The 115,343-nt window shown below is 47.8% G+C and carries 93 protein-coding genes (2 of these 93 only partly in view); 46 read left to right on the top strand and 47 right to left on the bottom strand.

Annotated elements, in window-relative coordinates; all coding sequences use genetic code 11:
* The 3 genes in view from rpoB to ACT6NU_RS01590 are tightly spaced (at most 48 nt apart) and all read left to right on the top strand, a layout consistent with a single transcriptional unit that may run on beyond the window.
* On the top strand, positions 1-2,897 hold the 3' portion of the coding sequence (gene rpoB, locus ACT6NU_RS01600; protein ID WP_445382715.1) for a DNA-directed RNA polymerase subunit beta. The gene continues 913 nt to the left of window position 1, outside the view; only the last 2,897 of its 3,810 coding nucleotides appear in the window; its start codon lies beyond the left edge, outside the window; it ends in the stop codon at positions 2,895-2,897.
* A 42-nt stretch (positions 2,898-2,939) separates the two neighbouring features.
* Positions 2,940-7,238, top strand: a complete 4,299-nt coding sequence (gene rpoC, locus ACT6NU_RS01595; protein WP_445382714.1) for a DNA-directed RNA polymerase subunit beta' — start codon at positions 2,940-2,942, stop codon at positions 7,236-7,238.
* Positions 7,239-7,286: 48 nt separating this feature from the next.
* Positions 7,287-7,601: a DUF3467 domain-containing protein gene (locus tag ACT6NU_RS01590; RefSeq protein ID WP_445382713.1), complete on the top strand. Its 315-nt coding sequence runs from the start codon at positions 7,287-7,289 to the stop codon at positions 7,599-7,601.
* A gap of 283 nt (positions 7,602-7,884) precedes the next feature.
* Here the strand turns inward: ACT6NU_RS01590 and ACT6NU_RS01585 are convergent, their stop codons facing one another.
* A complete protein-coding gene (locus ACT6NU_RS01585; RefSeq protein ID WP_445382712.1) occupies positions 7,885-9,519 on the bottom strand; it encodes a peptide chain release factor 3 in 1,635 nt (544 codons plus the stop codon).
* Between the two features lie 341 nt (positions 9,520-9,860).
* Between ACT6NU_RS01585 and ACT6NU_RS01580 the strand changes: the two genes are divergently transcribed.
* The 12 genes from ACT6NU_RS01580 (at position 9,861) to ACT6NU_RS01525 (ending at position 35,845) form a co-directional block, all read left to right on the top strand.
* Positions 9,861-14,837 (top strand): T9SS type B sorting domain-containing protein, encoded by a 4,977-nt coding sequence (locus tag ACT6NU_RS01580; protein ID WP_445382711.1) that lies wholly within the window; start codon positions 9,861-9,863, stop codon positions 14,835-14,837.
* A 13-nt stretch (positions 14,838-14,850) separates the two neighbouring features.
* Positions 14,851-15,801: a PorP/SprF family type IX secretion system membrane protein gene (locus ACT6NU_RS01575; protein WP_445382710.1), complete on the top strand. Its 951-nt coding sequence runs from the start codon at positions 14,851-14,853 to the stop codon at positions 15,799-15,801.
* A gap of 12 nt (positions 15,802-15,813) precedes the next feature.
* Positions 15,814-17,748, top strand: coding sequence for an OmpA family protein (locus ACT6NU_RS01570; protein ID WP_445382709.1), 1,935 nt, complete (start codon positions 15,814-15,816; stop codon positions 17,746-17,748).
* 315 nt (positions 17,749-18,063) lie between these two features.
* Complete coding sequence (locus ACT6NU_RS01565; protein WP_445382708.1) at positions 18,064-19,791, top strand: Ig-like domain-containing protein; 1,728 nt, start codon at positions 18,064-18,066, stop codon at positions 19,789-19,791.
* A 436-nt stretch (positions 19,792-20,227) separates the two neighbouring features.
* Entirely contained in the window at positions 20,228-30,073 is a 9,846-nt protein-coding gene (locus ACT6NU_RS01560) for a hypothetical protein (RefSeq protein WP_445382707.1), read from the top strand.
* A gap of 23 nt (positions 30,074-30,096) precedes the next feature.
* On the top strand, positions 30,097-32,106 hold the full coding sequence (locus tag ACT6NU_RS01555) for an Ig-like domain-containing protein (protein WP_445382706.1): 2,010 nt from the start codon (positions 30,097-30,099) through the stop codon (positions 32,104-32,106).
* A gap of 4 nt (positions 32,107-32,110) precedes the next feature.
* Positions 32,111-33,073 carry a PorP/SprF family type IX secretion system membrane protein gene (locus tag ACT6NU_RS01550; RefSeq protein WP_445382705.1) on the top strand — a complete coding sequence of 321 codons (963 nt, stop codon included), beginning with the start codon at positions 32,111-32,113 and terminating at the stop codon, positions 33,071-33,073.
* Between the two features lie 83 nt (positions 33,074-33,156).
* Positions 33,157-33,681, top strand: coding sequence for an isopentenyl-diphosphate Delta-isomerase (gene idi / locus ACT6NU_RS01545; RefSeq protein ID WP_445382704.1), 525 nt, complete (start codon positions 33,157-33,159; stop codon positions 33,679-33,681).
* A 3-nt stretch (positions 33,682-33,684) separates the two neighbouring features.
* Positions 33,685-34,092, top strand: a complete 408-nt coding sequence (locus ACT6NU_RS01540; RefSeq protein ID WP_445382703.1) for a 6-pyruvoyl trahydropterin synthase family protein — start codon at positions 33,685-33,687, stop codon at positions 34,090-34,092.
* Between the two features lie 2 nt (positions 34,093-34,094).
* Positions 34,095-34,556 (top strand): peroxiredoxin, encoded by a 462-nt coding sequence (locus ACT6NU_RS01535; RefSeq protein ID WP_445382702.1) that lies wholly within the window; start codon positions 34,095-34,097, stop codon positions 34,554-34,556.
* Positions 34,557-34,558: 2 nt separating this feature from the next.
* The gene (locus ACT6NU_RS01530) at positions 34,559-35,521 is read left to right on the top strand and encodes a type I phosphomannose isomerase catalytic subunit (protein ID WP_445383817.1); all 963 of its coding nucleotides are present in this window, start codon (positions 34,559-34,561) and stop codon (positions 35,519-35,521) included.
* 54 nt (positions 35,522-35,575) lie between these two features.
* Positions 35,576-35,845, top strand: coding sequence for a hypothetical protein (locus tag ACT6NU_RS01525; protein ID WP_445382701.1), 270 nt, complete (start codon positions 35,576-35,578; stop codon positions 35,843-35,845).
* Between the two features lie 7 nt (positions 35,846-35,852).
* Here ACT6NU_RS01525 and ACT6NU_RS01520 read toward each other — a convergent pair whose 3' ends face one another.
* The 4 genes from ACT6NU_RS01520 to ACT6NU_RS01505 form a co-directional block, all read right to left on the bottom strand.
* Complete coding sequence (locus ACT6NU_RS01520; RefSeq protein WP_445382700.1) at positions 35,853-36,551, bottom strand: DUF4369 domain-containing protein; 699 nt, start codon at positions 36,549-36,551, stop codon at positions 35,853-35,855.
* A 43-nt stretch (positions 36,552-36,594) separates the two neighbouring features.
* A complete protein-coding gene (locus ACT6NU_RS01515) occupies positions 36,595-37,857 on the bottom strand; it encodes a DUF819 family protein (protein ID WP_445382699.1) in 1,263 nt (420 codons plus the stop codon).
* A 62-nt stretch (positions 37,858-37,919) separates the two neighbouring features.
* On the bottom strand, positions 37,920-40,115 hold the full coding sequence (locus ACT6NU_RS01510; RefSeq protein ID WP_445382698.1) for a DUF5916 domain-containing protein: 2,196 nt from the start codon (positions 40,113-40,115) through the stop codon (positions 37,920-37,922).
* Between the two features lie 161 nt (positions 40,116-40,276).
* Positions 40,277-42,541, bottom strand: coding sequence for a transglycosylase domain-containing protein (locus ACT6NU_RS01505; RefSeq protein ID WP_445382697.1), 2,265 nt, complete (start codon positions 42,539-42,541; stop codon positions 40,277-40,279).
* A gap of 92 nt (positions 42,542-42,633) precedes the next feature.
* Between ACT6NU_RS01505 and ACT6NU_RS01500 the strand changes: the two genes are divergently transcribed.
* A complete protein-coding gene (locus ACT6NU_RS01500; protein WP_445382696.1) occupies positions 42,634-43,407 on the top strand; it encodes a S1/P1 nuclease in 774 nt (257 codons plus the stop codon).
* A 10-nt stretch (positions 43,408-43,417) separates the two neighbouring features.
* On the opposite strand, the gene ACT6NU_RS01495 is transcribed toward ACT6NU_RS01500, so the two are convergent.
* From ACT6NU_RS01495 to ACT6NU_RS01485, 3 genes are read right to left on the bottom strand one after another with little or no spacing between them, the layout of a single operon-like run.
* Entirely contained in the window at positions 43,418-43,702 is a 285-nt protein-coding gene (locus ACT6NU_RS01495; RefSeq protein WP_445382695.1) for a TIGR03643 family protein, read from the bottom strand.
* Positions 43,703-43,762: 60 nt separating this feature from the next.
* Positions 43,763-44,359 carry an alpha-ketoglutarate-dependent dioxygenase AlkB family protein gene (locus tag ACT6NU_RS01490; protein ID WP_445382694.1) on the bottom strand — a complete coding sequence of 199 codons (597 nt, stop codon included), beginning with the start codon at positions 44,357-44,359 and terminating at the stop codon, positions 43,763-43,765.
* The gene (locus ACT6NU_RS01485) at positions 44,359-45,231 is read right to left on the bottom strand and encodes an AraC family transcriptional regulator (protein WP_445382693.1); all 873 of its coding nucleotides are present in this window, start codon (positions 45,229-45,231) and stop codon (positions 44,359-44,361) included. Before ACT6NU_RS01485 ends, ACT6NU_RS01490 begins: the two co-directional genes overlap by 1 nt.
* Before the next feature lie 205 nt (positions 45,232-45,436).
* On the opposite strand from ACT6NU_RS01485, the gene ACT6NU_RS01480 reads away from it, so the two are divergent.
* A complete protein-coding gene (locus ACT6NU_RS01480; protein WP_445382692.1) occupies positions 45,437-45,796 on the top strand; it encodes a hypothetical protein in 360 nt (119 codons plus the stop codon).
* 30 nt (positions 45,797-45,826) lie between these two features.
* Here the strand turns inward: ACT6NU_RS01480 and ACT6NU_RS01475 are convergent, their stop codons facing one another.
* Positions 45,827-46,477 (bottom strand): MOSC domain-containing protein, encoded by a 651-nt coding sequence (locus tag ACT6NU_RS01475; RefSeq protein ID WP_445382691.1) that lies wholly within the window; start codon positions 46,475-46,477, stop codon positions 45,827-45,829.
* 62 nt (positions 46,478-46,539) lie between these two features.
* On the bottom strand, positions 46,540-46,893 hold the full coding sequence (locus tag ACT6NU_RS01470; protein ID WP_445382690.1) for a DUF6249 domain-containing protein: 354 nt from the start codon (positions 46,891-46,893) through the stop codon (positions 46,540-46,542).
* Between the two features lie 122 nt (positions 46,894-47,015).
* Here ACT6NU_RS01470 and ACT6NU_RS01465 point away from each other — a divergent pair, with 122 nt between their 5' ends.
* Together ACT6NU_RS01465 and ACT6NU_RS01460 are read left to right on the top strand one after the other, a co-directional pair.
* Positions 47,016-47,603 (top strand): RNA polymerase sigma factor, encoded by a 588-nt coding sequence (locus ACT6NU_RS01465; RefSeq protein WP_445382689.1) that lies wholly within the window; start codon positions 47,016-47,018, stop codon positions 47,601-47,603.
* A complete protein-coding gene (locus tag ACT6NU_RS01460) occupies positions 47,593-48,000 on the top strand; it encodes a hypothetical protein (protein ID WP_445382688.1) in 408 nt (135 codons plus the stop codon). Before ACT6NU_RS01465 ends, ACT6NU_RS01460 begins: the two co-directional genes overlap by 11 nt.
* Positions 48,001-48,010: 10 nt before the next feature.
* Here ACT6NU_RS01460 and ACT6NU_RS01455 read toward each other — a convergent pair whose 3' ends face one another.
* The gene (locus ACT6NU_RS01455) at positions 48,011-48,364 is read right to left on the bottom strand and encodes a DoxX family protein (RefSeq protein ID WP_445382687.1); all 354 of its coding nucleotides are present in this window, start codon (positions 48,362-48,364) and stop codon (positions 48,011-48,013) included.
* Positions 48,365-48,457: 93 nt separating this feature from the next.
* Positions 48,458-50,350, bottom strand: coding sequence for a molecular chaperone HtpG (gene htpG, locus ACT6NU_RS01450; protein ID WP_445382686.1), 1,893 nt, complete (start codon positions 50,348-50,350; stop codon positions 48,458-48,460).
* A 350-nt stretch (positions 50,351-50,700) separates the two neighbouring features.
* Here htpG and ACT6NU_RS01445 point away from each other — a divergent pair, with 350 nt between their 5' ends.
* Positions 50,701-51,366, top strand: coding sequence for a TetR family transcriptional regulator C-terminal domain-containing protein (locus ACT6NU_RS01445; RefSeq protein ID WP_445382685.1), 666 nt, complete (start codon positions 50,701-50,703; stop codon positions 51,364-51,366).
* Between the two features lie 18 nt (positions 51,367-51,384).
* Complete coding sequence (locus ACT6NU_RS01440) at positions 51,385-52,695, top strand: ABC1 kinase family protein (RefSeq protein WP_445382684.1); 1,311 nt, start codon at positions 51,385-51,387, stop codon at positions 52,693-52,695.
* Between the two features lie 2 nt (positions 52,696-52,697).
* Here the strand turns inward: ACT6NU_RS01440 and ACT6NU_RS01435 are convergent, their stop codons facing one another.
* Positions 52,698-55,136 (bottom strand): alpha/beta hydrolase family protein, encoded by a 2,439-nt coding sequence (locus ACT6NU_RS01435; protein WP_445382683.1) that lies wholly within the window; start codon positions 55,134-55,136, stop codon positions 52,698-52,700.
* A gap of 214 nt (positions 55,137-55,350) precedes the next feature.
* Between ACT6NU_RS01435 and ACT6NU_RS01430 the strand changes: the two genes are divergently transcribed.
* The gene (locus tag ACT6NU_RS01430) at positions 55,351-56,358 is read left to right on the top strand and encodes a 3-oxoacyl-ACP synthase III family protein (protein WP_445382682.1); all 1,008 of its coding nucleotides are present in this window, start codon (positions 55,351-55,353) and stop codon (positions 56,356-56,358) included.
* Positions 56,359-56,382: 24 nt separating this feature from the next.
* Positions 56,383-56,931: a pyridoxamine 5'-phosphate oxidase family protein gene (locus tag ACT6NU_RS01425; protein WP_445382681.1), complete on the top strand. Its 549-nt coding sequence runs from the start codon at positions 56,383-56,385 to the stop codon at positions 56,929-56,931.
* A gap of 90 nt (positions 56,932-57,021) precedes the next feature.
* Here ACT6NU_RS01425 and ACT6NU_RS01420 read toward each other — a convergent pair whose 3' ends face one another.
* Complete coding sequence (locus ACT6NU_RS01420; protein ID WP_445382680.1) at positions 57,022-59,481, bottom strand: TonB-dependent receptor domain-containing protein; 2,460 nt, start codon at positions 59,479-59,481, stop codon at positions 57,022-57,024.
* 334 nt (positions 59,482-59,815) lie between these two features.
* Here ACT6NU_RS01420 and ACT6NU_RS01415 point away from each other — a divergent pair, with 334 nt between their 5' ends.
* A complete protein-coding gene (locus tag ACT6NU_RS01415) occupies positions 59,816-60,175 on the top strand; it encodes a CoA-binding protein (RefSeq protein WP_445382679.1) in 360 nt (119 codons plus the stop codon).
* Here ACT6NU_RS01415 and ACT6NU_RS01410 read toward each other — a convergent pair.
* Positions 60,172-61,647: a sodium:solute symporter gene (locus tag ACT6NU_RS01410; protein WP_445382678.1), complete on the bottom strand. Its 1,476-nt coding sequence runs from the start codon at positions 61,645-61,647 to the stop codon at positions 60,172-60,174. The two genes, ACT6NU_RS01415 and ACT6NU_RS01410, sit on opposite strands and share 4 nt — an antisense overlap.
* A 135-nt stretch (positions 61,648-61,782) precedes the next feature.
* Here ACT6NU_RS01410 and recR point away from each other — a divergent pair, with 135 nt between their 5' ends.
* The 12 genes from recR to ACT6NU_RS01350 all read left to right on the top strand — a co-directional run bounded on the left by recR (position 61,783) and on the right by ACT6NU_RS01350 (position 71,242).
* On the top strand, positions 61,783-62,400 hold the full coding sequence (gene recR, locus ACT6NU_RS01405; protein ID WP_445382677.1) for a recombination mediator RecR: 618 nt from the start codon (positions 61,783-61,785) through the stop codon (positions 62,398-62,400).
* An 86-nt stretch (positions 62,401-62,486) separates the two neighbouring features.
* Positions 62,487-63,839 (top strand): dihydrolipoamide acetyltransferase family protein, encoded by a 1,353-nt coding sequence (locus tag ACT6NU_RS01400; protein ID WP_445382676.1) that lies wholly within the window; start codon positions 62,487-62,489, stop codon positions 63,837-63,839.
* Between the two features lie 73 nt (positions 63,840-63,912).
* Positions 63,913-64,689 (top strand): exonuclease domain-containing protein, encoded by a 777-nt coding sequence (locus ACT6NU_RS01395; protein ID WP_445382675.1) that lies wholly within the window; start codon positions 63,913-63,915, stop codon positions 64,687-64,689.
* Between the two features lie 53 nt (positions 64,690-64,742).
* Complete coding sequence (locus ACT6NU_RS01390; protein ID WP_445382674.1) at positions 64,743-65,354, top strand: fumarylacetoacetate hydrolase family protein; 612 nt, start codon at positions 64,743-64,745, stop codon at positions 65,352-65,354.
* Positions 65,355-65,693, top strand: coding sequence for an Hpt domain-containing protein (locus ACT6NU_RS01385; protein WP_445382673.1), 339 nt, complete (start codon positions 65,355-65,357; stop codon positions 65,691-65,693).
* Positions 65,693-66,940: a competence/damage-inducible protein A gene (locus tag ACT6NU_RS01380; RefSeq protein ID WP_445382672.1), complete on the top strand. Its 1,248-nt coding sequence runs from the start codon at positions 65,693-65,695 to the stop codon at positions 66,938-66,940. The genes ACT6NU_RS01385 and ACT6NU_RS01380 overlap by 1 nt, the downstream gene beginning before the upstream one ends.
* Before the next feature lie 73 nt (positions 66,941-67,013).
* Positions 67,014-67,253 (top strand): 50S ribosomal protein L28, encoded by a 240-nt coding sequence (gene rpmB, locus ACT6NU_RS01375; RefSeq protein ID WP_445382671.1) that lies wholly within the window; start codon positions 67,014-67,016, stop codon positions 67,251-67,253.
* 20 nt (positions 67,254-67,273) lie between these two features.
* The gene (gene rpmG / locus ACT6NU_RS01370) at positions 67,274-67,456 is read left to right on the top strand and encodes a 50S ribosomal protein L33 (protein ID WP_088342152.1); all 183 of its coding nucleotides are present in this window, start codon (positions 67,274-67,276) and stop codon (positions 67,454-67,456) included.
* Between the two features lie 6 nt (positions 67,457-67,462).
* Complete coding sequence (locus ACT6NU_RS01365; protein ID WP_445382670.1) at positions 67,463-67,615, top strand: DUF4295 domain-containing protein; 153 nt, start codon at positions 67,463-67,465, stop codon at positions 67,613-67,615.
* 137 nt (positions 67,616-67,752) lie between these two features.
* The gene (ftsY, locus tag ACT6NU_RS01360; RefSeq protein WP_445382669.1) at positions 67,753-68,715 is read left to right on the top strand and encodes a signal recognition particle-docking protein FtsY; all 963 of its coding nucleotides are present in this window, start codon (positions 67,753-67,755) and stop codon (positions 68,713-68,715) included.
* Positions 68,712-69,569, top strand: a complete 858-nt coding sequence (locus ACT6NU_RS01355; protein ID WP_445382668.1) for a DUF2911 domain-containing protein — start codon at positions 68,712-68,714, stop codon at positions 69,567-69,569. The genes ftsY and ACT6NU_RS01355 overlap by 4 nt, the downstream gene beginning before the upstream one ends.
* Positions 69,545-71,242, top strand: coding sequence for an amidase family protein (locus ACT6NU_RS01350; RefSeq protein ID WP_445382667.1), 1,698 nt, complete (start codon positions 69,545-69,547; stop codon positions 71,240-71,242). The genes ACT6NU_RS01355 and ACT6NU_RS01350 overlap by 25 nt, the downstream gene beginning before the upstream one ends.
* A gap of 4 nt (positions 71,243-71,246) precedes the next feature.
* Here the strand turns inward: ACT6NU_RS01350 and ACT6NU_RS01345 are convergent, their stop codons facing one another.
* Positions 71,247-72,359 (bottom strand): serine hydrolase domain-containing protein, encoded by a 1,113-nt coding sequence (locus ACT6NU_RS01345; protein ID WP_445382666.1) that lies wholly within the window; start codon positions 72,357-72,359, stop codon positions 71,247-71,249.
* Between the two features lie 86 nt (positions 72,360-72,445).
* Between ACT6NU_RS01345 and rimO the strand changes: the two genes are divergently transcribed.
* The gene (gene rimO / locus ACT6NU_RS01340; RefSeq protein WP_445382665.1) at positions 72,446-73,756 is read left to right on the top strand and encodes a 30S ribosomal protein S12 methylthiotransferase RimO; all 1,311 of its coding nucleotides are present in this window, start codon (positions 72,446-72,448) and stop codon (positions 73,754-73,756) included.
* Positions 73,757-73,776: 20 nt separating this feature from the next.
* On the opposite strand, the gene ACT6NU_RS01335 is transcribed toward rimO, so the two are convergent.
* From ACT6NU_RS01335 to ACT6NU_RS01255, 17 genes are all read right to left on the bottom strand, one after another.
* Positions 73,777-75,798, bottom strand: a complete 2,022-nt coding sequence (locus ACT6NU_RS01335; protein WP_445382664.1) for a DUF349 domain-containing protein — start codon at positions 75,796-75,798, stop codon at positions 73,777-73,779.
* Between the two features lie 124 nt (positions 75,799-75,922).
* Positions 75,923-76,654, bottom strand: coding sequence for a shikimate dehydrogenase family protein (locus tag ACT6NU_RS01330; RefSeq protein WP_445382663.1), 732 nt, complete (start codon positions 76,652-76,654; stop codon positions 75,923-75,925).
* A complete protein-coding gene (locus ACT6NU_RS01325; protein ID WP_445382662.1) occupies positions 76,647-77,666 on the bottom strand; it encodes a DUF368 domain-containing protein in 1,020 nt (339 codons plus the stop codon). The genes ACT6NU_RS01330 and ACT6NU_RS01325 overlap by 8 nt, the downstream gene beginning before the upstream one ends.
* 5 nt (positions 77,667-77,671) lie before the next feature.
* Complete coding sequence (locus ACT6NU_RS01320) at positions 77,672-78,595, bottom strand: DUF368 domain-containing protein (protein ID WP_445382661.1); 924 nt, start codon at positions 78,593-78,595, stop codon at positions 77,672-77,674.
* Between the two features lie 28 nt (positions 78,596-78,623).
* On the bottom strand, positions 78,624-80,024 hold the full coding sequence (locus tag ACT6NU_RS01315; RefSeq protein WP_445382660.1) for a tetratricopeptide repeat protein: 1,401 nt from the start codon (positions 80,022-80,024) through the stop codon (positions 78,624-78,626).
* A gap of 86 nt (positions 80,025-80,110) precedes the next feature.
* Positions 80,111-81,304 carry an aspartate aminotransferase family protein gene (locus ACT6NU_RS01310; protein WP_445382659.1) on the bottom strand — a complete coding sequence of 398 codons (1,194 nt, stop codon included), beginning with the start codon at positions 81,302-81,304 and terminating at the stop codon, positions 80,111-80,113.
* Positions 81,305-81,307: 3 nt separating this feature from the next.
* Positions 81,308-82,957 (bottom strand): OstA-like protein, encoded by a 1,650-nt coding sequence (locus ACT6NU_RS01305; RefSeq protein ID WP_445382658.1) that lies wholly within the window; start codon positions 82,955-82,957, stop codon positions 81,308-81,310.
* Positions 82,958-83,066: 109 nt separating this feature from the next.
* Complete coding sequence (locus ACT6NU_RS01300; RefSeq protein WP_445382657.1) at positions 83,067-84,347, bottom strand: adenylosuccinate synthase; 1,281 nt, start codon at positions 84,345-84,347, stop codon at positions 83,067-83,069.
* Positions 84,348-84,360: 13 nt separating this feature from the next.
* Positions 84,361-84,813 carry a Fur family transcriptional regulator gene (locus ACT6NU_RS01295; protein ID WP_445382656.1) on the bottom strand — a complete coding sequence of 151 codons (453 nt, stop codon included), beginning with the start codon at positions 84,811-84,813 and terminating at the stop codon, positions 84,361-84,363.
* Positions 84,814-84,902: 89 nt separating this feature from the next.
* Positions 84,903-87,110, bottom strand: coding sequence for a RelA/SpoT family protein (locus tag ACT6NU_RS01290; RefSeq protein WP_445382655.1), 2,208 nt, complete (start codon positions 87,108-87,110; stop codon positions 84,903-84,905).
* Between the two features lie 136 nt (positions 87,111-87,246).
* Positions 87,247-87,414 carry a hypothetical protein gene (locus tag ACT6NU_RS01285; protein ID WP_445382654.1) on the bottom strand — a complete coding sequence of 56 codons (168 nt, stop codon included), beginning with the start codon at positions 87,412-87,414 and terminating at the stop codon, positions 87,247-87,249.
* Between the two features lie 106 nt (positions 87,415-87,520).
* Positions 87,521-87,772 carry a CBU_0592 family membrane protein gene (locus ACT6NU_RS01280; RefSeq protein WP_445382653.1) on the bottom strand — a complete coding sequence of 84 codons (252 nt, stop codon included), beginning with the start codon at positions 87,770-87,772 and terminating at the stop codon, positions 87,521-87,523.
* A 32-nt stretch (positions 87,773-87,804) separates the two neighbouring features.
* Entirely contained in the window at positions 87,805-89,037 is a 1,233-nt protein-coding gene (locus ACT6NU_RS01275; protein ID WP_445382652.1) for a M48 family metallopeptidase, read from the bottom strand.
* Between the two features lie 85 nt (positions 89,038-89,122).
* Entirely contained in the window at positions 89,123-89,944 is an 822-nt protein-coding gene (locus tag ACT6NU_RS01270; RefSeq protein ID WP_445382651.1) for a TrmH family RNA methyltransferase, read from the bottom strand.
* A 72-nt stretch (positions 89,945-90,016) separates the two neighbouring features.
* The gene (locus ACT6NU_RS01265) at positions 90,017-91,303 is read right to left on the bottom strand and encodes an amidohydrolase family protein (protein WP_445382650.1); all 1,287 of its coding nucleotides are present in this window, start codon (positions 91,301-91,303) and stop codon (positions 90,017-90,019) included.
* Between the two features lie 25 nt (positions 91,304-91,328).
* On the bottom strand, positions 91,329-94,277 hold the full coding sequence (locus tag ACT6NU_RS01260) for an amidohydrolase family protein (protein ID WP_445382649.1): 2,949 nt from the start codon (positions 94,275-94,277) through the stop codon (positions 91,329-91,331).
* A 98-nt stretch (positions 94,278-94,375) separates the two neighbouring features.
* A complete protein-coding gene (locus ACT6NU_RS01255; protein WP_445382648.1) occupies positions 94,376-95,479 on the bottom strand; it encodes a DUF3810 domain-containing protein in 1,104 nt (367 codons plus the stop codon).
* Positions 95,480-95,539: 60 nt separating this feature from the next.
* Between ACT6NU_RS01255 and ACT6NU_RS01250 the strand changes: the two genes are divergently transcribed.
* Positions 95,540-97,003, top strand: a complete 1,464-nt coding sequence (locus ACT6NU_RS01250) for an aminoacyl-histidine dipeptidase (RefSeq protein WP_445382647.1) — start codon at positions 95,540-95,542, stop codon at positions 97,001-97,003.
* A 31-nt stretch (positions 97,004-97,034) separates the two neighbouring features.
* Here ACT6NU_RS01250 and ACT6NU_RS01245 read toward each other — a convergent pair whose 3' ends face one another.
* The 3 genes from ACT6NU_RS01245 to ACT6NU_RS01235 are packed head-to-tail and all read right to left on the bottom strand — an operon-like array spanning position 97,035 to position 99,718.
* On the bottom strand, positions 97,035-98,144 hold the full coding sequence (locus ACT6NU_RS01245) for a peptidylprolyl isomerase (protein ID WP_445382646.1): 1,110 nt from the start codon (positions 98,142-98,144) through the stop codon (positions 97,035-97,037).
* 12 nt (positions 98,145-98,156) lie between these two features.
* Entirely contained in the window at positions 98,157-98,705 is a 549-nt protein-coding gene (gldI, locus tag ACT6NU_RS01240; protein ID WP_445382645.1) for a gliding motility-associated peptidyl-prolyl isomerase GldI, read from the bottom strand.
* On the bottom strand, positions 98,702-99,718 hold the full coding sequence (locus ACT6NU_RS01235; RefSeq protein ID WP_445382644.1) for a DHH family phosphoesterase: 1,017 nt from the start codon (positions 99,716-99,718) through the stop codon (positions 98,702-98,704). The genes gldI and ACT6NU_RS01235 overlap by 4 nt, the downstream gene beginning before the upstream one ends.
* Positions 99,719-99,788: 70 nt before the next feature.
* Between ACT6NU_RS01235 and ACT6NU_RS01230 the strand changes: the two genes are divergently transcribed.
* Positions 99,789-100,823: an alkaline phosphatase D family protein gene (locus ACT6NU_RS01230; RefSeq protein WP_445382643.1), complete on the top strand. Its 1,035-nt coding sequence runs from the start codon at positions 99,789-99,791 to the stop codon at positions 100,821-100,823.
* A gap of 49 nt (positions 100,824-100,872) precedes the next feature.
* Complete coding sequence (locus ACT6NU_RS01225; RefSeq protein ID WP_445382642.1) at positions 100,873-101,295, top strand: nucleoside-diphosphate kinase; 423 nt, start codon at positions 100,873-100,875, stop codon at positions 101,293-101,295.
* Positions 101,296-101,342: 47 nt separating this feature from the next.
* Here the strand turns inward: ACT6NU_RS01225 and ACT6NU_RS01220 are convergent, their stop codons facing one another.
* From ACT6NU_RS01220 to recF, 3 genes are read right to left on the bottom strand one after another with little or no spacing between them, the layout of a single operon-like run.
* Complete coding sequence (locus ACT6NU_RS01220; protein WP_445382641.1) at positions 101,343-101,636, bottom strand: DUF721 domain-containing protein; 294 nt, start codon at positions 101,634-101,636, stop codon at positions 101,343-101,345.
* Positions 101,629-102,039, bottom strand: a complete 411-nt coding sequence (locus tag ACT6NU_RS01215) for a hypothetical protein (protein ID WP_445382640.1) — start codon at positions 102,037-102,039, stop codon at positions 101,629-101,631. Before ACT6NU_RS01215 ends, ACT6NU_RS01220 begins: the two co-directional genes overlap by 8 nt.
* A 13-nt stretch (positions 102,040-102,052) precedes the next feature.
* The gene (recF, locus tag ACT6NU_RS01210) at positions 102,053-103,132 is read right to left on the bottom strand and encodes a DNA replication/repair protein RecF (protein WP_445382639.1); all 1,080 of its coding nucleotides are present in this window, start codon (positions 103,130-103,132) and stop codon (positions 102,053-102,055) included.
* Positions 103,133-103,249: 117 nt separating this feature from the next.
* Between recF and ACT6NU_RS01205 the strand changes: the two genes are divergently transcribed.
* From ACT6NU_RS01205 to ACT6NU_RS01180, 6 genes are all read left to right on the top strand, one after another.
* A complete protein-coding gene (locus ACT6NU_RS01205; protein WP_445382638.1) occupies positions 103,250-104,017 on the top strand; it encodes a tetratricopeptide repeat protein in 768 nt (255 codons plus the stop codon).
* Positions 104,017-104,493, top strand: a complete 477-nt coding sequence (ribH, locus tag ACT6NU_RS01200; protein ID WP_445382637.1) for a 6,7-dimethyl-8-ribityllumazine synthase — start codon at positions 104,017-104,019, stop codon at positions 104,491-104,493. The genes ACT6NU_RS01205 and ribH overlap by 1 nt, the downstream gene beginning before the upstream one ends.
* Positions 104,494-104,601: 108 nt before the next feature.
* On the top strand, positions 104,602-104,892 hold the full coding sequence (locus ACT6NU_RS01195; protein ID WP_445382636.1) for a riboflavin synthase subunit beta: 291 nt from the start codon (positions 104,602-104,604) through the stop codon (positions 104,890-104,892).
* Positions 104,889-106,739, top strand: coding sequence for a DNA mismatch repair endonuclease MutL (mutL, locus tag ACT6NU_RS01190; RefSeq protein WP_445382635.1), 1,851 nt, complete (start codon positions 104,889-104,891; stop codon positions 106,737-106,739). The genes ACT6NU_RS01195 and mutL overlap by 4 nt, the downstream gene beginning before the upstream one ends.
* Positions 106,740-107,486 (top strand): rhomboid family intramembrane serine protease, encoded by a 747-nt coding sequence (locus ACT6NU_RS01185; RefSeq protein WP_445382634.1) that lies wholly within the window; start codon positions 106,740-106,742, stop codon positions 107,484-107,486.
* A complete protein-coding gene (locus tag ACT6NU_RS01180; protein WP_445382633.1) occupies positions 107,487-108,362 on the top strand; it encodes a rhomboid family intramembrane serine protease in 876 nt (291 codons plus the stop codon).
* Positions 108,363-108,375: 13 nt separating this feature from the next.
* Here ACT6NU_RS01180 and ACT6NU_RS01175 read toward each other — a convergent pair whose 3' ends face one another.
* The 8 genes from ACT6NU_RS01175 to scpA all read right to left on the bottom strand — a co-directional run.
* Positions 108,376-108,681: a DUF6122 family protein gene (locus ACT6NU_RS01175; protein WP_445382632.1), complete on the bottom strand. Its 306-nt coding sequence runs from the start codon at positions 108,679-108,681 to the stop codon at positions 108,376-108,378.
* On the bottom strand, positions 108,678-109,307 hold the full coding sequence (locus ACT6NU_RS01170) for a WbqC family protein (RefSeq protein ID WP_445382631.1): 630 nt from the start codon (positions 109,305-109,307) through the stop codon (positions 108,678-108,680). Before ACT6NU_RS01170 ends, ACT6NU_RS01175 begins: the two co-directional genes overlap by 4 nt.
* A 7-nt stretch (positions 109,308-109,314) precedes the next feature.
* Positions 109,315-111,027, bottom strand: a complete 1,713-nt coding sequence (gene lepB, locus ACT6NU_RS01165; RefSeq protein WP_445382630.1) for a signal peptidase I — start codon at positions 111,025-111,027, stop codon at positions 109,315-109,317.
* Between the two features lie 37 nt (positions 111,028-111,064).
* Entirely contained in the window at positions 111,065-111,772 is a 708-nt protein-coding gene (gene dapB, locus ACT6NU_RS01160; protein ID WP_445382629.1) for a 4-hydroxy-tetrahydrodipicolinate reductase, read from the bottom strand.
* Between the two features lie 8 nt (positions 111,773-111,780).
* Positions 111,781-112,419 carry a DUF5683 domain-containing protein gene (locus ACT6NU_RS01155; RefSeq protein ID WP_445382628.1) on the bottom strand — a complete coding sequence of 213 codons (639 nt, stop codon included), beginning with the start codon at positions 112,417-112,419 and terminating at the stop codon, positions 111,781-111,783.
* Entirely contained in the window at positions 112,412-113,323 is a 912-nt protein-coding gene (locus ACT6NU_RS01150) for a ParB/RepB/Spo0J family partition protein (RefSeq protein WP_445382627.1), read from the bottom strand. Before ACT6NU_RS01150 ends, ACT6NU_RS01155 begins: the two co-directional genes overlap by 8 nt.
* Complete coding sequence (locus ACT6NU_RS01145) at positions 113,323-114,096, bottom strand: ParA family protein (protein ID WP_445382626.1); 774 nt, start codon at positions 114,094-114,096, stop codon at positions 113,323-113,325. Before ACT6NU_RS01145 ends, ACT6NU_RS01150 begins: the two co-directional genes overlap by 1 nt.
* Positions 114,097-114,245: 149 nt before the next feature.
* On the bottom strand, positions 114,246-115,343 hold the 3' portion of the coding sequence (scpA, locus tag ACT6NU_RS01140; protein ID WP_445382625.1) for a methylmalonyl-CoA mutase. 1,062 nt of this gene lie beyond the right edge of the window; the window shows 1,098 of its 2,160 coding nt (coding positions 1,063-2,160); its start codon lies off the right edge, out of view; it ends in the stop codon at positions 114,246-114,248.

The raw sequence follows: 115,343 nt of genomic DNA, 5'->3' as shown, positions 1-115,343 counted from the left end.
CTATCATCCACAATACCCTGCAAAAAGACCCTACCAACTCCGAAAAAGAGGCAGTAGAGCATATCTATCGCCAGCTGCGTAACGCAGAACCGCCGGATGAGGAAACAGCCCGGGGTATTATAGACAAATTATTCTTTTCGGACCAGCGCTACAATCTGGGCGAGGTGGGCCGTTACAGAATGAACAAAAAACTGGGGCTGGATATCGGCATGGATAAGCAGGTGCTTACCAAAGAAGATATCATCACCATTATAAAATACCTGATTGAGCTGATCAACTCCAAGGCGGAAATCGATGATATCGACCACCTTTCCAACCGTCGCGTACGTACGGTAGGGGAGCAGTTATCTGCGCAGTTTGGGGTAGGTCTGGCCCGTATGGCCCGGACCATCAGGGAGCGGATGAATGTTAGGGATAATGAGGTGTTTACACCTATTGACCTGATCAATGCGAAGACATTGTCATCCGTGATCAATTCCTTCTTTGGGACCAACCAGCTCTCTCAGTTCATGGACCAGACCAACCCACTGGCCGAAATCACCCACAAACGAAGGCTTTCCGCCCTCGGACCGGGAGGTTTGTCCAGGGAAAGGGCCGGTTTTGAGGTTCGTGACGTACACTATACCCATTACGGAAGGCTTTGTCCTATAGAAACGCCTGAAGGACCTAATATTGGTCTGATCTCATCCCTTTCTGTATTTGCCAAGGTGAATCAGATGGGATTCCTGGAAACCCCTTACCGCAAGGTGGCAGATGGCAAGGTAGATACTGCCAATTACACCTTCCTGAGTGCCGAAGAAGAGGAAGGCATGAAGATCGCACAGGCGAACATTCCGCTGAAAAAAGACGGCACCATAGAGTCAGAAAAAGTAATTGCACGTGAGGAAGGTGACTTCCCTGTAGTAGATCCGAAAGAGGTCAACTATACAGATGTTGCCCCCAATCAGATTGCTTCTATTTCTGCTTCTCTCATTCCGTTCCTGGAGCACGATGATGCAAACCGTGCCCTGATGGGCTCCAACATGATGCGGCAGGCAGTACCACTGTTAAAACCCGAATCCCCAATTGTGGGGACCGGTCTGGAACGGCAGGTAGCTACCGATTCAAGGGTCCTGATCAACGCAGAAGGCGACGGGGTGATCGAATATGTGGATTCACAAAAAATCACCATCCGCTACAGCCGTACAGACGAAGAGCGCCTGGTTAGTTTCGAGGAGGATTCCAAGACCTATAATCTTGTGAAATTCCGTAAGACCAACCAGGGAACATCCATCAACCTGAAGCCTATTGTCAGCAAAGGGGATAAGGTGAAAAAAGGTCAGGTTCTCTGCGAAGGCTATGCGACCCAGGGAGGGGAACTCGCCCTTGGACGAAACCTGAAAGTGGCCTTTATGCCATGGAAAGGATATAATTTTGAGGATGCGATCGTAATCTCTGAGAAAGTAGTCAGGGAAGATATCTTCACCTCTATACATATAGATGAATACGCCCTGGAAGTCCGGGATACCAAGCTGGGAGCTGAAGAGCTCACCAATGATATCCCCAACGTTTCAGAGGAGGCTACCAAAGACCTGGATGAGTACGGAATGATCCGTATCGGAGCCGAGGTAAAGCCCGGCGATATCCTGATTGGTAAGATCACTCCTAAAGGAGAGTCTGATCCAACCCCTGAAGAGAAACTGCTTCGAGCCATTTTCGGAGACAAGGCCGGGGATGTTAAAGACGCTTCTATGAAAGCACCACCATCGCTTAACGGGGTGGTAATTGATAAAAAGCTGTTCTCACGGTCTATAAAAGACAAGCGCAAGCGTTCTGAGGACAAGGAAGCTATTTCCAAGCTGGAACTGGAATACGAAGTGAAGTTCCAGGAGCTCAAAGATGTGCTGGTAGAAAAACTCTTCCAGTTGGTCAATGGCAAGACTTCTCAGGGAGTGATGAATGACCTTGGGGAAGAAGTGCTTCCAAAAGGCAAGAAATACACCCTGAAGATGCTTAACGCCGTGGATGACTTTGCTCACCTGGTGGGAGGCAGCTGGACCACAGATAAAAGCACCAATGCAATGGTGGCAGATCTGTTGCACAATTACAAGATCAAGCTCAATGATCTGCAGGGGAACCTGAGAAGGGACAAGTTCACCATCTCCGTGGGAGACGAACTGCCTGCAGGAATTATGAAGCTGGCCAAAGTATATATCGCGAAAAAACGCAAGCTGAAGGTAGGGGATAAAATGGCAGGACGCCACGGGAACAAAGGTATTGTTGCCCGAATCGTACGCCAGGAGGATATGCCCTTCCTGGAAGACGGAACGCCTGTGGATATTGTCCTCAACCCGCTTGGGGTACCTTCCCGGATGAACATTGGTCAGATCTATGAAACCGTACTGGGCTGGGCAGGCCAGGATACCGGCAAGAAATTTGCCACCCCGATTTTCGATGGGGCTACCCTGGACGAAATCAACCAGTATACCGATGATGCCGGCATCCCGCGATTCGGACACACCTATCTTTACGATGGAGGTACCGGAGAGCGATTCCACCAACCTGCAACGGTTGGGGTGATCTACATGCTCAAATTGGGGCATATGGTAGACGACAAGATGCACGCCCGTTCTATTGGACCGTACTCGCTTATTACGCAGCAACCCTTGGGAGGAAAAGCCCAGTTTGGAGGCCAGCGATTCGGGGAAATGGAGGTATGGGCCCTGGAGGCTTACGGTGCATCCGCCACACTGCGTGAAATCCTGACCGTTAAATCTGATGATGTAATTGGAAGGGCCAAGACCTATGAGTCTATCGTTAAGGGCGAAACCATGCCGGAACCTGGTTTACCAGAATCTTTCAACGTACTGATGCACGAACTTAAGGGATTAGGTTTGGATATCAGACTGGAAGAATAAGCTTGTTTTATAACACATTTTAATTTTTAGTACCATCTTATAATGGCTCGACTAAAGGATAATACACCAATAAAAAGGTTCAATAAAATTTCCATAGGCCTGGCTTCCCCGGAAGCCATCCTGGCTGAATCAAGAGGGGAAGTTTTAAAACCGGAAACCATTAATTACCGTACCCATAAGCCCGAAAGGGATGGGCTCTTCTGTGAGCGCATTTTCGGTCCGGTAAAGGATTACGAATGCGCCTGCGGAAAGTATAAGCGCATCCGTTACCGCGGGATCGTTTGTGACCGTTGTGGCGTGGAGGTAACTGAGAAAAAGGTTCGTCGCGACCGCGTGGGCCACATCAACCTGGTAGTGCCGGTTGCACATATCTGGTATTTCAGGTCTCTTCCAAACAAAATAGGCTATCTGTTAGGGCTTCCTTCCAAGAAGCTGGACATGATCATCTATTACGAGCGCTATGTGGTGATTCAACCCGGAATTGCAACTGGCCCTGATGGGGAAGAAATTCAGAAAATGGACTTCCTAACTGAGGAAGAATACCTGAACATCCTGGAGACCATCCCGCCGGAAAACCAATACCTGGAAGACAGCGATCCGAACAAGTTTATCGCCAAAATGGGTGCAGAATGTCTGATTGACCTGCTCTCCCGCATCGATTTAAAGCAACTCTCCTACGAGTTGCGCCACAAGGCGAATACCGAAACTTCCAAACAGCGTAAAACTGAGGCCCTTAAAAGGCTGCAGGTAGTAGAAGCGCTGAGGGAATCCCAGGACAACCGTGAAAATCTGCCAGAGTGGATGATCATGAAGGTTATCCCGGTTATACCACCGGAATTGAGGCCTTTGGTACCGCTTGACGGGGGACGTTTTGCCACATCGGATCTCAACGACCTGTACCGCAGGGTAATTATCCGTAACAACCGACTGAAGCGTTTGATGGAAATCAAGGCCCCAGAGGTGATCCTGAGGAACGAGAAAAGGATGTTGCAGGAAGCGGTTGATTCGCTTTTTGATAACACACGAAAGGCTTCGGCTGTAAAGACAGAGTCTAACAGACCTTTAAAATCTCTCTCAGATTCCCTTAAAGGAAAACAGGGTCGGTTCCGTCAGAACCTGCTTGGAAAACGTGTGGATTATTCTGCCCGTTCTGTTATTGTTGTAGGTCCTGAAATGAAATTGTACGAGTGCGGGTTGCCAAAGGATATGGCGGCAGAGCTGTACAAACCCTTTATCATCCGTAAGCTCATTGAGCGGGGTATTGTAAAGACGGTCAAATCGGCCAAGAAGATTATCGATAAGAAAGAACCGGTGGTTTGGGACATCCTCGAAAATGTCCTCAAGGGCCACCCGGTGTTGCTGAACAGGGCTCCCACCCTGCACAGGCTGGGGATTCAGGCGTTTCAGCCAAGGCTGATCGAAGGAAAAGCGATACGGCTTCACCCCTTGGTTTGTACTGCTTTTAATGCGGATTTTGACGGGGACCAGATGGCAGTACACCTGCCGCTCGGGCCGGAGGCTATCCTGGAAGCACAGCTATTGATGCTGGCGTCCCACAATATCCTCAACCCTGCAAACGGTTCGCCTATTACCGTACCTTCTCAGGATATGGTTCTGGGGCTGTACTACATGACCAAAGAGCGAAAATCCACCAAGGAGGCACCTGTAAAAGGGGAAGGCCTGACCTTCTATAGCCCTGAAGAGGTGGAGATTGCCTACAATGAAGAAAGAGTTGCCCTGAACGCTTCCATTAAGGTTCGCGTAAAGGATTTCAATGAGGAAGGGGAATTAGTGCCTAAAATTCTTGATACCACTGTAGGAAGGGTCTTGTTTAATTCCGTTGTACCGGAAGAGGCAGGCTATATAAATGAAGTACTGAATAAAAAGTCGCTCAGGGATATCATCGGAAGGATCCTGGCAGTAACCAATGTTCCTGCCACCGCGGACTTCCTGGATAAGATCAAGACCATGGGCTATGACTTCGCCTTCCGCGGAGGACTTTCATTCAGCCTCGGGGATATTATCATTCCAAAGGAGAAACACGAAATGATTGCGGATGCCAACGAACAGGTAGACGGGATCATGATGAACTATAACATGGGTCTGATTACCAACAACGAACGCTACAACCAGGTGATCGATGTATGGACCTCTACCAACGCCATGCTCACCGAGCTGGCGATGAAACGAATCCGGGAAGACCAGCAGGGCTTTAACTCTGTATATATGATGCTGGATTCAGGTGCGAGGGGTTCCAAGGAACAGATCCGTCAGTTAACCGGTATGCGCGGATTGATGGCCAAGCCGAAAAAATCCACAGCTGGTGGGGGTGAAATTATTGAAAACCCTATTCTGTCCAACTTTAAGGAAGGACTGTCCATCCTGGAGTACTTTATTTCTACTCACGGGGCGCGTAAGGGTCTTGCGGATACAGCACTTAAAACGGCTGATGCCGGGTATCTGACCCGAAGGCTGGTTGATGTATCCCAGGATGTGATCATCAATACTGAAGACTGTGAAACCCTCAGGGGAATTGAAGTTGAAGCGCTTCGTAAAAATGAAGAAATTGTTGAGACGCTTGGAGAGCGGATCTTAGGGCGGGTTTCCCTGCACGATGTGTACGACCCGATTACTGAAGAACTGCTGGTTAGCGCCGGAGAGCAAATCCTGGAAGCACATATCCAGAAAATCGAATCTTCCCCTATTGATAGGGTAGAAGTACGTTCACCGCTTACCTGTGAGGCTGCCAAGGGAATTTGTGCCAAGTGTTACGGCCGAAACCTGGCAACCAACAAGATGGTACAGAGGGGAGAGGCTGTAGGTGTTGTTGCGGCGCAATCCATCGGAGAGCCCGGAACACAGCTTACCCTGCGTACTTTCCACGTAGGAGGTATTGCAGGAAACATCTCTGAGGAAAGCCGTCTGGAGGCGAAATACGATGGGGTCGCTGAAATTGAAGACCTCAGGACCGTAAAAAGCAAAGACGGTGAAGGAAAAGCCACGGATGTGGTTATTTCCCGAACATCAGAAATCAAAATAGTAGATGCCAAAACCGGTATCACCCTGAGCACGAACAATATCCCTTATGGCTCGCAACTGTTTATTAAAAACGGTGCCAAGGTTAAAAAAGGAGATATCATCTGTCAGTGGGATCCGTATAACGGGGTTATTGTTTCCGAATTCCCGGGGCAGATCGATTACGAGAACATAGACCAAGGAGTTACCTATCAGGTCGAGATAGATGAACAAACCGGATTCCAGGAGAAAGTTATTTCTGAATCCCGTAACAAAAAACTGATCCCAACCCTGTTAATCAAGGATTCCAAGGGAGAAGTATTGCGTTCCTATAACCTGCCTGTTGGCTCCCACCTTATGGTGGATAACGGGGATAAGATCAAAGAAGGTAAAATCCTGGTTAAGATCCCGAGAAAATCTGCTAAGGCAGGGGATATTACCGGAGGTCTGCCAAGGGTAACCGAGTTGTTTGAAGCCCGTAACCCTTCCAACCCGGCAGTTGTTTCCGAGATCGACGGGGTGGTGTCTTTTGGTAAAATCAAAAGGGGTAACCGCGAGATTATTATCGAATCCAAGTTGGGTGAGGTGAAAAAGTACCTGGTAAAACTTTCTAACCAGATCCTGGTTCAGGAGAACGACTACGTCAGGGCCGGAATGCCTTTATCCGACGGGTCTATTACCCCTGAGGATATCCTTGCTATTAAAGGGCCCTCAGCGGTACAGCAGTACCTCGTTAACGAAGTGCAGGAAGTTTACCGTCTGCAGGGTGTAAAGATCAACGACAAGCACTTTGAAGTGGTTGTACGCCAGATGATGCGCAAGGTTCAGATTCAGGATCCGGGCGATACCATTTTCCTTGAAAACCAATTGGTGCATAAAGATGATTTCATCGCGGAAAACGACGAAATTTTCGGAAAGAAAGTGGTTGAGGATGCCGGAGAATCAGAAAACCTGAAGCCCGGTCAGATCCTAACTTCCCGGGAACTCAGGGATGAAAATTCCCTGCTCAGACGTGCAGATAAGGCGCTGGTGACTGCCAGGGATGCGGTCGCTGCCACGGCAACACCTGTACTTCAGGGAATCACAAGAGCTTCGCTGCAAACCAAGTCATTCATTTCTGCGGCTTCCTTCCAGGAAACGACCAAAGTATTGAATGAGGCAGCCGTAAGCGGCAAGGTTGACGACCTGGAAGGCCTGAAAGAGAATGTGATCGTAGGCCACAAGATTCCGGCAGGTACCGGAATGCGGGACTATGAAAACATCATTGTCGGTTCCAAGGAGGAATACGACGAGATCATGGCTCGCAAGGAAGAATTAAAATTCTAACACTAACTCAATTTAAACCCCGGCCTGGCCGGGGTTTTTTATTCAGTCATGGCAGAAAAAGAAAACAAACAGCAAAAGCAGATCAATATTGAGCTGGATGAACAAACGGCTGAAGGCATCTATTCCAACCTCGCCATTATCAATCATTCGGTTTCAGAATTCGTGGTGGATTTTATCAGCATCATGCCCGGAAGGCCAAAGGCTAAAGTGAAAAGTCGTATTGTGCTCACCCCGCAGCACGCCAAAAAATTCCTGAAGGCCCTCAATGAAAACGTACAGCGTTTTGAACAGGCCCACGGTACAATTAAGGATTACGACCAGCCTCAGATTCCGCTTAATTTTGGTCCTACAGGGGAAGCTTAAAAGATTACAAAGCGGTTTAAGGCCAGGGGTGTAGGAAGCTCGTCTGGCTAGCCTCAGAGGTAGCGGAATAAGGAATAAATTAATTCATTAGGGGAACCCACCCCCACCCTGTGGTAATATATCTGCCCACCCTGCAGCTTACAATCAATTTCCCAAGCGTATCGAGAATACAAGAAATGATAGGCTTCTAACCTATCAGTAAAGTACTTTCTTTATTGTGATTAGTAAGCAATAAAAGTCCCTCTTGTTTAAACTTGCAACTGGGCGACACTAAAAGCCATAACTACTCGAATTCAGAGGTAAAATGCAGTCTGACGCTGGGATATTTCTGCTGTGCCATCTGCAGGGAGAAAGCGGAATCTGCCAGGAATACCAACTGTCCTCTTTTGTCAGTTGCCAGGTATTTTTGCTTTACCCGGATAAATTCCTTGTATTCTTCCCCTTCTGGGTCTTCCGGGTCAATCCAGCAGGCCTTGTGTACCGGAAAGGGTTCATAGGTACACTTTGCCCCGTATTCGTGTTCCAGGCGGTATTGTATTACTTCATATTGCAGGGCCCCCACCGTCCCGATCACTTTCCTGCCATTTAGTTCCAGGGTAAAGAGCTGGGCCACCCCTTCATCCATTAACTGATCTATCCCCTTGGCCAGTTGCTTGGATTTCATGGGGTCGGCGTTGTTGATATAGCGGAAATGTTCAGGGGAAAAGGAAGGGATGCCTTTATAATGCAGGTCTTCCCCTTCCGTTAGGGTATCCCCGATTTTAAAGTTTCCGGTATCGTGAAGGCCTACAATATCCCCAGGAAAGGATTCGTCCACAATTTCTTTCTTTTCTGCAAAGAAGGCATTCGGGCTGGAAAATTTCAGGGATTTTCCCAGGCGGACGTGCAAATAGGGTTTATTTCGTTCAAAGGTTCCGGATACGACTTTTACAAATGCCAGGCGATCCCGGTGTTTGGGGTCCATGTTGGCGTGAATCTTAAAAACAAAGCCTGTCATTTTTGGCTCCGAGGCTTCCACAACCCGTTCTTCAGCCTTTTTGGCACGGGGGGCCGGGGCTATTTCCACAAAGCAATCCAGCAATTCCCGCACCCCGAAATTATTAAGGGCAGAACCGAAAAAGACAGGCTGTTGCTGTCCTTTCAGATAGCTTTCGCGCTCAAAGGCCGGATAAACCCCTTCCACGAGTTCCAGGTTTTCCCGGAGCTGCATAGCGGCTTTTTCACCTATAAGCCTTTCCAGTTCAGGATTTTCCAGGTTGTCAAAGGCGATGGTCTCTTCAATATTCTTTTTGCTGTCACCGCTAAAGAGGTTGATATTGCGTTCGTAGATATTATAGATCCCTTTAAAGTCGTATCCCATTCCGATAGGAAAACTCAGAGGGTTTACCTGCAGGCCGAGCTTTTGTTCCACCTCATCCAGCAGGTCAAAGGCATCCTTTCCTTCCCGGTCCAGCTTGTTGATAAAGACGATCATGGGAATATTGCGCATCCGGCAAACTTCCACCAATTTTTCGGTCTGTTCCTCAACCCCTTTTGCCACATCGATCACCACAATCACAGAATCTACTGCTGTAAGCGTTCGGAAGGTATCTTCAGCAAAATCCTTGTGCCCCGGGGTATCCAGGATGTTTATCTTCTTATCCTTATATAAAAAAGCCAGGACAGAGGTAGCAACCGAAATCCCACGCTGGCGTTCAATCTCCATAAAATCGCTGGTAGCCGCCTTTTTGATTTTGTTGTTTTTCACTGCCCCTGCCTCCTGTATGGCTCCCCCGAAAAGCAACAACTTTTCAGTTAGGGTGGTCTTCCCGGCATCCGGGTGAGATATGATCCCAAATGTCCTGCGCCTTGCGATTTCCTTCTTAAAACTCACAGTTGAAATTTTGCGCAAAAATACCAAAAAGGATCGGGCTGGCATTCCGCAGCGGGAAAACTATTTACTCCAAATGTTTCTTTGGGATATTGGAATTTTAAGGAGGGGATATGTTATCGATAAACCGCAAATAAGCTCGATTTATGTTAAAGGTATTTTTTTTCAACCCCTTAAAAGGGCTTTTGACCCGGACTGAATTCAGGGCCATTAAAGCGCTTTATCGATAATCCCCGCAATTGACGGAATTATAACAATTTTAGGCCATACTACAATTTGCGGCTATTATTTTTAAACATATCTTGCACTGTTATAGACGCAGCCCCAAATTGCGCCTTAACCTAACCAGCCAGTGCCATGGTGACCCGTTTATACCAAAACGACCGCTTATGGAACACAGCTACTTTTCCTCTATAATCAAAGTGTTAAGAGCAGGAATTTTACTCCTGACCCTCTTCATTTTTGATGTGCCTCAAATCAGTGCAGCAACTGCTGACACGGGCATATTGGTTTTGCCCTATACCGATACTGATGGGGATGGCGTACCGGATTCTTCGGACATAGACGATGACAACGACGGAATTGTCGATTCCCGGGAAGATGCCAATAAAGACAAAGACAACAAACCACATACAAATCCGACGGATACCGATGGGGATGGAATCCCCGATTACCTGGATATAGATTCGGACAATGATGGTATCCTGGACAATGTGGAAGCACAGACAACATCTGGGTATATCTGTCCATCGGGGATAGATACTGACGGGAACGGCCTGGACGATGCCTATGAGGAAACCCCCGGTAGCTGTGTTGGTTTAATCCCGGTAGATACGGATAAGGACAAGGTAAAAGATTTTTTGGATATCGACTCGGATAACGATGGCATCCTGGATAATGTGGAGGCCCAATCTTCACTGGCCTATGTACCTCCTTCCGGGCAGGATTCAAATAACAACGGCCTGGATGATGCCTATGAAAGGTCCGGCGATGGGGTCTGTAATTTCAACAGCCCGGAAACCAAATACAAGGGCGCAGACAAAGTTTTACTTTGCCATAAGGAAGAAAAATCCGGAAACAACCCCAAAAACGGTTACCATACTATAAGTGTGGCACCGGCTGCTGTACAGGCGCACCTGAACCATGGGGATACCCTGGGGGCCTGTGATAAAAAATGTGGTATCCGAAACGGTCTGGATCCTGTGGATACAGACGGGGACGGAAAAAAAGATTATCGGGATATTGACTCTGACAATGACGGGATTTTGGACAATGTGGAGGCCCAACCCACGGATTCCTATCAGGAACCTTGCGGAATAGACCGGGACAAAAATGGCCTGGACGACCATTACGAAGACACCCCTGGAAGCGGGGAAGGCCTGGATCCTGTTAATTCTGATTCGGACCAAGTTCCTGATTTTCGGGACATCGACTCAGATAATGACGGTATCCCGGATAACGTAGAAGGGCAGACCACAGCCGGGTATATCCCGCCCAGTGGCAATGACTCGGACAATGACGGATTGGACGATGCCTATGAAGGCAGCGGCAATGAAGGCATCACCCCGGTCAACACCGATGGCACAGACGCCCCGGATTACCTGGATGATGACTCAGACAATGACCTGGTACCGGACAACAACGAAGGGAACGACTTTAACTTTGACGGGCAGCCCGATCAGGCCTTTACCGGCACAGACACAGACGGAGACGGTCTGGATGACGGCTACGAAGGCTCGGATGTAAATGACGGCTTTGATGTCAATGACGAAATAGACGACCCGGCCAACGACCTGCCGGATACAGACGGGACCGAAGATGTGAACTACCGCGATGTGGACGATGACGGAGACGGCATCCCCACCGAAGAGGAGGACGCCAACAACAATGACGACCCAACCGATGACGATACAGACGGAGACGGCACGCCCGATTACCTGGATCCGGATAATGACCAGGGCCCGGACACCGATGGAGACGGGGTACCGGATCCGATCGACCTGGATGATGACAACGACGGGATACTGGATACTACCGAAGACCCAAACACGGATGGTGACAACGATCCGCTAACCAACCCACAGGACAGTGACGGGGACGGCTACCCCGACCACCTGGACATCGACTCAGACAATGACGGTATCCCGGATAACGTAGAAGGGCAGACCACAGCCGGGTATATCCCGCCCAGTGGCAATGACTCGGACAATGACGGATTGGACGATGCCTATGAAGGCAGCGGCAATGAAGGCATCACCCCGGTCAACACCGATGGCACAGACGCCCCGGATTACCTGGATGATGACTCAGACAATGACCTGGTACCGGACAACAACGAAGGGAACGACTTTAACTTTGACGGGCAGCCCGATCAGGCCTTTACCGGCACAGACACAGACGGAGACGGTCTGGATGACGGCTACGAAGGCTCGGATGTAAATGACGGCTTTGATGTCAATGACGAAATAGACGACCCGGCCAACGACCTGCCGGATACAGACGGGACCGAAGATGTGAACTACCGCGATGTGGACGATGACGGAGACGGCATCCCCACCGAAGAGGAGGACGCCAACAACAATGACGACCCAACCGATGACGATACAGACGGAGACGGCACGCCCGATTACCTGGATCCGGATAATGACCAGGGCCCGGACACCGATGGAGACGGGGTACCGGATCCGATCGACCTGGATGATGACAACGACGGGATACTGGATACTACCGAAGACCCAAACACAGACGGAGACGATGATCCGCTAACCAACCCACAGGACAGTGACGGGGACGGCTACCCCGACCACCTGGACATCGACTCAGACAATGACGGTATCCCGGATAACGTAGAAGGGCAGACCACAGCCGGGTATATCCCGCCCAGTGGCAATGACTCGGACAATGACGGATTGGACGATGCCTATGAAGGCAGCGGCAATGAAGGCATCACCCCGGTCAACACCGATGGCACAGACGCCCCGGATTACCTGGATGATGACTCAGACAATGACCTGGTACCGGACAACAACGAAGGGAACGACTTTAACTTTGACGGGCAGCCCGATCAGGCCTTTACCGGCACGGACACAGACGGGGACGGCCTGGATGACGGCTACGAAGGCTCGGATGTAAACGACGGCTTTGACGTCAATGACGAAATAGATGACCCGGCCAATGACCTGCCGGATACAGACGGGACCGAAGATGTGAACTACCGCGATGTGGACGATGACGGAGACGGCATCCCCACCGAAGAGGAGGACGCCAACAACAATGACGACCCAACCGATGACGATACAGACGGAGACGGCACGCCCGATTACCTGGATCCAGATAATGACCAGGGCCCGGACACCGATGGAGACGGGGTACCGGATCCGATCGACCTGGATGATGACAACGACGGGATACTGGATACTACCGAAGACCCAAACACAGACGGAGACGATGATCCGCTGACTAACCCACAGGACAGTGACGGGGACGGCTATCCCGACCACCTGGACATCGACTCAGACAATGACGGTATCCCGGATAACGTAGAAGGGCAGACCACAGCCGGGTATATCCCGCCCAGTGGCAATGACTCGGACAATGACGGATTGGACGATGCCTATGAAGGCAGCGGCAATGAAGGCATCACCCCGGTCAACACCGATGGCACAGACGCCCCGGATTACCTGGATGATGACTCAGACAATGACCTGGTACCGGACAACAACGAAGGGAACGACTTTAACTTTGACGGGCAGCCCGATCAGGCCTTTACCGGCACGGACACAGACGGGGACGGCCTGGATGACGGCTACGAAGGCTCGGATGTAAACGACGGCTTTGACGTCAATGACGAAATAGATGACCCGGCCAATGACCTGCCGGATACAGACGGGACCGAAGATGTGAACTACCGCGATGTGGACGATGACGGAGACGGCATCCCCACCGAAGAGGAGGACGCCAACAACAATGACGACCCAACCGATGACGATACAGACGGAGACGGCACGCCCGATTACCTGGATCCGGATGGAGATCCTGAGCCCGGTACGGCCAATCTGGTTGTCCTGAAAGTAGATACCTTTAATGACGAGAACGGCGATGGGTTTGCCCAGGCTGGAGAGACAATCAGCTACAGCTTTACCGTGATCAATAACGGGGAGGTCCCGCTTGGGAATATAACCCTTACCGATCCGTTGGTAACCGTTACAGGAGGCCCGATAACCATACTGGAACCGGGTAGTTCTGATTCCGAAACCTTTACCGCTGTATACACCATTACAGAAGCCGATGTAGCCGCGGGGAGTTTCCAGAATACAGCAACGGTGACAGGAATTAACCCGGATAATGGCCCGGTAAGCAGTCTGTCAGACGATCCTGACAACCCGGCAGATGTAGACAGCGACGGGGATGGCAACCCGGACGACCCTACCGTTACTACATTACCGGGTACGCCAGTGATTGATGCGGTGGACGATGATTTCACCTCCACCCCGGTTGCAGGAGATACGGGAGGGGTAGTTCCGGACAGCAATGTGCTGGACAACGATACACTGAACGGGCAGCCTGTAGATCCTGAGGAGGTAGTGATCACCTCTACCCCCACAGGACCGCTTACAGTCAATGAGGACGGTACAGTTAGTGTGGATCCAGGAACAGCCCCGGGAACTTACACCATCGACTATACAATTTGTGAGGTGGCCAACCCTGAAAATTGCGATACCGCTACCGTTACCGTAGAAGTAATGCTGGGGATGCCTGTAATTGATGCGGTGGATGATGATTATACAGGTACACCTATAGATGGGGCAACGGGAGGTACAATACCCGACAGTAATGTCCTGGACAACGACACCCTCGATGGGCTGCCTGTAGATCCGGAAGAGGTCACCATCAGCTCATCTCCAACAGGGCCCCTGACGGTAAACGCAGACGGGACGGTAAGTGTTGCCCCAGGTACGCAGCCCGGCCTTTATACCATCGAATATACTATTTGTGAAGTGGCCAACCCGGAAAATTGTGATACGGCTACAGTTACGGTTCTTGTTGTGGAAATAGCAACGGAATTCACGGTAGAGGTAAACCAGTTGGTGACTCCTAACAACGACGGACGAAACGACTTCCTCTTTATCCGAAATGTAGACAAGGTGCCGGACAATACCATCAAGATTTTTAATCGCTGGGGTGTTGCAGTGTTTGAGGCAGCCAACTACAACAATCAGAACAATGTGTTCGACGGCCGCTCCAAAGGCAGGTCAACGATAAGTGGGGAAGACTACCTGCCGGCGGGAATATATTTCTATATCTTTGAATATGTCCTGGAGCAGGAAAGGATAACAGATAGCGGCTATCTGTATATCAGTAATTAATCATTGAATTGAGATGCACAAAACCATTCGTTTATTCATTACTGTGGGGTTAGGATTATGGGCTACAGGTATCTTGGCGCAACAGGATGCCCAGTATACCCAGTATATGTTCAACACCATGAGTGTGAACCCGGCCTATGCCGGCTCCAGGGGGCAACTGAGTATTGCAGCCCTCTACCGTTCCCAGTGGATTGGCCTGGAAGGTGCTCCTGAGACCTTTACCCTTAACTTACACTCACCCATCCGGGACAGTAGGGTAGGTTACGGGGTATCCGTGGTCCACGACAATATTGGCGATGGAGTAGTGCAGGAAACCTACCTGGATGCAGTTGTTTCCTATACCATTGATGTGTCCCGCGACGCCAAACTTTCTTTCGGGCTGAAAGCAGGCGGGAACCTGCTGAACCTCGATTTCAATGGCCTTAGAAACTTTGATGCGGAACCTACCGCTGCCGATAATATTGAGAATCGGTTTTCACCTAATTTTGGGCTGGGGGTATACTATCACACGGATCAATTCTATGCGGGTGTTTCGGCTCCCAACCTCTTGCAGACCGAGCATTTCGACAATTCACAGCAGGATGCGAACCAGGTGCAGTTTCTTTCCACAGATCGTGTGAATTTTTACGGGATAGCCGGCTATGTCTTTGACCTGAACTGGAACATGAAATTCAAGCCCGCCGTGCTTACCAAAGTAGTGAGCGGGGCTCCGCTGCAATTGGATCTTTCGGCCAGTTTCCTGTATAACGAGAAATTTTCCTTTGGGGCGGCCTATCGCTGGGATGCAGCCATCAGTGGCCTGGTTGGTTTTCAACTAAATGAACAACTCATGGTTGGGCTGGCCTATGACCGGGAAACCACTGAACTGGGGGGTACCCAGTTTAATGATGGCTCCTTTGAATTGTTCCTGCGTTGGGAACTCTTTAAATCTTACCAGCGTTTTGTATCACCGCGATTCTTTTAAAAAGTAACTCCAATGAAAAACCTGATCCGGATCATTTGTTTTATTTTCCTGGGAACCCTGCTGGGTTTCGGACAGGAACGGCTATTGAACCAGGCAGATGAACAGTACGGAGCTTTCGCCTTTAAACCGGCACAGGACATATATCTCAGGGTATTGGAAAAGGGCTATGTTTCAGCGGATTTATTGCAAAAACTGGGGGACACCTATTACTACAATGCTGATTACCAGAAAGCTGGAGAAATATACAAGCGGCTGATTGCGGAATACCCGGATAATTTTGACCCGGTCTATTATTTCCGCTATGCCCAAACGCTGCGCTCTGCAAATGCATATGCTGAGGCGGATGAGATGATGCAGCAATTTTTCTCCCTTACCCGGGAGCAGGGCGGGGATTTGCAACAGACCATGAAGGACAGGGATTTTCAGAAAGAAATAGCTGAGAATTCAGGAAGGTTTAAGTTAGAGGATTTTGAATACAATTCCAGGTATTCGGATTTTGCCCCGGCTTTTTACAAAAAGGGACTGATCTTTTCGTCGGACCGGGACACGGGTAACCTGGCCCGCTACCGCCACAGCTGGAATGCCATGGACTTCCTGGACCTCTACAAGGTTAACGCAGACAGCCTTTCTGAGGACAAAGTAAGCAAACTTGAAAATATCAATTCACGTTACCACGAGTCAAGCTCTGTACTGAGCCCGGACGGGAGTACCCTTTACTTTACCCGCAATAACTATGCAGAAGGAGAAGCTAAAAAGGACGAACAGGGTGTCGTACGCCTGAAAATTTACACGGCCAGGTTAGTGGATGGGCTATGGTCCGATGTTCAGCCATTGCCTTTTAACAGTGATGCTTACTCGGTAGCGCACCCGGCCATTAGCCCGGACGGCAAGACGCTGTTTTTCGCTTCGGATATGCCCGGTACCCTGGGCCAATCCGATTTGTTTAAGGTGCCTATCCGTAGCGATGGCAGTTATGGAAAACCTGAAAATCTCGGATCCAAAATAAATACTAGTGGCAGGGAAACCTTCCCGTTTGTAAGTGCGGACAATATCCTTTATTTCGCATCAGACGGTCATGTGGGGCTGGGAGGCCTGGATGTTTTTGCAATCAAACTGGCCCAATTGCCCTTTGCCGGAAAAGTTTTGAATGTAGGTGCCCCGGTGAACTCTACCCAGGATGATTTTACATTTATCATGGATGCGGAAAGCCTGGAGGGCTATTTTGCTTCCAGCAGGGAAGAAGGGAAAGGAGGCGACGATATTTACGCCTTTGTGGAAACCAGACCGCTTCAGTTTGACTGTATACAACCCATTTCCGGGACCGTTCGGGACAAGATTACCAATCAGGTTCTAGCCGGTGCCACAGTAAAGGTAATTGACGAGTCCAATACCGAACTGGGCAGTGCCATTACGGATGCCAGTGGGAATTACGAAATCACCCTGGATTGTAGCCAGGGGAATTTTGTAAGGGCCTCAAGGCAGGGATATGTGCCTGCTGAGGAATACCTAACGCCTTCTGACGGCAAACCCAGGGTCATCGATTTTTACCTGGAACCCGAGACAGTTGTGGCTGGTTTTGGGGACGACCTGGCCAAACTCCTGCAACTGAGCACTATTTATTTTGATTTTGACAAATACAATATCCGGCCCGATGCCGAGGTGGAGATACAGAAGATTATCGCTGCCATGGAAAAATACCCAAGCCTTAAGATCAAGGCCAATTCTCATACAGACAGCCGGGGCCCAGCTGCCTATAACCTCTGGCTGTCCCAGAAAAGGGCAGAGGCCACGGTTAATTACATGATTTCCAAAGGCATTTCAGCCGACCGTCTGCAAGGCGAGGGCTTTGGGGAATCAAAGCTTATCAACGAGTGTTCAGACGGGGTACGCTGTACTGCAGAAAAACATGAGAAAAACCGGCGTTCGGAATTTATAATTTTCGAGTAAAACTGAAAGTTTTTCCTACAAGATATTGCCGATAAATTAATTATTTACAGGGCTTCATCGATAACCGGTTAAGCCCAAAAAGGCTTTATTTTCTAATGCCTCACTTCAATTAGGGTTGCCTTTACACTTTATAATTACCCTTTCACAACAAAATCTTCTTTGTGAATAGGGTACGGGATATATTTGATATATCTGAAAAACTGCTTTCTTGCTAATAAACAAGTATTTATGGCTACAAATGCAGTTTTATAACCGAAACCAATGGTAATTCCAGGAGCTAAATTTTGTGTAAGTGGTGTTAATAAATACTGCTGCTTGGTATTTTTCTTTATTGGGGGCGTTTTCTTTTCCTTGCTGACGGCCCAAACTGGTGTTGGTGCCAACTTCGGTATTGAAGCAGATGCGTATTCCGGAGATGTTTTGTCCGGATTAACAACAGATGATTGGTATTATAATGGTGTATCCGGGGCTGGTGTAATCGATGAAGCCACCGCAACTGCCATGGGGTACGCGGCCCAACTGGCTGCAGGTAATAATATTGCCTTCGACCTAAGGCAAAGTATTCCAAATTACGGGAGTAATAACGGATATATCTGGTATAGTGCCCGTTACGGGCGGGACTATGTGAGCCTGTCCGGGAACGATCTTACAACATTTACTGCTGGTAAAAATGGTGATAACCCGATGACTGCGTGGAGCAATGGTCCTTCTTCCGTTCCGTCCAAAACAGATATTGTGGATTCCGGTGTACATATGCGCCGGGATGGAGACCAGGTCACGGATGATTTATGGGTACAAATGATGATTTCCACATTGTCTTCTTCAGGTGCCCACTTTATTGACTTTGAACTTTTTGTATCTGAATTAAGCACTTCGGGCAGTGCATTTGTAAACTCAGGCCCTCAGGAAGGGCATACGGCCTGGGAATTTGATGCCAGTGGTAATGTGGTTCAGATAGGAGACATGGTAATAGGTTTTGCTTATAGTGGGGGAGGGGTCACCGGAGTAGAGGTGCGATTGTGGATAGACAGGTCTATCTTTAACCCCGGTTCTTCCCCTGGCGGGACTTCCACCTTTGTATGGGGCAGTAATATTGATGGCGGAAGCACCTATGGGTATGCACAAATTGTGGTTCCGGCCGGAACACTTTTCAGCAATGTAAATACTCTTTCCACAACAGCACCTCCCTGGGGTACAACCGATACAGGGGGCTATAATACCAATTATAATGGTGGGTACCTGGCTGAAGTAGGCCTAAATTTTACCCAGCTTGGTTTTGACCCGCAGGCCCTGTTCGGGTCCGGGGCTGCCTGTGATTCACCCTTTAGTGCCGTAATCACGAAATCAAGGACATCTTCCTCCTTTACCTCTTCCTTAAAAGATTTTGCCGGACCCTATGATTTTTTGGGAAGTGCAGCAGGGACTGAGGTAAATACGACTATTACTGATCCTGGAAATTTTGATTCATGCAATTCGGGACAGATCCTGAACCTTCAGGCGGAGTTTGTATCTGCCAGCGCCGAGTATGTCTGGTATTCCTTGACACCTGGAGTGGTTTTTCCCGATAATGGCCTCTCGGAAATTTCCGGGGTTGGTATGGACAATGTAGATATAGACACTCCGGGGGATTATCAACTGGGGATTGCCCCCCTTGAAGGCTGTACGCCGGTTACAGAGCCTGCCGATATTCTGACTATTAATGCTATTCCTTGTGCCGTTACTGACAATTACAATACCCCGCCAGGGGTTACACTCAATACGGGCGCTCCGGGCGTTCTTGGCAATGATACCGATTTGGATCCCGGCGATACACTTACGGTAAATACAGTTCCGGTCGTGAACGTCTCCAATGGAGTACTTAGCCTGTTTGCGGATGGAAGTTTTACTTATACCCCAAATGTTGGATTCACCGGAACTGATTCCTTTACTTATGAAGTCTGTGACTCATTTGGATTATGCGATACGGCAGCGGTAAATATTACTACAAGGCTGGGTTCGATGATCACAAACCGGAGGATTACTTACAGGGTGAATGGGAACTAACATCTGGCTGTAATTTTTTTGATTTTCGGCTTTTCTATTCCACCCTTAGAAGTTTTTTCCTACAAACACACACCTTCCAAACCAACCATTTTACCGGGTCTAATCGACCAAATACGCATGAAATTTTCAGGGATAACCTCAAAAAAGCCCTCCTATACAATACATTTTTGACCCTTCACAACAATTATTTTCCCCCCCTAAGTATCAGGTTAATTTTGTAAGGTGTTAAAATACTGTAAATGAAGCAGTAATAGCAAATGGACCAAAATGTTAGGCGATATGAAGCTGTATAGTATTAAAAGATCTGACCGGTTCACCGGGGAATCTGGGTTTCGGATCTCAGCTGTTCAGTCTGGAATCATCCTCAGCTTAAAACATTGGTATGATTTGATGGGGACACAAGGAAATAACAGAACAGGAGTATAAGTATTTCAATATGAATTTTACTAGGGCTTATATCAAGGGAGTTAGCAGGAGGATCAGTTTTCTGATTCTCTTTATGCTGTTTTCCGTTGCCGGGTTTTCACAAACCACTGTGAACCTTGCAGATCAATGTAATTGCGAGGTGCTCAGCGGTACCGCGGTTACGGTTGCCGGCGCGACCGCCCCATCCGGGGCAGACACCGGTGATATCTATGTCAATACCAATACGGGTACCATTTACTTCTGGGACGGGGACTCCTGGGAACTGACTGCCATAGATACCAATACAACCAATACTTCCTTTGCCGTGGTCGGAACCGACCTGGTAATGACTGACAGTGATGGAAATACGGTAAGTGTTCCTATTGCTGATATAGCTGCAGTGGCTGAAACCACCTCTACGCTGGTAGACAACGCCGACGGTACCTTTACTTATACGGATGAAGATGGGGTAGCCACCACCTTTGATGCGAAGATCGCCACAGTTGTGGACAATGCAGACGGGACCTATACCATTACCGATGACTTCGGTACTTCAGTAACTATCGACACCAACAATACAGTAACCACCCTGGTAGACAACGGGGATGGCAGCTTTACCTATACCTCAGAGGACGGAACGGTAACCACTTTTACAGAAACCACCTCTACACTGGTAGACAATGCCGACGGTACCTTTACTTATACGGATGAAGATGGGGTAGCCACCACCTTTGATGCGAAGATCGCCACAGTTGTGGACAATGCGGATGGTACCTATACCATTACCGATGACTTCGGTACTTCAGTAACTATCGACACCAACAATACAGTAACCACCCTGGTAGACAACGGGGATGGCAGCTTTACCTATACCTCAGAGGACGGTACGGTAACCACCTTTACAGAGACTACCTCTACACTGGTAGATAATGCCGATGGTACCTTTACTTATACGGATGAAGATGGGGTAGCCACCACCTTTGATGCGAAGATCGCCACAGTTGTGGACAATGCGGATGGTACCTATACCATTACCGATGACTTCGGTACTTCAGTAACTATCGACACCAACAATACAGTAACCACCCTGGTAGACAACGGGGATGGCAGCTTTACCTATACCTCAGAGGACGGTACGGTAACCACCTTTACAGAGACTACCTCTACACTGGTAGATAATGCCGATGGTACCTTTACTTATACGGATGAAGATGGGGTAGCCACCACCTTTGATGCGAAGATAGCCACAGTTGTGGACAATGCAGACGGGACCTATACCATTACCGATGACTTCGGTACCTCGGTCACCATCGATACGAACAATACAGTAACCACCCTGGTAGACAACGGGGATGGCAGCTTTACCTATACCTCAGAGGACGGAACGGTAACCACTTTTACAGAAACCACCTCTACGCTGGTAGACAACGCCGACGGTACCTTTACTTATACGGATGAAGATGGGGTAGCCACCACCTTTGATGCGAAGATCGCCACAGTTGTGGACAATGCAGACGGGACCTATACCATTACCGATGACTTCGGTACTTCAGTAACTATCGACACCAACAATACAGTAACCACCCTGGTAGACAACGGGGATGGCAGCTTTACCTATACCTCAGAGGACGGAACGGTAACCACTTTTACAGAAACCACCTCTACACTGGTAGACAATGCCGACGGTACCTTTACTTATACGGATGAAGATGGGGTAGCCACCACCTTTGATGCGAAGATCGCCACAGTTGTGGACAATGCGGATGGTACCTATACCATTACCGATGACTTCGGTACTTCAGTAACTATCGACACCAACAATACAGTAACCACCCTGGTAGACAACGGGGATGGCAGCTTTACCTATACCTCAGAGGACGGTACGGTAACCACCTTTACAGAGACTACCTCTACACTGGTAGATAATGCCGATGGTACCTTTACTTATACGGATGAAGATGGGGTAGCCACCACCTTTGATGCGAAGATCGCCACAGTTGTGGACAATGCGGATGGTACCTATACCATTACCGATGACTTCGGTACTTCGGTAACCATCGACACCAACAATACAGTAACCACCCTGGTAGACAACGGGGATGGCAGTTTTACCTATACCTCAGAGGACGGTACGGTAACCACTTTTACGGAAACCACCTCTACACTGGTAGACAACGCCGACGGTACCTTTACCTATACCGATGAAGACGGGGTAGCCACCACCTTTGATGCGAAGATCGCCACAGTTGTGGACAATGCGGATGGTACCTATACCATTACCGATGACTTCGGTACCTCGGTCACCATCGATACGAACAATACTGTAACCACCCTGGTAGACAACGGGGATGGCAGCTTTACCTATACCTCAGAGGACGGTACGGTAACCACCTTTACAGAGACTACCTCTACACTGGTAGATAATGCCGATGGTACCTTTACTTATACGGATGAAGATGGGGTAGCCATCACCTTTGATGCGAAGATCGCCACAGTTGTGGACAATGCAGACGGGACCTATACCATTACCGATGACTTCGGTACTTCAGTAACTATCGACACCAACAATACAGTAACTACCCTGGTAGACAACGGGGATGGTACCTATACATATACAAACGAAGGAGGGGCAACAGAGGTTATTGATACTAATGCAAACTCCAACCCTTATGATAATACAACCTCAGGTTTAACTGCCACCGATGTGCAGGCGGCTATAGATGAGGTTGTTGCCGGTAGTTCAGATGATCAAAATATTTCCGGATCCAATCTGGCCGGGACCAACCTGACCATTGGAATCGAAAATGGGGGGTCTGAAATAGTCGATCTTTCCTCATTGGTAGACGATTCCGATGCGGATCCGACAAATGAATACAACACAGGAGTTGCCGTAACGGGTGGGGCTGTTGAAGTAACAGATGCAGGGGGAACCCAGTCTGCTGGCCTTATAAGCGGGGATGCCAACAACGATATCGCTGTGGGGTCTGACGGAGCTCTTTATTTAAATGTTGCATCAGTAACGGTCTCCGAGACCATTACCAACATTTCAGATAATGCGGATGGCACCTTTACTTATGTAAATGAAAATGGGATTTCCCAAACGATCGCCAAATCCGATATCACGGATAATGGCAATGGCACTTATACGTTTACAAATAACGATGGCTCAGATGTAATCCTCGATACCCGGGCTGCTTCAAATCCATACGACAATACCACCTCTGGCCTTATCGCTACAGATGTACAGGCTGCTCTGGATGAAGTGGCTGCAGGCAGCACGGATGACCAGAACATTTCCGGATCAAATTTAGCAGGCACAACCCTTACCATTGGGATCGAAAACGGAACCAACGAAACCATAGACCTTTCCGCTCTGGTAGACGATGCAGATGCAGACCCGACCAACGAATACAACACCGGGATTGGCTTTGACGGCACTAACCTGACGGTAACGGATGCCGGGGGAACCCAGTCTGTAGATATTTCTGGGGTTAGCACCGATGATCAGAACATCTCTGGATCCGGATTGGCCGGAACCACTCTTACTATTGGAATTGAGAACGGAACCAACGAAACCGTTGACCTCTCGGCTCTGGTAGATGATGCAGATGCAGACCCGACCAACGAATACAACACCGGGATCGGTTTTGACGGCACCAACCTGACGGTAACCGATGCCGGGGGAACCCAGTCCGTGGATATCTCTGGGGTTAGCACCGATGATCAGAATATCTCTGGATCCAACCTGGCCGGAACCACCCTTACCATCGGTATTGAAAACGGAACCAACGAAACCGTAGACCTTTCTGCCCTGGTAGACGATGCAGATGCAGACCCGACCAACGAATACAATACCGGAATCGGCTTTGACGGTACCAACCTGACGGTAACAGATGCCGGAGGAACCCAGTCTGTGGATATTTCTGGGGTAAGTACCGATGACCAGAACATTTCTGGCTCCAACCTTGCCGGAACCACCCTTACTATCGGAATTGAGAACGGAACCAACGAAACCGTTGACCTTTCCACCTTGGTAGATGATGCGGATGCAGACCCGACTAACGAATACAACACAGGGATCGGCTTTGACGGCACTAACCTGACGGTAACCGATGCCGGAGGAACCCAGTCTGTGGACATCTCAGGGGTAAGCACGGATGACCAGAATATCTCTGGTTCTAATTTAGCAGGCACAACCCTTACCATCGGAATTGAAAACGGAACCAATGAAACAGTTGACCTTTCTGCTCTTGTAGACGATGCGGATGCAGACCCCACCAACGAATACAATACCGGGATAGGCTTTGACGGGACCAACCTGACGGTAACGGATGCCGGAGGCACCCAGTCTGTAGATATTTCAGGGGTAAGCACAGATGACCAGAACATTTCCGGCTCCAACCTGGCTGGCACAACCCTTACCATCGGAATTGAGAATGGAACCAACGAAACTGTGGACCTTTCAGCGCTGGTAGATGATGCAGATGCAGACCCGACCAATGAATACAATACAGGAGTTGCTGTTACCGGTGGCGCCATAGAGGTTTCAGACGGCGGCGGAACGCAATCTGCAGGCCTTATCAGTGGGGATGCCAATAATGATATCGCTGTGGGGTCTGACGGAGCCCTTTATTTAAATGTTGCCTCGGTTACTATTTCTGAAACGATTACCAATATATCAGATAATGCAGACGGTACATTTACTTATGTCAATGAAAATGGCACCTCTCAAACTATTGCCAAATCCGATATCACGGATAATGGCAATGGCACTTATACGTTTACAAATAACGATGGCTCAGATATAATCCTCGATACCCGGGCTGCTTCAAATCCATATGACAATACCACCTCTGGCCTTACCGCTACAGATGTACAGGCAGCTCTGGATGAAGTGGCTGCAGGCAGCACGGATGACCAGAACATTTCCGGATCAAATTTAGCAGGCACAACCCTTACCATTGGGATCGAAAACGGAACCAACGAAACCGTAGACCTTTCCGCTCTGGTAGAAGATGCAGATGCAGACCCGACCAACGAATACAACACCGGGATTGGCTTTGACGGCACTAACCTGACGGTAACAGATGCCGGGGGAACCCAGTCTGTGGATATCTCTGGTGTAAGTACAGATGATCAGAACATTTCTGGCTCCAACCTTGCCGGAACCACCCTTACTATTGGAATTGAAAATGGAACCAACGAAACAGTTGACCTCTCGGCTCTGGTAGATGATGCAGATGCAGACCCGACTAACGAATACAATACCGGAATCGGCTTTGACGGTACCAACCTGACGGTAACAGATGCCGGGGGAACCCAGTCTGTGGACATCTCTGGTGTAAGCACGGATGATCAGAACCTGACAGGAGCCACTTTAAGTGGAGCGAACATCCTTCAAATTGATATTGAAAACGGAACCTCTACTACAGTAGACCTGTCATCCTTAGATAACAGTGGTACAGATGATCAGACAGCTGCAGAAGTGACTTATGACAATACCACCTCTGGCCTTATCGCTACAGATGTACAGGCTGCTCTGGATGAAGTGGCTGCAGGCAGCACGGATGACCAGAACATTTCCGGATCAAATTTAGCAGGCACAACCCTTACCATTGGGATCGAAAACGGAACCAACGAAACCGTTGACCTCTCGGCCCTGGTAGATGATGCAGATGCAGACCCGACCAACGAATACAACACCGGGATCGGCTTTGACGGCACTAACCTGACCGTAACCGATGCGGGGGGAACCCAGTCTGTGGATATCTCAGGGGTAAGTACCGATGACCAGACCGCTGCTGAAGTAACCTATGACAATACCACCTCTGGCCTTATCGCTACAGATGTACAGGCTGCTCTGGATGAAGTGGCTGCAGGCAGCACGGATGACCAGAATATCTCTGGCTCCAACCTGGCCGGGACAACCCTGACTATCGGAATTGAAAACGGAACCAACGAAACCGTTGACCTTTCCGCCCTGGTAGACGATGCAGATGCAGACCCGACCAACGAATACAACACCGGGATCGGCTTTGACGGCACTAACCTGACGGTAACAGATGCGGGGGGAACCCAGTCTGTGGATATTTCTGGGGTTAGCACGGATGACCAGAATATTTCTGGTTCTAATTTAGCTGGTACAACCCTTACCATAGGGATTGAAAACGGAACCAATGAAACCGTTGACCTCTCGGCTCTGGTAGACGATGCAGATGCAGACCCGACTAACGAATACAACACAGGGATCGGCTTTGACGGCACTAACCTGACGGTAACAGATGCCGGGGGAACCCAGTCTGTGGATATATCAGGGGTAAGTACCGATGATCAGACCGCTGCAGAAGTGACTTATGACAATACCACCTCTGGCCTGACTGCTTCAGATGTGCAGGCGGCAATAGACGAAGTAGCTGCGGGCAGCACCGATGACCAGAACATTTCTGGCTCCAACCTGGCCGGGACAACCCTGACTATCGGAATTGAAAACGGAACCAACGAAACCGTTGACCTTTCCGCCCTGGTAGACGATGCAGATGCAGACCCGACCAACGAATACAACACGGGGATCGGCTTTGATGGTACCAACCTGACGGTAACAGATGCGGGGGGAACCCAGTCGGTAGACATCTCAGGGGTAAGTACCGATGATCAGACCGCTGCGGAAGTAACTTATGACAATACCACCTCTGGCCTGACTGCCACAGATACACAAGCTGCTATCGACGAAGTAGCGGCAGGAAGCACTGATGATCAGAACATCTCCGGATCCGGATTGGCCGGGACCACCCTTACCATAGGGATTGAAAACGGAACCAACGAAACCGTTGACCTCTCGGCTCTGGTAGATGATGCAGATGCAGACCCGACCAACGAATACAACACCGGAATCGGCTTTGATGGTACCAACCTGACGGTAACAGATGCGGGGGGAACCCAGTCTGTGGATATCTCAGGGGTTAGCACTGATGACCAGAACATTTCTGGCTCCAATTTAGCTGGTACAACCCTTACTATCGGAATTGAAAACGGAACCAACGAAACCGTTGACCTTTCCGCCCTGGTAGACGATGCAGATGCAGACCCGACCAACGAATACAACACCGGGATCGGCTTTGACGGTACCAACCTGACGGTAACCGATGCCGGGGGAACCCAGTCTGTAGATATCTCAGGTGTTAGCACCGATGACCAGAACATTTCTGGCTCCAATTTAGCTGGTACAACCCTTACTATCGGAATTGAGAACGGAACCAATGAAACCGTTGACCTTTCCGCCCTGGTAGACGATGCAGATGCAGACCCGACCAACGAATACAACACCGGGATCGGCTTTGACGGCACTAACCTGACGGTAACCGATGCGGGGGGAACCCAGTCTGTGGATATCTCAGGGGTAAGTACCGATGATCAGACCGCTGCGGAAGTAACTTATGACAATACCACTTCCGGCCTGACGGCTTCAGATGTACAGGCAGCCCTGGATGAAGTAGCTGCAGGCAGTACAGATGACCAGAACATTTCCGGATCTAACTTAGCAGGCACCACCCTAACCATTGGAATTGAGAACGGAACCAACGAAACCGTTGACCTCTCGGCTCTGGTAGATGATGCAGATGCAGACCCGACCAACGAATACAACACCGGGATCGGCTTTGACGGTACCAACCTGACCGTAACAGATGCGGGGGGAACCCAGTCTGTTGATATCTCAGGGGTTAGCACCGATGATCAGAACATCTCTGGATCCGGATTGGCCGGAACCACTCTTACTATTGGAATTGAGAACGGAACCAACGAAACCGTTGACCTCTCGGCTCTGGTAGATGATGCAGATGCAGACCCGACTAACGAATACAATACCGGAATCGGCTTTGACGGTACCAACCTGACGGTAACCGATGCCGGGGGAACCCAGTCTGTAGATATCTCAGGTGTAAGCACGGACGATCAGACCGCTGCGGAAGTAACTTATGACAATACCACCTCTGGCCTGACTGCTTCAGATGTGCAGGCAGCAATAGACGAAGTGGCTGCAGGCAGCACGGATGACCAGAACATTTCTGGCTCCAACCTGGCCGGGACAACCCTTACCATAGGGATTGAAAACGGAACCAACGAAACCGTTGACCTCTCCGCCTTGGTAGACGATGCCGATGCAGACCCGACCAACGAATACAACACCGGAATCGGCTTTGACGGCACTAACCTGACGGTAACCGATGCGGGGGGAACCCAGTCTGTGGATATCTCAGGGGTAAGTACCGATGATCAGACCGCTGCGGAAGTAACTTATGACAATACCACCTCTGGCCTGACTGCCACAGATACACAAGCTGCTATCGACGAAGTAGCGGCAGGAAGCACCGATGATCAGAACATCTCTGGATCAGGATTGGCCGGAACGACCCTTACCATTGGGATCGAAAACGGAACCAACGAAACCGTAGACCTGGCTGCTCTGGTAGACGATGCAGATGCAGACCCGACCAACGAATACAACACGGGGATCGGCTTTGACGGCACCAACCTGACGGTAACAGATGCCGGGGGAACCCAGTCTGTGGATATCTCAGGGGTTAGTACCGATGATCAGACCGCTGCGGAAGTAACTTATGACAATACCACCTCTGGCCTGACTGCTTCAGATGTGCAGGCGGCAATAGACGAAGTGGCTACAGGCAGTACTGATGATCAGAACATTTCTGGCTCCAACCTGGCCGGCACAACCCTTACCATCGGAATTGAGAACGGAACCAACGAAACCGTTGACCTCTCGGCTCTGGTAGACGATGCAGATGCAGACCCGACCAACGAATACAACACGGGGATCGGCTTTGACGGCACTAACCTGACGGTAACAGATGCGGGAGGAACCCAGTCTGTGGATATCTCAGGGGTAAGTACCGATGATCAGACCGCTGCGGAAGTGACTTATGACAATACTACTTCTGGCCTGACTGCTTCAGATGTACAGGCAGCCCTGGATGAAGTAGCTGCAAGCAGTACAGATGACCAGAACATTTCCGGATCTAACTTAGCAGGCACCACCCTAACCATTGGAATTGAGAACGGAACCAACGAAACGGTGGACCTTTCTGCCCTGGTAGATGATGCAGATGCAGACCCGACCAACGAATACAATACCGGAATCGGCTTTGACGGTACCAACCTGACGGTAACAGATGCCGGAGGCACCCAGTCTGTGGATATCTCAGGGGTAAGTACAGATGACCAAAACCTTACAGGAGCCACTCTTAGTGGAGCGAACATCCTTCAAATCGATATTGAAAATGGAAGCTCTACGACAGTTGACCTGTCATCTTTAGATAACAGTGGTACAGATGACCAGACCGCTGCGGAAGTGACCTATGACAATACTACTTCCGGCCTGACTGCTTCAGATGTGCAGGCAGCAATAGACGAAGTGGCTGCAGGAAGTACAGATGATCAGTTTGACGATGAGGTGTCATTACGGACTCCAATTGATGTAGACGAAGGCGGCGAAGCATCTCCGACAAATGAAACTACTGTGCAGGAAGTAATCAATGCCATTGCTCCCATAACATCTAAATCGGCTCGGATTTTTTATCCGCCCTCCATTGCAATTGATGCTTCAACAAATGGTACTGGATTTACTGTAGACTTGTACGCTCAGTATATTGCTCAGTACGGGTCACCTACGGTGGCAAGCTCAGGAGCACCTGCGGCCCTGCCAACGTATACAGCTGCAGAACTCTATTACTATGTAACCTATGCTGACCCGGCTGTATTTGCCAATATGAGTATTGATGCCAACGGAGTGCTGACCTATGATATTATCGGGCAACCTGCGGATTACAACTCGCTTATCAACGTGGTATTTGTAGTTAAATAAGCCAAATCCATAACACTCCCTAATTGAAGCCAAAACTGATACATAAAGCTTATCTGACAGGATTATTGTTCCTGTGCCTCGGTTGTATCCAAATGAACGCTCAGTTTTTACTACAGGCTCCAAATTCAGGAGATGAAACTAACTATCAATGGTATGAGGCCTCGGATCTCAGTACGGTTTTAAGTACCGATTTTTTCTATGAGGCTACCAGCCCTGGAGTCTATTTTGCCACTTATGACGGTACCCTCTGTGGTACCAATGCCACGGGTTATTTTATCCTTACAGATTGTAATAGTCCGGATAACCAGGTTACCATGGATATTTCTTCTAATGTCAGCGGGGCGGCAACCGTTAGCTGGAGTCCTGCTGTTGGTGGGGATCCTTTACGCCCTACGGTAATTGCAACCCAAACAGTAGTCAGGTATACGGCAACACTCACAAAGGCGGGAAATAGCATTGATCTTCCTGCCTTTACTGTTGTTTGTATGCAACAGGCAGCAGTCCTGGTTGATGACCTTATAGCTACTGATGAAGACACCTCTGTGGTAGTACCAATTTACAGTAACGACAGCAGTTTGCCACAAAGCGGTTCTTTAACGGCAACCAACCCGGCAAATGGTACTGTAAGTATCAACGACAGTGGAACCCCCAACGACCCAACGGATGATATCCTAACCTATACCCCGGACCCCGATTACAACGGGCCAGACAGTTTTGATTACACCGTCTGCAACACCTCTGGGGATTGCAGTACGGCAACGGTTACAGTTGATGTTATCCCGATTGTGGACGCCTTAGACGATGCTGTTGCTACCAATGAAGACACCCCGGTTGTGGTACCCTGGTCTGCAAACGATAATGATATTCCAAACAACGGCAGTTTGACCACCACCCTGCCAGCGAATGGTTCATTGACTGTAAATGATAATGGCACCCCGTCAGATCCTTCGGATGATGTGGTTACCTATACACCAAATCCTGGTTTTACAGGAACAGATAGTTTTACCTACACCCTTTGTGACAGCCTGGGGAACTGTAGTGTCGCAACTGTATCTGTATTGGTGAACAGTGTTGGTATCGATATAGATCAGGACAATGACGGTATTGTAGACGCCTTTGAAGACCTCAATCCGGATGGGGATAACGATCCGGCTACGAATCCGACCGACACGGATGGAGATGGATTCCCTGATTACCTGGATATTGACAGCGATAATGATGGAATTCCCGATAACATAGAGGCCCAGACAACAGCTGGTTATATCCCGCCAAGTGGTTTGGACACCAATAATAACGGCCTGGACGATGCCTATGAAAATGGGGGTGTTGGTTTGATTCCGGAAGATACGGATGGAGACGGGCTGCCGGATTATGTAGATCCCGATAGCGATAATGACGGTGTTCCGGATGCCGTAGAAGGGCATGACTGGAATCAGGATGGGATACCCGACGTAGTGTTTATTGGATCTGACAAGGACAATGACGGTCTGGATGATGGCTATGAAGGAGGCAGCACTATTGATATTGACGTGAATGACGAAGTGAATGATCCAAATGTAAACCTGCCACAGACCGATAATGACGGGGAGGCAGATTATCGGGATGTAGACGATGATGCCGATAGTATAATGACTGCCGATGAAGATGCGGATGGCGATGGCAATTTTAGTAATGACGACATGGATGGAGACGGTATCCCGGATTATCTGGAACCGAACAACAATGAGGATGAATTGGTCGTTTATAATGTGGTTACCCCTAATAACGATGGCTCCCACGACGTCCTTAAGATTGAAAATATTGAAAATTTCCCAAACAACTCTATTAAAATCTATAACCGATGGGGAGTACTGGTGTACACTACCCGTGCTTATAACAGCAACGGAAATGTATTCGATGGCACCTCACAGGGCAGGGCTACAATTGATCAGGACAATAAGCTTCCGGTGGGTACCTATTTTTATATCCTGGATTATGAAAACGATAACGGGCTAATGAAAACCCGTTCCGGATACATTTACTTAAACCGATAAAACCATGCCAATACATAAACCAATTCCCATAAGGAAGGGCCTTAAGGCTAATAAATACCTCCTTTACTTTTTACTGTTTTTGGCAATGGGCCTGTACGGTCAACAAGACGCCCAGTACACACAGTACATGTATAATACGGTAAGCGTAAATCCCGGTTACGCTGGCTCCCGGGGTCACTTGAGTATCGCAGCGCTTTACAGGGCGCAATGGGTTGGCCTGGAAGGTGCACCTAAAACACAAACCCTGAATATCCATTCTCCTATAGGGTATCGGGGCCTTGGGATGGGTATTTCCGTTGTGAACGATCAGATTGGCCCAACCTCTGAAACCTACTTTGACCTGGATCTTTCCTATACCATTCAGCTCGCCCAGGAGGCACGCCTGAGTTTTGGTCTAAAAGGAAGCCTTAATTTACTCGATATTCGTTTTTCTGAACTCAACCAGGATCCCAACAATCCCGATGCTACGCTGCAACAGGATATACAAAACCGGCTCACCCCTAATGTTGGGGCAGGGATCTATTACCACACCCAAAGATTCTATGCTGGCCTTTCAGTACCTCGTTTTTTGGAAACCTCTCATTTTGAGGAATCTTCCCTCTCAACCGCCCGGGAGCAAATGAATTATTACCTGATAACGGGTTATGTATGGGACTTGAATCCACTCTGGAAATTCAAGCCGGCACTGCTTTCCAAGTTTACGGCGGGAGCACCCCTGCAGCTGGACCTGTCTGCAAACTTCATGTACAATGATAAATTGATCATGGGTGCAGCCTATCGCTGGGACGCGGCAATAAGCGGGATGGTGGGCTTTCAAATGTCACCGGCCTTCCTGATAGGGATCGCTTATGATAAAGAGACCACTGCCCTTGGAAGTGCCCGTTTTAACGATGGCTCTTTTGAGGTTATTCTTCGATACGATTTCATCAAGGCCGTGGGGAACATTAAATCTCCAAGGTTCTTCTAAAAGCATTTATTTAAATAGGATTCCGGCTCGAATTTTAAGAATGCCTTAACCGAAAAATAAGGGAAAGGACGTATTTTTGGGCTGTGAGAGAAGAGGAAGTTATTCTGGTGACCCCTGAAGATACCGTTGTTGGGACCATGCCTAAAATGGAAGCCCATGAAAAGGCGGTGTTACACAGGGCATTTTCTGTATTTGTTTTAAATGAGAAAGGCGAAACGCTGCTACAGCAACGCGCATCTCACAAGTATCATTCCCCGCTCTTATGGACTAATACCTGCTGCAGCCACCAGCGGCTCGGAGAAACAAATCTCCAGGCGGGAAAGCGACGCTTGCAGGAAGAGATGGGGTTCCAAACCGAGCTGCAGGAACTATTTTCCTTTATCTATAAGGCCCCTTTCGACAACGGACTTACCGAACATGAACTGGACCATGTGATGTTGGGATATTATGAGGGGGAGCCCGCCATCAACCCGGAGGAAGTCAATGCCTGGAAATGGATGGCCCTGCAGGACATTCAAGCAGACCTGCAACAGAATCCGGATAAGTATACAGCCTGGTTCAAAATTATATTTGATCGTTTTTATAAACACATCTCGAAAAACACCTGATTCATGAAAGTAAAAGTTAGCCGCAAGGCTCATTTCAATGCCGCACACCGCTTATATCGGCCAGACTGGGACGATAAAACCAATCAGGCTGTTTTCGGAAAATGCAACAATCCAAGGTACCACGGGCACAATTATGAGTTAATTGTCAGTGTAACCGGCCCAATTGACCCTGAAACAGGTTTTGTGATGGATATGAAAGTGCTGAAGGATCTTATCCGTGAAGAAATAGAAGATGCCTTTGACCATAAAAACCTCAATGAAGAAGTGGCTGATTTTCAAGAACTGAACCCAACTGCCGAAAACATTGCTGTTGTCATTTGGAATAAACTGCGACCACATTTGAATGAATCAATGGAGTTGGAGGTACAGTTATTTGAAACACCACGGAATTTCGTAACCTATACAGGCTAATAATGGGATTATCTAAAGGAAGCAGGGTTCCCGAATTTTCTTTAAAGGATCAGGATGGAAATTGGTTTCACTCTAAAGACTATCTTGGAAAAAGGCCTATGGTCCTTTTTTTCTACCCAAAGGACAACACCCCCGGTTGTACTGCCGAAGCCTGCGCCTTTCGCGATGCTTATGAAACCTTTACCGAACAGGGTATTTTGGTGGCCGGGATCAGCTCAGACTCGGTAGGCTCACATCAGAAATTTGCCAAAAGATTCAGGCTCCCTTTTTTATTGCTGGAAGATAAAGCCAATCAGGTCAGAAAGATGTTTGGCATCCGCAACAGTGTTTTCAATCTGTTGCCGGGCAGGGAAACCTTTGTTGTGGACAAATCCGGTAAAATTGTAATGGCATTTAACAGCGTAAATGCCCTCAGGCACGTTCCGAAGGCTTTGCAGGCAGTACGTCAAATGAAAGAAGCATGAAAATCTATCCGCTTAAATTTCATCCAATCTATAAGGAAAGACTTTGGGGCGGTGCTAAGTTGCGCACCGTACTCAAGAAAGATGTAAAAGGCGATCGTATCGGGGAAAGCTGGGAAATATCCGGAGTTCCCGGCGATGTATCGGTGGTCTGCAATGGTCCCTTAAAAGGCAAAAACCTCAATGAGCTGATAGAAGCAGATCCTGAAGCTTTGCTCGGTAAAAGTGTTTTGGATCGGTTTGGAAAGGAATTTCCAATCCTGATAAAATTTATTGACGCTGCCCAGGATCTTTCCATACAGGTACATCCTGATGATACCCTTGCTCGACAGCGACACAATTCATTTGGCAAAACCGAGATGTGGTATATCATGGATGCAGATCCCGGCTCACAGCTGATTATCGGATTTGAGGAAGATACCACCTCCGAAAAATACAGGGAGGCCCTGGATGCAGGAGCATTAACAGAGCTGTTACATTACCAGCCCGTAAGGGCCGGAGAGGGATACTTTATCAACAGTGGTAAAATTCATGCTATTGGAGGGGGTATATTGCTGGCAGAAATCCAGCAAACCTCAGATATAACCTACAGGGTGTTCGACTTTAACCGAAAGGATGCCGATGGAAAGCTGCGCGAACTCCATACCGAACAGGCTTTAGACGCCATAGATTACAGCAGGAAGGATGATTTCGTACTCTCTTACGAGCGAAATGCAGGGCAGGTCAACCCAATGGCGGTAAGCCAGTATTTTACAACAGCTTATCTGGAGGTGGCCGGAAACCTGGAGCGGCCGCTGGAAGACAGGGAGGCATTCACCATCATGATTGCTGTTGAAGGTGAGGCTGCTATACAAACCGGCAGTGAAAAGGTAAATATCAAAAGGGGTGAATCTGTCTTGATTCCTGCAGCTGCAGACAGGGTTGATATACAGGCTTATTCCTGCAAACTTTTAGAAGTGACCATCTGATCTACAGTGCCCATTCACTTGGAAGTTGTATTTTTGCACTAAATAAAATTGGTTATGGCAAGTATTCGAAACCTCAAGAAGGATATCAATAACGTACTCGGTGATGTTATCGAGGCAGTATATATAGTTGAGAGCTCTAATAATATGGAAGGTTCCAAGGAAGGCTCAGCTATTATAGATAAGGCGATAGAAACCTTCGATTCTCTGATTGCTGAGGTTAACAGCAAGGAGGTTGAAAATAAAAAGAAGCACTTCAATACCGTTCGGGCAACCCTGGAAAAAGAAGCGAGATCCCTGGTAGATCAGATCAATAAGATGGCCTGAACCAGGTCTATTCCTTCCCGATTAATTCTTTGAGTTTACGGCCGTACTTTGAGGCGGCAATTTCCTGGTTCAGATTGCTGTAAATGGAATCCAGAAACTTCGGATTGGCATCTGCCACATCATTTACGGCAATGATGGGAGCCAGATAGGAGTCTTTATTTCGGATAGCAAAATTGATAGAGTAGAGGTAAGACCGCCTGAGGTTCAGAACAGCAAGGCCCTCCAGGGAATCCAGCTTAACGGAATCTGATGGGAGGTTTAATTCAGATTTCGCCTGGAACAGCTCCAGTTCCCTGATATTAAACCGTGTTTTGTTGCGTAAATACTCTTCGTATAATTCGTGGCCCGGGCCACCTTTTATTTCAGATTTTGCTTCAAAGGCATCGTATGAACTATTGATCTGAACTGCCCCGCTTTCGCCATAGAAACTGATCCTGTCGTTCATTACGTTACCGTCTGCCTTGTCCAGGTACAGATAAAAAATATCCGGTTGCTCTATTTCAACTTCTATCTCAAAGGCTCCGTTGCCGTTCACTTTCACGGAATCCAGATTGACCAGGGTAGAGTCGGGAACGAACTGAAGATATAACATCCCTTTTTTCAGCCCTTTTATTTCGCCTTTAACCACCATATGCTCCTTATCGGAACCACATGAAATAAGCATGGCAAATGCCAGAAAGAATACTGCCCTTACGCTTGTTCTCATCATCATAATTTAAGCGGCAAATATCATATTTTTTTGTGAAATCTTAGAGGGAAGAAGCCACTTCCATCAAATAGGCACAGAACAATGCCCCACCGGTTCCGACCACATATCCGAAAACGGCCAACAAAACACCAACTGAACTAAGGGAAGGATGAAATTCAGCTGCCACAATGGGTGCAGAGGCCGCCCCGCCCACATTGGCCTGGCTGCCAACCGCCAGGAAGAAAAAGGGCGCTTTGATCAGTTTGGCCACCAAAATCAGCAAGCCGGCATGAAAGCCTATCCAGATGAGTCCCAGAAGAATCAGGCCCGGATTTTCAAGAACTCTTCCCAGATCCATTTTCATTCCGATGGTAGCTACCAGTATATATATAAATACCCCGCCAATTTTACTGGCACCTGCCCCCTCGTAATTCCTGGCTTTGGTAAAAGACATAGCTACCCCGAGCACGGTGGCAATCACGACCATCCAAAAGAATTCTCCCCCTAAAAAAGACAAGAAGCTCCGGGGGTTTGAAATGAAGTCGGAAGCCTCCTTGAGGCCTCTACTGAAAATACCTCCAAGATAATGGGCAAGGCCCACTGCCGTAAATGCGAAAAACAGCATCATCATATAATCCCGTAAAGTCGGAACCCGTGCAATACGTTCGGCAAAGGCAGTCACTTTAACTTTCAATTCATCAATGGCCGAAGCATCGGCTTTGAGCCACCGATCGATTCGATTGGTCTTGCCCACGCCCAATAGCAGTATGGCCATCCAGATATTTGCACAGACCACGTCTACCAGAATCATTTCCCCGTAGCGGTCCGGGTTAAACTTGAAAATTTCAAACATGGCCGCCTGGTTGGCGCCTCCTCCGATCCAGCTTCCGGCAATAGTAGAGAGTCCCCTCCAGATTGCATCAAAATCATTGCCGCCCACGGTTTCAGGAGAAATGGCGGATACCAGTAAGATGGCCAGTGGTCCCCCTATAATGATGCCTGCGGTACCGGTCAGGAACATGATAAGTGCTTTGGAACCCAGGTTGGAAATAGCCTTTAGATCAATGCTCAGGGTCATCAGAACCAGGGCTGCCGGCAGGAGGTAGCGGCTGGCCATAAAATAGAGCCTGGAGTGTTCATCCGAAACCAGTCCGAAGCTTGCCAGCAGGGCGGGCAGCATGTAACATAATAAAATGGCAGGTACCCAGTTGTAAAAACGTTTCCAGAAACCCTTCCGGATTCCAGAGGTGTAAAAGATAAGCCCCAGGCAAAGGGCTAATAATCCGAAAACTACTGTATCATCGGTAATAAGCGGTTCGTCCATTTTAAAGGTTTGCTCAGTTCGCCGAAAAGATACAGGAATTATATAAAATATCCTCTGGCCTGTCAGATATTCAGCCAGTAGGTTAGTTTCAGGTTGATCGAACGGAATTTAGGGCTGAAGCGGTCCACGAAATAGTTATCGGTATAAACAAGGAACAAATCAGACAAGGGGGCAAATCGCCATTGCAGGCGGGAATTAATCCCGAGGTTGTCCCGCTGGTTGCTGTATTGCACCAATGTGGCCCAGAAAAGGGATTTTGAAAAAGTCAGGTCAAAGCGCGGACTGATCAACCAGATATCAGCGCTGGAGTAGGGGTCGGGCAGGCTTATTTTATCGTAATTGAACTGTACTGAAACCAGTGCCTTGGGCTGGATCCGCAGATTGAGGCTTCCCTCCAGGGAAAAACGATTCCCGTTATAGAAATCCCCAAAAGTAGCTTCCAGACCGTAGGCAAATATCCGTCGTCGGTCTGAGTTGTATTCCAGTTGATAACTCGAATAGTAGTAATCCGAATCGGCCGGTAATTCCACTGCGCCTTCCGTTCGGGTGGGATCAAAAGAATTGAAGAGATAGGTATAGCGGTTAACCCACTGGGCCTGCACGCGAGACTGATCCTGAAAACGGCCTTCCCAGCTGGCACGGATACTGTAATCGGTATTCTGCATGTCCTGGCTGGGCCTCCATATAAAAGTTGGAAAAATGCGAAAGCTGTGGTTGTTGAAGATGGAGTTTTCCGGCCAGAATGTTCTTCGGATACCTGTGCCTCCCTTAACTATATCAGTACGTCTTATAAAGCCCAGGTCAGACCGGTAGTTTTCGCCAATATAGACCCAGTCCGTAAAGATATTCCAGTTTCGCGAATTGTACTGGGTATTGACTCCTGTTGACAGGTCTTTCCCGCTGGATTCGGGCTGAAAGGATTTATGCAGGTAATATTTTCCGCTCCAGGTATTATCTGCCGAAATCAGGTTATAGTCTATTCCCAAAACACGGTTGTATCGCTCTTCATCGACTATAAAAGCATCATCTCCCAAGGTCTGTTTATTGATAAAAAACAGTCCAATATTGGAACGGGAGAAAACCAGGTGCTGTAAAGCCAGCATGGAATTATTAACCGAAGGAATTTCATTAAGGGCATCTTTTTCGGTCTGTATGTTGAAAAAACCGAGCCGCAGGTCGTTATTGACTTTTCCACTTAAACGCACTCCGGCGACTATGGGGTTCTCGATGGTATTTCCATCGGGGTCTTCTGCAATCCCAATGCGACGTGAGAAAAAAGGATTTGCGTCCCGTGAACCACCGAAACTGGCAAAGAGGTCGTTGTTGTCAATAAAAAATTGCCGCTTTTCCGGGAGGGATACCTCAAAGCGCGACAAATTGGTTACCTGATCGTCTACCTCAACCTGTGAAAAGTCCGGGTTTAAGGTTACATCCAGGTTCATGCTGTTCCCAATGGATATCTTGGCATCTCCGCCTACCTTAACGGAAGATTCCTGCAGACTTGCTTCCCGGTCATTGAACCAGCCAGTAGTGATATAGGGGATAACAGCGAATGGCGTACGTGATTTTCCCAGGGGTTTTTCGAAAATCATATCACCCATAAAGGTGAGCCCATAAATATTCTGGTTTTGCGGAATTTGCATCCAGGTGCTGCTCTCATTGGACTGCGTATCAAATCGATAACTGTTAAATCGCCATTTCCGCTCGCCCTCCCTGAATTTAAAGGATGTCAAAGGGATAATAAGCTCAGAGGTATAGTAATTCTCATACATTTTGGACTCCCCCCTCCATTTTACATCCCAGGAGATGGTAAAGCCTCTCAGGTCAAGGCCACCCCCTGAAACCAGGCCTTCCCTCCTTACCCCATACGGGTTAGTGCCAAAAAGAAAGGCGTTATTGCCGTCGTTGAAAGTATCAAAGAGCAGTGTGATATTATCGGAATTCCCTGCCCTGAAATCCCTCCTCAGTGACTCAATAGCATAATTACTGCCAGCCGTGTAAACCGTGATCCCAATATAGAGGTTGGTTTCGTCATAGAGCATCTTAATCTCCGATTGCTCCCGGGCCTGAATGCTGTCTATTGGAAAGTACTCCCAGAAATCGCCGGCCGCTTCAGCCTCGGACCAAATGGGTTCATCCAGGATACCGTCGAGTTTGATTTCCTGGTTTATATATTTGACCGTAAAAGATTTATCCTCTTGTTGAGCGTATGTGGTCGCAAAAAAGAAAAGGAAGATTGCCAGATACTGGAATCTCATCAGCCTTGGGATTAGTCGCAGGCAAATGTAGGGATTGACCCTATATTTTTAACATATTTTAAAAAACCTTTAACCATTGCGGAGGTGCTTTTTGCCTTGTGCAGGCAGTTAAGGTGTTTTCCTGACTGCGGGCCTGAAGGTCAGGTGCAGGGAGAAGCTGATCAGGATTTAGAGCGGAACTTTCTTTTTTTGGTCTTATCCGGGTTGCTGAAGAGCCTTTTAAAGAAACCGTCGCGTTTTATCCCCGGACAATCCAGCATTTTTGAGATCTCCTCAGGAACGGGTCCAAAACTACCCCCTGTCCAGGAAGCGAGCTCCTTATGGCTGCCAAGGGCTTTATACCAGTTGGCAAACAGTGGCAGGGCTGCGTTGGCTCCCTGCCCGATGGCCGTGTTGGGAAATCCTATTTCGTGCTGGTCAAAGCCTACCCAGCTTATATGAACCAGTTTGGGGCTAAGGGCTACAAACCAGGCGTCTTTATTGTTTTGGGTAGTACCTGTTTTGCCTGCCAGTTCACCTCTGATCCCATAGCGGCTTCGCAGCCTGGAGGCCGTTCCGGAATCCACCACAGATTTCAGGAGTTCCAGCAGTATTTTCCGCGATTGTTCTGAATAAGCAGACTCAACTGAAGCTTCTGGCTTATGCTGATAAATTACCTGGTCGTCCACATCGTGTATTTCCCGGATCATAAAGGGTTTTGAGGGCTTGCCGGAATTCAACAGGCTGGAGTAGGCGGCTGCCAGTTCCGGGATGCCTATTGCCCCGGTCCCCAGGGCCAGGGAGGGTAATTCCGGAAGATCAGCAGTAATCCCCAGTTTGCGAGTCAATTCAATGACCGGAGGGATACCTGTTTTCTCCAAAATCTTGACAGCCACAGTATTCACGGAGTTTTTCAGGGCGTATTGCATGCTGTAATTCAGATAGGTTTCGTCAGAATCCCCGGAATTAGAAGGGGTCCAGTCTTCCAGGTTTTCATAACGTACTTCCCTGGCGGAAAAATAAGAACAGGGGTCTACCCCCTGCTGAAGGGCTGTAAGGTATACCAGAGGTTTGAAGGTAGAACCCGTCTGCCGCCTGCTCTGAGAGATATGATCGAATTTATAGTTCTCGAAATCAATTCCGCCCACCCAGACCTTCACGGCCCCGCTTTTAGCTTCCATTGCCAGGACACCGGTATTGAGGAATTTCGCATAATGCAAAAGGCTGTCCAGGGTGCTGCCTTTTTTCTCAATATAACCCTCCCAGCTCTTGAGCCTTAGGGGCTTCTCTTGTAAAAGGCTGTCACGTATCTGCCCTTCAGATAAGCCGGCAGCCTTGAGTTTTCCCCAGGCGGTGGAGTTACGCAAAAGCCTGTTAATAAATTTTTTATCGGCCAGCCAGGGAGCCTTCCTGCCATAAGCGCGTTCAACTTCTGCCTGCAGGGATTTCAGATGCTGCCTCATCTGTACCTCGGCAAGATCCTGCATCCGGGAGTCGAGAGTAGTGTAAATCTTTAATCCGGAAGTATAGAGGTTGTTCCCCTTGTCTGTCTCCTTTTGTGCTTCCAGGATTTTTTGGGACTGCTTTCTTACTGCCTCTCTGAAATAGGCAGCCGGCCCCGTGTCATGGGTCAGGGAATTGTATTGTATTTCCAGGGGAAGCTGCTTAAGGCTATCTGCTTCCCGTTCCGCCAGGAAGCCGTTTCGCTTCATGGATTGCAGTACCAAATTGCGGCGCTCTAGGCTACGCTCCGGAAATACCCGCGGGTTGTAAGAATAAGTAGCTTTTAGCATGCCGATAAGGGTGGCAGCCTCTTCAATTTGTAAATCGGAAGCGGATTTGCTGTAAAATTTCCTGCTGGCACTTTCTATCCCGAAGCTGTTATCCCCAAACGATACCGTATTCAGGTACTTTACCAAAAGGGTGTCTTTATCGTAAAGGCGTTCCAGGCGCCTGGCCGTAAACATCTCTTTAAGCTTGTCCACTACAATTCCCATACGCCCTTTGCCCGATCTGGGATAGAGGTTTTTGGCGAGTTGCTGACTCAGCGTGCTTCCACCCCCGGACCCGGCGTCCTGCAGTAAGATGGTCTTAAAAAAAACACGGAAAAGGCTGGGGTAATCTATTCCTGAATGCTTGTAATATCGCTCGTCCTCTATGGCCACCAAAGCCTGTAAAACAAAAGCGGGTATTTCCTCCCCGCTTACCACCTGCCGGTCGTACAAATAATATTTTCCTATTAAAACGCTGTCTGAGGTATATACCTCTGAAGCCCTGGGTTGTTCTGTATTGCGCAGTTCTGCATAGGAAGGCAATTTCCCCCACATGCCGAGGTAGATACTTAAAACAAATAGCCCGGATAGCAGGCCAATACAGCTGAGGCCTGCTATTGCCCAGCGTAACCAGACCGGACGAATCCGGCGGAATAATGTGATAATTCTTTGCACGGTTGCAAGTTTGTCTTTTAATCGGATTTGGGCGTCAAAATTAACAATATATTAAAGCCTCTTTTATACTTTTGGGTGCCAATACGGAACCAATGAAAAAAATAGCACTGTTTTTACTGATATTGCCTTTTTGTATTCATGCAAATACCCCTTTCTGGTCCAAAACGGGTCATCGGGTGGTTGGCGAAGTGGCCCAGCAACAGCTCTCCCGTAAGGCCCGGAAAGCCATCACTGAGTTGTTGGGAGGAGAAGGCCTGGCAGAGGTGGCTAATTATGCGGATGCCATAAAGTCTGATTCCCAATACAGGCCTTACGGGCCCTGGCATTATGTAAATTTTGGTCCAGATGAACGGTATGGAGATTCCGCTCCCAACCCGGAAGGCGATATCATACAAGGCATTGAAAATTGCCGCAAGGTTTTGATGGATACAAACAGCAGCAAGGAAGAGAAGGTATTCCATTTAAAAATGCTGGTCCATTTAGTCGGAGACCTGCATCAGCCCATGCATATTGGAAGGGCTGAAGACCGTGGGGGCAATGATATACAGCTCCAATGGTTTGATAACGGCACCAACCTACACAGGGTATGGGACGCAAACCTTATCGATTCTTATGGGATGAGCTATACCGAACTGGCAGCAAGCCTGCCGAGATGGTCGCGGAAAAAGATCCGGCAGGTACAGCAGGGTACTGTCCTGGAATGGGTAGATGAAATCCATCAGATCACCAACAAGGTTTACGCTTCAGTTGAGGTTGGAGAGCGGCTCTCCTATAGATACAGTTATGACTGGTGGGATACCGTTGAGCAGCAATTGCTGACGGGCGGTCTGCGCCTGGCGGCTGTCTTGAACGAAATATTTTCCTGATTCCCGGCCTTTAACGCCTTTTGGAAATACTGTTTTGGCTGATGGCGCGCTGCCTGCTGCACTTAAAGCGGTTTATTTTTGAATTTCTGAGCAGCCGGTGCTTGGTAGCCCTTCCCTGAACCCTTTTTCGCCATCTTTTAAAACTACCTGGCTTGAGTTCCCTGCGCATCAGCTCAATCACATCGGATTCTTGCAGGCCAAACTGGTAGGCGATGGCCTCAAATGGAGTCCGGTCTTCCCAGGCCATTTCAATTACACGATCCGTTTCTCGGGGACTAAGGGCAATTTTTTTCATGTTGCAAAGATACTGAAGAGCATTTATACAATAAAATAAAGCCCCTTCTGGTCTTAAAGCTTAATAGATGCGACGGAAGGTCAGGTTAATGCGTTCCCCCACGGGTTTTTTTGTTTTCGGTACCTGGTGGAGCCAGTGGTGCTGGGTGCTTCCCTTCATGATGAGCAGGCTCCCGGAAACCAGTTCCAGATCGTGTTTTAAATTTTTATCTCTGCGGTGTTTCATTTTAAACTTACGGGTTTCGCCCAGGGATACAGAGGCGATCACAGGGTTCTGCCCCAGTTCTTTTTCATTATCTGCATGCCAGCCATTGCTGTCACTCCCATCCCGGTACAGGTTTAATAAGCAGCTGGTAAAAGCAACGCCTGCCAGGTTTTCAACAGCAGTTTTAAGCTCGCTCAGGCGTTCGGGAAAGGGATGGGGATGCATGGTGATTCCGGAATAGGTGTAGGGTTTGCCCTCCAGGCCAAAGAGGGCAGTGAGTCTGGGCTGGGCATAGGTCTTCCCGAATACCCGAATGTCATCCTGTTGCCAGGGAACCTCATTCCGCAAATGTGAAAATAAGGATTGGGCCTCCTGCAGGTCCAGAAAATCGGGCTGGTAGAGCAGTTCGGCATCGGGCAAATCTATAAGTACAGGCTTGCGGGCGTCTTTCATCAGCGCAGCACTGTTTGCTGTTCATTTCGGTAATCCGAAGGGCTCATCCCCGTAAACGCCTTAAAGGATTTATTAAAATGCGAGAAATTGTTGAAACCGCTCTCAAAGCAAATATCCGTGATGCTTTTGGTGGTTTCAGAAAGAAGGGTGGAGGCATGGATCATACGGTATTCATTCACAAACTGAACAAAGGTCTTATTGGTAACCTTTTTGAAATACCTGCAAAAGGAGGGGACTGTCATATGGCTCAGCTCGGCCATTTCATCCAGGGAGATGGCTTCCTGATAGTGCTCTTTCACATGGTTGAAAATGGTATTGATTCTATCGTTCTCCTTGGTCTGTGTTTCCATGGAAAGGCTGTCTGCATTCAAAATCTGATACTCCTTAGAAGCTGCCAGTTCGTTGAGGATATTTAAGATGGCGAGCAACCTCTGAAAATCCGATTTGTATTCAAGGATTTCAATTTTTTCCCCAATCTTCTTCTTTGTATTTCCGTTAAAAGCGATACCCCCCTTGGCTTTTTCAAATAAGCGCTGAATATTCTTCATCTCCGGGATCTCGAAAAAATCGGATCCCAAAAAGTCTGTTTTCATCTGTACAACAGATTCACTCGTGTTCCCGGTACAGGCATCTGTAAAACCGCAATGCGGCAGGTTAGAACCGATTAAAATCAGGTCCCCCTGCTGGTAGTAAGATAAATGACTCCCAATCTGCCTTTTACCATTTCCACCATTTACATATACCAGTTCAATCTCAGGATGATAATGCCATCCCTGATTTTTATTGGTGTTCCGTGCATCAAACTTCTGATAGGTAAAGGAACGTCCAAAATCCGGTTTAATCGCTTCAAATGCAGCTTTGTTTTTTGACATTACAGCCATTTTTTTAATAAAGATACGGTGCAGAAGACCTTATGGATGTTTACAAAATTAACCATAATATATGCAATATTAACATTTAAGATAAAATTAACCCTTTTGGCTGGTAAAATAGCATACATAATTGATAATCCTGGGGTAGTGTAGCCGCATCTGTGGTCCTACATTTGGGATATGTTTAATTAAAAAAACAAAGCACATGAAAAACGTATTAACAATTACAGCAGCATTAGTACTTCTTGCCGGGTCTGCTCAGGCAATGGCCATTCCCGCTAAAACAGAAGCCCTTTCAATTGCGGTTGAACGTACAGAACCAAATAGTCCTTTTATCCGCAAAGAAGGCAACAAACTTTTTTTGAATTACCTGAATCTGGAGGCTAAGAAAGTAATGGTAAAGGTATATGACAGTTCCAACAGATTGCTTTATATAGAGAAGATGGGTGAAGATCTGGTCGTGGAAAAGGCATTTAATTTTGAAAAGGCATACGAGGGAACCTACAGCCTGGTAGTGTCCTACGGAAACAAGACAATTAAAGAATCCCTGAGGGTCCTCAGGTAGTTTGGTTTGTTTAATTCAGGAAAAGGGGGCTCAGGCCTCCTTTTTTGTTTGCACCCATCCCAGCAATTTCTTTCTTTTTGATGCAGAGAGCCATTCCAGTTTCAGGGTTCTTAACAGCAAATCCTGGTCTTTTTCCTTTCCATACCAGAGACTAAAAAAATCAGCAATGCTAACCCTGTGTTCCGGTTGGGACTCCAGCCTGAGGGTGTCTTCGGCCTGTACCGTGCCGCCCTCTAGCACTTCGGCATAGCTTCCGGGCCTGCCATAGGCTACGAAGCGGTCTATTATTTCCTGGTCCCCGAAGCGGATCCCCAGCTTAAAGCAGGGTTCCCTGGGCGTGGTAATGCGAATACGCGCCTTCCCTATACTGTATTCTGAACCCATCATCAGTTCCTTTTCATCCAGGCCTTCGACGCTTAAATTTTCACCAAACATCCCATAGGACCAATCCAGCTGCGGGTATTGTTTTTTCCAGTGCCCGTAAGTGTCTGTGGAAAAAAGGTAAACCGCTTTCTGGCGATCACCATGTACTTTGGGGTTACCAATGGTATCTCCAGCCACACCTTCGGGCCGCAGAAAAATGCCTTCGGCTTTGGCCTTTTTGTAGATCCCGCTAAGGTGCTGCCTGCCTTTCCAGCTGAGTTGCACAGGGCTCGCTATATTGGTGCTTGCTATTTTCATGAATTAAAGATAAAAAAAAACCGCCCTCAGCAGGCGGCTTGTTTTTCGGATCAGCTGGTCTGTCAGTCTTCCCTGTCCATTTTCCGGGTCAGGAAAAAGCCGACAAGCAAGCCCGTTCCTGCAAATAGGAAGATGGATCCGGGCATAACGAAATCTTCGTCCAGATCGAGTACTTCACTGAGCATGCCTCCCAGCATTACACCTGCGCCTATCCCCATTAACAGCAGGGCCAGGTTGAGTATAAGCACTTTCCAGAAAGGCTGGGTATGTCCTTTTTTACCCCGCACAAAAATACTGGCTTCGGCCCCTTTTTCTATTAGTGCCAGTCGTTCCTTATTACGGGTAGACAGGTACAGATACGCAATCCCGAAGATGACTCCGAAAAACCCTATAAAAACAATTATTTCTCCTCCCATATGATTTATTTTTAAGTTTTTAATTGATTCACACCCTATCGGACGCCAATTCCTGGCAGGAGGTTACAATTAACCGGAAAAATTTGTAACCTTTATAAGATTACCATCGTCTTATAGAACAGATGAACCAACGCAGACCAACTGATCAGGAACTGATTGAGCAGGTGCTTCAGGGAAACCAGAAGGCCTATGCTTTTCTGGTAGATCGCTATAAGCATATGGTTTATACCCTTGCTTTGAAAATGTTACGAGACAGAGAACTGGCGGAAGAAACAGCCCAGGATGCTTTTGTAAAGGCTTTTCAGGGACTTTCTGGTTTCAGGGGAACCGCTAAATTTTCAACATGGCTCTATAAAATAGCCTATTACCGCATTCTGGATGTTGTATCGGCTCAAAAAAAGAAAGTCCGTTTTGATGAATTGCATCAAACAGAATCCCTTCAATTGGCAAGTGAGGATAGTCCGTGGAGGAATCTGCTGGAAGCAGAGCGGAAAAACCTGTTAGATCAGGCACTCGCTCTTTTGCAGCTGGAAGATAATTCGCTGATCAGCCTGTATTATCTACAGGAGCAAAGCATACGGGAAATCAGTGAGATTACCGGCCTGAAAGAGGCAACCGTCAAAGTACGCCTGCATCGGGCCAGAAAGCGGCTTAAAGCCGCCCTGGCTAACAAAATCAATGGAAAAATGCTACAGGAATATGAAAGATAATCTGGAAAAAGGGGCAGACGCATTTATTGAAGAACTATTAAAGCATGCATCTGTGGAAGAGACACCGCCGGGCTTTACCCAATCCGTGATGAAGCAGGTATTGACAGAACAACAAACCGCGGTGCAGTACAGGCCACTTGTAGCTGCCTGGGTTTGGTATCTGCTGGGCGTACTGCTTTGTTTAGCTATAATGCTTTCTGTGACGGATTTGATAATATTGCCTGAAAATGCTTTCGGCAGCCAACTCGATTTGGGCTGGACCCTGCCGGAGCTGACTGGCTTATCCCTTCCTGAGGTGTCCGCAAACCTGGCATACGGACTTATGGCATTCAGTGTTTTTGCCCTTTTACACCTGTACTGGATAAATGGATACATACAAAAGCGATACAGTCACTGAGGCTGGCATTCTAAAGATAGCAATAGGCCCAATAAATCAGCAGGCCCTGTAGCGGGATCCTCAGGACCAAAACCCACTGGGGCAGGCCGCTTGCAGCCTTTTTGTCTTGCAGCATATGGGCATGTACCGGAAGAAATAACAACAGCAAAGCCATAATTCCGTAAAGGGCTATCGTTTTAAAGCCGGGTATCAGCAATGCAGCACCCAAAACGATTTCCAATATCCCGCTGAGGTATACAGCCGCCCTCGGGAAAGGAATATAGGGGGGCATGATGCGGAGGTATACCCTGGGCATCAGGAAATGTGCTACCCCGGCAACTATATACAAACCGGACATCAGGTAAAGACTCCAAGAAGTATCCATGCGGAAAAGATACTGCTATTTCATACATATTTTGGGAGAAGGCATAAAAAAAGCCGCCTCTGCGGCGGCTTTTGGTTATCTGTACAATAAGCACTATTTAACCATCTCATAACTGCGCTTTATAAAGGCGGTAAGTTCCTCTCCCTTTAACAGGCCTTTTGAAAGCCTGGCCAGGTCCAGGGACTGATTGATAAGACGTTTGCGCTTTTTCTCCGTTTTGGTACCCAGGATTTCCCCAACCAGTGGGTGGTTTGTATTGACTACCAGATTGTACATTTCCGGCATATTACCCATTCCGAACATACCTCCCCCTCCGGTTTGTTGCATTTCCTTCATACGACGCATGAATTCCGGTTCGGTGATCATAAAGGGGGCAGCATCACTGTCCATGGCCTCTAGCTGTACGGTATAGGAACTGCCCTCTCCCAGTACTGTATTGAGCTGCTCTTTCAGGCTGTCTTTTTCGGCATCCGAAAGTTTGGATATCTGGGTTTCCTCTTTTTGAATGAGTTTGTCCAAATGGTCAGCATCTACCCTGGCAAAAGATATCTTCTCTTTGGATGTCTCCAGCTTTTGCATCAGGTGGGCTACAATGGGGCTGTCCATAAGGAGTACTTCATAACCTTTGGCTTTTGCCGCCTCGATGTAGGAGTGCTGTGCTTCCTTGTCAGATGCGTACAGGAGTACGAGCTTATCGTCCTTATCGGTTTGCTGTGCCTTAAGCTTTTCCGTTACTTCCTCGAAGGTGTAATAATCGCCATCTACGGTTGGGTAAAGAGCAAAATTCTCGGCTTTTTCGAAGAATTTATCTTCGGACAGCATTCCGTATTCGATAACAATTTTAATATCGTTCCATTTTTTCTCAAAACCTTCCCTGTCTTCCTTAAAGAGGCTGTTGAGCTTGTCTGCTACCTTTCGGGTGATATAGGATGATATCTTTTTAACGGCCCCGTCTGCCTGCAGGTAGGAACGGGAAACGTTTAGCGGGATATCCGGAGAGTCGATAACGCCTCTTAGCATAGTGAGGAACTCGGGTACAATCCCTTCTACATTATCTGTAACAAACACCTGATTTTGATACAGTTGAATGCGGTCTTTCTGCAGGTTCAGATCGTTTGTGAGCTTGGGGAAATACAGTATCCCGGTGAGGTTAAAGGGATAATCTACATTGAGGTGGATATGAAAGAGAGGCTCTTCAAACTGCATGGGGTACAGCTCCCTGTAAAAGTTTTTATAATCTGCATCCTCCAGGTCGGCGGGTTTTTTGGTCCATGCCGGATTGGGGTTGTTAATAATATTTGCTACTTCTTTGGTTGGTGCAGGGTCTTCCTCCTTGGCATCCTCCGGTTTGGGCAGCGTTTCGGTGCGGGTACCGAATTTAATAGGCACCGGCATGAATTTGTTATACTTGCGCAGCAATTCTTCAATACGGCCTTCTTCCAGGAATTCTGTGGAGTCCTCGGCCAAATGCAGGATGATTTCGGTTCCCCGCTCTTTCTTTTTGGCTTTTTTAATGGTGAATTCCGGGCTGCCGTCACAACTCCAGTGAACTGCAGGGCTGTCTTCCAGGTAACTCTTGGTAATGATTTCCACTTTATCTGCCACCATAAATGAGGAATAGAAACCCAGACCAAAATGACCAATGATCCCGGCATCTTTTCCGGCATCCTTATATTTATCCAGAAATTCTTCCGCCCCGGAAAAGGCTACTTCATTGATGTATTTTTTAACTTCGGCTTCGCTCATGCCAATTCCCTGGTCAATAATGCGAAGGGTCTTGGCTTTTTTGTCAATTTTTACTTCGATTTGCGGATTGCCGTATTCCACTTTTGCTTCCCCTATAGCAGTGAGGTGTTTCAACTTCAGGGTAGCATCTGTGGCATTTGAAATAAGCTCTCTCAAAAAGATTTCGTGATCGCTGTAAAGGAATTTTTTTATCAGCGGGAATATGTTGTCTACAGAGACATTGATTTTACCTGTTGCCATATCTATTCGTTGTTTTTGCTTGCTCTGCTTCAAAAAAAATACCAAGACTGCCGAGAGTGACAAACTGACATAGCAGGAACGGCCAATAGCGTGCGCCGAAAAATTTAACAATATTTTTTGTTTAATATATTTGCCTATTAATTAAACGTTATTATATTTGTATATCGATTCGAGTTCAATATTGCTAAAAGCATTTTGAAGTTTGTAATCAGTTTGTTTATTAATTGGTTAGGTTGTTTGAAAGCGCGTTTTCCCCCGAAAACGCGCTTTTTATTTTCAATTAATTCATACTTCTTTAACACTATAAACGTTTAATAATAAATATCTTTGTTTAAACAAAACTAAATATTATGAGTGCTAAAAAATCAACCCCAAAAACAGACAGAAAAGCACTTTTTACTGCCTATATGACTTATACCCTGGAGCACGAACAGTATCCCAGGAGTATCTACAAATTTTGTAAAGAACAAAAAATCAAGGAAGCAGATTTTTACAACCTTTTCGGGTCACTGGAAGGCGTAAAAAAAGGTATATGGAAATCTTTTTTTGACCAGAGCCTGAATGCCCTGCAGGCCGATAAGCAATATGAAACCTATGGCAACCGCGAAAAAATGCTGGGTTTCTTCTTCACTTTCTTTGAATTATTGAATTTAAACAGGTCCTATGTACTTTTTGCCCTGGAAGGATCTGAGGGCAACATGAAACAATTGCGACAACTTTCAGACCTGAGGGCTGGAATAAAATCATACGCAACGGAACTGCTCGAAGATGCCAACAGTGAAAAGTCTACAAAACTTACGCAATATAACACGCAGATATTTTCAGAAGGCGCCTGGCTGCAGCTCCTGTTTTTAATCCGTTTCTGGATGAAGGATGACTCCGCCGGTTTTGAAAAAACGGATGTGGCCATCGAAAAATCAGTCAACACTATTTTCGACGTTTTTGACAACACGCCGCTGGAGCGGGTGGTGGATTTTGGTAAATTCCTATTCCAGGAGCGCTTCAGCTTTAATTAATATATCCATTCGCCCCATATGAAATCATTAGACCGCATACCTACCTCCAAAATTGAACGCGCCGGAAAACTGGTGCAGACAGGTGTAAAACTTGGTGGTAATTATGTTAAGTACTACGGCAAGAAGTTAATTCAGCCCGATCTTGACAAAGAAGACCTGAATGAACAAAATGCCCGAGATGTCTATGACGGTCTAAAAAGCCTCAAGGGCAGTGCACTGAAAGTTGCGCAGATGCTCAGTATGGAGAAAAATCTACTGCCCAGGGCCTATGTGGAGCGATTTAGCCTGGCACAATTCTCAGTCCCGCCGCTTTCCGGCCCGCTGGTTCGGAAGACCTTTCGTAAATACTTTGGTAAATTTCCCGAAGATCTTTTTGACTCTTTTGAGGCGGAGTCCGTTAATGCTGCCAGTATCGGACAAGTACACCGGGCAACAAAAAACGGAAAGAAACTGGCTGTAAAAATTCAATACCCGGGAGTATCGGAAAGCATCAGCAGTGACCTTGCACTGGTTAAACCGGTGGCCAGTAAAATGTTTAACCTCAAAGGCAAGGATACGGAAAAGTATTTCAGGGAGGTTGAAGAAAAACTGATTGAAGAAACCGATTACATTCTTGAATTAGAACAAAGCGAGACCATTACCAGGGCCTGCGGGCACCTGCCCGGAATGCGTTTTCCCAATTATTACCGCAAATGGTCTTCTGAGCGTATCCTTACCATGGATTGGATGCAGGGATTGCATCTGGGGGAATTCACAAAAACCGATTTTGACCCTGCCACCGGAGACCGCCTGGGGCAGGCACTCTGGGACTTTTATATGTTCCAGATCCACGGTCTTAGAAAGGTACATGCAGACCCGCATCCCGGAAATTTCCTGGTAGGGGAGGATGGGGCGCTCATTGCCATAGATTTTGGTTGTATCAAGGAAATCCCGGAGTCTTTCTATACTCCGTATTTTGAACTGGCCAACAGTTCCAATTTCAATAACGATGCCTTTTTTACCAGGAAGCTAGAGGAACTGGAAATCCTGACACCAACCGACAGCCCTGAGGAAATAGTCTTTTTTAAGGCGCTGTTCCACGAAATGCTGGAGCTGTTTACACGTCCCTTCAACTCCGATACCTTTGATTTCTCAAATGCGGAATTCTGGGGTCAGATCGCCTCGCTCAGCGAGCGCTTCTCCAAGGACGACCAAATCCGCAAGATGAACGCCAATCGTGGCTCGCGTCACTTCCTGTATATCAACAGGACTTTTTTCGGCCTCTACAATTTGCTGTATGACCTGAAGGCAACCGTAAACGTAAATCAGTTCCGGAAATACCTGGATTAAACCTATTTTTTGCCACTTGGAGCCTCTGGTTCCGGACTTTTCAGATAGGTTTCCAGCCAGCGGTCCTGCTCCCATAGCATATGTAAAATACTTTCCTTTGCCCGGTAGCCATGGCTCTCTTTGGGCAGCATAACCAGGCGTACTGTAGCCCCGAGACCTTTAAGGGCGTTAAAGTAGCGCTCACTCTGCATCGGATAGGTGCCCGAATTATTATCGGCTTCCCCATGGATCAAAAGCAGTGGAGTCTGCATCTTATCGGCATGCATAAAGGGAGACATTGTGTAATAAACCTCGGGAGCTTCCCAGTAATTGCGTTCCTCACTTTGGAAGCCAAATGGGGTTAAGGTACGGTTATAGGCACCACTCCTGGCGATACCGGCGGCAAACAAATCGGAATGGGACAAAAGGTTGGCGACCATAAAGGCCCCATAGCTGTGCCCGCCTACCGCAACCTTCTCCCGGTCTATATATCCCAGGGCGTCCACGGCATCTATTGCTGCTTTTGCATTGGCTACCAATTGCTTTCGGAAACTGTCATTGGGCTGTTCGTCCCCTTCCCCGATAATTGGAAAAGCAGCGTCATCCAGCACCACATAGCCGCGGCTGACCCAATAAACAGGTGAGCCCCAGTACGGATAGGTAAACTCATTTGGGTTCTGGGTGTTCTGGGAGGCACTGTTTTTATCCTTGTACTCCCGGGGATACGCCCAGAGGATCATGGGCTTCTTTTCCCTGGCTTCCATGTCGTAGCCTACGGGCAGGTACAGGGTAGCGCTCAGTTCCAGGCCGTCTTCCCGCATATAGGTAATTACCTCCTTGTGAACTTCCTGTATACTCTTAAAGGGGTTTTCAAAGAAAGTAAGTTGTTGCGGGCCTTTTCGCCTGACAAGGCTTTTGTAATAGTAATTGGGGTACTCAGAGGCTGATTCTATCTGAACCAGCAGCTGGTCTTTTTCAGGTTTGTAATCGATCAGATTTTCCATCTTGTTTTCTAGCCGGGAAACGTATAAGCGGGTTTTTTCGAGCTTGCTCAGGTCCATGCGGTCTACAAAGGGAAATTGACCAGATTCGGTATAACCATCCCCCAGAAGAAAGGCGTTCCCTTTTTTATCCAGGGCCAGAACGGGCATATTATACTCATTCCTTTCGGTCACAAAATACCCCGGGTCGCTGTAACGGTCCTGATAGTTCCTGTCCGATATAATTACAGGCTCTTTACCGGAGTCCGAGGGGTTAAACAAATACGTTTTCGTATTGCGGTTATTCCACCAGCGGTCCATGGCGATGGCCTTTTGATCATCACCCCAAATAATGCGCATAAATCGGTTTTGAGTTTTGATCAGTGGGGTTCCAGGCCCGTCAAATGGAGCCTCCAGCTCGTATACCTGGTCCCGAAAAGCCACTTCATTAGCCGGGTCGCCCCCGTCCAGGGCTTCAACGTAGGTAAGGGTGGCAGCCTTGTCATTGCGCCAGCTCAGATCCCGCATCCCGGTTCGCTCTGCCATAAATCCTTTTGGAAGATCTTCAATAAGCGGTACCTCAAGGATTGTTTTTACCAATTGCCCGCGGGAATCATAAATCGTTGTTTTGGACGGAAACCGGTAATAGGGAACCAGATATGAAAAAGGTTTTTCTACGGTAACTACCATCAGGTACTTTCCATCCGGTGAAAAACTAATATTCCTGTACATATCGGCTTCTTTCCAGGCTTTGCTTTCCCCATTGGTAAAGACCTGCACCAGTTCTGAGCGGGCCAGTTGCTCGAAATTATAGCTGTCATCGGGGTTTTTTAGCAGGTCCTGATAGGTGCGGTTCTGGGCCTTTTTACCGTCATTGGTGGAGATAGTCGGTCCGGCAGGTATCTGGTCGTCCCTATTAATAAGCGGTTTGCGGTCTGAAGGCAGCATCTTTACCAGTACTGATTTCCCGTCTTTGAACCAGTTGATCACATCCCTGAGGTTGGCGTTCAGGCCAGGGCCGGATAATTTCCTGGCAGCAGCACTGGGCAGATCTACCACCCAAAGCTCTACGCCTTCAGGGCTGGTATGGGTGAGCGCCAGTTTGCTCTGGTCCGGAGACATACTGAAATTGGCCAGCCTGGGTTGTTGTGGCAAACCGCTAATTGGGCGTGAATCTTTTTCCCCTGGGCGTTTGATCCTGATATCATTATAATAGGTGGTCCGGCTGCCGATATTGGTTTCCGGATTGATACGCAAGCCGGCCAGGCGCAATTCCGGCTCCGAGAGCTCTGCTATCGTTTTATACGCAGATCGGTATAATAAAAGCATGTGTTCCCCTGAATCGGTCATCCATACAGATGGGGCAAGTGGTGCATTGACCAGCTTGAGTATTTCTTCCGGTGGGCTCTGATATTCCGTTGCAGGTTGGGCATGGGAATAAATACTGATAAAAAAGGCAATAAACAGGCAGCGTAGGCTCATTTTAATAGACATATTTAATAAGAATTTCAATTCGAAATGATCAGCCTGAAGATACTGTTTTTTCATGAATTAAGCTTCAGGGTGCCGGCCGGGCAAGAGGTAATTTTGAACCTTGTTTTTTAGGTATGTTTGTCAATTATGGGTATTTTTATTCTTGGCCCCAGAAAACAGCAGTTTGCTTTTTAGCGGGCTTTCAAACCAAACGCTACTCAATATGTACAACTCCAAGATTTCAGGGCTAGGCTTTTTTGTGCCCGATAACGTAGTGACCAATGATGACCTGTCCCAACGGATGGATACCAATGACGCCTGGATTCAGGAACGCACGGGTATAAAGGAAAGACGGCATGTTATAAAAGGCGATGATACCACAACCTCCATGGGGGTAAAGGCAGCCCGCATTGCCATTGAACGGGCGGGTATAGACAAAGATGAGATAGACTTTATTGTTTTTGCGACCCTCAGTCCGGATTATTACTTTCCGGGACCCGGTGTTCTGGTTCAGAGAGACCTGGGGCTCCCAACAGTGGGAGCGGTGGATATCCGGAACCAGTGTTCCGGTTTCGTCTACGGAATATCCCTGGCAGACCAGTATATCAAAACCGGGATGTATAAAAACGTTCTGGTTATCGGTTCAGAATTGCATTCGCATGGGCTGGATATGACTACACGCGGCAGGGGGGTATCGGTTATTTTCGGCGACGGGGCCGGTGCAGCTGTCTTGAGCCGTGAAGAGGACCCCAACAAAGGCATCCTGTCCACACACCTGCATTCGGAAGGGCAGCATGCCGAAGAGTTATCCCTGATTGCCCCGGGAATGGGTAAAAGATGGGTTACCGACATCCTGCAGGACAACGATCCTGAAGATGAGTCCTATTATCCCTATATGAACGGGCAGTTCGTATTTAAAAACGCCGTAGTGCGTTTTAGCGAGGTCATCATGGAAGGCTTAAAACAAAATAATTTGCAGACCTCTGACATTGATATGTTAATCCCTCACCAGGCCAACCTCCGTATTTCCCAGTTTATCCAGAAGAAATTCGGGCTCTCCGATGATCAGGTGTTTAACAATATCATGAAATACGGGAATACTACTGCCGCCAGTATCCCCATTGCCCTTACCGAAGCCTGGGAATCCGGCAATATCAAGGAAGGGGACCTGGTTGTACTGGCTGCTTTTGGCAGCGGTTTTACCTGGGGAAGTGTAATTATCCGCTGGTAAACAAAGGGCCCTAATAGCACAACTATGGGAAAACAGTTGCCCGGACTCAATACCAAGCTTACTGAATTCATTGAGGCCCAACCTTTATTTTTTGTTGCTACGGCCATGGCGGATGGGAAAATAAACCTTTCACCCAAGGGGATGGACACCCTTAAGGTATTGGGAAATAAGCGGGTGGTCTGGCTTAACCTTACCGGTAGTGGAAATGAAACGGCTGCCCATTTACAGAAACATCCCAGAATCACTTTAATGTTTTGTGCCTTTGAAGGGCCTCCCCTGATTTTAAGGCTCTATGGGACGGCGCGAACGCTGTACAGGAGCGATCCCGAATGGGAAGAACTCTATGGGCATTTTAAAGACTTTGCCGGTAGCCGGCAGCTTATCGATGTAGGTGTAGAGATGGTCCAAACATCCTGTGGAATGGGAGTGCCCTATCTGGAATACAGGGGTGAGCGCGACATGCTGGAACCCTGGGCTGAAAATCTGGGGGCGGAAGGCCTAAGGGAATACCGGAAAAATAAAAACAGCCAGAGTCTGGATGGCCTGGATACGGGACTTCCCCAGGAAAAATAATGAACCCCGGACCAAACGGCCCGGGGTCCCTTCAAAGCAGCACCCGGAAAGCTAACCAACCAATCCTCCGCGGGCGCGCTTTAAATTCACCTAGAAAAGTCCACCACTGCCTTCCTTGGTGTTACTATCCCTTCTTTTGCGTTTGCCAGCCCGGTTTTTACCGCTTCCAAAGCGGTATGACATTCCAACAAAGAGGTTCTGACTCTCCCAGTTAAATTCACCATTCTGCACAAAGGGCTGATCCCCGTCAAAGGCAAAGCGCATGGTATTAAAGACGTCATTAAAGTTCAGGCTCAGGGTACCTTTCCCCTGGGCGAAGCTGTATCGGGCCCCCACGTTTACAAAATACATGGGCTTCATGGTAAACTGTATGGTACGGTTTTGCCCCCTGTAAAATCCGAATAACTGGAAGGTAAGGCTTTTGGTTGCCGTAAAACTGTTATTCATCCTGAGGTTCCAGGCGGTGTTGTCTACTTCCACGGTTTCCTGAACAATATCATCTTCAGTGGCGGTTAAATTATCCGTGAGCAGGCGTTCCGTAATACCCCGTTGTGTTTGTGTATACAGGTCAAAACTACCGTTGATATTCCACCATTTTGCCGGTTTGAGGTTGGTCGATAGTTCAATCCCGTAGGCATCGTTGTCATCGAAATTGTCATAGGTGAGGATGATCCGGTTTAAATCCAGACGGTCTACAAACACGGCGCGGTTGATCTGGTCTTTGATGGTTCGGTAAAAGATCCCGGCTGTCAGGCTCCCGGCTTTTAGCCTTCGGGTATAATTTGCCTCATAGGAGGTTGTAAACTGCGGTACCAGATTCGGATTCCCAAAGGAAGAAATAAGGGCGGAGGCCCATTCCCTGACGGGATTTACCTGGCCTAAACCCGGCCGGTCTACTCTCCGGCTCATACTGAACTGGTACTGGTTTTTTTCTGAAGGGGAATAGGTCAGAAAGGCAGAAGGATACACCTGTGTGTAACTGTCTGTAAAGGCGCGCACCTGGTTGGTGTCTGCCTTAACTTCCACGTCCTCCAGCCTGAAACCCAGCTGGTAGGACCATTTCTCGTAATTCCGCCCATAGGTAGCATAGGCTGAATAAATATCCATCCCATATATAAAGTCTGTGTTTGGGGTGGGAACGACTTGCCCCTGGGAATTAAAGGAAAAACCAGTGGAATTGTAACCCACATTTGTTTCAAAAATTCGCGCCTCTATTCCCAGCTCCAGTTTGGAAATGGAATCCAGGGGGTTTACATAATCCAGGTTGGCGATGGTCTGGTCCCTTTCCGTATCTACAAAATCTGTATAGTCGGGGAAGGGGGAGTTCCCGGTAATTTCAAAATCGGCTATTTCATCGCTGTTATAGCGGTTGTAATCCACCTCCAGTTCCAGGTTATGACCTTCTTTTGCGAATTCAAGCTTATAATCAAAATTGTACTGTTCACTGTGGTTGTCCTGCTGGTTCAGAAATAACTGAGAGGTGTTCAGTGTTGTATTGGCATTGTAGATCACATCCGTATTGGCATCAGTTCCCCCGTTAAAGTAGTTCTGATTAGTGAAAAAGGACAGGGTATTTTTTTCGTTCAGGTAGAAATCGACCCCAAGCTTATACAGATAGGATTTGTTGTTGCTAAGGATGTCAAAAATTTGACGGGAATCTTCTTCTGTCCGGTTTATCCGGCCATCATTGACGTACTTGCCAATGTTGGTACTCCCGTTCCCATAAAAATTGAATTTTCCGTTGCGGTAATTCAGGTCCAGGGAATTGTTGAATTTCGCCTCTATCCCTTTGGTTAAACCCATATTGATGTTTCCGTTAAATCCGATATTCGCATTTTTATGCAATACGATATTGACTATCCCACTCATACCTTCAGGGTTGTATTTGGCAGAAGGATTCGTTATCAGTTCTATGGATTTTATGGCATTTGAGGGGATTTGCTTGAGCAATTGGGCTACCGGGATATTGGATAATTTCCCATCCACCATTACCCTTACATTGGAATTTCCCCTTAGGCTCAGGTCACCGGTTTGCTGGTCTACATTCAGGGAAGGGATATTGTTCATGATATCGGATGCGGTGGCCCCGGTAGTGGTCAGGTCTTTTCCCACATTGATTACCTTCCGGTCAATTTTCTGTTCAATAGTTGTGCGTTCTGCTACGAGCTCCACCTCATTGAGTTCAGTGGTTTCCTCCTCCAAAGTGATGGTTCCCAGGGATATTTTCCGATCCTTTTTGGTTATGGTGAATTTGCGGCTAAAGGTCTTGTATCCGATAAACTGCACTTCGAGCAAATAGTCGCCTTCTTCCAGTTTTTCGATTGTAAAAGCCCCTGATTCCAGAGTAATCCCTCCGGTGACGGTACTGTTATCTGAGATCCGCTTAATTACGATCGCAGCATAGGGAACCGGTTGCTGCAGGGTTTGATCAATTACGGTACCACTGACGCTTCCGATTTTTAAATCGGGTTCAGGGTCTGCAAAGGTAGTAGCTGCGGTGCTTAAGAGGCCCGAAAGGAAACAGGCCAGCACCATCATGCGTTTATACATAACTGTTCGTTTATTGATTGATTGATTGATGATACTTACTTGACGACTGCCCCTGTAAATTGTTACGGTTTCAATCTACTTTAACATTTAAAATTCCCGGAAATTGAAAAAATAGATTTGGCTTACCCCATGCAAATGAGCTCATTAAAAAGAGAAACCCCGAAGGTAAAATATACCCCGGGGTTTCTTTCATTGACATGCTACACTAAACACTAACCATTAACTACAAAAAATATAGCAGTATCAATGAAGATATCATTGCAATATGTATTATAGACGAAAGAAAAGTACCTTCGTTACATAGCTTAACATACTTTAACAGCAATCAGAAATAATGGCAAAAACTTTGGTATTTGGAGCCTCCTTAAATACCGGGCGCTATAGCAACCTCGCTATAAAACGACTGGTACAGCATGGTTATGAGGTGGTCGCTTTTGGATTCCGCTCCGGGACAACCCACGGAATTCCCGTCAAAACCAGTCTGGAAGATATAGCTGATATAGACACCATTACGCTCTATATGAACCCCAGGCGACAGGAAGCCTTTTACCAAAAGATTATAGGGCTCAGGCCCAGGAGGGTAATTTTTAATCCCGGGACCGAAAACCCCGAACTCTACAGTTTGCTGAAAAAGGAAGGGATATCCTTCGAAACAGGTTGTACGCTGGTAATGCTCTCCATGGGGCAGTACTAGGCTTGCTGTTTGGGTCCTGGTCTGCGGATCAGCAATAAGCCCAGGAAAGTAAGCAGCCCATTTAGGGGCAGGAGCTCATAACCGATCTGGTAATCTCCCAGCCAGCTTTCTGAAAAGTTCGCCAGCAGGCTGATCAGGCCAATTACGGCCAGGGCAACCACCCATACCCAGCGGTCTTTAAGCTGGTAGGTTGTAAATATTCCGAAGGCGAACAAGCCAAGTAAGGGGCCGTACGTATAGGTGGCAACTGTTAGAAGGCTATCGATCACATTGCGGTCCAGTACATATTTAAAAAGGATGACCACCAATATCAGCAATACACTCATGCCCACATGTACCTGTTTGCGGAGTCTTTTTTGAAGGGCCACAGGTCTAGAGGAAATCCCCATAAAATCTACGCAAAAGGAAGTGGTAAGGGAAGTTAGCGCACTGTCTGCACTACTATAGGCCGCGGCAATCAAGCCCAGCATAAAGGTAATTCCCACAACATTACCAAGGCCTGAATTCAGTGCTATTTCAGGAAAAAGTAAATCTGTCTTGGGGCTTCCGTCCATCAGCGGGATACCGATTTGAAATTTTTCGGCATAGATAAACAACAAGGCCCCCAGCAACAGGAATACAAAATTGACCAGGATCAAAACAATGCTGAAACTGATCATATTCTTTCGGGCATCCTTAAGGGAACGGCAACTGAGGTTTTTCTGCATCATGTCCTGGTCCAGGCCGGTCATACAAATAGTGATGAACATCCCGCCCAAGAAGGATTTTACAAGGTGGTTCTTCTCTGCTATGGATTCTGTGAACCAGATTTGATCAAAGGAATCCAGGGCAGGGGACTGCAGGAACTCACTGAAGGACCATCCAATACGCTCATTGATGAAGTAAATGGAAAACCCTACTGAAAGCAGCATAAACAGGGTCTGCAGGGTGTCAGTCCATACAATGGTTTTAATTCCGCCGCGGAACGTATAGATCCAGATCAGTAAAATGGATAAAACTACGGTGGCTTCAAAAGGCACACCCCAGGCATCGAAGACAAATTGCTGCAGCACAATGGCAACCAGGAAAAGCCTGAAAGAGGCTCCAAGTACCCGGGAAATAAAAAACGAAATAGCACCCACTTTATAGCTCATCCAGCCGAAGCGTTGCTCCAGGTATTCGTAAATGGAAGTAAGACCGAGGCGGTAGTAAATAGGCAGCAGTACAAAGGCGATAACCAGGTACCCGGCCAGATAGCCATAAACGACCTGCATATAGCTGAAAGAAGCATCCTGAACCCAGCCGGGGACTGAGATAAAGGTAACTCCGGACAAGGAAGCCCCAATCATACCAAAGGCGACTACATACCAGGGAGACTGACGGCCTGCCTGAAAAAAGTCTTCATTGGAATCATTCCTTCCGGTAAAATACGAAATGGTAAGCAAGAGGATGAAATACAGGCCGATCAGGGATAAAATAAAGGATGGGGACATCTTCTGTTATCGTAAAATTTCTTGCTTTTGTTAACCGTGGCAGCCTTGTAAAAGTTGAATGGCTAACCCAATTTCGTTTTAATAAAATTGGTGGCCAAAGTACAAAACTTAAAATAGATACGTAATTTTGCGGGTATGGAAATTTCGTCCAGATTATTGGAAGAGGCGGTAGATGAAGTCTCGCGCTTACCGGGAATCGGAAAAAGAACGGCCCTCAGACTGGTATTACACCTTCTCAAGCAGCCTGCCGAGCAGACCGAACGCTTATCTGAGGCCCTGAGAACGCTGCGGAGCCAGATTCAGCAATGCAGCCAGTGCCATAACCTTTCCGACAGGGAGGTCTGTGATATTTGCAGCAATCCTAAAAGAGACCATAGCATCGTTTGTGTGGTGGAAGACATCCGGGATGTGATGGCCATAGAAAATACGGGACATTACAGGGGAATTTACCATGTTCTTGGCGGTAAAATATCACCTATGGAAGGGGTAGGGCCGCAAGACCTTCACATAGATACCTTGATTAAGAAGGCCAAGAACGGAGAAGTCCAGGAGCTGATTTTTGCCCTGAGTGCAACCATGGAAGGAGACACCACCAATTTTTACATTTTCAAGCAGCTGGGTGAAACCACATTGCGTTTGAGTACCATTGCAAGGGGTATCCCTGTAGGGGATGAACTGGAGTACGCAGATGAGATCACCCTCGGAAGGTCTATCCTGCAACGGATTCCCTTTGAAGGATCCCTTAATCGATAGGAGATATTAAAAAATACATCAAAATAAGGACGCTATTTTATTATTTTTGCAAAAAATAGTCCGCCACAGGCGATCAATATAGGAATATGGCAAAATTTGAATTGAAATTACCGCAAATGGGGGAGAGTGTGGCCGAGGCTACCCTTACTTCATGGCTTAAGGAGGTGGGAGAAAGCATTGAAGCAGATGAAGCGGTTTTCGAAATAGCAACAGACAAGGTAGATTCTGAAGTGCCCAGCGAAGTGGATGGAGTGCTGCTCGAAAAACTTTTCGAGGTAGACGATGTTATAAAAGTGGGCCAGACCGTGGCAGTAATTGAAACAGAGGGCGATGAGAATACGGAAGGCGCTGTTGCTGAAAATTCCGCCGTGGCAGAACCTGCCCCGGATGAAGCGGTGCAGGAAGTGGAGAGGTCCGTAGAAAAAGCGGTGGAAACCGTGCACAAACCCAAAGAAGTGGTTTCCCATCCAGAACGCTTCTATTCCCCGTTGGTGCGCAACATGGCTCGTGAAGAAGGGATTACCCAGGAGGAACTGGACAGTATAAGTGGTTCCGGACAGGGAGGCCGGGTTACCAAAGACGATATGCTGGCCTTTATAGAGAACCGCAAAAAAGGCACCCAAAAGGAGCCTGCAGCCAGTCCGGAGGCTCCTGTAGCTGTTGCCGGGAAGCCATCTCAAGATTTGAAAACAGAGGGTAAACCCGAAAAAGCCTCGCTTGCCATGACGGGAGGGGATGAACGCATTCCCCTTAGCCGTATGGGGAAATTAATCGCCAAGCACATGGCAGAAAGCGTGACCACTTCGGCCCATGTACAAAGTTTTGTGGAAGTGGACGTCACCGAGGTGGTAAAATGGAGGGAAAAGAACAAGAATGCTTTTGAAAAGCGGGAAGGTGAAAAGTTAACCTATACCCCGATATTCATGGAAGCAGTTGCAAAAGCCTTAAAAAAATACCCGATGATGAATATTTCCCTTGATGGGGATACTGTCATTAAAAGGAAGCAGATAAATCTCGGGATGGCAGCTGCCTTACCGGATGGCAATTTGATTGTACCCGTAATCCGCAACGCGGACCAGCTTAATTTGGTCGGGATGGCGAAGGCGGTAAATGACCTGGCTGCACGGGCCCGAAACAATGCTCTGAAACCTGATGAGGTACAGGATGGTACTTATACGGTAACCAATGTGGGGAGTTTTGGCAGTGTTTTTGGCACCCCCATCATCAACCAGCCACAGGTGGGAATCCTGGCTCTTGGTGCCATCCGCAAGATGCCTGCGGTGATAGAAACTGCCGAGGGCGACTTTATCGGCATCCGTTCCAAAATGTATTTATCCCACAGTTATGACCACCGGGTGGTCAACGGGGCTTTGGGCGGGATGTTTGTTAAGGCCGTGGCCGATTACCTGGAAGCCTGGGATCCGGAGCGCGAATTCTAGAGGGTCCTTTTACAGCTGCAAAAAAGAAAAGGTTCCTTTTGAACCTGAAAATACTTTGCTTTAAACACAACGCATGCAACTAAATTTAAAAAGGCCTATCTGTTTTTTTGACCTGGAAACCACTGGAACCAATGTCGCAAAGGACCGGATCGTTGAGATCGCCATCCTAAAAATTTTTCCAAATGGAAATAAAGAGGGGAAGACCTGGCGGGTAAATCCTGAAATCCCGATTCCCCAGGAAGCCTCAGCCATCCATGGCATTACCGATGAACAGGTGGCAGGAGAACCAACCTTTAAGGAATTATCCCGGGATATAAACAAGATGATACAGGGCTGTGATTTGGCCGGTTTTAATTCCAATCGTTTTGATATCCCTTTGCTTGCTGAAGAATTATTGCGGGCAGGCTTGGATTTTGACATGAAAAATACAGCCTCGGTAGACGTTCAGACCATTTTTCACAAGATGGAAAAACGAACCCTTGAAGCAGCCTATAAATTTTATTGCAATAAACCCCTGGAGGGTGCCCACGGAGCAGCGGCAGACACACAGGCAACCTATGAGGTGTTGCTTTCACAGCTTGAGCGTTATCCGGACCTGGAAAACGATATCAAGAAGCTTGCGGCTTTCTCTACCCATAATCAGGCAGTTGACCTCGCTGGTTTCATTATCGAAGACGAAGATGGTAATGAAGTTTTCTCTTTTGGCAAGCACAAAGGAAAAAAAGTTGCAGAGGTTCTCGAACAGGAACCCGGTTATTTTGGCTGGATTCTCAATGCAGACTTTCCTTTGTATACCAAAAAGGTGCTTACCCAGATCAAATTGAGTAAATTGAACAATAAATTGGGCTAAAACCTGTTAAATTAAGCTGTTAACACATAAATAAACTATTAAAGTCCCCCGAAATGAAGTTGATATGTGTGGGTCGTAATTATGCAGGGCACATTGAAGAACTAAAAAATGAGCGCCCTGCATCCCCGGTAATTTTCATGAAGCCGGATTCTGCTATTCTTCCGAAAGAACAGGATTTTTATATTCCTGAATTTTCCAATTCCATACATTATGAAGTGGAATTGCTGGTTAAGATCAAAAAGGTCGGAAAGCATATAAACCCGGAGTTTGCACCAACTTATTACGATGAGCTTAGTGTCGGGATTGATTTTACGGCCCGGGACCTGCAGCAGCAATTGAAGGAAAAAGGTCTGCCCTGGGAAAAGGCCAAAGGTTTTGACGGGGCTGCTGTAATAGGCAAGTGGGTGTCCAAAACCGATTTAGGGGATTTGACGGACCTGAATTTTAGCCTTTCCAAAAATGGCCAACAGGTACAGCAGGGAAATACCGGGAGAATGCTCTGGAAAATAGACGAATTAATCAGTTATATTTCCACCTTTTTTACACTTAAAAAGGGTGATATTATTTTTACCGGCACCCCGGAGGGTGTTGGACAGGTGGCCCCAAATGACTACCTTTCCGGTAGCTTGGCAGGTCGCGAATTATTTACCTTAAAAATCAAATAAATGATCTATAGCCTGGATAAAATCAATGAAATGGCGGAGGGAGATACGGATTTTATCCTATCGGTGGTATCCGTTTTTCTGGAAGAGGTTCCTGTGGATCTCGAAGAGCTTGAAACCGCTATAGCGGCCGGGAATTACGAGCAGGTTTATAAAATGGCTCATAAGATTAAGCCCAATGTGGACCTCTTGGGAATGGAACAAACCCGAGCTATCGCCCTGGAGATTGAAACCCTTGGAAAGAGCGAGGCAAATATGGAAACGATAAAAGAGCGTTTTCCGATATTGAAAAAGGATGTGATCCAGGTAATGGGCGAGCTGCGTAATGATTTCAATATGTAATGGTTGCTGAGATCATTACCATCGGGGACGAAATTCTCATAGGGCAGATTATCGATACAAATTCTGCCTACATCGCCTCGGAATTGCAGAAATTGGGGGTAGCCGTATATCAGATTACCTCTGTACAGGACGATCGCGAACATATCCTCAAAGCGCTCAGGGATGCAGAATCCAGGGCCCAACTGGTCCTTATCACCGGGGGGCTGGGACCCACAAAAGATGATATTACCAAACACACTTTAACCGAATATTTCGAAGACCAGCTGGTTGAGAACCAGGAGGTTCTGCAGCATATCGAATTTTTGTTCGAAAAATACATATCTACACCTATTTCCGACCTGAACCGAAGGCAGGCTATGGTCCCGTCAAAGGCCCGCATTTTGCACAATGCCCATGGCACGGCCCCGGGGATGTGGATTAAAGGGAAGGCAGCCGTTTTTGTTTCCTTGCCAGGCGTCCCTTTTGAAATGAAGCAGTTATTTCAGGACCAGTTGGTCCCCAAAATTATTACAGAATTTACAAGACCCGTACTGTTGCATAAAACGCTTATTACTTATGGATTGGGCGAGAGTGCAATAGCCGAACGCATTGCCCACTGGGAGGATTCGCTCCCTGTCCATATGAAGCTGGCCTATCTGCCGAATCTCGGAAAGGTTCGCCTGCGCGTCTCGATCAGGGGGACTGACCCGGAGGCACTGCAGGACGAACTGCAGCAGCGATTAGGGGAGCTTAAAATGCTTATCAGCGATATTTTGTTTGCTGAGGAAGACGGGGAACCCCTGGAAGTTACCCTTGGGAAACTCTTTCGGGCCAAAGGCAAAAGCCTGGCGGCAGCAGAGAGTTTCACAGGTGGCAAAATAGCCGCCCAGTTGACGGCTGTGCCGGGCGCCTCGCAGTATTTCAGGGGTAGCCTGGTTAGTTACGCCACCTCAGTTAAGTCTGGTCTTCTGGGAGTATCGCAGGCGCTGATCAAAGAGCATTCGGTTGTCAGCGAGGCTGTGGCCTGCGCCATGGCAGCCAATGCCAGAAAGTTGATGCATTCCGATATTGCAGTGGCAACCACGGGGAACGCAGGTCCGACCAAAGGAGATTCAAAGTCACCCATAGGTACGGTGTACATTGCCCTTGCTACTGAGAATGGGGTGTTCGCCGAAAAATTTACCATGGGTAACCACCGGGAACGCATTGTTCAAAAATCCGTCCACAAAGCCTTTGAACTGCTCCAGAAAGAAATTCTAAAATATTAAAAAAAGATTTTTGGGCAAACGGCAAAAAAGATGTAAATTTGCAGCCTGATTTTAATCAAGAAATTCAAGCGCAATGTCAAAAGTCTGCGAACTTACGGGAAAAAAGGCGATGTCTGGTAACAACGTCTCCTTTTCGATCAATAAAACCAAAAGAAGATTTGACGTAAATCTTTCGAAAAAGCGTTTCTATATCCCGGAAGAAGATCGCTGGGTAACCCTTAGGGTTTCATCCAGGGCCCTGAAGGCTATCAACAAGAAGGGAATTTCTGCGGTTATGAAAGAAGCAAGACAAAAAGGGATTCTCAGTAAGTAATCCCCTAAAGCGAAAGCATTATGGCAAAGAAAGGAAACAGAGTTCAGGTAATTTTGGAATGTACCGAGCACAAGGAGTCTGGAATGCCCGGAACCTCCAGGTATATCACTACCAAGAATAAAAAGAATACCCCGGATCGAATGGAATTAAAGAAATTTAATCCCATTCTGAAAAGAATGACAGTACATAAAGAGATAAAATAATAAGCTATGGCTAAGAAAACGGTTGCAACTTTACAATCATCCTCAAAAAGGCTGACCAAGGCGATAAAAATGGTGAAATCTCCTAAAAGCGGAGCCTATACCTTTGTTGAGGCAGTTATGCCGCCAGAATCCGTAAACGAATGGCTGGCAAGCAAATAAGATAACAGCAAAGCTGTCAAAAGCCGCTCTCATCTGAGAAGCGGCTTTTTTTATTCCCGCCGGGCCCGTCTGTGCAAGCGATACCCCGGCATCTGTATCTGATATTGTACTATATTTGTGATCCATCACCTGATCCTATGAGTTTATTCAAAAAACTTTTTTCAACAGAAAAGAAGGAGACCCTGGATAAAGGGCTTGAGAAATCCAAGACCACATTTTTTTCCAAGCTTTCCAAGGCGGTAGTGGGCAAATCCAAGGTCGATGACGAAGTGCTCGACCAACTGGAAGAAATACTAGTAACCTCGGACGTAGGGGTAGACACTACCCTGAAGATCATCGAAAGAATTGAGGCCAGGGTCGCCAGGGATAAATATGTGGGGACAGAGGAGTTAGACCGCATCCTGCGGGAAGAAATTGCCGGACTACTCTCAGAAACACAAACAGGAACTGAAACAGATATCCATCTCCCGGAGATTTCAGAACCTTATGTGATCATGGTTGTTGGCGTTAATGGTGTTGGAAAGACCACCACTATTGGAAAGCTGGCTCACAATTTCAAATCCAAAGGAAAAAAAGTCGTGATCGGGGCAGCAGATACCTTCCGTGCTGCGGCCATAGACCAGTTGCAGGTATGGGCAGACCGGGTGGGGGTACCACTGGTAAAACAGCAAATGGGAAGCGACCCGGCTTCGGTGGCTTTTGACACCCTCAGTTCTGCCGTTACCCAGCAGGCCGATGTAGTACTCATCGATACGGCTGGGAGGCTGCACAACAAGGTGAACCTGATGAATGAACTGTCTAAGGTAAAACGGGTGATGCAAAAAGTTATTCCACAGGCCCCCCATGAAGTCTTACTGGTGCTAGATGGGTCTACCGGGCAGAATGCTTTTGAGCAGGCCCGGCAGTTTACCAAGGCAACCGAGGTCAGTTCACTGGCGGTAACCAAGCTTGACGGTACTGCAAAAGGCGGAGTGGTTATCGGGATATCGGACCAGTTCCGCATACCCGTCAAATATATTGGGGTGGGAGAAGGGATAGAAGACCTGCAGGTATTCAATAAATTTGAATTTGTAGATTCATTCTTTAAACTGGAATCTTGAAAACGGGAACCCTCCTCTTTTTCTTTTTATTCCATTGCTGTTTCTTGTTTGGGCAGTTGGAACATCCCAAAGCGAGCCCGCTGCAGGAAGTTGTGCAACAGATAGGCCTTACGCGGGTGAGGGTTGTTTACAGCCGTCCGGCGGTACGGGGCAGGGCTATCTTCGGAGACCTGGTTCCCTATGGCCGTATCTGGCGGGTGGGCGCCAATGAATCCACTAAATTTTCTGTTAGCGATTCCATACAGGTTGGGCCCTATACCCTGCCTGAAGGGACTTATGCCCTTTATGCCTTCCCTTATAAGGATTACTGGGACGTAGTTTTTCACAAGAATACAGAGCACTGGGGGGACGGCCGGGATGCATACAGGCCGGAGGAGGATCAGTTCAGATTGCGCCTAAAGCCTGAAACCACCCCGGTTGTACAGGAAAATTTTCAGATCAGTTTTGATGAGATTACCCATAACAGCATGCAGATGATCTGGCATTGGGACAAGCTGCGTTTGCAAATCCCCATTAGTGTAAACACGGATGCTGTTATGGAAGCCCAATTGCGTCAGGCCCTGACGGAAACCGCAAGTGCGCAGACCTGGTACGAAGCAGCTCGCTATCTTCAGGAACAAAATAAAGATCCGCAAAGGGCCCTGGGATATGTGGAGCAGGCCCTGGCCAAAGGAGGTGACACTTATTACTTCCACAGAGTACGCTCGCTGCTGCTGGCCAAACTCGGCCGTTTCAGGGAGGCGATAACCGCTGCCGGGATATCCCGGGAGCTTGCCCTGGCCGAGGGCAAAGATGAATTTGTGCGCATGAACGAAAAAAATATTGAGAAATGGAAACCAATGAGAGAAAATTAAAAGCAGCATGTTACGCTTTGGCTTTAACAATACTGTTTATAGCCAGTGGATGCCGGCAGGAAAAGGAACCTCAGACGCGTATCTGGGAGCCCTATAATGACTCTCTGGAAGTTGCCGGGAACCAGGACCATCCGGTGGAACGAATGCGATATAAGCTTATTCAGTCCAAAATACTGGATAAAAACGATGTATTTCTGCCCTTATATGAAGAGGTAAAAAAATTCAGCCGGGAAGAATACCTGCGCCTGAAGCCCATGATATTTGAACAGCCGATTTCAACTTTACAAAAGCATATAAAAGCGGGTGACCTTAGCTATGAGGAGCTAACCCTTTTTTACCTGTATCGAATATATACTTACGAACTTAACAATGAAACGACCCTGAATACTGTACTGGCGCTCAATCCCAACTGCCTGCAAGAGGCCCGGGAAAAGGATCGCCTGGCAGCCAGAGATCCCGATGGCTCAAGGCATCCGATATTCGGAATGCCCATCTTGCTGAAAGACAATATCAACACTGCAGGCATGCCCACGACGGCCGGGGCGATAGCCCTGAAGGATAATACGACCGGGGATAGCTTTATCACAGAACGTTTACGCAGCAACGGGGCAATTTTTCTTGGGAAAGTTAACCTCAGTGAATGGGCCTATTTTATGTGCCGGGGATGTCCGGTTGGGTATAGCGCTGTTGGGGGGCAGACCCTGAACCCTTATGGCCGCAGGACATTTGAAAGTGGTGGCTCCAGTTCCGGAAGCGGTACGGCAGTTGCAGCCAATTATGCTGTAGCCGCAGTAGGTACGGAAACCTCTGGCTCCATTTTATCGCCCAGCAGCCAGAATTCTGTTGTAGGGATTAAACCAACAATCGGTTTTCTGAGCCGTAGCGGGATAGTTCCTATTTCCAGTACGCTGGATACCCCTGGCCCTATGACCCGTAATGTAGCGGATGCCGGGATACTGCTGGACGCAATGAAAGGAAGGGACACAACTGATGCCAAATCGGTTGAGACCGGCCTGTCCGGAATGTGGTACCAACCGGAACAAATGGGTCTGCAGGGGAAGAGACTTGGTGTTTTTAAAGGCCTTCTGGAACGCGACAGCCTGTATCGGGAACAGGTGGAGCGGATGCGACAGGCCGGGGCTGAAATAATCCCATTTGATCCTCCTGAGGTAAACCTGGATGGATTTATTACCCTGCTGAACATCGATATGAAGATTGATTTGCCCAGGTACCTGAAAAACCAAATCCGGGACAGGGATGCCGTACGTGTCAGTTCAGTGGCTGATGTTGTGGCGTTTAACCGGGAAGACAGCCTGCTGAGGGTACCTTACGGACAGATGCTACTCGAAGGCATTGTGGCAGATAGTACGAGTCTGGAGGAATTGGAAGAGATCAGGATGCAGCTTGAGGAGAATGGACGCCGGTATTTCGATACCCCCTGGGAAGAACACCAGCTGGATGCTGTACTTTCGGTCAATAACTATCACGCAGGCTATGCAGCGGTTGCCAAATACCCGGCGCTTACCGTTCCCATGGGTTACCGTGATGACGGGGAACCCACCAATATGACCTTTATAGCAAAACCCTTTGAGGAAGATAAACTGATCGGTATGGGCCAGGCCTACGAACAACTCGGGCCCATGCGCCGTCCACCAGCAGGGTATAACGAATAAGCGATCAATTGATAAAAGCCCCGAGCTGTTGCCATAACTGGTTGTCGAAGCTGGAAGGGCCCAACAGGTTTTCTCCACTATCCTGACCCATACGGACTACAATGAGATTTTGGGAAGGTATGATGTAGAGCTTCTGGTCATTTTTGCCCAGGCCGGCCACCAGATCGGACGGCGCCTCAGGAATCAGTTCCCCGGGGAAAACTATCTGCGAAGCAGGGGCCATATAGCTTTGTTTCCCATTTAACCACCACAGATAGCCATAGGCTTTGTTCAAATCCTGTGAGGGCTGCAGCATAGCCGAATGGTAAGATACATCGCCCATAACCGTTAAATCACCCCAGCGGCCGTTGTTCAGGACCAACAGGCCGAAACGGGCCATACTGCGTGCGGTACTGTAATAAATACTATTGGAACCATTGGAGCTGATCCAGAAACCATCCATTCCTATTTTATTGCGCAGGCGGTTATTAAAATATTCGGAAAACCCCATACCTGCGGCGTTGGAAACAACAGCCTGCAAGAGGGTATAGGGACCATTGTGATAGGCCCAGCGGCTGCCTGCATCGGCCGTAAAATTCAGGCATTCAGGAAGGATACAGTCAAAGGAAAGTTCGTCCAGCCCGCTGGTCATACTCAGCTGATTGCGTATGCTGATGTTCAATTCTTTTTCTGCAGGGGCAGCAGTCCATCCGGACCCGAGGTAATCAGAAGTCGGATCCTCAAGATTGAGCAGGCCTTCTTCTCTGGCCAGGCCAACGGTAAATGCGGTGAGCGTTTTTCCGGCGGAAGCCCAGTACCAGAGGCTATCTTTGGTGAATGTCCCAAAATACCGCTCCATGGCAATCTTTCCATCCTTAAGGATGATAAAAGCTTTGGTATTATTAGTTTCCAGAAAGGTTTCAAGGAGATTTTGTTGCTGGCTATCCCACCCCAGGGATTCAGGGCTTACGGTTTCCCAGGTAGCAAAGCGCTGGGGTTCAGGAAAATATAGATTAGTGGAAGCCGGTCCGGGATCTGTGCTGACAACGGGTTCCACAGAGCAGGCCATAGAGGCCAGCAGTATAAACGAGCATAAGAGGTACTGCCAGAAACCGGATATTTTTCCCGTTGTGATCATACTATTAAAACGCTTTTTCAGCTGAAATCGTCTAATTTGCCATATAATACACCCGGATATCGTATTTTTGCGCCCTAATTTGGCATATGCGAACCAAATCTCACAAGAAAAACGTCATCAATGTGGTCACCCTTGGATGCTCCAAGAACCTCTATGATTCAGAAGTCCTCATGGGACAACTCAAAGGGAGCCAGAAGGACGTTGTCCACGAAGGAGTGGGGAACATAGTGGTGATAAATACCTGCGGTTTTATTGCCAATGCCAAGGAGGAAAGCGTCAATACCATTCTGGAGTATGTGCAGCAGAAACAGGATGGGAAGGTAGATAAGGTCTTTGTAACCGGCTGCTTAAGCGAGCGCTACAAACCGGACCTGGCCAAAGAAATTCCGGATGTTGACGCCTACTTTGGTACCCGAGACCTGCCCCAGCTACTACAAGCCCTGGGGGCCGATTACAAACACGAATTGATTGGGGAACGGGTTAGTACTACCCCTGTTAATTATGCCTACCTGAAAATTGCCGAAGGTTGTGACCGCCCCTGTTCTTTCTGTGCCATTCCGCTGATGCGGGGAGGCCACAGGAGCCAGCCCATAGAAGCCCTGGTAAAGGAGGCAGAAAACCTGGCAGCAAAAGGGGTGAAGGAGCTTATTCTGATCGCCCAGGACCTCACCTATTACGGGCTGGACCTGTATAAGAAAAGGAGGCTGGCTGATCTATTGCGCGCACTTGCAAAGGTAGAGGGGATTGAGTGGATCCGCCTGCACTATGCCTTCCCTACCGGTTTCCCCTTAGACGTTCTGGAGGTGATGCGGGAGGAACCCAAAATTTGCAATTATATCGATATCCCGCTTCAGCATATTTCGGATTCCATCCTGAAGAGTATGCGCAGGGGCACTACCTATGCAAAAACGAATGCCCTGCTGAAAAGCTTTCGGGAAAGAGTTCCCGGCATGGCCATCCGAACCACCCTTATTGTCGGATATCCAGGGGAAACGGAAGAAGACTTTCAGTTGCTTAAAAACTGGGTAAAACAGATGCGTTTTGAGCGCCTGGGTTGTTTTACCTACAGCCATGAAGAGAATACACATGCATACAAGCTCTCAGACGATGTGCCCGAAGAGGTCAAACAAGATCGGGTAAACCAGATCATGGAAATTCAATCCCAGATTTCATGGGAACTGAATCAGGAACTGGTAGGCCGGGAATTTCGATGTATGATCGATCGTAAGGAAGGGAATTATTTTATAGGGCGCACCGAATTTGACTCCCCTGATGTGGATAACGAAGTACTGGTAGATGCAAGAGAACATTTTCTTTCGCTGGGCAGTTTTGCGGACTTAAAAATACAGTCAGCCACGGAATTTGACTTATTTGCCGTTCCAGTGGATTCAGAATAAAAGTCAGGACAGGCGCCCCTTTAATCTTCCTCGTTTTCTTCTTCCTGCTTTTCGGCTGCAGCAGCTTCTTCACGGATCAGTGAATTCCTCAGAATATTGAGCTTTTTCAATTTGGCTTTCCAATTCCCAAGGGCTTCCTTTTGTTTTTCAAGGTCCTTGATGACCTTTTTCACCATTGGATTTTCTTCTGAGGTATCTGAGAAAAATTCCAGGTTGTTTTCCAGCTGCCGTATTTCGTTCTTATTTTCTTCAATTTTGCGTTTTACAAATTGTCTTTCCTGCAAAATGGCCCTTGCGTCGTCCTCTTTCGAAAGTTGCTGTATTTTGTTGCCGTATTTAATGATTTCAGCTTGCTGCCTGCTGATTCCCATTTTTTTGAACAGCGCATCAAGTATCTTATAAAACTTGCTGTTCAGATGCCTTTTGGAATGCGGGATATGGCCAATCTCCTTCCATTTTGTAACATACTCCTGAATAACCTTTAAATCGGTTTCTTTTTTACCGCTCAATTTAAATTCCTTTAACTGGTCCATAAGGCTCAGTTTCTCTTTTAAATTATCGCGTTCCCCTGCATTGGCAGAATCTTTCTGGGCATGCAGCCGGTCGAAATAATGGTTGCAGGCTTCTTTGAACTGCTTCCAGATTTTATCCGAATATTTTCTGGGGACATGTCCAATCTGTTTCCACTGCTGCTGGATCTGTTTCATTTCCGGAGTGGTACTTTCCCAGTCTTCACTGTCCTTCAGGCTTAAGGCACGCTGTAACAAATCTCTTTTTTGGTCCAGGTTTTCCTGCTGATCTTTTTTTAGATTTTTGTAAAAGGCATTTTTGGTTCGGTTAAAGCTGCGAACCGCATTTTTAAAGGCAGTCCAGGTTTGCTCGTTTACTTTCTGTGGCACTTTTCCCGCCTTGAAGAAAGCTTCCCTCAGCTTTTCAATATCCTTAATCTGTTTCTGAATACCCCTGTGGTTATCTGCAACAGAGGAGGCAATTTTAGCAATATCCGATATGATCTGCTGTTTAACGGCCAGGTTTGCCTCGTATTGGGCCTCCAGCTCCTGGAAATGTTCCTGCCGTCGCTGGTGCACAACTTTGGTGGCCTCACTGAATCGCTTCCAGATCTCTTCCCTGTGGTCTTTCGAGACCGGTCCGATTTCCTCTTTCCATAACTTATGTAAAGTCTGCAGTTCCCTGAAAGCTTTATTGAGGTCTTCCTCATTGGCAAGGGCTTCTGCCCGCTCTATCAGCTTTAGCTTTTCCTCCAGGTTATGCTTAAAATCGAGATCGCGTAATTCCCGGTTCAGATGCAGGAAATCATAGAATATTTCCACATGGTGCTGATAGGTGCGCCAGACATCGTTGTACTGTGTTCGCGGCACCGGGCCGGCATTCCGCCATTTTTGCTGTAATTCCTTAAAAGTATTGTAGGTGGTGGTCATGTCTTCTTCCATATTGACCAGCCCCTTTAATTCCTCTATTATGGCAAGGCGATTTGCCAGGTTTTCTTTCAGGCGATTTTCCAGGTCCCGATAGTACTGATTACGTTTATCCCGGTACTCAGAGTACAATTCATTGAACTGCCGTTTGGTGACGGAATTGTAATGAAAATCTGATTCGGCACCGCCGCGTTCTACAAATTCTTCTTTTTTACTTTCTATAAAGTCCTGGAATTTGAGGTCAAATTCAGATTTGATTTGCTCAACATGCCTGCGGATTGCCTGAACTTTTTCGGTGCGCAACAGCCTTTGCAATTCCCCAACCAGATTTTCCATGGTGAGGGAGTGGTAGTCCAGAAAAGGAATTTGGTGTCTGCGCTCGTTTTCGGAATCTTCAGCGTCTTCGGCATTGGATTCGTCTATTTCTTCATCCGGATCTGCAGATTCCGGCTTGTCTTGTTCGGCATCCGGCTGCTCCCCGGTTTTTTGCGTTAGTTCCTCTTTATCAACTTCTTCAGATGAATCCTCAGCATTGGACTCCTTGGATACTGATGGCTGATCCCCCCCTGCAGCAAGCTGCAGTTCTTTTTTTTCCTCTTCCGACATAATGAAATATTTTCAGTGTCTGCGCTAAATCGATTCCAAGATACTAACAAGTGGCCTTTAAACAAAGGTAATCCCCGATCTTTTTAAGGAGTCCGGTACGCCTGGACAAGAGAAGGTGCCGGCCTTAACTATTCCAGATTTTCCAGGCTTCCTCGGCCTGGATCTGCAACATTTCCAGTCCGTTTTTTATTCGGCAGCCCTTTCGTTTTCCTTCCAGGAGAAATCGGGTTTCGGCAGGGTTGTAAATCAGGTCGTAGAGTAAGTGAGTTGGCTTTAGCCCGCCATAAGGCAGTTCTGGCGCATGCTCTGTGTGCGGATGGGTTCCTACCGGAGTGCAATTTACAATGAGTTGGTAGCGGCTGAGGTTCTCTGGCGTAAGTTCAGGGTAGGTAAGCTGGTTCCTTCCCGGTTGGCGCGACACGTAAGTGGCTTTGAGCCCTAGCGCTTCCAACCCATGAAATACGGCCTTAGAAGCCCCACCGGTGCCCAGTATAAGCGCTTCCCGGTCCATTTGGGTTAACAGCGGTTTTAGGGATTCCTTAAACCCGATTACATCTGTATTAAAGCCTTTCAGACCACCCTTGCCAAAGGCAATGGTGTTGACTGCTCCTATGGCATCAGCCGCAGGATCCAGCTCATCCAAATAGTCAATAATTTGTTCTTTGTATGGAATGGTAACATTGAGCCCTTTGAGATCGGGATATTTTTCAAGCAGCAATGGAAAGTGAGCCAGATCCGGCAGGTCAAAATTTTCATAGAGGTGGTCCTTCAGTCCCAAAGCCTCAAATTTTTCCCTGAAATAAGCTCTTGAAAAGGAGTAGGAGATGTTTTTTCCAATAAGCCCGTACCTATGCATTTTTCCGGCGATTTTTCCCGTACCACTCCAGGGCGATTAAAACAACTACCCCCATGGCTATGTAGAATACGGCCCACCAGGTATCGGACAGCGCCATGTCTGGCATATAGCGCTGATAGTTAATGATGATGTTGTCCCCGTTGGAATCCTGCATAATATTCCCTGAGGCATCCAGGAGGTAAACTTTTCGCTTCCAGGGCCATACCACCCCCAGGGACCCGGTAATAAATCCGATGATAACCGCTGTGGTCATATATCGGAAGTGCTTTAACACATAGCCCAGCAAATGGGAGAGCGTGACCAGCCCGGTTGCCGATCCTGCCGTAAAAACGGCGAGTATTTTCAGGGTTGTTAACCGTTCCTGATTTTTAAGGAAACTGAAATCTCCCACCACCATTTCGGCAAGGGTGTCGTAGAGCCCGTTTACCGCATCCACCAATAACAATACATAATTGCCCAGTAAGATCAGGATAAAGGAACCGGAAAGGCCTGGAAGGGTCATTCCGGATACACTGATGATACCGCAAAGGAAAATAAACAACAGATTGTCATTTTCCCGGGCCGGGCTGAGAAAACTGATTGAGATTCCCAGTATCAAACCCAGAATCCCTGCGGGAAGGGTTCTTTTATTCCAATGTTCAAAATCCTTGGAAATAAAATAAATCGAACCGATTATCATCCCGAAAAACAGGGCCCAAACGAACAATTCCTTCCGCTCCAGAAAGTAATCCAAAACCCTTGAAACACTGAAATAACTAAAAAGCATCCCCAGTATCAACAAGGAGAGAAACGGCCCGTTTACGTAGCGGTAAAAGCTCTTAAAGCGCCCATTGAAAAATAACTTGAACGCCTTGAGGTTAAACTTTTGGAGGGAATAAATGAATTCCTCGTAGAAACCGACCACAAAGGCCACAATACCCCCGGAAACTCCGGGAACCTTGTTGGCGGCACCCATGGCGAGCCCCTTGATAAACAGCAGGATTTTGTCTGAAATAGTTCTGGGGTGGTACATCGCTTTCAGGAGTGTTTTTTGGATGCAAAGTGTTCCAGGATAAAAATAAGGCAAAATCCGAGAGCGGCCAGCCCCAGGGCCCAATACAATTGTGGTTCTCCTTCATATCCCCAGGGGGTCACATTGGCTTCCCGTATAGGTATGATTTTATCGTTTATTTGACGGGTTTCCAATACCTGTTTCCAGGGCCAGATTTTGGGCAGGGAACCAATGATGAAACCTGTAAGCAAGGCCAGGGTGGCATCCTTGAATTTTGAAAACATCCACTTGAGTAATTTTGAAAAGCTCAGCAACCCAAATACCGCTCCAAGTGCCACAATCCCCAATATTTGCAAATCCCTTTCGTGTACCGCGTCCAGGACCGTTTTATAGGATCCCAGCAACACTAAAATAAAGGCTCCGGATATCCCGGGCAGAATCATTGCGCAAACGGCCAGTGCACCGGAAAGAAAGAGATAGGGCAGGCTTTCATTTTGTTCGGAAACGGGAAGGGAAACGACCAGGTAAGCCAGAACCGCTCCAAGGATCATTGTAAAAAGTACTGCCGCTTTCCACTGGCCTATGGCTTTGCCAACATAGATGATACTGGCAAGTACCAGGCCAAAAAAGAAGGCCCAGAGAAGTACGGGTTCGTTTTCCAGCAGCCAGCTAATCCCCTTTGATAGGGAAACAACACTGATGCCGATACCCATGAAGAGGGACAGCAGAAAATTACCGTTAATTGCCTTCCAACAGGCAGCTAATCCATCCTTTCGCAAGGTTTTCAGCAGGCCGGGGCCAATGGCATTGATGGAATTTATGAGTTCTTCATAGATACCAGAAATGAAGGCTATGGTGCCCCCGGAAACACCGGGTACCACGTCGGCAGCCCCCATGGCCATCCCCTTTAATAAAATCCAGATGTAGTGTAACAGGTTTCGGTCTCCCATAGATAATAAAAAAGCAAAAATAGCTTATTTATTCGGAAGCCTTCCGGCACTCTTTTACAATGCGTTTTACCCAGGGAGCAGCAGAAAATTGCGGGCAGACTTTTTCGAAAAATTCTAACTTCTCAGGGTCCTGTTCAATGGCGGTTTTAAGTTCCTTTTCTGCCCGATCGGCCTGTTGGAGCGTTCGGTAGGTTCCGGCCAGAAAGAAATGAATTTCCGCCGCTTCGGGATAAAATTCCGCGCCCTGTTTTAATACCTCTGCGGCAGCGGCAATTTCCCGGTTTTTGTGCAGGACCTCGGCCCACTGCAGCCAGGTGTCCAGTTCGTAATTACCCAGGTCAACAGCTTGCTTAAAGGCAAAATCTGCCTCGTCCATTTGCCCGAGTGCCTTATGGATTAGTCCGCACCGCTTCCAGTAAGTCGGATTCTCCCCATCTATATTGATGGCTTTATCAATGTATTCCTTGGCCTTTCCGTACTGCCCCAGACGGTGGTAGTGGTCGGTAATGGCCAGCCAGCCTTTATCCAGCAAAGGATCTTCATGTACCGTGAGGTAATAATAATATCGGGCTTCATCCTCCATCCCCAACTTTTCATGGCATTTCCCAATCCGCAAATAAGCGTGGGAGGTGGGGTCATCCATTTCGATAGTTGTGGTATAATTGACAATGGCTTCTTCGTATTTTCCCAGTTTCTCGAGAACCTTACCTTTTTCAAAGTAGGCCCCAATGAAATGGTCGTCAGAGATAATGGCAAATTCAAAGGCACCAAGGGCTTCCTGGTACATCTTCAAACTGTAGTACTGCTTTCCCAATTGATGCCAGGCAACCTGGCAATAAGGTTGGCTTTCCAGGTATTCATTCAGAAACTTTATGGCTCCTTCATGGTCCTCGAGAAATTCAAAGCAGTAAACCACATTGTACAGCGAAGCGTAATCTTCCGGGTCTTCTGTAAGGCATTTCAGAAACCATTTCTTGGCCTGCAGGTAGTCGTCCAGGAACAGGTATTCCATCCCCAGCAGCGAATAGATATCAAAGTGGTTGTCGGATAGGCTCAGTGCCCTTTCCAGGAGTTCAATTGCCGCTTCGTGATTGTCCTTTTTAGAAAAAATATTGGCGCGCTGTATATAGATTTCTTCGTTGGTCCCGTCTATAAGCTGGATCTGATCGAGGATCTTCTCGGCTTTCTCAAATTGATTTTCAAACACCAGAACCTCCACATCCAGCAGGCGGATATCCATGGAATCCGGATGTTGTTCCAGCCCCATTCGGATGGCCTTCTTCGCCAGGGAGATCTTTCCGTTGTTCAGATAGTGGTGGATAATGTCTTCAAAGTCCTCTGCATCAAAGAAATAGACATCGTCTGTCTTGAGCATGGATTCAAATTTCACTATGGGTTGGTTGGGTTGTTCATTCGGATCTAACGCCATATATGCCTGTTTGGTTTCCGTATGGACTTAAAAATATTTTTTTGAGGGCAACAAAAGGTGAAGTTCAAGTCTTTCTTATTAACAATTTAGTTAACACATGCTTTGGGGTACCGATTGAGTATTGTCAGTATCTGCCGGCAACCCTGTTGGATTTCTTCATTTGAAATAGTCAGTGGAGGGCTGATACGTACGGCCCGCGTTTCGAATAGTAGCCAGAAAAGCAGCAGACCTTCCCGCATGGCTTCCAGGACCAAGAACTGTGCTATTTCTGCATCCTTCAGGATTAACGCCAGCATCAGTCCTTTTCCTCTGATTTCTGTGATTAAGGGATGTTTTAACAGCTCACGGAACCGTAATTCCTTTTCTGTGGTCTGAGGGATCAGTTCACCCTCCAGCAACACCTGAAGTGTTTTATGAGCTGCAGCGGCAATTACCGGGTTACCCCCGAAGGTCGTTATATGGCCCAGGGCAGGATCCCGTTCCAGCAATGCCATATGGGCAGAGGAGGCAGTAAAAGCCCCGATAGGGAGTCCGGAAGCCATGCCCTTACCCATTACGAGTATATCCGGAATACAATTGTAGTGCTCAAATGCAAAAAGCTTCCCGGTACGTCCGAAACCGGGTTGGATTTCATCCAGGATCAGCAGGCTCCCGGTTTCCTGACAACGCTTTTTAACGGCACTGAGATATCCCGGTTCCGGTTCTATAAATCCGGCACCACCCTGAATGGTTTCCAGAATTACAGCGGCTGTTTTAATATTAATTTTCTCGAGATCCTCCAGGTTGTTGAAGGCAATATGTCTGATCCCGGGCAACAATGGCCTGAAAGGAGCCTTGCGATTTTCGTAGTCCATCAGCGAGAGGCTTCCCATAGTGTTGCCGTGATAGGCGGTATGCGCGGCTATCAATTCGAAACGGCCGGTAACCCTTCGGGCCAGTTTGAGGGCCCCTTCCATGGCCTCGGTACCCGAATTAACCAAATAAGTGCGTTCCAGGGGTTGTGGGAGCTCAGATGCCAGCAGACGACAGAGGTCTACGGCCGGCTTTTGAATAAACTCGCCGTATACCATTACATGCATGTATTGGGCAAGCTGCTGCTGTGCCGCACGCACTACGCCCGGGTGGCAGTGTCCCAGGGTGCAGGCAGATACCCCGGCAACAAAATCGAGATATGCTTTACCAGCAGTATCAAATATGTAAGAACCCGAAGCACGGGCCACCTCCAGCCCAAGCGGATGCCCGGTTGTCTGTGCCTGATATTTCAGAAAGTCCGTTAGCATGGATCAATTCTTCGATTTGAGGGGTTGTCCCCCTGTTTTACCCGTTTTTTTCGGACGGTCGGAAAGTAGTTTTGTTGTCGAAGGCGCATTTTCCTGTTCAGATTCGCTTCCTTCCTGGTCTATTGGATTGTCCAACCCCCTTATCACAGGAAGGACCAGATTATTGTCGTCTTCGTCAAAAATATCTTCCATACGCCTGATGCGCTCATCGCCCCTCCAGATAAACCCTTTCAGGATACGACTGGCTTCGGGCAGGTCCTTTTCCGGAAAAATATCCCCGTCCGGATCTGTATAAAACGTTATTTGCTCAATATCGCTGTTTTCGAGCTCCAACCGGATCTTGCTGCATATGGTCTTGTTGATGCCCAGTAACTGATCATCATCGTCGTACATCCAGTAAATCACCTCTGTATTTTTGACCAGGTCTACTATTTTTAGTTCATTTTCCAGGAATTTCCCGAAAAGATCCTTGCCCTTGGCCTGGTTATATCCGCGCTGCCCGATACTGTCTTCAGAAATAATAAAGGCATTGCCAAGCACTTTGAGGGAATCCATTTTTTCGGTTTCCTTATTACTGATCAGGTGAATACTGTCTCCGGTCATTTGGTTTTCCAGGTTCCAGAGAACAGGCCTTCGGATCATTTGGGTAAGACCTTTACTTTCTTCGAAATGAATGGAATCGCATTTACCACTCATGTCTGTCTTGTAAAATTTGGCATTTCGAAAGGCCCTTAATATGCGGGCATCGGGTTTCCCGGTCACCATCAGTGTATCTCCGTGCATATAAAGAGAATCCTGTTCCACCAGGCTGATCGATACCGCCCTGCGGGTTGCAAAAACCGAATCCCGTCCTTTATGGACCTCCGCATAATGGGCCCGGATCACTCCTTGGTTAATGGTATCCGTAACTTTTATATTGTTGGTGGCCGAGGCAAACTCGTTGGCTTTGTTAAAGTACACGCTATCCCCTTCAATGATGCGGTTGGAATAATGGATTTCTGTATTTTTTATACCATAACCCGTCTCGGTCCGGGTGTCGTAAAACCCCCTTTCGCAATAGATTTGGTAAGTGTCACCGGTAATGGTGGACGGGCCGTACATATAGGCGTTTTTGGAAGTGGTGTAGTAGTCCAGCCGACGTGATTCAAGGGTATAATCCGGGTTTTGTATATAGACACTGTCCAGGAACTGATATTTCTTGGGGATCATATAATAGCGGCCTACCTCACTGGTAAGCGTATTGACTGAGTCCACTACCTTACCGTAGTCCCGGTAATAGGATTCCTGCTTTTCACGGTCAAAATAAAGGGTGTCGGTGGTAAGGGTCATGGAGCGGTTGGTAAGCCGTACCTTCTCATATGCCTTGGCCAGTTTCAGGTTGCCATCGTATTCCACATAGCCACTGGTCATCAAAATGGAGTCACCCTGTTTCAGGCGTACATTTCCGATGGCTTCCAGCCGGTTGTCCTTCTGATAGAGAAAAGCATAATCGCACCAGAGGTCTGCTCCCTGATGCTCAAATTGCACCTGGCGCTGGTCTTTGCTGAAGATGGAGGCCCCGGGCCGCAGCGACTCGTCCTTGGTAAAACTTCCCCCGTAAACAATGGTGATTTTAGTACCGGCCTGGGAAGCTTGCTGGGCGAGCAGGGGCATGCAGCAAAAGCACGCTAAAATAAAGGTAATACAGGCTTTCAAGCTTAAATTTTAGCCAAAAATAGCACAAAATAGCGCGTAGTAGAAAGATTTGGGAAGCTTTTAGGAATTAGCTTTCGTGACGGTGTATGGTCTGGGTCCGATCCGGCCCTACGGAAACAATTTTAATAGGAGTTTCCAGGGCTTCCTCCAGGTATTCGATGTATTTTTTGAGGTTTTCAGGCAATTGGGCCACTTCGGTCATGCGGGTCAGGTCTTCTTTCCAGCCCGGTAATTCGGTATAAATCGGAGTCAGGTGTTCGGCTTCTATAGTATAGGGCAAATGGCTTATTTTTTCTCCTTTGTAGTGATAGGCCGTGCATACTTTGATGGTTTCAAAACCACTCAACACATCTGCCTTCATCATCATTAGCTGGCTTACGCCATTAATTTGGACGGCGTATTTCAGGGCTACCAAATCCAGCCACCCGCACCGCCTGGGCCTGCCGGTAGTAGCACCAAACTCGTTTCCGACCCGCCCCATGGTTTTTCCATCCTCATCAAATAACTCAGTAGGGAAAGGCCCACTACCAACCCGGGTGGTATAGGCTTTAAAGATCCCGAAGACTTCCCCGATATTACCCGGGGCAATTCCCAGCCCTGTGCAGGCTCCTGCCGCTGTGGTATTGGAAGAAGTAACATAAGGATAGGTTCCGAAATCGATATCCAGCAGGGAACCCTGGGCACCTTCGGCTAAAATTTTCTTTCCGGATTTCAGCGCCTGGTGCACATACTCCTCGCTATCGATGAATTGCAGCGATTTGAGGTTTTCCACCGCACTGAAAAATTCCGCTTCCAGTTCCTGAAGGTTGTATTGAATGTCCACATCGTAAAAATGGATCATAGCCTCGTGCTTATCGGCCAGGGCACGGTACTTATCTTTCCAGTCTGCCAGTTCCAGGTCACCGACCCGAAGCCCGTTGCGTCCCGTTTTATCCATGTAGGTGGGACCTATACCCTTGAGGGTACTGCCAATTTTAGCCTTCCCCTTGGATGCCTCAGAAGCGGCATCCAGCAGCCGGTGTGTGGGCAGGATCAGGTGTGCTTTCCTGGAGATAAGCAGGCTCTTCTGAATATCAATTGGAAACCTGGATAAATTCTCCAGTTCCCTGCGGAAGATAACCGGGTCTATAACCACTCCGTTCCCGACAATGTTCAATGCCTCTTTGTGAAATATCCCGGAAGGAATGGTATGCAGCACGTGTTTGATGCCGTCGAATTCCAGGGTGTGCCCGGCATTTGGCCCTCCCTGGAAACGCGCAATGATATCGTAGTTACCAGTTAATACATCAACTATTTTTCCTTTTCCTTCATCCCCCCACTGGAGTCCGAGCAAGAGATCTGCCTTCATGCGTCCGATTCGGTTATTTAGAAGCTTCTTCCTTGGGGTTTCGGGTCCCGTAAAAGTAAAGCGAGTGATTGTTGATTTTTATGTCGAAAACCTCTTCGATGGTTTTTTTGATGGATTGAATGCGCGGGTCACAGAATTCCACTACCTCCCCGGTATCGGTTAGGATTACATGGTCGTGCTGCCGGTCAAAATAAGATTTTTCGTATTGCGCCTGGTTCTTGCCAAACTGATGTTTTCGGACCAATTTGCACTCGAGCAGTAATTCTATAGTGTTGTACAGGGTGGCCCGGCTTACGCGATAATTCTTGTTTTTCATTTTGATATAGAGGGACTCTATGTCAAAATGCTCTTCAGAATCGTAGATTTCCTGCAGAATAGCATAACGCTCAGGTGTCTTCCTGTGCCCGTTTTCCTCGAGAAATGAGGTGAATACGTTTTTTACGATTTCCTGGTCTTTATTTCCCATCTGAATGTCAGCTGAATCCGGCTACAAAAATACAGTTAAAAATAAGAATAGCGGGAATTTGAATACTGATTTTAGCAAGCCCTGACAGATCACACCCGGCTCACTTTGTCGATACCGTTTATTTTTTTGAGGTTCGTCATCAGTTTTTTCAGTATCGTATTGTTTTTGACGACTACCGTTATACGCCCGCTGAAAGTACCGCCATCCGTTCCGAAATTCAGGTTGCGCATATTTACATGCATCTCATCTGAAATGATATCGGTTATTTCGTTGATCAGCCCCATATTGTCAATTCCGCTCAATTGCAATTCAGCTGTGAATTCCTCCTGAGTGGAATCTACCCACTTCGCAGCGATAATCCGGTAGGCGTAATTCGATTGTAGGGAAATAGAATTGGGGCAGTTTTTCTTGTGAACCTTAATACCTTCGTTTACCGTTACAAAGCCGAACACATCATCGCCGGGAATGGGATTACAGCACTGGGCAAGCGTGTAATTTAGTTTTTCTTCTTCCTTGCCGAAGACCAGCATATCGTATTTAGCGGTGATCTCGTCCCGGTTGATCTCTTCCTGTGCAGGTTTCCTTCGGATCTTATTTTTAAAGAAACTGATAAAGGCGTTGTTGTAGGAGGCCGCAAAATCCCTGATTTGCTGGTTCTCTATAGTGCCGTTACCAACCCTGAAAAATAAATCCAGGCTGGTTTTAAGACGGAAGAAGGCCACCATCTTGTTAACCACGTCTTCTGTGAGTGTAATTTTCAGGGATTTTAATTTTCTCCTGAGAACTTCTTTTCCATCTTCCGCAATTATTTTTTTCTCTTCTTTCAGGGAGGAGCGGATCTTGGAGCGGGCCCGGCCGGTGGTGGCGTAATCCAGCCAGTTCTGATTGGGCTTGGCATTATCCGAGGTAATGATCTCCACCTGGTCCCCACTCTTGAGAACTGTATTTAAAGGCACCAGTTTACCATTTACCTTGGCCCCCCTGGTATGCATACCCACCTCCGTATGGATATGAAACGCGAAATCCAGTGGGGTTGCCCCTTTTGGAAGTGATTTTAAATCCCCCTGTGGTGTAAAGACAAAAATTTCCTTGGAATAGAGGTTTAGTTTGAACTCCTCCACGAAATCCACCGCACTTCCATTGGAAGACTCCAGGGCCTCCTGAAGCCGGTTCAACCAGACTTCGATGCCCTGTTCCTTCTGATCGCCGTGTTTGTATTTAAAATGAGCCGCATAACCTTTTTCGGCAATCTCGTGCATGCGTTCGGAGCGGATCTGTACTTCCACCCAACGCCCCTTAGGGCCCATCACGGTAATATGCAAAGCCTCGTATCCGGTACTTTTCGGGGAGGAGATCCAATCGCGAAGCCTTACCGGGTTGGGGGTAAAATGGTCCGTTACAATAGAATAGATTTTCCAGGCCAGGAATTTCTCATTCCTGCGGTCTGATTTGTATATAATCCGGATGGCAAATTTGTCGTAAATCTCGTCAAAGGTCACGTTCTGCGCCACCATTTTACGGCGTATAGAATAGATGGACTTAGACCGTCCCTTGATATCATAATTCAGGCCTTCCTGGTCAAGGGAATCCTGTATAACTTTATTAAAATCTTCAATATATTGTTGCTGGTCTTCCTTGGAGTCCTCTATCTTACTCTGAATGTCCTGGTAGACTTCCGGCTCGGTATATTTCAGGCTGAGGTCTTCCAGTTCTGTCTTTATATTATACAGGCCAATCCGATGCGCCAGCGGGGCATAGATATACAGTGTTTCCGAAGCAATTTTAACCTGCTTGTTTTCCGGCATGGAATCCATGGTAAGCAGGTTGTGGTAACGGTCTGCAATCTTTATGATGATCACCCGGATATCATCGTGCAGGGTAAGCAGCATTTTCCTGAAATTCTCCGCCTGCTGGGAGATATTCATGTCCTTCTTCATGTGGGCGATCTTGGTGAGGCCATCCACAATCCGGGCCACGGTTTCCCCGAACATCTGTTCGATATCGTCCAGGGTGTAGGGAGTGTCTTCCACCACGTCATGCAAAAGGGCAGAGGCTATGGAAACCGCATCCAGGCCAATTTCCGAGGCAACTATCTTTGCAACCGCTATCGGGTGGAAGATATAGGCTTCGCCGGACTTACGCCTTTGGTCCTTATGGGCGTCAACGGCCACGTCAAAAGCCTGGCGAATCAGCTTTTTGTCTTCATTGGAAAGCGTCTGATAACTTACCCGCAGCAATTCCTTATATTGCTTGGCGATCTCCTTGTTTTCCTTTTCTATGTAGGTCTCCGTCGGCATAACCTTAAAAATAACACATATCTGTATGATCAACAACAAAAATCGTGCCCGCGGCTAAAGGAGCCGTTATGGCAGTTGGCTGGCCGATAAAGTAATGGGGCAAGTTGTTTCAGGGGGGGGTGCCGGCTAGGCTTCTTTATTTTTTTGACCGCAGGATTTCATAAATAAAACCATTGGTGAGGATGGCGGCAACTACCAGGGTCCCAAATAAAAACTGATAATTCTCTGTTCCCTTGTACAAATAGGAAGCTATCAGGATTACAGCCGCCCAGATCAACGCGTTGAGGATTAACAATTTTTTCATAAGGTAAATGTTTGAAGCGGGTTAATCAGATTCATGGTCTGTCTATTGCCCTGAACCTGATATAAAGTTAAAGCATATTTTGTTAGGTCTTGTTTAATTGTGATGTCTAATACCTCTTTTTTCTTTTTTTTACTGGTAATAGAATTGCCGCCAGTGATGCCAGCGCCCAGGTAGCTTCCAGTATAATAAAGGGGATGTAATCCAGCAATACAGAAGCCAGGCAGGCAAGGGAAGCCCCAATCAGGTTCAGCATTTTAAACGGAAGCCGGTTGGTTTTCAGGACCCCGCTGATATTCAGGATATAGGCGCCCAATATGAGAAAGACGCCTGAGGCGCCGGTCCAGTCGGCAAGAGTCATTAGTATATAATTAAAAATTATGCCTCCTGCTTTCAGGTTTTCAGGTTCCCGATCCGGCGGCTTAGCGGGGGATGTGAGTAATGTACAAAAACATAGGCCGGATGCGGAGTCAGATTGCTCAGATTATTCCTGGAGAGTTTTTTTAGTGAGCTGATCAGCGGTTCTGCCGCAAAGGTTTCACGTGCAAAGTTATCGGCCTGGTATTCAAAGCGTCGCGAGATATAGTTCATTACCAGTCCGGTAATCTCGCTGATAGGGCTGTATAAGAGCCCGAAACTCAATAGGGCTGCGTGGAAACTGGGCGTGCTTACCCCAATAGCCCGGGAGAGTTCAGGATGGTTGATAAAGACAGACAGGAGGTAAAGGGTGAACCCTGTCAGCAAAATGGAAACAATCAGGTTAAAGACAATGTGTTTTTTCTTGTAATGACCCACCTCATGTGCCAGTACAGCCACTATTTCAGATTCATCCAGATCTTTGATAAGCGTGTCGTAAAGCGTAATGCGTTTTTCCTTGCCAAAGCCCGAAAAATAGGCGTTGGCCTTGGTAGACCGCTTTGAGCCATCTATCACAAAAATATTTTTTAATTCAAAGCCCACCTTGCGGCTATAGGCTTCAATACGAGACTTTAAACTGCTATCTTCCAGTGGCACCTGCTTATTGAACAGGGGTACAATCAGGCGGCTGTAAAAAAGGTTCATAAAAAGGGTGAAAAGACTGATGGCTCCCCAGGCATATATCCAGAACCCGCTGCCGGCCCAGCGGTAAAACCATATTACTAATAGCAGCAAGCCACCACCCAGAAACACCATCAAAAAAGTGCTCTTTAAGCGGTCTGTTAGCCATAGGGCCGGGCTACTGGTATTAAAACCAAAGGCTTCTTCAATCACGAAGGTCTGGTAATAACTGAAAGGTAAAGACAGTAAACCGCTTCCCAGCAGGATTATCCCGAAAAATAACAAGGCCCTGCTGATGGGATTTTCACTGATGCCCATAGCGAGCTGGTCTACCCATTCAAAGCCGCCGAAAATCAAAAAGGCCAGGGTAAGGGCCAGGGAAAGACTCCCCGAAAACAGCCCAAAACGATAATTGGCTTTTTTATAGGCCATGGATCGTTCATAGGCCTCAGATGAATATACATTGGCCACTTCTTCAGGCAGGGGGTCGCCAAACTTGCGGGCGTTCAGATAATCCAGCAAGGTTTCTACCGCAAATTGCAGTATCAGGATTCCGATAATAAGGTAATACAGACTTTCTGAAGACATGGGATTGGTTTGAGCGGTCGGAAAAATACTAATAAATTTTTGTACGCCAGTAATTTATTAGATAACTGACCTTTCTTTTGGCATGCTAAGGTTTAAGATTTCCAAAATTGCGCTGGCGCAGTGCTTCAAATATAATGATGGACGCTGCCACCGAAACATTCATGGAATCTATGCTGCCCCGCATAGGGATCTCTATATTGAGATCGGCACGTTCACTCCAAAACGGGCTCAACCCGCTTGCCTCTGTTCCCACAGCAATTGCAGTTGCCCTGCTGTAATCCACCAGGTCGTAACGGGCAGTAGCCCCGAGGGCTGCCGCGAATACCTGAATCCCGTGCTGGTCCAAAAAATCGGAGACTTCCGCCACACTTCCAACGGCTACCGGAACGGTGAAAAGACATCCCACACTGGAGCGTATTATATTGGGATTGTAGAGGTCCCCGCGGGGATTAACGATGATAACGGCGTCCAGGGCTGCTGCATCAGCTGTTCGTAATAAAGCCCCTATATTTCCGGGCTTTTCAGGAGCCTCGGCTATGAGGATAAGTGGTGTTTTACTGGCAAAAGCCAGAGATTTCAACTCATGGGCCTTAGATTCCATAAGGGCGAGTACCCCCTCTGTACCTTCGCGGTAGGCAGCCTTTTTATAGACTTCTGCACTAAGGGCTACTAAGTGCCCGGCATCGGAAATACCGGATAGTTCCCGGGCCTCCTCCAATGGTGTTATATCCGGACAGAAATAAAGCCGGACCAGCCGATACCCTCCCTGCAGCGCCAGCTGCAGCTCCCTTTTTCCCTCGAGAAGAAAATGACCGGTTTTACGACGCTCCCTGGATTTCTCCCTCAGGCTGATGAGCTGCCGAACTTCCGGGTTTTGAAAGCTGCTGATGTATTTGGGTTCGGTCATAAGGCAATATTAAAGAAAAAACGGAACAGGCCTGGTTGCCGGTTCCGTTCTTTTATGGTTTATGGTTAGAGGTTACTTCCCTTCATACTTTTCCATGTAGCGCTTCCAAAGCTTTGTTTGATGGGTTTCAAGGGAAATTTCCCGGCCATCTATAAAGGCATGGGTCAGCCGGTTGCCCCTCATTTCAAGTGCGTTGCCCTCCGATATGAATAGGGTAGCACTTTTCCCACTGGCCAGGCTGCCGTATTTATCGTCAATACCAAGGATTTTGGCAGTATTGCTGCTGATTAGCTGCAGCGCCTTTTCAAACTCAAGGCCCTGTCCGGCAACCTGCCCGGCATAAAAGGGAAGGTTACGGGTCTGGAAATTGGATGCATCCGCATTCTGTATGCCTACCAGCAGGCCTGCGTCAACCAGTAATTTGGGTAATTTATAGGTATGGTCATACGGATCGTCGTTGAGGTTCGGCAGGGTATGGGTATAGTTGACCAGGACCGGAATCTGATGATCTTTCAGGAAATTAGTAATCTTATGCGCCTTATAACCTCCAACCAGTACTACCTTCTGAACGCCGGCTGCCTTAATCGCACTGATGCCATCGATGATCTCGCGCTCGCCGTCTGCATATACGTACAGGGTTTTGCTGCCGTCAAACAGGCCCTGCATGGCCTTAAAGGCAGGATTCAGCGGGCTGTTGCTTCCGGAGCCGTAAGCCTTTGCGTTTTTTACAAAATCCGCAACATCCTGCTGTTGCTTGCTGTAGTCCTTGTTGGGTCGGTAGCCTCTTTCTTCTCCAAGCCACCATCTGCCTCTTCTAAAGGTACCGGGCCAGTTTAAATGAATGCCGTCGTCTTCCCTGACGATAGCATCTTCCCAGTTCCAGGCATCAAATTGTACTATGGAGGAAGTTCCTGAGATGCGTCCTCCCTGGGGGGTTATCTGCCCCAGGAGCACCCCGTTTGGCCGCATGCTTTCCACTACCTGGGATTCTGCATTATACGCAATGATACTTCTTACATGCGGGATCATGTCCCCAATCTCGTCCTGGTCATCGGAGGCCCTTACTGCGTTAATTTCAATAAGGCCCAAAGACTTTCCGGGGGCAATAAAACCCGGATAGACATGTTTTCCACTGGCATTGATAACCCTTCCCCTGGGGCTGACATCTGCCCCAATTTCGGTGATGAGGCCCTCCTCAAAAACCAGGGTACCGTTTTCAATGACACTCCCATCGCCAAGATGCAGGGTAGCCCCGCTAATGCTGATCACCTCTGATTGAGGCAGGGCAGGGGTCTGCTGGGCCATGGAGAGGGAGGCTATCAGCATAATTGCCCAAAGAATTCCTTTGTATTTTTTCATGTTTTGAGTTTTATGTGGATTCATACTACAGGCTGTCACAGTGAAATTTTTCCTTTTGCTTCTGACGAGGGGTTCTAAGGTTCCCCGACCCGTCTTTCTCCTGCAGCATCATATTGATGAGCTGGTTGCGCTCTTCGGCCATCTGGCTGCGCAGAAGGGCATCCGTTTCCATATCGAAATAAGGTACCCCTTCAATAAAGGTTTTTTCGGCTTTGGCCACAACCGAAAGCGGATGGTCCGACCACAGTACCAGGTCTGCATCCTTGCCTTCCTTAATACTACCCACCCGGTCGTCCAGGTGTAATAATTTAGCAGGGTTCAAAGTAACCATCTTCCATGCTTCCTCTTCGGAAAGCCCGCCGTACTTCACGGTTTTGGCAGCCTCCTGGTTCAATCTTCTGGACATCTCGGCATCATCGCTGTTGATGGCCACGGTTACTCCCTCACTGTGCATGATTGCAGCATTGTAAGGAATAGCGTCCTTAACCTCGTATTTATAAGCCCACCAGTCGCTGAAAGTAGATCCGCCCACGCCGTGTTCCGCCATTTTATCGGCAACCTTATACCCTTCAAGGATATGGGTAAAGGTGTTAACCCTGAAGCCCATTTTCTCGGCTACCTTCATCAGCATATTGATTTCGCTTTGCACATAGGAATGACAGCTGATAAAGCGTTCGCCCCTGAGGATTTCCGCCAGGGTTTCCATTTCCTCATCATATCGATACGGTTTCCCGGAATCCTTTAAAGCCTGGTATTCTTTGGCGCGTTGAAAGTAATTCATAAACACCTGTTCAACCCCCATCCGGGTTTGCGGGAAACGGCTGTAACTTTGCCAGTTACTCTGCTTTACGTTTTCACCCAAAGCAAATTTTATGAACTTCGGCATGTCTTTGTAAATCATTTCCGAAGCGTTTTTTCCCCATTTCAGTTTCAGGATGGCGGATCGCCCCCCTATGGGATTTGCCGACCCGTGCAGCAGCTGTATGGAGGTAACCCCTCCGGCCAGGTTTCGGTAAATATCAATATCCTCAGGATCCACCACATCTGTCATTTTCACCTCGGCAGATGAATTGTGGCCCGATTCATTGATGGCCAGACCGGCAATATGGCTGTGTTCATCAATGATACCCGCAGTGAGGTGTTTCCCCGTTGCGTCTATTACTTTTGCACTCCCCGGGTTCAGGCCTGCACCTATTTTGGAGATTTTTCCATTGCGGACCAGTACATCTGTATTTTTAAGTATTCCGGCCGCCTCCCCGGTCCAGACCGTGGCATTGCGGAACAATATATCTTGTTGTACGGGCAGGCTGCGATAGCCGTAACCGACATTCGGATAGCTGATGGGTACCAGCTCCGGAGAATCTGTTACCTCCGTATCCTTTTCAGTGGTTTTTTCCTCATAAGTGGCGCTTCGGGTAGCCGTAAAACGGTCCTCGGTGCCATTAGGGACTACTACTTTTCCTTTAATCTGGCTGGGTTCTGATACCCTGGCAGTCAGCCGGTAGCGATCCTCCCCGTCTGTAAAGGAAAGGTCCAGCCAGTCACCGCTGTAACTTAATTTGGATTTAAGCTCGGTACTGTCTTTGCTTACTTTAAGTTTTGGGGAACCTGCCTTTCCTGTAACCTCCAGGCTAAAGGATTGTCTGTTCAGCATGAGGCTGTAATCTCCCCGAATGTCTTTTTGGGTCATATCGGAGAGCACGTTACGGCGTCCCAGCACCCAATTTTCATACATTGTGGTCTCTTTATCAAAAATCGGCCCTGAACTGATCAGGAAATTTGCCAGGTAGCCTGGTTTAAGGGCCCCGATCTTGTCACCCTGTCCGAGTAACTGAGCCGGGACGGTGGTCAGAGCCTGTAATGCCTTGCTCTCTGATAATCCATATTTAATGGCCTTGCGGATATTGTTGTGGAAATCTTTCATGGATTTCAATCCTTCAAGGGTAAAGGCAAAGTTGATTCCATTCTTTTCCAGGACGGCCGGGTTGGAAGGGGCCTGATTCCAGTGTTTCATCTCCTCCAGGCTGATATAGGCTGCCTGGTAGGGATTGGAAACATCAAAGGCTTCCGGAAAATTAAGCGGCACCACCAGGGAGGCATTGGTTGCCTTGATATCAGCAATATTTTCATATTCCTGTCCGCCTGCCAGCATTACATACTGAACACCAAAGGCATCGCCTATTCCGTCTGCCCTGAGGATGTTCCCTTTGTCCCCGGCGGCAAAAAACTGTACTAATTTCCGGTTCGCCAGCAGTGCTTCAAGAGAAAGGTCTGTGGTGCTTACCTTCCCTTTGGAATACCAGTCTGCATCGTAATACATTTGCCTGAGCAGTGCCATGGAACCCATCAGGGAACTTGGGTAGCTCTGTAGCGCCGCAATGCTTCTGTCAAACGAAAAGTACTGTCCTGATACCCCTTTCAGCAGGCGCTGGGAATCGGTACCTTCCGGATCCAGGGCAATAAAGGAACCAGTACCCCTGGCGATCCCGTCCTGTATGTGGCTGTTTACGGCTCCAAAGCCAATGGCCTGAAGTTCTTTAGCCTTCTTTGTATCGAACTTGTAAGCGTCTACTGCCTGTTTCTCGGGCATCACATGGTCGTTCCAGTAGAAGCCTTCTCTGCTGGGTTCATATTGGGCAGACCGTCCGGAACGTCGGGCCCTTTTGGCCTGTTCCACCCCAAAAGAGGAAAAGACATCGATAAAAGAAGGATATACATATTTACCTTCGAGGTCTATCACAATACTATTGGCGGGAATCCGCACATTAGTCCCGACCTGTACCACTTTTCCTTTTTGTATAAGTAGCGTAGCGTTGGCTATTTGTTCGGTAGGACTAACAAAGATTCTGGCATTGGTAAATGCCGTATAATTGTTGTTGGCAGATTTAACGCCTTCATTTTCAGGGAAGTATTCCTGAGCATGCACCAGGGCGCCCAGCCATAAGATGGCGGGGATCAGTAGTTTCCATTTCATCTGGGTGTGTCTTTTTGAATTAGTCGAACTAAAAATAGGGTAATACAAAGGGAAGCAGGAATTTCCCCTGAATTTTTAACATTACTTTAAAACCTCTGTTAATCCACTAAAGCCGGTATAAGCCCTTCTTTGTTGTGGTATGCAATCAGCAGGGAAACCACGCGGCTGTAACTCTTTATTCCGTCCTTTTGCCCGTTTGCCTGTAGATAGCTGTTAAAGATAGTTTTAAAGACCGGTTCCAGGGGGTTTTTATACTGCTCCCAAAACCGCCGTAATTCTTCAAAGTTCCGCTTCAGGCCTGGGTTCATTCTTTCGCTCAATAATTTACGGGCCTCAGAATTTTGCTGGTCCAGCGAACTAAGGCAGTATGAAAGTGCATAGGCCGTTGAGGCGTATTGAATGTATGGATCTTTATTGCGGGAACTAACCAGCCACCCGATAAAATTCGTTTCATTTTCCGCAGAATAGCCTAACTGGTGGGCTACCTCATGCCCGCAAACCACCGGAAACCGAAAGAGTGGCAGCAAGCCGTTAACCTGCGCTTCTCCTGTAAAGGGGTTCAGGTAGCCCCCGTACCCCATATAGGAAAGCAAGCTGCTGAAAATAGATTTCTTAAGGCTGGCCGGGCTGTATTCGAATTCCGGATAATCTGCGGTCAGCAGCTCGTAGCCCTGCCGTGTTTTCTCAAAACTTTCCGGTTTTGTATAAGTAAAGCTCACAGCCTGCAGACTGTCGCCGGCCAATTGCAGTTGTTGCCTGTTGGCTTCTTTAAGCAGAAATTCCGTAAGCCTGATCAATTGCTGTTCTGAGTACGCTTCTTCCAGCTCCAGTTGCTGCGCCAGGGGCATCCTGAAATAATTCAGCCCCCATAGGCTGTAAAAGGTAAAGTGCAAAATGGCAAGTACCATGGTTAAATCGCGCAGAAAAGCAAGCGGTTTTGCTCGGATTTTTTGCCGTTTTCTGATCAGGTACCCCAGGGCCAGCAGCCCCAGGCATGCATATAGTAAATCTCCCACTGAGAATGGGACCCACCCGTACAGGTAACGGAAAAAAACCGAAATGTATGGGTAAACCCCCTGGCTGTAATATTTTTCAATCCAGCCCGGATGTGCAGCCGCCCATTGTATCAGTAATATCTGAATGGGCAGGCTCAGGGCAATCCCGTTTTTTAATTTGCTTTCCACAAGCTCAAAAATAGCCATTAATCATTCAGACTTGAATTGCAATATGTACTTTTATGGACTTTAAAAAGACCGAAGACTATGAGTAATTCAATAGCGGAACTGGAACCGGTACATATCTGGAGAAATTTCGCAGCCCTTAATGCAGTTCCCAGACCTTCCAAAAAAGAAGAGAAAGTCATTCAGTTTATGATGGCATTCGGTAAAACGCTGGGCCTGGAAACCGAAAGGGATGCTTCCGGGAATGTGCTGATCCGTAAACCGGCCACAGCCGGGATGGAAGACAGGAAAACAGTGGTTTTGCAGGCCCACCTGGACATGGTCCACCAAAAAAACAACAATACCGAATTTAATTTTGATACCCAGGGGATACAGATGTATACCGATGGAGACTGGGTACGGGCAAAAGGCACCACCCTGGGGGCGGACAACGGGCTTGGGGTTGCAGCCATAATGGGCGTTCTCGAATCCAGTACCCTTATCCACCCACCGCTCGAAGCCCTTTTTACAATTGATGAGGAAACCGGGATGACCGGGGCCAAAAACCTCAATAAAGACTGGTTAAAGGGAGAGATACTGCTCAACCTGGATACCGAGGAGGACGATGAACTGGGGATAGGATGTGCCGGTGGAGTAGATATTACCGCAAGCGGTACGTATCAGCCCATAGCTTCAGGAATTGGGATGTCCGGAATACGCCTGCAGATAAAAGGATTGAGTGGTGGGCATAGCGGGATGGATATCCATAAAGGGCTCGGAAATGCTAATAAGCTGATGACCCGGCTGTTGTATGCCTGCCAGGCCGAACAGCCCTTCGGCCTGAATAGTTTTCAGGGGGGGAATCTTCGCAATGCAATCCCCAGGGAGAGTGTGGCCGTCATTGCACTTGAAAATTCCGGTTTAAACCAGTTCGAAAAGGCTTTTCAAAAAGAAAGAGAAGCCATCCTTTCTGAATTCCTCTCACGCGACCCCAATATTACCATAGAAATGGAAGCGGTAGAGCTGCCAAAACAGCTGATGTCAACTGAAGATCAGACCCTCTTGTTAAGATGCCTGTACAGCGTTCATAACGGGGTTTTTGCCATGAGCCATGAGTTCCCGGAAATGACTGAAACCTCCAACAATCTGGCCCAGGTAAGGGTAGAGGAAGGGAGTATCCGGGCAGGTTGCCTTTGTCGTTCTTCCCGTGAAAGTGCCAAAAAAAGCCTTTCCATGCAATTGGAAGCAACTTTTGCACTGGCGGGTTACCGTGTTGAGATGAGTGGGGATTACCCGGGATGGCTGCCGGAACCGGAATCTGAAATCCTGCAACTGGTCTCCCGGAGATATGAGCATTTATATGGGGACTCTCCGCGTAAAATAGCCGGGCACGGGGGCCTGGAATGCGGCATCCTGAAAGACCATTATCCGGAGATGGACATGATCAGTTTTGGTCCTACCATCCACGGTGCCCATTCCCCTGACGAAAGGGCATCTGTCAGTTCCAGTATGAAGTTCTGGAAATGGCTCTGTGATGTATTGGAAAACATTCCGAAACAGGCATAAAAAAACCCCGGGAATTCCCGGGGTCTTAAAACTATTCCTGGATTTTCAGTATTTCCACATCAAAAACCATGGTGCTGTTGGGCGGGATGGGGCCGGAACCCTGTTCCCCATACCCCAGATGCGGCGGGATGAATAAACGGTATTTGTCTCCTACTTTCATATTGAGAAGTCCCTCTTTAAAACCAGCAATCAGCCTGGACTCTGTACTGTAGTCCATCAGGGAAGGTTGAAATACACCCCTGTGCATTTGCAATAATTGGGAGTAATTTTCGGAGGTCCTTGCAATGGCATCGACACTGGTGTCAAACAGGGTTCCGTTCTCTAGCCAGCCGGCGTAATTTACAATTACTTTGTCACCGATTGCCGGTTTGGGTCCGCTTCCTTCCTGCAATGCCAGGTATTTCAATCCAGAGGGCAAAGCCGTGGCCTGTTCTTTTTGCGACTGCAGTTCAGCGACAAAGGCACTCAGCAGTTTCTGTCTTTCGGCCTCAAGGGCCTCTTCCTCGGCAAAATAGTCCTTCATAATCTGGACAGCGTCAAAATTACGGGCTTCTTTTCCTTTGCGGACAATTTCTACTTCTTCCATAACTACTGGTTCCAGCGGTTTATTCCCCTCACCAACAGGTACTGCAGCAATGCTATCCACTACTTCAATGCCTTCAACCACTTTTCCGAATACGGTATGCCGCCCGTTCAGCCATGGTGTCTCGGCGTGGGTAATAAAGAATTGACTTCCGTTGGTCTTGGGTCCGCCGTTGGCCATGGAAACAATTCCTTTTCCAGAATGGGTCAGGGAGTCTACAAATTCATCCTTAAAACGGTAGCCGGGGTTCCCGCTTCCATTTGCAAGCGGGTCACCACCCTGTATCATAAAATCTTTCATGACCCTGTGGAAGGTAAGGCCATTATAATAAGGCTTGTCCTTAAATTGTTCACTGACAAAAGGATTGTTGCCCTCTGCAAGGCTCACAAAATTCGCCACGGTAACAGGTGTTTTGTCGTGCTCCAGGCGGATTACAATATCCCCTTTATTGGTTTGTAATTCGGCGTAAATACCATCGCTCATTTCAGCATAGTGCTTAGACTTACAGGCGCTTAAGAGGCCAAGTGCAAGCAACAGTACAATCAGGGTATTTTTCATAGGAAACATAATTTATTTGGATTCAGTATTTTTCTCGATTTTCAATATTTCAATGGTGCTTTTAAGGGGCACGTTGGGGCCAATGCGGTCATTGTCACCATGGTAACCGTAAGCCAGGGATGAGGGAAATAAAAAGGTAGCCTTTTCCCCTTCCGACAATAACTTTACGCTATTGCGCATGCCGGGAAATAGCTCCTGTTTGTCTACCTTATAGCGCAATTCTCCGATCTCCGACTTGCTGTAGATGGTATCGTTAGTCCAACTCATTACATTATAGGTAAGGGTCACCAAATCGTCTGGGCGGGGCTTGTAGGCTGAGTTGTCTTGCTGTAACTCGTAGTAGAATATGGAACCACTGGCGGTATTTATATAGCTGTGCAGACTGTCCTTTGAGATGAGCTCCTGCAGAAAAGCCTCCTCTTTTGCCAGAAGGTCTTTATTCCGCTGCGCAGATTGTTTTAAAAAACTCCCGCCTTTGACTTCTACCGGCCGTCTGGGTTGCGGTCCCTCGCAGGCGATAACAGTAAGAATAAGGCCCAGCAGGCCCGCAATTTTTCTCATAAATTCAGTTCTTTTTGGTAGCCGGGTAAAAGCCCTTCGAATTTTTTTGTGGTTTCCTCCAAAGACAGTTCACTTCGGCCTCCTGCAGCATTTGTATGTCCGCCCCCGTTAAAATGAGCCCGTGAAAATTCATTTACGGAAAAAGAGCCCTGTGACCTGAGGGAAATCTTGATAATCCCCTCATCCCGGTTTTCTATAAAAATGGCAGCCAATACCACATCCTTGAGGGAGAGCCCGTAATTCACAAACCCCTCTGTGTCGCCCTTTTGAAAATGGTAGCGATCCAGTTCTTCCTGAGACAAAGTGATATAGGCCGTTCGATAGGCGGGAAGTATGGTCAGGTTTTGCAAAGCACAACCCAGTAGTTGCAGTCGCTCGGGCCGGTTGGTATCGTAAATATGCCGATGGATTTCGGTATGGGTGGCCCCTTGTTCCATCAGGTGGGCCACAACCCGCATAGTAGTGGCGGTGGTGGCTGCATATTTAAAAGAACCTGTATCCGTCATAATACCGGTATACAGGCAGTTGGCAATTCGTTTGTCAATCTGGTCCAGGGCATCCAGGGATGCCAGGAAATGGTAGACCATTTCACAGGTTGAACTCATCTGTACATCCGAATAGCACACCCTCGCATAATTTTCCGGGCTCTGGTGGTGGTCGATCATAATAAAATCGGCCTGCAGATCCTGCAGGGCATCCGAAAGGCTTCCGATCCTATTCAGGGAATTGAAATCCAGGGTGAAAATAAGGCTGGCGAGCCCGATCCGTTCTTTTGCCTGATGCGATTTTTTCTCATAGTTGATAACCGCCTCAGCCCCGGGCATCCATTTTAAAAATTCCGGAAAATCATTGGGAGAAATAACATCTACATGGTGCCCTTTTGCCTGGAAAAAATGATAAAGCGCAAGGGAGGCCCCGATTGCGTCGCCATCGGGGTTCTTGTGCGGGATAAGTACGATGCGTTGCGGAGTGGACAGCCATTCGCGCATTTGCCGGACATCAGCTGAATTCATGCGCGCAAAGATACGATTTAAATGAAAGACCATCCAAAAGTCCTAAATTTAGCTACTAAAATTTCGAGCTGTGAAACACCTGTTTACCCTTTGTGCCTTACTCATCCTGGTTGCTGCTTGCAAAACCCCGCGGAATGCTGCCCCGGCAAGCCTCCACAAGGAACAGGAAAATTTCCTGATCGCATTTGGATCCTGTAACCGCAACGACCTGCCCAATGAACTCTGGGATGATATTTTGGCCGAAAAGCCGGATCTCTGGATCTGGGGAGGAGACAATGTATATGCAGACACCGATAATATGGATAAACTGAAAGCTGAATACGATATGCTTTCAAAACATCCCGGCTATGCTGCCTTAAAGAAAACTGTACCCGTTATGGGAACCTGGGATGACCACGACTATGGCCTTAACGACGGGGGCAGGGAATTTCAGGCTCGGGAGCAGAGCAAGCAGGTTTTTCTGGATTTCTTTGAGGTCCCCGCTGATAGCCCGCGCCGTAAGCGCCCGGGAGTATATTACTCCCAAATTTTTAAAAGGGGCAGGCATAGTGTAAAAGTTATAGTGCTGGATACCCGTTTCCAGCGGTCCGGACTGCGGAAGGATCCCAGTGGCGTAAAACGCTATCTGCCCAACCCCGATCCGGATGCCACCTTGCTGGGGGAGAACCAGTGGCAATGGCTTGAGGCTGAGTTGGGTAAGGTTACTGCAGACTTTACTATAATTGTCAGCAGTATTCAGCTGTTGTCCGGGGAACATGGTTTTGAAAGCTGGCTTAATTTCCCAATGGAGCGGGACCGCTTTTTGGCCTTGCTTGAAAAAGTGCAGCCCCCGGGGGTCATTGTTTTGTCCGGGGACCGGCATATTTCTGAATTTTCAAAGTACCCCTCGCAGAAGTTGGACTATCCATTGATTGACTTTACCAGCAGCGGCCTGACCCATGTTTACGACTCATTTTCGGGGGAGCCCAATCCATTCCGGGTAGGGGAGGTGATTTCCAAAGTAAGTTTTGGCGCGCTGCGACTCAATTTGAAAACCCGCCAGGCCCAATTTGAAATTATAGGGGACGGGGGGGTAGTGCTCGGGCGCTTAAGTGAACAGTATTAATGTTGCGGGTTGGAGCAAGAAAGTGTATTTTTGCCGAAAATTTTTCAAAATGACAGGAAACAGAACCTTTACTATGATAAAGCCGGATGCGGTAGAGAACGGACACATTGGTGCCATTCTTGAAAAAATAACTGCAGCCGGATTCAAAATCATAGCCATGAAATATACACAACTAAGCCGCAGGGATGCCCGGGAATTCTACGCCATACATAAAGACCGTCCTTTTTTCGATGAACTGGTCCAATTTATGACCAGGGGCCCTATAGTCTCAGCCATTCTGGAAAAAGACAATGCAGTAGAGGATTTTCGTGCCCTTATTGGCGCTACAAACCCGGCCGAAGCAGCAGAAGGGACTATCCGGAAATTGTATGCCAAGGATATAGGTGAAAATGCTATTCACGGATCTGATAGCGATGAAAATGCTGCCATAGAAGGGAGTTTTCATTTCTCGGGACGCGAAATATACGCTTAGGAAAGCATCTGATTGAGATAAAAACCCCGGTTGCGACCGGGGTTTTTTTATTGCAGTACCAGGGTCCTGACGATCTCCCGACCCAGTTGCTCATTTAGCAGGCTGATTATTTTGGAGTTGCCAAGACTTAATTCCTCCCTCAGCACAGAAGAGGTAAGGTAAACGTAAAGGGTATTTCCCTGTAAGCGAACTGAACGGGTGTAATTCGCCACTCCCGGCCCCATTACCTCGTTCCAGGTTTCGGCAACTGACACCTGGTCTATCCCCTTCTGCAGGTTGTTTTTTTTGAGGAAGGACCTCAGGGCTTCGCTCATACTCTGCTGATTGTCAGATTTACTCATTGGAATTGTTGATATTCAGGGGTTTATAGCGAATATAATCATAGACAAGTCCATTGGAATGCCTGATTTGCAACTGGTCCGAATCCAATTTCAGCAATTCTTCTTCCCAGAAAGCATCCATTCCTTTAAAAGTAAGAAAATAACGGCCTTCCCGCTCATGGATTTCGAATGGCAGGGCATCGTCAGAAGTCTCATAGGTTCCGTCCAAGCGGGGTTGCATTTTTTTGAGGAAGCCTTTCCGGGCCTGTAATTGATAAAAATCTATGGTGCTGTTTACCGTGTATTGCTTGGACTGCCCGTCAGGGAAGACCACTTCTTTAATTTCCCAGTAACCCGCTAATTGATTCAGGTCTGATTCCTGCACTCCTCGGCAGGCCGTCAGCAAGAATATTAAAAGGGACATAAAGGCGATATATCTACAGCTTAATAAACGCATAACTCTGGTGTATTTCCTTAACGATCTCCTCTGTGCGGTCTGCATGGGTGTCGCTGATAAATATTTGCCCGAAAAGGTCCTGGTTAACCAGGCTTACAATATGCGCCACCCGGCGGGCATCCAGCTTATCAAAAATGTCATCCAGCAACAACAGCGGGGTCTCCGTTAATTTTGCTTTCATAAACTGGAATTGTGCAAATTTTAGTGCAATCAGAAACGACTTCTGCTGCCCCTGGCTTCCGAATTTTTTAATGGGATGCCCTCCGATCTGCATACTGAGGTCATCTTTGTGTATTCCCTGGGTACTGTACTGGAACACCCGGTCCTTCTCCTCAAATTTCTGCAGTAAATCCAGCAGGGGCATTTCTGACAATTGGCTGTCATAGTGCAGGCTTACCGTTTCATCCCCGCCCGAAATAGCCTGGTATTGTTCCTGAAAAATAGGCTGAAAAGCTTCCATAAACTGCTCGCGGCGAAGGTGAATGCGGCTGCCCAGGTTGTGCATTTGCTGATTGTAAACCTCCAGGGTACCGCGGTCGAAAGTGTGGTTGGCTGCAAAATATTTTAACAGCGCATTACGCTGGGATAGAATTTTATGGTAGTCCAGCACATCCTGTAGGTAGGCCTTGTCGGACTGGGAAATCACACCGTCCATAAATTTTCTGCGGGTTTCGCTTCCCTCCAGGATCAGGTCACGGTCCGAAGGGGAAACAATGACCAGCGGTACTTCCCCTATGTGTTCGGAAATCCGTTCGTAAATTTTTCCGTTTCGTTTGATTACTTTTTTAACCCCCTTTTTAAAGCTGCAAACAATCTGCTCTTCTTTTCCTTTTTTTAAAAATTGCCCCTCAATGACAAAGAATTCGGCTCCATGGCGGATATTCTGAGTGGTAATGGGGTTGAAATAGCTTTTTCCGAAGGCCAGGTGGTAAATGGCATCCAGAATATTTGTTTTACCCTTCCCGTTTGCCCCTACAATACAATTAATCTTGGAATCAAATGTGAACTCACTGGATTCGAAATTCTTGTAATTAAGTAAGGATAAGTGTTTTAAATGCATATTGCTCTAGCCGCCACAAGTTCAGGAAGGTCTTCGCAAATTATTGAAAAATAACGAATAAATTGCCTTAGGGTTTTGGATAAAACCTTTATTTTTGCGCGACCAATAATACAAAAAATGGCGACATATAAAAAGCGGGGACATAAACCGAAAACCACAGCTGAACAACAAGGTTTAGACCAACAGGGAAGTACCACAGCGGAAGTTTTCAATACTCTTGATACCTCAGCCTCCAAAACGGAACAATGGGTGGCGCGCAACCAGACCTACATTCTGGGTGTAATCGGGATCATTGCCGTTGGGGTACTGGGTTATCTGGGTTATCAGCAGTTTATTCAACAGCCGCGGGAGGCCACAGCCAGTAATGAATTATTTTTCCCAATGCAGTATTTCCGGCAGGCACAGCAGGATGCAGTTCAGGCAGATTCGCTCTACAACCTCGCACTGAACGGGTCGGAAGGTAAATATGGCCTTCTGGATATTATCAGCGAATATTCGGGGACGGACGCGGCAAACCTGGCGACCTATGCTGCCGGTGTTTCCTATCTGAACCTCAACCAGTACGACGAAGCCATTGATTACCTTGAAGACTTTAAAACCGACGAATCCATGCTGGGACCAGTTGGACTTGGCGCCATCGGAGATGCTTTTATGCAGTTGGGACAGACAGATGACGCCCTGGGGTACTACGAAAAAGCCATTAAGCACAATACCAATAATTTTACGACTCCCATATATCTGCACAAGGCAGGGATCGCGGCCATGAAGCTGGAGCAATTCGCCAAGGCAGAGAAATATTTCATACGAATCAAAGAAGAATTTCCGCAGTCTTCACAGGCTTCCGGTGTGGATGCCCTGCTCGGAATGGCCCAAAAGGCGGAATAATGGCTACTACAGGAAAGAACCTTTCCAACTACACAAAATCTGAATTACCGGATGCCTCAGCCATGCGCATTGGTCTGGTGGTCTCCGAATGGAATGGGGAGATCACAGAAGCCCTTTACAGGGGGGCTGAAATGGCCTTGCTGGATTGTGGTGTAAAAGACACTAACATTAGCAGGTGGAGCGTACCCGGAAGTTTTGAGCTGGTCTTTGGCTGCAAGCGCATGATTGAACAGGAAAAACCGGATGCGGTAATCGCGATTGGCAGTGTCATAAGGGGCGAGACCGCACATTTTGATTTTGTTTGTGCTGCCGCTGCTCAGGGGATAAAAGACCTCAATGCACAGGGCACGGTTCCTGTAATATTTTGTGTGCTCACCGATGATACCCTTGCCCAGGCACAGGACCGATCCGGTGGTCGCCATGGCAACAAGGGAACAGAAGCTGCCATTGCCGCCATTAAGATGGCTGCCCTCTAAAGTCAGGCGCACCGTTAAAAAAGCCCTTATTTAACCTTTCTGTTAACAATTTTTGGGACAGATACCAAGGCACTCTTTTTGATTTTCTGTACTTTTGAGTTTGCGGATATGGGACGATTTTCGAAACTTCGAAAGAATAAAAAATACGGTTATAAACCCCGTTATTATGAAGATAATGGCGAGGGAAACCCCTTTAAAATCAAACATAAGCTGGATCGTTACCGAACCACGGTTGACGCTCCAGGTGGCATTAAATCCAGGTGGAAATCTGCCCTGGCAGATCGTAGGCGGGCGGGTGACCGAAACCTGAGAATCCGTTTGATCGTAATCCTGTTAATACTGCTGCTTATCGTCCTGTATATCCTGGACTTTGACCTTTCAATATTTTTTCCACAATGATGGCAGACAGCATTCAAATCCTGCCGGAACATGTGGCCAATCAGATTGCAGCCGGGGAAGTGGTACAGCGGCCCGCTTCGGTAGTAAAAGAACTGCTTGAAAATGCCATAGATGCAGGCGCTAGCAGTATAGAGCTCATTATCAGGGACGGCGGCAAGACCCTGGTTCATATAGCAGATGATGGCTGCGGGATGAGCCCGGCAGATGCCCGGATGAGTTTTGAGCGTCATGCCACCTCAAAAATCCGCAAAGCTACAGACCTGTTTGACCTGCACACCAAAGGGTTTCGGGGAGAAGCCCTGGCCTCAATAGCTGCCATTGCCCAGGTGGAAATGACCACCCGAACGGCGGAAGCCGAAACCGGAATCCGTCTGAAGATTGCCGGCGGGAAACAGCTTTCAGAGGAAGAGGCCGTTGCCCCTGCCGGAACCTCCATTCAGGTCAAGAACCTTTTTTTTAATATACCTGCCCGACGAAATTTTTTAAAATCGGACAGGGTGGAGCTGCGCCATGTCCTGGATGAGTTCCACCGGGTGGCTCTGGCACATCCTGGAATCCGCTTTAAAATGCTCCATAATGACCAGGAACTTTTCAACCTGCCGGACAGCCCCCTGCGCAAGCGCCTGGGATATCTGTTTGGAGACCGTATGAATTCGCGGCTGGTACCGGTCCGGGAAGAAACCCAGATAGCTGCTATTGGTGGCTTTGTGTGCAAGCCTGAATTCGCCAAGAAGAGCCGGGGGGAGCAGTTTTTCTTTGTCAATAACCGCTTTATAAAAAGTTCCTACCTCCATCATGCTGTTATGGCTGCTTATGAGGGGCTGCTTAAAACGGATACCTACCCCGGGTATTTTATTTTCCTGGATGTTCCGCCCGAATCTATCGATATCAACATCCATCCCTCCAAGACCGAGATCAAGTTTGAAGACGAGCAAAGCCTCTACGCTATTTTGCGTGCGGCTATCAAGCATAGTCTCGGGCAGTTTAACATTCATCCCGTACTGGACTTCGAGAAAGACCAGAACCTGGAAACACCTTATGCCTATCGAAACAAGGGTGCCGAAATACCTCAAATTACGGTAGACAAAAGTTTCAACCCCTTTGCAGGAGAAACCGGGGGGGTTAAAAAATATACCAAAGCAAGGGCAAGCGCCTCACATTGGGAGGCCCTGTATGAAGGCCTGAACACTGCGGAGCAAACCGGGAAAGATTCGTCCGAATGGGTTGTGGAATCTGAAGAACGGCCCAGGGATCTTTTTGAGGAAACGGCAGATTCTTCCACTTCGGAAAGCAGCTCATTTCAATTGGGCAGGAAATATATATTGACCCGCGTTAAGTCGGGTTTGTTGCTGATAGACCAGCACAGGGCGCACCAGAGGGTCCTTTACGAGGGCTTCCTTGAAAATATCACCAGCGCCAAACCGGCATCGCAGGTGCTCTTGTTTCCCCTGAAGCTTTCTTTCAGCCCGGCTGAAATGAGTATTTTAAAAACCATACGCGGACCCCTGGAAGGGATGGGGTTTCAGTTCGGGGAAGACATGGATGCTGAATTCGAAGTACGGGCGCTTCCTTTTTTGATCAAAGAGCAGGAAGTTCCTGAATTGCTGGACAGCCTGATCGCTCAGTGGCAGAAGAATGAGGATACTGCTGCGTTCTCACAGGGAGACCGGATTGCCAAAAGTCTGTGTCAGGCTCTGGCAATAAAACCCGGGGTGGTCCTGGACCAGGTCTCACAGATGGCGCTGATAAATGATTTGTTCGGATGTAAGGAATCTGCGCTGAGCCCGTTCAATAAACGTATCCATACTACCCTGTCTATGGAAGAACTTGAAAATAAATTGAAATAAATGGGAAGACTTACCGATGGAATTAAGCATTTACTGCTGATCAACATCCTGTTTTTTGTAGCGACCAGCCTGTACGGAGACCAGCTTTACCAGTGGTTTTCGCTCTGGTATCCCGGGAACTCCAACTTTCAGGTCTGGCAGGTAGTTTCCCATATGTTTATGCATGGGGGATTTGGCCATATTTTTTTCAATATGTATGCCCTGTGGGCCTTTGGTTCCCCCCTGGAGCGAATGTGGGGTACCAAAAAGTTTATGTTTTTTTACTTTTCAGCCGGCCTGGGGGCTGCCCTTATACATTCCGGGGTAAACTTTTATCACGTACAACAGGGAGTGGACGCCCTGGTGAGTGCGGGGGTTGCTAAATCTGATATCTATGCACTGCTGGCCCAGGGCCAATACAATACAGAGTGGAACCAAATTGCGGATCCCGGCCTGATTTCCAGTATGCTGGAATCTTACTTTACCCCTGCTGTGGGTGCTTCCGGTGCCATTTACGGGATTTTGGTTGCCTTCGGGATGTCCTATCCCAACAGCGAGCTTTTCCTTATTTTTCTGCCAATCCCCATTAAGGCGAAATACTTTATTCCCGTGCTTATTGCCCTGGACCTTTTCTCTGGTGTTACAGGATATTCTATCTTTGGGTCCGGAATTGCGCATTTTGCCCATGTGGGCGGGGCGCTGTTTGGCTTCCTGATGATGTGGTACTGGAAGAAAAATCAGTTTAATAATAACCGATGGGATGTATAGATGAGTAACGGAAACCTAAAATATCAGTTTGCCCGCCTTACCATTGCTGAGAAGTTAATCGTAATCAACGTGGCCGTCTTTTTACTGTTCGGCCTGGCAGGCTTCCTGTTGCGTATGCCTGCAGGTTCCCTGGAGAGATGGTTTGAACTCCCAAAGGACTTTTTTGATTTTCTGTTGCAGCCCTGGTCTATTGTAACCTACTCCTTTTTACACGGCGGGATATGGCACATACTCTTCAACATGCTGCTGCTCTATTATATTTCCCGCATGTTCTTTAACCTTTTCGGCCCCAAAAGGTTTATAAACGTATACTTTTTAGGGGTTATTCTGGGGGGTGCCTTCTTTCTGGCCGCTTATAATATCTTTCCGGCCTTTGCTGCAAGCCAGTCCCCGTTGATTGGAGCTTCGGCAGGGGTTATGGCTGTTCTTATCTTTATCTGTACATATACCCCCAACCAGATGGTAAGGGTGTTTTTCTTCAATCTCAAACTCTGGTATATAGGAGCATTTTTTGTGCTGATGGATTTGGCATTCATCCCCCTGAATGATAATCCGGGCGGCAGGATTGCCCACCTGGGTGGAGCCCTCCTCGGCTATATGTATGCAAGCCAGGCATTACAGGGCAAGGATCTGGGAGCTGGTTTTTCCCGTATGCTGGAAGGCCTGGGGAGGCTGTTTGAAAAGAAACCGCGCAAAGGCCCGCTTAAAACCGTATACCGTAAAAAAGATAAACCTGCACAGTCCAAAGAAGCATATGACAAGGAGGCCCGGCAGCGGAAAATTGATCAGATCCTCGATAAAATAAGCAAATCCGGTTACGAAAGCCTGACCAAGGCTGAGAAAGACTTCCTCTTTAAAGCCGGGAAGGAAAATTAAATAGCAAATCAGCTTACATCCCAAGACAGGCTACCCCATCTGCCAGCAGATGCAGGCAGAGGGCAATCCCGATCAGCCGGGTTTTGGCCGGAAGCAGTAGTAGTATATATGCGCTCATTGCCCAATAGCTGTGCAGGGGATGAAACCCAATACTGCAACGATCCGGGTCAAATACAGGGGTAGCCAGCAAGTGGTCCAGATCGATCAGGATGCCCGCCCACAGGATCAGTGTCGCTTTTAGCCAGTGCTTCCTGAAAAAAATCCAGGCCAGCAGGGGAGGTGCCCCGAAATGCAGTCCGTAATGCAGTACATCCATCATTTGGAAAAGGGGATAGGCAGGTTTTGCAGATACTGAAGCGCCCGGTTACCCTCATTGAAGAGCAGGTCCAGGCAGCTTAAGTTGGCCACAAAACCATGACGCTCCTGAAAAACCTGTGTATAGGACGGCAGGTCTTTGATTTTTGACCCTTTTGCAATCACCAGCTCTCTTGCATCGGTGTACTGCTCCGGTTCAGGCAGGTAGTGTTGGGTGGTTTCAGTCGGAAAATCCAGCCCCAGTAAATTACAGAATACCTCAATGGTTTGGAGGTTAAGGTCCATCAGAAAAGTATGGGGTTTTTCAAAAAGGGGCCTGAGGTCTGCCTCGTAAAACTCAAAAAAAGGGGAGGAGCGGTATGCCGTTTGCAACCCCCTCCAGTGCTGTCTTTGCCAAAGATAATTATTGTCTATGCGAACATCCCGGTAAGCTTGCCTACCGGTTTTTCCCCCCACGTGTTTAATGGGGATGCTGAGCATCTGTGCTCCTCGGTCCGTACAGATATAACAACGGTTGCGATAGGTCTGTTTCTGATAGTTGTCCCAGCCTTCCCAGATCACCTGTCCCCTTGCGAGTACCGCCATGGTTGCGCAATTGGGAAAGTAGGCCGGATGCAGCAGGACGGTCATTTTTGTATCAGCCTTTTTTGGAAGCCTTTTTCTTTCTTCGGTACAGGAAGTCCAGCACGAAATAAGCAGCCAGGGCAAGCAGGAAATATCGAAAATAGGAACGGGGTTTCCCTTCACCACTTACGGTTGTAAAGATACGGTCCCATCTGGGCCGCCAGTTTGCCATACCCTCATTGAAGTTGTCAAAACTCATCCAGATAAAAATGGGCTTCCCCACTATATGATTGGCAGGCACATAGCCCCAGGCCCTGCTGTCTTCAGAATGGTCCCGGTTGTCTCCCATCATCCAGTAATAATCCTGTTGGAAAGTATAAGAGGTGCTGGGTTCCCCGTTAATTAAAACCTGATTACCGGAGATACTGACCGTATTGTGCTCGTAATCGCGAATGATTTTTTTATAAAGCGGCAGGGTTTCGGGGCTGACGGCCACCTTATCGCCCCTGGCCGGGATGTAGATGGGCCCTAACTGATCGTAATTCCATGGGTAGCGGGAATCCTGAGGAAAAATATTATCGCCGCTTACTCCTTTGGTTTCTACTAATTTGATAACAGAGTCTATGGATGAGACCGAATTAAGGGAGCTCACCATTTCGGCGGTCAGGGTTGCTGTCCGTTCCCTGGAGGATACTTCCCGGATATTGGTAACCCTGGCCTGCCGGATGGCTTCAATAGGGATCCCCCGGGCCGGGGTAACCAGGGCTACCTGCCCATTCTCAAGGCCGTCGTAACGGTAGAGGTATTGGGACAATAGATTGAGTTGTTGCTGGTTCAAAGGCGCACTGACATAGGTCCTCAAAAAATCGTCAGCCCCAACATTTTCAAGGGTTTTGGAAGAAACCCCTTGCTGTGAGTATACGGTATAGTCATACATGGGTTTGGCCCGGTCCGGGAGCTCCAGAGGCTTGCCATTACTGTAAACAATCCCGTTGATCACTGCCAGGGAATCCCCGGGGACACCCACACATCGTTTTACATAATTGGACTTCTTGTCAATAGGTTTATCTACCCCTTTTTCTGCCTTAAAAAACTGCCTTACGGTGTCTGCAGGCCAGCTGAATACCACCAGGTCGTTCCTTTTAACCTTTTGGAAACCCGGGAGCCGCATGTAGGGAAGCTGTGGTTTTTTAAGGTAGGAACGAACCCCCAGTCCGGGAAGGGTGTCGTGCACCATTGGGGCAGCAACAGTAGTCATAGGAACCCGGGCTCCATAATGAAACTTACTTACAAATAACAAGTCTCCAACCCTTAGGGTACGTTCCAGGGAGCCGGTGGGGATTACGAAGGGTTGTATAAAGTAGGTGTGCACCAAAGTGGCCGCTACCACTGCAAAAACAATGGAACTGACCCATTCCCCCGAGGCGCTTTTAGGATGCAGGCTGCGGTCTTCAATATAATTTACATCTTCTGCGTAGTTAACGTAATATATATAGAACCCCAGCGTAAGTAACACCAACCAGGTGTCTTTCAGGCTGTTCTTCCCAAAGCTGCGGATGGTTTCCACCCAGACCACCGGGAACATCAACAGGTTAATGATTGGAATAAACAAAAGGAAAACCCACCACCTTGGCCGCCGGATGATTTGCATCAGGACAATAGCATTGTAAACCGGAATAGCCGCTTCCCAGGCTTTTCTGCCAGCTTTAAGGTACAATTTCCAGGTACCCGCAAAATGGATGACCTGCACGGCTAAAATAAATATGATCCACTGAGTGTAATCCATGTTTCAATAGCTTAAAGAGGAATATCTCCCTTCCTCATTACTTTTTAGGGATGTCCAGAACATCCTTCATGTTAAAAATTCCTTCTTTTCCCACTATCCATTCGGCCGCTATTAGCGCACCCAGTGCGAAGCCTTTGCGGTTGTGGGCAGTATGTACAATTTCGATGCTGTCTACAGCTGATTCGTATTTTATTTTATGGGTGCCGGGCACTTCCCCGGTTCGTTCTGAGTAAATTGGCAAGCTGTCTTTTTCCGCCTTCCCGGAGGACCAGGTCGTATATGCGCTGTTATTGATAATTCCCTCCGCCAGGGTAATAGCTGTTCCACTGGGGGCATCCAATTTTTGTGTATGATGGATTTCTTTCATCTCTGCCTGGTAACCCTTAACCCCGTTCATGAGTCTTGCAAGGGTTTCGTTGAGCTGGAAAAACAAATTGACCCCCAGGCTGAAGTTGGAGGCATAAATAAAGGCAGCGCCTTCCTCTTTACAAAGGCTTACGGCTTCTTCATAGCGACTGAGCCATCCGGTAGTGCCGCAAACAACGGGGACCCCGTTTTTAAAACAATTGCTGATGTTGTCAAAAGCAGCATCCGGACTGCTGAAATCGATGGCTACATCCAAATTATTGTAAGGTACCTTATCTTCCGGGCTATCAATGCGGGCTACAATTTCATGATCCCGTTGTAGAGCAAGCTGCTCAATCATCCTACCCATCTTCCCGTAACCGAATAATCCTATTTTCATACCTTTTATTAAAACCGTATGCTGAGCGCCAGACCATAATTGGGATCACTTGTAATGGGGTGGTAATCCAGATAGGGCTGTATTTGCATGCTCAGATCTTCATCCACATTGTATTGTTTCAGGTGGGCATCCACATTGGCATCTATGATATTGAGTGCGTATAGGGCGATGGTAATAAGCAGGCTCAGGTCCCTGTCCCGCTGATAGCGTTCCTGCCCGTCCTGCAAGGCCTGTTCCGATAAATCCGGATTGGTAGGGGTAAAGCCATCATCCTTGTTCAGGTCAAAGAATTCATCATCCGTAAAACCAGCACGTCTTCTCTTAAAAGCCGTCCGAAACCGATCATAGAGCCTGTCATTGTAGATGTACACGGCCACACCCGTCCCGATTGCCCCCCATACCAATGGAACTTTCCAATAGCGTCTGTTATAGGCCTGCCCAAGCCCCGGAAGCACTGCGGAATAAAAGGCTGCTTTGGAAGGAGCCAGCGGGTTAATTGGACGCTTTTCAATTTTTTCGAATTGAACGCCTTCAGAAGCCATGCGTTCCTTCAAGGAATCGGCCTGTTGTTCCGTAGCATTGGGCTGTTGTGCCCAGCAACAAAGGCAGGAGAAGAAAAGTATGCATCCGATGGCTTTCTTACGCACCTGTAATTCTTTTTTTCAGCCTTCGGAATTCCTCCCGGCTGTTGAATGGGATGGTTATTTTCCCTTTTCCCTTGTCACTGGCCTGTACTTCCACGGCTGTATCCAGAAATGCCTTTAATACCTCCATCCCATCTTCTGCATATTCCGGCAGAATTTTTTTAGAAGTCGCTTTGGCTTCCTTTGGTTTTTCGGTGTCTTTCTGATGATAGGATCTGACCAGGGATTCGGTTTCCCGCACCGAAAGGCTGCCACCCACTATTTTTTCGTAAATCGCTATCTGGTCTTCCCGGTTTTCAATGTTTACCAAAGATCTGCCATGCCCCATACTGATGAATCCATCCCGCATTCCGGTTTGGATAATGGGATCAAGCCGGAGGAGTCGCAGATAATTGGTTATGGTACTTCTTTTCTTGCCGACCCGTTCACTTAATTTTTCCTGGGTAAGGCCAATTTCATCGATCAGCCTTTGATACGAAAGGGCTATTTCAACAGGGTCCAGATCCTGACGCTGTATATTTTCAACAAGAGCCATTTCAAGGGCTTCCTGATCATTGGCAATACGGATGTAAGCCGGAATACTGGTAAGGCCAACCTTTTTGGAAGCGCGGTATCTCCGCTCCCCGGAAACCAGCTGGTAGCGGTTGAAATCAAGCTTCCGCACCGTAATGGGCTGTATCAGGCCCAATTCCCTGATGGAAGAGGCCAGTTCATCCAGGGCTTCATCACTAAAATTTGTACGCGGCTGGAAGGGGTTTACCTCAATACGGTCAATATCCAGTTCCACAATACTGCCCACAACCTTGTCTGCATTCTTATCTGCAACGGATTTAATGTCGTTGTCTGGATCGTTGAGCAGGGCGGAAAGTCCGCGTCCCAGAGCCTGTTTTTTGGTTGCTTTCGCCATTATACAACTTGCTTGTTCTTCTGAAGCAATTCGTGCGCCATATTCAGGTAGTTGGTCGCTCCCTTGCTGCTGGCGTCGTACTTGATTATACTTTCCCCGTAACTGGGGGCTTCCCCCAGACGAACATTTCGCTGAATAATTGTATCGAATACCATGTCTGCAAAATGTTTCTTTACTTCCTCCACTACCTGGTTCGATAGCCTTAACCGCGAATCGTACATGGTAAGCAACATGCCCTCTATATCGAGGTCGGGATTGTGGATGCGTTGCACACTTTTAATGGTGTTGAGCAATTTGCCCAGGCCTTCCAGGGCAAAGTATTCACACTGGATCGGGATAATTACCGAGTCTGCTGCCGTAAGGGCATTCAGGGTAAGCAGGCCCAGCGAAGGGGCGCAATCGATCAGGATGTAGTCATACTTCTCCTTGATACTTTCAACGGCCTTTTTGAGCATGTATTCGCGCTCGTCCTTGTCTACCAATTCAATTTCAATGGCAACAAGGTCTATATGTGCAGGGATGAGGTCAACATTGGGGGAGTTGGTTCCTATTATAGTCTGTTCTGCAGAACGGGTATGTTCCAGCAGTTGGTAGCTTCCCAGTTCAACTGAATCCACATCCACCCCCAGTCCGGAAGTGGCATTCGCCTGAGGATCCGCATCGATAAGGAGCACTTTTTTTTCCAATACCCCCAGAGAGGCCGCCAGGTTTACCGTTGTAGTGGTTTTACCGACCCCGCCTTTCTGATTTGCGATAGCAATTATTTTGCCCATTATAAAGTTAAGTTAGGGGTTAAAAATACGATTATTTGGCTACCGAGAAAACGTAAATTGTTAACAGGAAGTGAATAAGTCCACCACTTTGCGTTAAAGTTCGTTAAGGGAACAGCGCCCGCTTGCCGATCAGGGCTTTGAACAAGGGCTCAGGGTGTTAACAACAGTTCCAGAATCTCAATTGCTGCCTCGCTGATGCGCGAACCCGGCCCGAAAATGCCAGAGACGCCTGCCTCAAAAAGAAAGGCGTAGTCCTGTTTCGGGATGACGCCCCCAACCACTACCAGGATGTCTTCCCGGTTTAAGGCTTTCAGTTCCTTCAGCAGCTCCGGTACCAGGGTTTTATGCCCGGCGGCCAAAGAGGAAACCCCCAGTATATGTACGTCGTTTTCGGCTGCCTGCTTGGCCGCCTCCGCCGGCGTCTGGAAAAGGGGCCCTATATCCACATCAAAGCCGAGGTCTGCATAGGCTGTAGCCACTACCTTTGCACCCCTGTCATGCCCGTCTTGCCCCATTTTTGCGATCATAATACGGGGCCTTCGGCCTTGTTGTGCCGCGAAGGCATCAGACAGTTCCCTGGCTTTTTTAAATGAAGGATCTTCCTTGATTTCTTTTGAATACACTCCGCTGATTGTTTGAACCTGGGCGCGATGCCTACCGAAGGCCGCTTCCATAGCATCGCTGATTTCACCTAAGGTGGCACGTTTCCTGGCGGCCTCCACAGCTAAAGCTAACAAATTTTCTTCAGGCCGGGCACCATCTCCTTTGGCCTTTTTCCTGGCGGCCTGCTCAAGGGCCTTAAGGCTGTTTTTTACAGCTGTGTTATCCCGCCCGTCCCTTAAAGCTTGCAGGCGCTCAATCTGCTGTTTGCGCACCTTGCTGTTGTCTACCTCCAGGATACTCAATAGATCTTCGTCCGGGCTTTGGTATTTATTCAGGCCCACAATAATATCTTTTTCACTGTCTATCCGGGCCTGTTTGCGCGCCGCTGCCTCCTCTATTCTCAGCTTGGGGACACCTGCCTCAATAGCCTTGGTCATGCCTCCCAGGGCTTCGGTTTCTTCTATGAGTTCCCAGGCCTTCTCCACAAGCTCGGCCGTCAGTTTTTCCACATAATAACTGCCACCCCACGGATCTACCGTGCGGGTGATCCCGGTTTCTTCCTGCAGGATTAGCTGCGTATTCCTGGCGATACGGGCAGAAAAGTCTGTGGGAAGGGCAATGGCCTCGTCAAGGGCGTTGGTATG

The sequence above is a fragment of the Robiginitalea rubriflava genome (genome assembly GCF_052540725.1).
Note: the sequence above shows the minus strand (reverse complement) of the source record. Positions and strands in the feature narration are given on the sequence as shown.

Coding starts and splice junctions, on each gene's coding strand:
- lepB (WP_445382630.1), bottom strand. CDS start 111,027: ATGGATTACACTCAGTGGATCATATTTATTTTAGCCGTGCAGGTCATC.
- ACT6NU_RS01175 (WP_445382632.1), bottom strand. CDS start 108,681: ATGATGGATGTACTGCATTACGGACTGCATTTCGGGGCACCTCCCCTG.
- ACT6NU_RS01575 (WP_445382710.1), top strand. CDS start 14,851: ATGCACAAAACCATTCGTTTATTCATTACTGTGGGGTTAGGATTATGG.
- ACT6NU_RS01560 (WP_445382707.1), top strand. CDS start 20,228: ATGAATTTTACTAGGGCTTATATCAAGGGAGTTAGCAGGAGGATCAGT.
- ACT6NU_RS01435 (WP_445382683.1), bottom strand. CDS start 55,136: ATGAGCCTACGCTGCCTGTTTATTGCCTTTTTTATCAGTATTTATTCC.
- ACT6NU_RS01290 (WP_445382655.1), bottom strand. CDS start 87,110: ATGCCGACGGAGACCTACATAGAAAAGGAAAACAAGGAGATCGCCAAG.
- ACT6NU_RS01535 (WP_445382702.1), top strand. CDS start 34,095: ATGGGATTATCTAAAGGAAGCAGGGTTCCCGAATTTTCTTTAAAGGAT.
- ACT6NU_RS01380 (WP_445382672.1), top strand. CDS start 65,693: ATGGTTGCTGAGATCATTACCATCGGGGACGAAATTCTCATAGGGCAG.
- rimO (WP_445382665.1), top strand. CDS start 72,446: ATGCGAACCAAATCTCACAAGAAAAACGTCATCAATGTGGTCACCCTT.
- ACT6NU_RS01390 (WP_445382674.1), top strand. CDS start 64,743: ATGAAGTTGATATGTGTGGGTCGTAATTATGCAGGGCACATTGAAGAA.
- ACT6NU_RS01305 (WP_445382658.1), bottom strand. CDS start 82,957: ATGCCCCTGCTCGCCCAGCAAGCTTCCCAGGCCGGTACTAAAATCACC.
- ACT6NU_RS01265 (WP_445382650.1), bottom strand. CDS start 91,303: ATGAAAAAATACAAAGGAATTCTTTGGGCAATTATGCTGATAGCCTCC.
- ftsY (WP_445382669.1), top strand. CDS start 67,753: ATGAGTTTATTCAAAAAACTTTTTTCAACAGAAAAGAAGGAGACCCTG.
- mutL (WP_445382635.1), top strand. CDS start 104,889: ATGATGGCAGACAGCATTCAAATCCTGCCGGAACATGTGGCCAATCAG.
- ACT6NU_RS01520 (WP_445382700.1), bottom strand. CDS start 36,551: ATGAGAACAAGCGTAAGGGCAGTATTCTTTCTGGCATTTGCCATGCTT.
- ACT6NU_RS01445 (WP_445382685.1), top strand. CDS start 50,701: ATGAGTGCTAAAAAATCAACCCCAAAAACAGACAGAAAAGCACTTTTT.
- ACT6NU_RS01500 (WP_445382696.1), top strand. CDS start 42,634: ATGAAAAAAATAGCACTGTTTTTACTGATATTGCCTTTTTGTATTCAT.
- ACT6NU_RS01270 (WP_445382651.1), bottom strand. CDS start 89,944: ATGACCGAACCCAAATACATCAGCAGCTTTCAAAACCCGGAAGTTCGG.
- ACT6NU_RS01295 (WP_445382656.1), bottom strand. CDS start 84,813: ATGGGAAATAAAGACCAGGAAATCGTAAAAAACGTATTCACCTCATTT.
- ACT6NU_RS01490 (WP_445382694.1), bottom strand. CDS start 44,359: ATGAAAGACGCCCGCAAGCCTGTACTTATAGATTTGCCCGATGCCGAA.
- ACT6NU_RS01320 (WP_445382661.1), bottom strand. CDS start 78,595: ATGGGAGACCGAAACCTGTTACACTACATCTGGATTTTATTAAAGGGG.
- recF (WP_445382639.1), bottom strand. CDS start 103,132: ATGCATTTAAAACACTTATCCTTACTTAATTACAAGAATTTCGAATCC.
- ACT6NU_RS01330 (WP_445382663.1), bottom strand. CDS start 76,654: ATGCATAGGTACGGGCTTATTGGAAAAAACATCTCCTACTCCTTTTCA.
- ACT6NU_RS01400 (WP_445382676.1), top strand. CDS start 62,487: ATGGCAAAATTTGAATTGAAATTACCGCAAATGGGGGAGAGTGTGGCC.
- ACT6NU_RS01255 (WP_445382648.1), bottom strand. CDS start 95,479: ATGGCTATTTTTGAGCTTGTGGAAAGCAAATTAAAAAACGGGATTGCC.
- ACT6NU_RS01430 (WP_445382682.1), top strand. CDS start 55,351: ATGTACAACTCCAAGATTTCAGGGCTAGGCTTTTTTGTGCCCGATAAC.
- ACT6NU_RS01590 (WP_445382713.1), top strand. CDS start 7,287: ATGGCAGAAAAAGAAAACAAACAGCAAAAGCAGATCAATATTGAGCTG.
- rpoC (WP_445382714.1), top strand. CDS start 2,940: ATGGCTCGACTAAAGGATAATACACCAATAAAAAGGTTCAATAAAATT.
- ACT6NU_RS01245 (WP_445382646.1), bottom strand. CDS start 98,144: ATGAAAAATACCCTGATTGTACTGTTGCTTGCACTTGGCCTCTTAAGC.
- ACT6NU_RS01335 (WP_445382664.1), bottom strand. CDS start 75,798: ATGTCGGAAGAGGAAAAAAAAGAACTGCAGCTTGCTGCAGGGGGGGAT.
- ACT6NU_RS01585 (WP_445382712.1), bottom strand. CDS start 9,519: ATGCCAGCCCGATCCTTTTTGGTATTTTTGCGCAAAATTTCAACTGTG.
- ACT6NU_RS01250 (WP_445382647.1), top strand. CDS start 95,540: ATGAGTAATTCAATAGCGGAACTGGAACCGGTACATATCTGGAGAAAT.
- ACT6NU_RS01260 (WP_445382649.1), bottom strand. CDS start 94,277: ATGAAATGGAAACTACTGATCCCCGCCATCTTATGGCTGGGCGCCCTG.
- ACT6NU_RS01385 (WP_445382673.1), top strand. CDS start 65,355: ATGATCTATAGCCTGGATAAAATCAATGAAATGGCGGAGGGAGATACG.
- ACT6NU_RS01170 (WP_445382631.1), bottom strand. CDS start 109,307: ATGACCGTCCTGCTGCATCCGGCCTACTTTCCCAATTGCGCAACCATG.
- ACT6NU_RS01180 (WP_445382633.1), top strand. CDS start 107,487: ATGAGTAACGGAAACCTAAAATATCAGTTTGCCCGCCTTACCATTGCT.
- ACT6NU_RS01485 (WP_445382693.1), bottom strand. CDS start 45,231: ATGTCAAAAAACAAAGCTGCATTTGAAGCGATTAAACCGGATTTTGGA.
- ACT6NU_RS01510 (WP_445382698.1), bottom strand. CDS start 40,115: ATGAGATTCCAGTATCTGGCAATCTTCCTTTTCTTTTTTGCGACCACA.
- ACT6NU_RS01145 (WP_445382626.1), bottom strand. CDS start 114,096: ATGGGCAAAATAATTGCTATCGCAAATCAGAAAGGCGGGGTCGGTAAA.
- ACT6NU_RS01150 (WP_445382627.1), bottom strand. CDS start 113,323: ATGGCGAAAGCAACCAAAAAACAGGCTCTGGGACGCGGACTTTCCGCC.
- ACT6NU_RS01455 (WP_445382687.1), bottom strand. CDS start 48,364: ATGGATACTTCTTGGAGTCTTTACCTGATGTCCGGTTTGTATATAGTT.
- ACT6NU_RS01365 (WP_445382670.1), top strand. CDS start 67,463: ATGGCTAAGAAAACGGTTGCAACTTTACAATCATCCTCAAAAAGGCTG.
- ACT6NU_RS01550 (WP_445382705.1), top strand. CDS start 32,111: ATGCCAATACATAAACCAATTCCCATAAGGAAGGGCCTTAAGGCTAAT.
- ACT6NU_RS01495 (WP_445382695.1), bottom strand. CDS start 43,702: ATGAAAAAAATTGCCCTTAGTCCCCGAGAAACGGATCGTGTAATTGAA.
- ACT6NU_RS01475 (WP_445382691.1), bottom strand. CDS start 46,477: ATGAAAATAGCAAGCACCAATATAGCGAGCCCTGTGCAACTCAGCTGG.
- ACT6NU_RS01440 (WP_445382684.1), top strand. CDS start 51,385: ATGAAATCATTAGACCGCATACCTACCTCCAAAATTGAACGCGCCGGA.
- ACT6NU_RS01235 (WP_445382644.1), bottom strand. CDS start 99,718: ATGAATTCAGCTGATGTCCGGCAAATGCGCGAATGGCTGTCCACTCCG.
- ACT6NU_RS01285 (WP_445382654.1), bottom strand. CDS start 87,414: ATGAAAAAATTGTTAATCCTCAACGCGTTGATCTGGGCGGCTGTAATC.
- ACT6NU_RS01540 (WP_445382703.1), top strand. CDS start 33,685: ATGAAAGTAAAAGTTAGCCGCAAGGCTCATTTCAATGCCGCACACCGC.
- ACT6NU_RS01220 (WP_445382641.1), bottom strand. CDS start 101,636: ATGAGTAAATCTGACAATCAGCAGAGTATGAGCGAAGCCCTGAGGTCC.
- ACT6NU_RS01470 (WP_445382690.1), bottom strand. CDS start 46,893: ATGGGAGGAGAAATAATTGTTTTTATAGGGTTTTTCGGAGTCATCTTC.
- ACT6NU_RS01465 (WP_445382689.1), top strand. CDS start 47,016: ATGAACCAACGCAGACCAACTGATCAGGAACTGATTGAGCAGGTGCTT.
- rpmG (WP_088342152.1), top strand. CDS start 67,274: ATGGCAAAGAAAGGAAACAGAGTTCAGGTAATTTTGGAATGTACCGAG.
- ACT6NU_RS01195 (WP_445382636.1), top strand. CDS start 104,602: ATGGGACGATTTTCGAAACTTCGAAAGAATAAAAAATACGGTTATAAA.
- ACT6NU_RS01525 (WP_445382701.1), top strand. CDS start 35,576: ATGGCAAGTATTCGAAACCTCAAGAAGGATATCAATAACGTACTCGGT.
- rpmB (WP_445382671.1), top strand. CDS start 67,014: ATGTCAAAAGTCTGCGAACTTACGGGAAAAAAGGCGATGTCTGGTAAC.
- ACT6NU_RS01345 (WP_445382666.1), bottom strand. CDS start 72,359: ATGATCACAACGGGAAAAATATCCGGTTTCTGGCAGTACCTCTTATGC.
- ACT6NU_RS01460 (WP_445382688.1), top strand. CDS start 47,593: ATGAAAGATAATCTGGAAAAAGGGGCAGACGCATTTATTGAAGAACTA.
- ACT6NU_RS01275 (WP_445382652.1), bottom strand. CDS start 89,037: ATGTCTTCAGAAAGTCTGTATTACCTTATTATCGGAATCCTGATACTG.
- ACT6NU_RS01185 (WP_445382634.1), top strand. CDS start 106,740: ATGGGAAGACTTACCGATGGAATTAAGCATTTACTGCTGATCAACATC.
- ACT6NU_RS01215 (WP_445382640.1), bottom strand. CDS start 102,039: ATGTCCCTTTTAATATTCTTGCTGACGGCCTGCCGAGGAGTGCAGGAA.
- ACT6NU_RS01425 (WP_445382681.1), top strand. CDS start 56,383: ATGGGAAAACAGTTGCCCGGACTCAATACCAAGCTTACTGAATTCATT.
- ACT6NU_RS01225 (WP_445382642.1), top strand. CDS start 100,873: ATGACAGGAAACAGAACCTTTACTATGATAAAGCCGGATGCGGTAGAG.
- ACT6NU_RS01205 (WP_445382638.1), top strand. CDS start 103,250: ATGGCGACATATAAAAAGCGGGGACATAAACCGAAAACCACAGCTGAA.
- ACT6NU_RS01515 (WP_445382699.1), bottom strand. CDS start 37,857: ATGGACGAACCGCTTATTACCGATGATACAGTAGTTTTCGGATTATTA.
- ACT6NU_RS01410 (WP_445382678.1), bottom strand. CDS start 61,647: ATGTCCCCATCCTTTATTTTATCCCTGATCGGCCTGTATTTCATCCTC.
- ACT6NU_RS01300 (WP_445382657.1), bottom strand. CDS start 84,347: ATGAAGGCAGATCTCTTGCTCGGACTCCAGTGGGGGGATGAAGGAAAA.
- ACT6NU_RS01325 (WP_445382662.1), bottom strand. CDS start 77,666: ATGTACCACCCCAGAACTATTTCAGACAAAATCCTGCTGTTTATCAAG.
- ribH (WP_445382637.1), top strand. CDS start 104,017: ATGGCTACTACAGGAAAGAACCTTTCCAACTACACAAAATCTGAATTA.
- dapB (WP_445382629.1), bottom strand. CDS start 111,772: ATGAAAATAGGATTATTCGGTTACGGGAAGATGGGTAGGATGATTGAG.
- htpG (WP_445382686.1), bottom strand. CDS start 50,350: ATGGCAACAGGTAAAATCAATGTCTCTGTAGACAACATATTCCCGCTG.
- gldI (WP_445382645.1), bottom strand. CDS start 98,705: ATGAGAAAAATTGCGGGCCTGCTGGGCCTTATTCTTACTGTTATCGCC.
- ACT6NU_RS01480 (WP_445382692.1), top strand. CDS start 45,437: ATGAAAAACGTATTAACAATTACAGCAGCATTAGTACTTCTTGCCGGG.
- ACT6NU_RS01420 (WP_445382680.1), bottom strand. CDS start 59,481: ATGTATAAACGCATGATGGTGCTGGCCTGTTTCCTTTCGGGCCTCTTA.
- ACT6NU_RS01570 (WP_445382709.1), top strand. CDS start 15,814: ATGAAAAACCTGATCCGGATCATTTGTTTTATTTTCCTGGGAACCCTG.
- ACT6NU_RS01395 (WP_445382675.1), top strand. CDS start 63,913: ATGCAACTAAATTTAAAAAGGCCTATCTGTTTTTTTGACCTGGAAACC.
- ACT6NU_RS01415 (WP_445382679.1), top strand. CDS start 59,816: ATGGCAAAAACTTTGGTATTTGGAGCCTCCTTAAATACCGGGCGCTAT.
- recR (WP_445382677.1), top strand. CDS start 61,783: ATGGAAATTTCGTCCAGATTATTGGAAGAGGCGGTAGATGAAGTCTCG.
- ACT6NU_RS01310 (WP_445382659.1), bottom strand. CDS start 81,304: ATGCTAACGGACTTTCTGAAATATCAGGCACAGACAACCGGGCATCCG.
- ACT6NU_RS01580 (WP_445382711.1), top strand. CDS start 9,861: ATGGAACACAGCTACTTTTCCTCTATAATCAAAGTGTTAAGAGCAGGA.
- ACT6NU_RS01280 (WP_445382653.1), bottom strand. CDS start 87,772: ATGACTCTTGCCGACTGGACCGGCGCCTCAGGCGTCTTTCTCATATTG.
- ACT6NU_RS01350 (WP_445382667.1), top strand. CDS start 69,545: ATGGAAACCAATGAGAGAAAATTAAAAGCAGCATGTTACGCTTTGGCT.
- ACT6NU_RS01315 (WP_445382660.1), bottom strand. CDS start 80,024: ATGGCGTTAGATCCGAATGAACAACCCAACCAACCCATAGTGAAATTT.